Source organism: Nocardia sp. NPDC059691 (genome assembly GCF_042733915.1).
Classification (GTDB): domain Bacteria; phylum Actinomycetota; class Actinomycetes; order Mycobacteriales; family Mycobacteriaceae; genus Nocardia; species Nocardia sichangensis.
In genome coordinates this window covers 171,021-284,340 of record NZ_JBHWFB010000006.1, presented here as the reverse complement: position 1 = coordinate 284,340, position 113,320 = coordinate 171,021, and the positions used below count along the sequence as shown (strand labels likewise).

Genomic DNA, 113,320 nt, shown 5'->3' with positions numbered 1-113,320 from the left:
TACCGTGGCGATGTATCCGGCGGTGATGGTGCTGACCGGATGGCGCCTGTTGGCGGCGGTCGATGAGGCGAGCTGCACGAATTTCAGTGCTTCATCAGGTCGTTTCAGGTGCAGGGACTGGTGGGCCATGTCGAGCAGAATGCTGACCGTCAGGTCGGTGCTGCGCGGATGGTCTTGGCCGCGGTGCGCGGTTTGCAGGGCGTATGTCCACAGTTTGCGGGCCGAGTCGTGTTCTTCGATGTCGTAGGCCAGCCAGCCGGCCATGCTCGCCAGGTCGGCGGTGGCGATCCACAGACGTGTTCGAACGGTTGTGGTGCATGCGGCGCCCTCCAGGGCGCGGACTTGGTGCAGTTGGGTGAGTGCCGCGGTCCGGCAGAGTCCGCCGCCGTGCGCGAGGTCCCATCGCCGGAATCCTTCGGTGATGGCTTCGATGGCGTCGATGTCGGCGGATCCGATGTGGGGTCGGGTGACTGGCTCGAGCCGGTCAGGGAGGATGCTGCCCAGCCGGTCGAGTTGTGGGTGAAGATGGGAACCGAGTGCGGCTGCGGTTGCCAGGGTGATGAAGTCTCTGCGTTCCACCCACGTCACCTCCTCGCGGGCCAGATTACTCGCAGTTCCGGAGCCGAACCCGAGTAGTGAGGCGGGGATGGCGAATGTCTCGGCGATTCTGGCGACCAGCTTGGCGCTGGTGAGACGGCGTTCTCCGCGTTCGACGGCTGAGATTCTGGACTGCGTGAGGTCGAGCAACGCGGCCAGCTGAAGTTGTGAGAGGCCGGTTGCTTCGCGAATCAAGGTGAACACGACGCTGAAGTCGTGGTCTGCCAGCGCCGCGCGGATCGTGGGATCGTCGAAGAAGTCGGCGGTGAGCGCGTGCTTGAACCCGGCAGCGCAGGCGCAGTCGGCGCAGAGGTTTCCGGCGTGTTTTGTGGGCAGCGCCGTGCGGCATGTGCGGCAGATACGTCCCCCAGTATTCATCTCTCACCTCAGTCGGTTGACCGCAGTTTGTCTCACAGTATGCGGTGGATGGCTTCTACGTGCACAAATGCCCCTTTCGCCTGATCCCAGCCCCTTGTTGGCAATGCGCAAGCCCCAGTGGGGCTAGCCCTGTCGGGCGTTGGGACGGCAAGCCGCGGCCGCGAATCTGGGACCAGCACCCGATGCCGGGGCATGCGGTCGACTCTGTTCCGCCCTTCGCGAGTGATCAGCAGTGGGCGGAGCTGGATTCGGGCGTGTGCGACTGGGCCCGGCATCGGCGTGCCCACCCACCCACCGACTGTCAGGAAGCTGTCGTGAGAATTTCACAGGACACACGGGATTTGTGGGCCGTGCAGTATCGCGACTGCGCGGTGGAGCCCATTGATTTGGATCTGGACCGCGCCCGCTTCATTCTCCACGCTCATGCCGCCCATGGCGGCGGATGTCTGCCCTATCTCGCGGCGATGGCCTACTCGTTCGGAACCAAGGTGTAGCCCGAGCATGCCCACCGAACGCCACACACCCATCCTCACGCGTTCATCGCAGATAACAGCGGCTGCGCGACAGAATGTCTCGCTCTCCGGGCCGGATTCTCGGCTGCCTCGGATTCCGGACTGGCACGGGCTCTGCGCGGCATTCCGCGGCGTGACGGGCCACAACCCGGGCGACCATCTGATCACGCGGTGGGCGCAGGCGCTGGCGCATCTGCACCGCACACGCCGCGTCATCCCTGAACGCGCGGCCGAAGTCGACCGACGTCGAGACGATGTCGTCACGTTGATCGACAACTGGGTCAGCACCCACATTCAGCCACGACGCGGCACCGAACGCATAGGACCGGCAGTGGATGCCCTGGCCGCCGCGTACGTCGATGCCGAACTGACGCTGGCGGCTGCCGAGCACGCGTCCGAACCCGTCGTGCATGAGGCATGGATCCACGTCAGCGCCCTGGCTGTCGACTGGGCTGACCTGATCACCGAAGTCGTCGACGGCCAACCGCCCGCACCGCGGCCTACCGGGCCCACCACTCCGATACGTCCCTGATCGAAAGGACACACCAAATGTTCACCCTCGCAACAGATCCCCAGTTCATCGCCACATGTCAGGCCGAAGACCTCGACCCTGACACCGCCGCCCGCCGAGTCGAAAGCGGCACCCTTGTGTTCCTGCGGTCGCACGCGAGCCGACACATGACGGCCTTCACACCGCTGCTCGTCGGTGAGGACACCCGCCGCAAAGTCGCCGCTCTCGTCGGACTGGGGCCGCGTGACCGCGACCGACAGACCATCGTGGAAAGCATGGCGGTCATCCTCGCCGCTGGACCCGACGCTGTCATGGACCTGACCACCAACCCCGAAGGGGTGGCGCTGCGCGCGGATCTGAAGGAAGTCATGGGCGTACCGCTCGGCGCATGCCTGACATACGACCTGTTCGCTGACCCGCGGAAGAAGCTGAGCCGCAACGAATTCCCGGACCGATTCGAGCTCGGACTGGCCGCTGGCGCCGACTTCGTCCTCATCCACGCAGGCATCAACCCCGCCCTCGCGCAGATGAGCGAAAAATCCGACCGAATCATGCCCACGACCTCACGAGGCGGCGGGTTGCTGGCCCGCTACATGCGTATCCACCATTGCGACAATCCTCTGATCGAGTACTTCGACGGAATCCTGGACATCTGCCGCCGCCACGAAGTCGTCCTCGACCTCGGCGACATCTTCCGCCCCGGCGCCACCGCCGATGCGGGCGACGACCTGAAATGGCACGAGATCCACCTGCTGGCCGAACTGCGCAAAGACGCGTTGAACGCCGGAGTGCAGGTGTTGTGCGAAAGCGGCGGGCACATGCCGCTGCACCGGATTCCCGAACTGATCCCCGCCTACAAAGAAGCGCTGGGCGGTGCGCCGCTGTGGCTGGCCGGACCGATGGTCATCGACAACGGCGTCACCCTCGACGACATCGTCAACGCCCTCGGTGTCGCGGCGGCCGGACAGTGCGGCGGCGACATGTTCGCCTCCATCACCCACAACGAGCACTACGCCATGCCCACCGCGCCCGACACCGCCACCTCCCTCCGCATGGTCCGTGTCGCCATCACAGCGCTCGACCTCGTACGCGGCTGGGAACCCGAAATCGCACGGCAACGCGCGATCAGCGTGGCCCGCCGCGCCAACGACTGGGACATCCAGCAAGGCCACGCCCTCTACCCCGGCCTGGCAGGCAACGCGTTCATCACCCACGGCCTGCGCAAAGGCGCGCCCTGCACCATCTGCGGATCACTGTGCCCCCACATCACCGCGAAAAAAGCGCACGAGGAAACACCTGTCCCCACCCATCAGCCCGGACCCGTTCTGCTGCCCATGCCCGCGTCTTCCATCGAACCGGAGGCATGAAGTGGACACCACCGCCTTGGCCCAACGCATCACCTCCCGACTCCCCCACGCCACCGCCGTCGCCCAGGAAGCCCTCGATATCGCCGAAGACCTCCGCACGCTCGGACACTGCGTACCCGCCGACGACTGGCTGATCGTCGGCGGCTCCCTCGCCCGCGGCGAACCCACCTTCATCCGCCACGGCGGTAAGCCGCTGCTGATCAGCGACGTCGACCTCCTCTACGTCCACTACGGAGACCACCCCTCAACCCAGAGCCACGAACTCGTGTCCCTCGCCGAGAAACACTTCACCACACTGGATTTGATGACCTTGCCGCTCAGCGACTACCGCGCCATCCAAACCTCCCTCGGGCACGACTTCAAAAACCTCGGCCTCCCCGTCACCGACCGCGGCCTACCTGAACACCACCCCGTCACACTCGACGTCCGCGACGCCTACGAAATCCTCCTGTATTACACCCAGGCCTACTTCTGGCTCGGCCTCCACGACCAGTGGTCCGCCGGAACGGCTTCCACGCACTTCCACCTGCTCATCAGCCGACTGTGCGTGAAGATCCTGCGAGCTACCGCCATGCTTGAGGGCGCCTACGCCCACCACGACTTCGGTCACATGGCGCCGCACCTCGCCGAACAGATGCGCGCCGAGCTGCGCTGGCGAGCCGACCCCGCCCAGCCGCCGATGGATCCGGGACGATTCTGGACCTACCTCCATCACGCCTTCACCCGGTTCGACGCCGAGTTCGGACAACCACGCCCCGACGCGGTCAACTACACCCGCTACGCCATGACCAGCAGCGGCCGAATCGTCGCCCGCCACCACCAAACCGTCCACGCCCTCGCACGCGCCATGGCCGACGCATGGCACACAACACCCGACCCGATCGCATTGACTACGGTGAAGCAGCGCGCCTGGGAACGCATCACCTGCTGGACCGGCAGCGCACACCGAGAAAGCCCCGAAGACCACTTCCGCGCGCACAAACACACCATCCACGACCACCTACTCGCCATGAAAGTGCAGGTCAGATGAAAATCCTGGTCACCGGGGGTGCAGGATTCGTCGGAGCCACCGTCACACGACTGCTCCTCGACGCCGGACACAACGTCACCGTCATCGACGACCTCTCCCGCAACGACGACCGCCAAATCCCCCACGACGCCGAATTCATCAAACTCCGCGTCCACGACATCGCCCAAATCCTCACCCCCACAGCCGGCTACGACGCCGTCCTGCACTTCGCCGGCCTCATCGCTGCAGGCGAGTCCATGCACCACCCCGAATGGCACTGGGACAACAACACCCGCGCCTCCCTCGCCCTGCTCGAGGCCATACACACCGCCCACGTCAGCCGACTCGTCTTCTCCTCCACCGCCGCCGTCTACGGCGAACCCACCCACCTGCCCCTGCTCGAAACCTCACCCACCAACCCCGTCAACACTTACGGCGACACCAAACTCGCCATCGACAAAGCCATCACCACCTACACCCGCGCCTCCACACTCGGCGCGATATCCCTGCGCTACTTCAACGTCGCAGGCGCCCACGACTGCGGCGACGGCACCATGATCGGCGAACGCCACAACCCCGAAACCCACCTCATCCCCCTCGCCCTCGACACCGCTCTCGGCCACCGCGACAAATTCACCCTCTACGGCGACGACTACCCCACCCCCGACGGCACCTGCATCCGCGACTACATCCACATCACCGACCTCGCCCAGGCCCACCTCCTCGCCCTCAACCATATTCACCCCGGCGAACACAAGATCTACAACGTCGGCAATGGGATCGGCTACTCCAACCGCCAAGTCATCGAAGCAATCCGCGACATCACCGGAATACCCTTCGACATCGAAACCGCACCACGACGACCAGGCGACCCCGCCACCCTCTACGCCTCCTCGGAACTGGCACAACGCGAACTCGGCTGGACACCACAGAAACCAGACATCACCGACATCGTGCGTGATGCGTGGAAGTTCCACAGTCGGCATTCGAGATAGCTGCAACGCGGTGCCGGGGCGCGCGGCGGAATCCGCCGTGCCGGTATCGCACGCCATTCTCTCGCCGACATTTGGAAGAAGCGGCCGACCGTGACGAATTCGCTGAGCCGGTCGCTGCTGCCGACCTTGTGGCGTGCAGGGTGTTGTGATGCGCGATGATGTTCTTGTTACGCACCGGCTGCTGCAGCCTGTGCGCCGCCTGTTTGGACGGCACGCACGGGTCGCGCTGGGCGTCCAACATCCACCGTCGAGCGAGCCTCGTAAGGAGCCGTGTGAGCACCCTCGGTAGTTTTATCTGGTCGATCGCCGACCAACTTCGGGGGCCCTACCGCCCCAATCAGTACGGCAACGTGATTCTCCCGCTCACGATCCTGCGCCGCCTCGATTGCATCCTTGAGCCCGACCGGGAGACGGTGCGCGCGCTGGCGGCGAAGTACGACAACCCACACCGGCTCAGGATCGAGGTCAAGAAGGCGACCGGCAGGCCGTTCTACAACACCTCGAACTACTCGTTCGCCAACCTCCTTAAAGACGCCGACGGGCTGGCGGACAACCTGGCCGACTACATTGACAGGTTCTCGCCCGATGTCGACGTGTTCGAGTACTTCGACTTCAAGAAGGAGATCCTCGCGCTAGAGAAGGCGGAGTTGCTGCGTGAGGTCATTACGTCCTTCAAGGCCGTCGACCTGCATCCAGACGTCGTCTCCAACGCCGACATGGGCGATGCGTTCGAGTACATCATCCGCAGGTTCAACGAGGCCGCGAACGAGACCTCCGGTGACCACTACACCCCGCGGGACGCGATCCGGCTGCTGGTCGACCTGCTCTTCGCCGAGAAGGACGCCGACCTGACCGAGGCCGGCATCGTCCGCACGCTGTATGACCCCACCGCAGGCACCGGCGGCATGCTCGCCCTGGCCGAGGAGCACCTGCTCGCGCAGAATCCCGACGCGAAGCTGAGCCTGTACGGCCAAGAGTACAACCCGCAGTCCTACGCGATCTGCAAGTCCGACCTCCTGGCCAAGGGGCACGACGCGACTAACATCGCCTTCGGCAATACTCTCACCGATGACGCGTTCAGAGGCCGCCAGTTCGACTTCTGCATGTCCAACCCCCCGTACGGCGTCGACTGGAAGCAGTACGCCAATGCGGTCACAAAAGAGCACGACGAAGCTGGTCCTTACGGCCGGTTCGCCCCTGGCCTCCCGTCGACCTCGGACGGGCAGATGCTCTTCCTGCTCCACTTGGTCCACAAGATGCGCGCCCGCGAGGATGGCGGCGGCCGGGCCGGGATCGTGATGAACGGCTCACCGCTCTTCAACGGCGCCGCCGAGTCCGGCCCCTCCAACATCCGCAAGTGGCTGCTGGAGAACGACCTGGTCGATGCCATCGTCGCGCTGCCGACCAACATGTTCTTCAACACCGGCATCGCCACCTACATCTGGATCCTCGACAACACCAAGCACCCCGATCGCGAGGGTCTGGTCCAGCTCATCGACGGCACATCGTTCTGGACCAAGATGCGTAAGAACCTTGGTGCCAAGAACCGCGAACTCAGCGAGGCGGACCGTGTCGAGGTGGTGAAGTTGTACACCGACTTCACCGACGCCGACCCGGACTACTCGAAGGTGCTGCGCAACGACGAGTTCGGCTACTGGACCATCACCGTCGAGCGCCCCCTCCTCGACGAGTCCAGTAACCCCGTCGTCGACCGCAAGGGCAAACCCAAGCCGGACACCAAGAAGCGCGACACCGAGAATGTCCCCTTCACCTACGGCGGCTCGATCGCTGGCGCCGCGGGCAAGGTCGAGGTCATTCAGGCATACTTCGACGCCGAGGTGAAGCCGCACGTCCCCGACGCCTGGATCGATTGGGCCAAGGTCAAGACCGGCTACGAGATCCCCTTCACCCGCCACTTCTACAAGTACGTCCCGCCCCGTCCTCTCGCCGAGATCGACGCCGACCTAGAGAAGCAGGTCGCCAAGATCCTCGACCTGCTGAGGAAGGTGGAGGGGTGAGCATCCCGGAAGAGCTATCAGCAGCGCCTGTGGTGCCCCTGCGGTATCTCGTATCATTTAACCCTCGCCCCACGTCGGACTCCGGCGGTAATGCGGTGTACCTGCCGATGGAAGCGATCTCCGAATTTGGCCCACCAGATACGAGCCGTCGCCGCCCATTCGACGATCTGCGCCAAGGGTACTCCTACGTGGCGAACGGCGATGTTGCGTTCGCTAAGGTGACTCCCTGTTTCGAGAACGGGAAAGGCATTGTCGCGCGGGATCTTCCGGACGGCCAGGCCTTCGCGACGACAGAAGTGACTGTGATGCGTCCGTCAAACAAAGTCAAGGCGGACTACCTCGGTTGGATTCTTCAGTCATCGCCCTTTCTGAAACTGGGCGAATCTCATATGACGGGGTCGGGCGGCCTTCGCCGTGTCCCGGACTCTTTTGTCAGGTCGTACTCAATACCACTACCTGGCCGTCGAACACAGCAGGCTATAGCGAACTTTCTCGACCGCGAGACCGCCCGCATCGACACGCTGATCGAGGAGCAACAGCGCCTGATCGAGATGCTCCGCGAGCGACGCCACTCGCTTATTGACGGAGTCTTCGACGGTCATGCACCCAACGCCCGGCTGCAGAACGCCTGCATCGACGTCGTCGACTGCCCGCACACCACGCCAGAGGTCTCAGACGACGGCGAGTATGAGGCAGTCCGAACCGCCTCCGTCCGCAACGGAAAGTTTCGCCCGGGGAACGGATTGCCTGTCGACGCAGACACATGGAAGGCCCGAAACGGGACAGGAGCACCAACCGTCGGAGACGTTCTCTTCACACGTGAAGCGCCCGCTGGTGAGGCATGCATGGTTCCCAACGATCGGATTTGCCTAGGACAGCGGATGGTCCTGCTGCGGATCGACCGCACGGCATGCGTCGGGACATTTCTGCTCTGGCAGATCTACTCAGATCGCGTGCAAGACTACTTCCGGCTCTCAGCAAACGGTTCAACGGTCGCAAACGTCCGGCTGCCGGTCTTGCGTACAACGCCCATCTGGCTCCCGGATCTCACAGAGCAGCACCGCATCGCTGCCTATCTCGACGAGGAGACTGCGAAGATCGACAACCTCATCAAGGAGACCGAGCAGTTCATCGAGCTCTCGAAGGAGCGGCGGTCGGCGCTGATCACGGCGGCGGTGACCGGGCAGATCGACGTACGGGAGACGACGTGATGGCCGATCACAACGAGGTCGTCTTCGAGTCCGAGATCTGTGCGTACCTGGCCGAACACGGGTGGCTCTACTCGGCGGACGACACCGGCTACGACAGGGAACGGGCGCTCTTCCCCGAGGACCTGTTCGCCTGGCTGAAGGAGACCCAGCAGGCGGCGTACGAGAAGGCGTTTAAAGCTGCGGGCTCGCAAGCGAAGTTCCTTGACGTGCTGACCACCGCGCTCGACAAGCCCCTCGAACACGGTGGTGGGACGCTGAACCTCCTGCGCAGCGGGGTGCATTACATCGGCGGTGGCCGGTTGAAGATGGCGCAGTTCCGTCCCGAGACCAGTCTGAACGCGACCACCAACGAGCAGTACGCGGCGATGCGGGTGCGGGTGATGCGGCAGGTGCACTTCTCCACTGCTGATTCGCGCAGCATCGACCTGGTCTTTTTCGTGAACGGGCTCCCGGTCGCCACCGTCGAGTTGAAGACCGACTTCACCCAGTCTCTCGATGAGGCGATCAACCAGTACCGCAAGCACCGGCATCCGCTGACCAACGGGCGGCCGGAGCCGCTGTTGTCGTTCGGGCACCGGGCGCTGGTGCACTTCGCGGTCTCCAACGACCTGGCCGCGATGACCACCCGGCTCGAGGGCGAGAAGACGCACTTTCTGCCGTTCAACATGGGTCACGACCGTGGCGCTGGGAACCCGCCGGGTGAGGGCGGGCGGTCGGCTACGGCGTACCTGTGGGAGCGGGTCTGGGCGAAGGACGCCTGGCTCAACATCATCGGCCGACTGATGATCGTGGAGACCAAACAGGAGTGGGATGTCGCGACCGGGACGTCGGTGCGGCGTACGAGCATGCTCTTCCCTCGGTTCCACCAGTGGGAGGCCGTGACGAACATCGTGGCCGCGGTGAGCGAGGAGGGGGTGGGGCGCCGCTACCTGATCGAGCACTCGGCAGGGTCGGGGAAGACGAACACCATCGCCTGGACCGCGCACCGGCTGGCGCGGCTGCACGTGAACGACGAGAAGGTCTTCGACTCGGTGATCGTGGTCGTGGACCGCACCGTGCTCGACGGGCAGCTCCAGGAGGCGATCCGGCAGATCGACGGGTCGGGGAAGATCGTGGCCACGATCAGCCCGGAGGACGTCCGCAAGGCGGGGGCGAAGTCGAAATCCGGGCTGCTGGCGACCACTTTGAAGAACGGTGAGCTGATGATCGCGGTGACGGTGCAGACCTTCCCGTTCGCCCTCGACGAGATCCGGGGCGACTCGTCGCTGAAGGGGCGGCGGTTCGCGGTGATCGCGGACGAGGCGCACTCCTCGCAGTCCGGCCAGATCTCTTCCAAGCTCAAGGCCGTGCTGACCGCGGAGGAGATCAAGGAGATCGAGGAGGGCGGTGATGTCGACGTCGAGGCGATGCTGGCCTCGGAGATGACCGAGCGAGCCGAGTCGCCGAACATCTCCTACTTCGCGTTCACCGCGACGCCGAAGAACAAGACACTGGAGCTCTTCGGCCGCAAGGGCCCTGACGGGAAACCGGTCGAGTTCCACCTCTACTCGATGCGGCAGGCGATCGAGGAGGGCTACATCCTCGACGTGCTCAAGGGCTACCAGACCTACGACACCGCACTGAAGATCGCCGGCAAGGCCGAGGCCGGCGACGGTGGCGAGGTGGAGGAGGCCGCGGCGCGTAAGGGGCTGATGCGGTGGGTGAAACTGCACCCGACCAACATCAGCCAGAAGGTACAGATCATCGTCGAGCACTTCCACGTCAACGTTGCCCACCTGCTGGAGGGCAAGGCGAAAGCGATGGTCGTGACCGACTCGCGCAAGGCGGCGGTGAAGTACAAGAAAGCGATCGACGCCTACATCGCCAAGCGGGCCGCCATGGACGCCTCCTACAACTACCGCACCCTGGTCGCCTTCTCCGGCTCGGTGACTATGGCCGAGGACGAAAAGTGGGCTTCGGACTGGGGGCCGCAGCCGAGCAAGGACGACGAGTTCACCGAAGCCAACCTCAACCCCGGCGCCGGCTCGGACCTGGCTGCCGCCTTCAAGGGCGCGACCTACAAGATCATGCTGGTCGCCAACAAGTTCCAGACCGGGTTCGATCAACCGTTGCTATCGGCGATGTACGTCGACAAGAAGCTCTCCGGGGTCACTGCCGTGCAGACACTCTCCCGGCTCAACCGCACCCATCGCACTGCGGGCGGGGAGCAGAAGCGCAAGACGTTCGTCATCGACTTCGTGAACAAGCCTGACGACATCCGGGCCGCGTTCGAGCCGTACTTCACCAACGCCACCCTGGAGACCGAGACCGACCCGTACATCGTCGTCCACCTCGCCACCAAGCTCGCCCAGGCCGGGATCTACACGCCAGAGCAGGTGCGCGAGGTCGCCGAACTATGGGTCATCCGCAAGGGCAACAACGCCCTCTCGGCTGCGATCAGCCCGGCCAAGCACGAGTTCGCCCGCCGCTACGCAGCGGCGATCGAGGCCGACGACAAAGTCACCCTCAACACCCTCGACCTATTCCGCAAGGACGTCTCCACCTATGTCCGCCTCTACGACTTCATGAGTCAGATCGTCGACTATGGCGACCCGTACATGGAGATGTTGTCGATCTTCCTGCGCCTGTTGGAGAAGGTCATCGCGGACGCCTCCTGGGCCGCAGAGGTCGACCTCTCCGACGTGGTCCTGGTCGGGGTCAAGCACAACAAGCGCACCGCGGTCGACATCTCGCTGACCGGTGATGGGGAGCTCAAGGGCATCAGTGGTGCGGGCACCGGCACCCGGAAGGAGCCGAAGTACGTCGCACTACAGGTCGTCATCGACAAGATGAACGACCTCTTTGGTGCCGAGTCGTTCGCCGAGTCGCAGGTCCGTGAGTTCGTGCAGGGACTGGTGCAGCGGCTGCTCGCCTACCCGGACCTGGTCAACCAGACCAAGGTCAACTCGAAGAAGCAGTTCATGGAGTCCCAGGACTTCCAGGCGGCGGTCACTGAGGCGGTCCTCGACAACCAGGAGGCTCACAACACCATGGCCGACTACTTCTTCAGCGACGGCCCTGGCATCAGCGCCGTAATCATGGCGCTCGCGGACGCCTTCTACGAGGCAGCGATCGATCAGCAGACGGACGTGTGAGCGGCACGGGCCCGGAAGGGGCCGTGCGGCATCGGTTGAGCAGCTACAACGACCGCGACGCCGCCGTCATCGGCGAACGAGGTTCGACCGCTCTTCGCTACGGAGGAGGCGTTGATCTGGTCGGCGGCGAATGTTGCAGCACAGGCGGTTTGTTCCGGGCACGGTGCGCGGCATGTGGGGGCTGATGGCCGCGCCGGGCGTCCCCGGTGCGGGGTGACCTTCGCGCAGCGGTTCGGGTCCGTGATGTCAAAGGCGGCGGACGCGTCCGTCTGCAGGCCTTTCCACGCTGAGAAACACGGTTTGACAGTGGTCGCCGCCTACGTAGAAGTCGGTCGCACACTACGAGTGGTCCTGGTCCAGCTAGGAAACAAACCTGTTCGGGTCTACCCCGTTGGTTCGGTCGAGGGACAGATCACGATCACCTGGCCCGATCGGCGCGGCAGCCCGGGCGCGCATCCAACGCCGCGTGCGGCGGCGGGTATAGACGCTGCCATGCAAACCCAAAGGAAGCAAACCCGTGCCGCGTCCCACCGCGGCTCGGATCCCCCGTAACACCTCGCCCCGCCCTCGTCACTCATACCCGGGTTCGACGCCCGGCCCTTGAGTACGTCGCCGAGTGCAGACCCGCCCCGGCCGCCCGGGCCGGGTGCTGCGGGGGTCCAAACATACTCAGCTTTCATCATCGCCCGGTTCATCTTCTTCACTGTGAATGAGCTGCGCCAGATCCCATAGACTCCGCCCGTCTCCAAGCAACCAGCGCATGGTTCCTTGGTTCGCGACCGGCCGATCGTCCCATCCCGCGTCCCACCACATTTTCGACACGAGCCCAGATGGAGAGTACTGCTGTTCGTCGTATGCCCACAGGATCGATTTGGTGCGGTGATTGACCCACGTCGCCTGCCGTCGCCTTTCATCTTTCGCGAGCCAGTTTTCCAAGGCTTTACGCTCGGGCTCGGTCTGCGCGACATAGTGAAGCGCTGATCCCTCTTTGATAACGCGACGGTCAACTAAGAGCGGTACTGTGTTCTGGCGGCGCGGCTTACGTTGCTTCGCGGGTGGTTCGGGAACGGCTATGCCGTCCGCCATTTGGTCGAGGACTTGTTTGGCCAGCTCTTGGCATCGCTTTGCGGATTGAAAAGTGGCTCTGATCAATGGGCGGTGCTCATCGAGAGTGATCTGGTGCGCCAGTCGACGCACCAGTTCCTCCACAGTGGTTGGAACCTTCTCGAGGACCTCACTTTCCCAGTCGAAGTCGGGGTCGTCGATGCTTGTCGCGCCGAGGTACTGGAACAGCAGGTGCGTAACGAGAAGTCCGCCGTGTTCGGCAACTGCGGCCTCACGGCCGTCGAGTTCATTGCCCCGCTCATACACCGCGCTACGAGTGGCGCGCAGCGTCAGTACTGAAGGGACTGCCCCCGGTTTGGTTGACTCCTGATCTGTGAGGATGCGTCCTCGCGGTGGAAGGATGACCACCATGCCCAAGCCCTATCCCGAGGAGTTCCGCCGCGATGTTGTCGCGGTCGCCCGTAAGGGCGAGATCCCGTTGACCCAAATCGCGAAGGACTTCGGGATCTCGCAGAGCTGCGTAAAGAACTGGGTCAGGCAAGCTGATATTGAGGACGGACACCGCCCCGGCGCCACTGCCGATGAGTCGGCCGAGTTACGCGAGGCCCGCAAACGAATCCGGCAACTGGAACAAGAAGCCGAGGTCATGCGCCGCGCGGTCGCCTATTTCTCCCGCGACGTCAACCCAAAATGATGTACCCGCTGGTCCTGGACCTGGCCGCCGACAAGATCCCTGTCGCGGTGACCTGTCGGGTGCTCGGATTCTCCACCCAAGCATTCTTCAAATGGAAGAAGAATCCTGTCTCGCAACGTGATTGGGACGATGCGCATCTGATCAACGCCGCCTACGACATCCATGCCGATGACCCGGCGTTCGGTTACCGGTTCATCGCCGACGAACTGCCCGCCCGCGGCATCCGCGCGGGCGAGAACCGAGTCGCCCGATTATGCTCTCAGCAGCAGATCTGGAGCGTATTCGCCAAGAAGCGCGGGTTGAACCGGAAGGCCGGCCCGCCGGTCCACGACGACCTTGTCGACCGCAAGTTCACCGCTGATGTCCCGAATGCGGTGTGGCTGACCGATATTACCGAGCATGCCACCAGCGAGGGCAAGCTCTATCTATGTGCGATCAAGGACGTGTTCTCCAACCGGATCGTCGGCTATTCGATCGATTCCCGGATGAAAGCGTCGCTGGCGACCTCGGCGCTGCGTCACGCGGTCGCGTTCCGCTCGCCGACCGCGACGATCGTGCATTCGGACAGGGGCAGTCAGTTCCGCTCTCGGAAATTCGTCAATGCGTTGTCGGTCAACGGGTTACGAGGGTCAATGGGCCGAGTCGGCGCGTGTGGTGACAACGCGGCGATGGAGTCGTTCTTCGCGCTCCTACAGAAGAATGTTCTCGACCGGCAGCGCTGGGCAACCCGGGCCGAACTGCGGTTGGCGATCGTGGTCTGGATCGAGAAGACCTACCACCGAAAACGGCGGCAACGCACACTCGGCCGCCTGACGCCGATCGAGTTTGAGACAATAAACCAGCCCGCGCTTGCGGCCTGAAACACCACACCCGCGAGTCAACCGAACTCGGGGCAGTCCCGGGCGAATCTGGTGTTTCTAAGCCATAAGAACCACCGAACCTGTCAAAATTCACCCAAACTGGGTGTCCTTTGTCCATTGACGGGAGCAACGAGGCGAGGCAATGCTGAACTCGTGCCAAGGCAGAAAGATTCGACTCGACCCGACTTTCGGGTCTACTACGTCAATGTCACTGCACGACCAGATAGATCCGGTCTGCGCCATGCCGGCAGCGGTCTCCCATGCATTCGTATCTCTCCGTTGACACTCAGCCAGTTGGCGGGATCTCGTGCAGCACAACGCACTTTGGCGAGTTTGCAGTTTCCGGCGGTGCTCTGTCCGACGAAAGTGTCCGATGGCCGACTCAGGTGCGAAAACGTGTATGGTGATGGCATGTGCACACTAGCCGTGCACAGCTGCTGCAATTCCGGTGTACGACTCCCCCTCCGGACACAGAAAACGACCTATAGAAATCGGGTCCGGGCACTGTCCGGACACTCCGCCTATGGCAACCTCCGTGACCTGCGGTTCTACCCCTGGACGGGGGGAATTATGACCGAGGACACAATTCTGCCGGTGCTTCCGTCCTTCTCCGCGGCCGACCGCGCCGGGGGCGGTCGCGCGATGTCGAGCCACACCCGCCGAGCATCGCGGTACACAGATCCGCCCGGTCGATGCCGACGGCCGTGTGGTCGACAAGGCGGTGTTGACGGCCTTGGACTGGCGGCCCGGGGATCTGCTGTCGTAGCGGATCGCAGGCGGGTTGATCGTGATCACCCGCCCGGCTACGGCCGCCGCGGTGCCAGCAAGTACGGGCACCTGTCGCTGCCGGCGCCGGTCCGTCGCGGGGCGGGCATCCGCATCCACGACCGGGTTCTGCTGGCCGCCGACCCACAGCAGGCGCTGTTGGTGGTGTACCCGCCGCATGTGCTCGACGACATCCTCGCGCGCCGCTTCGCCGAGGGAACAAGCGCATGAGCACGCGCGCCGCGGCCGACATCGCCACGGTCGCGATGATGATGGACCGTCTCGGGCTCACCGTCGCCGACCTGTCCGCGCAGACCGGGTCGACACGGGCGGTTCCGACGTTCGCCGAGTACATCCCGACAGTGCTGGCAGCGATGCCCGACGGGCGAACCCGAACCCACTACCAAACGTATTGGAACAAAATTCTCGCTCAGCCCGGGTGGGCGCAGCGGCGCCTGGACGAGCCGACGCCCGCAGATCTGCGGCGGCTGTGCGAGACGATCCGCGCGCAGCGGGTGATCCGCCGCAGCGACCGCGGGGGTCGTGAGGTGGTCGGCCATGTCATCGACGTGTGGCGGCGGCTGTACAAGCATGCCGAGGACAACCGGATCATCGAATACCGGGACAACCCCGCCGCCCGGCTGACCAAACCCAAACGCACCCGCTCGAACCGGCGTGCCTTGCAAGCGATCTGCTCGCGCAGATCGTGCATGTCGCGGCCACTACAGGCAATGACCCGCAGCTGGATACGTTGTTGCCGCAGCTGCACACCGAGACCTACCTCGACGTGCGCGCGCAACTCCCCGCTGCTGGTGGCAGCTGGCGCAGGTTTGCCGACGCCTACCGCCGCTACGGCCGAGGCGCCGATGCCGCCATGCGCCGCGACTGGCTCTCCGCCTGCCGGTGGGCCGCGCACAAGTTCCTGTCCGTGGCGCACAAGCAAATAGACACAGGGGCACACCCAGACTCCGACCAGCGGCGGTGGCAGCCGCGACCGTGTGGGTGCACGCGCAGTGGCCTCGGTCCCCGCGGCGGTGGACGGTGCTTGCGGTGCTGCAGGCCTTGGCGTGGGCTTCCGCAGTCGGAGAGCAGGTCGCGCGCGGGGTACCCGTCATCGAGTTCGGTGGCCGGTCACTGTCACTGGCTGTTGGTGACCTACCCGGATCCACCGTGTGGGGCGTGCTGCGGGAACTACGCGACATGCCCGGCGCACCGATCCTGCGCACCCGACCCGGCCGCCGACCGCTACGCCCTACGACGGCGGCTATCTGTTCGGCCCCAGCCCGAGGCAACGCCGACTTCGGGCACTGCTCGACCTCGATACACTGGCACCGACGGATGGACGGCGCTGCTGGGCAGCGCGGTCCGCCGCTCGCCACCGCCGCGCGCAGTTTGACCGCGGGCACCCGCTGTGCGCGGTGGTGGCGCCCGGGTGGCGGGATCAGGCCGGCTCGCGAGGAAGTAGTGCCTCGACCAGCGATCGGGCCTGATCGGCCGGGCCGGTCGGGCCGAACGCCTGTGTCGTGGCGTAGACGCCTTCCATCACAAGCATCAGCTGGTCGGCGAGTGCCTGCGGATCGGTCATCGGCGCGGTGGCCGCGAGTTCGCCTGTCAGCGAACAGAACTGGGCCCGCACCCAGTGCTTCATCGCCACAGCGCGTCGGTGACCGAGCACGTCGTGCTCGGGCAGTTCTCCGAGCGCGATGAGGAAGGGGCAGCCGCGACAGGATTCGGGACGCACCTGTTCAGCCAGCGCGTCGAACAGGGCGAGGATGCGCTCACGGGGCCCCTCCCAGGCTCCGCGGCGCGGAACCACTCCCGGTAGCGGTGCTCTTCTCGCTCGAGATACGCGGCGACCAGATCGTCCTTGGAGCCGAAGAGCCGGTAGAGGGTGGGCGGTGCGACGTTCGCCTCGGCCGCGACGCGGTCCACGCCGGTCGCGCGAATGCCGTGCTGGTAGAACAGCTCTCGCGCGACGGCGAGGATGTACTCCCTGGTGTCCGCGGCGGCGCGGCGTTTCGATCCCACGGGAATACGGTAGCGCCCGCAAGCGATGTTAGGGAGCGTTACGTTACAACAATGCGGGAGTGCGCAATGACCGACTTGAACGGAAAGACCGCCCTGGTGACGGGCGCTTCGCGGGGAATAGGCCGGGCCATCGCCGAGCGTCTGGCCGCCGACGGCGCCGAAGTCGCCGTGCACTACGGCACCAACTTGGAGGCGGCGCAAGCCACGGTATCGGCGATCCGGCGCTCGGGCGGTCGGGCTTTCCCGGTCCGCGCCGAACTGGGCGTCGACGGGGACATCGACCAACTGTTCGGCGAACTCACCACGGGACTCGGCGACCGGCCGTTGGACATCCTGGTCAACAACGCCGCGATCATCGCCTACGACGCCACGGTCGAGCAGGCCACACCCGAGCACTTCGACCGGTTGTTCGCGGTCAATGTGCGGGCGCCGTTGTTCATCGTCCAGCGGGCGTTGCCATTGCTGCGCGACGGCGGGCGCATCGTCAACATCTCCTCCGGCGTCACCTGGTTCGCCACACCGGAGGTCGTCTACGGCATGACCAAGGGCGCGCTCAACGTGCTCGGCCGATCACTGGCCAACACCTTGGGGCCGCGCGGGATCACGGTGAACACGGTCTCGCCCGGCATTACCGACACCGACATGAATTCCTGGCTGCACACCAACGACGGTGCGATCCCCGGTGTGGCGGGCATGACCGCGCTCGAACGCGTCGGCCGTGGCTCTGACATCGCCGACGCGGTTGCCTTCTTCGCCTCCGACGACGGACGCTGGGTCACCGGTCAGACATTGGAGGTCAACGGCGGCCTGTTCCTGGGGCCGAAATCGCCGTCCTGGTGATCACCGGACACGGGCGGGCGGACGCGTGGTCGAGGCCACTCGAATCGCGCCTACTTTCCGGTTCGGGGCACTCGTTGACGACTTCGTCGAATACCCGACAATTGTCCGGGTTATCCGGTGGGCGCGCACGCAGACGGCGTGAATAACGAGAGTCCCCAACAAGGCGGTGGCGCGGTGGTCGGGCCGGATGCGATTGTCCACCGCGGTCCTGCTGGCGGTCATCACCGGTGCGGCAATTGCCGGACCAGCGGAATGGAGCTTGCTCACCGCGTTCCACTCCAAGAATGGCGGAACGCCGGTCGGTGTCACCAAGTTGGCGTTCGACCACGTCGCACAGGTTAAAACTCAAGCTAGGGCGTATCTCGAAGTAGTGCTGCAGATGTGAGGCTGGTTGGCAGGCTGAGAGTTTGAGATATGGCGAGGTCTCCGGCAGTTGGTTGATCGACCAAGATTCAACTGAACACCGGAGACCTCGTGACCACCCTAGTGGTGACCGCGCGAGCGGATCTGACCGATGCCCAATGGGCACGGCTGGAACCGCTGCTAGCCGGAACCCATAGGAGACCGACAGAAAGTCGGCCTCGAAAAACCGGTTCCAGCACCCGCTTCAACGCGGCCTGGACCACCCGATCCGCGATGGTCGGAATGCCCAACTTCCGCAGCTTTCCCGATCCACCCGGTTTCGGAATCTGCCGCTGCCGCACCGGAACCGGCCGAAACGACCCGTCCTTCAACGACAACCGCAGATGGTCCAGGAATCCATCGACACCGAAACCGTGCTCGACATCGTCGGTGGTGACACCGTCGATGCCGGGCGTGTTGCGGCCCCGGTTGCCCGCGACCCGGTCGAACGCCACTCGCAGCGTCGCCGGGCCGTGCACGAGGTTGAACACATCATCGAACCGGCGGCCGGAGTCGGCCGCCGCCCAACGGTGCAGTTTGTCCTGCATCTCCGATACCCGCTGCCACGGCCCCTTCGGGTCCGTGCAGCTGGCGCCGCCGTTCGGCGGCGCTTCTTTCGGTATTACAGCAACCAACTGTCTCCTCTCGCTGTTGCCCTTCCCCATGTGATCGGCTTTCCCGACCTCGGAGTACTACGGCAACTCCGCCCCATTGCGAGCCGATCGGCCGACGATGAGCCCAGCCCTGACCGCGACGCTGGTTGCGCCTGGCAGGGCGGACTCGCAACGGTTCCCGTGTTCACTGTGATTCGCTCGATCGAGGAGGAGCCCGACTCTGCCCCTGCGGCATCGCTACGGTTACGCCGCAGGCCTTCCACCGCAGCCTCCCCGGACACGGGTTTCACCGGCCCAGGAAGTTCTCGCAGCACTCACGCTCCGGGACGCGCCGATCCCGAAGATTCGCCCTCGAGATCGGGCGGCGTCTCGATGCCAACCCGACTACCAGCCACAAACCACGGGCGACGCCATCGACAGCGCTCTTCAAGGGCGATCTCACTGGTCCGGAACCCCAGGATGCGGTACTGTCCTGAATAACAAAGACTGAATTGTTCATATGTATTCAGGAGTGGTATGCCGCCCCCGTTCACTGCTGAGGACCGCGCCCGGATCACCGAGCAACTCCTGGAGGCCGGACATAGCTCGTTCACCACCCAGGGCCTGCGCAAGACCTCCCTGGACGACCTCGTCGCCCCTGCCGGGATCGCCAAAACCAGCTTCTATGCCTTCTTCGACTGCAAGGAGGCGCTGTACCTGGAGCTGATGCTGCGACAGGCACCTCAGCTGCACAACAAGCTGGCAGTGGTGTTGGGCGAGGCCGAGAACGCGCGCGGCGCCCTCGGCGGGTTCCTGCGCGCTGCGGTGCGGATGCTGGAGGAAAACCCGCTCTATCACCGGCTGATTACCCATCCCGAGGAGATGCGGGCGGTGGTTCGTCGTATGGGCCCGGACGAGCTGGCCAGGGCGCGGCAGGTAATGCCGCTGACCGAGTTCCTGGAGGCTGCCAAGGCCAAGGGCCAGCTCATCGAAGCCGACGCCGACGAACTGATCGGGGTGCTCCAAGCCGTACTTCTGCTGCCCATGCATCGCCAAGACATCGGCGAGCAGCGGTACCCCGCCGTGCTCGACCGGCTCATCGACATTGTCGCGACTGGACTGACCAAGCAATGACCATGCGCGAAGGTGTACTGACAGGTGGTGCCGCCTACCTGGAGTTCGGAACGGGAAGCCCGCTCGTGGTGTTTCGCACGGTGCTGCCGGACTCGGCCAACCCCACGGGTGCCGCCCGATGGGCAGAGTTGCGCTCCCTCAAGTCGCTGGCCGCGCGATTCACCGTGCTGGCAGTCGGCCGCCGGCCCGGGCTCGAGCCCGGTGTCACCATGGCCGAACTCGCCGCTCACCACGCCGAAGAGTTACATGCGCGTTTCGACTGCGCGGTAGACGTATTCGGCCTGTCCACGGCTGGTTGCCTCGCGCTGCAGTTCGCCGTCGACCACCCCGGCCTGGTACGCCGACTGGTGGTCGGAGCCGCGGGCCCACGCCTTGGGTTGGAGGGCCGACGCATACAGCGCGAGTACACGGACCTGCTGGCCACTGGACGATACCGGGCCGCGGCAGCGGCACTGGCGCCAGCGACCGCGGACTCCCGGCCCGGCCGAGCCTTGATGGCCGTTCTACTGGGACTGACTGCCGGTCGCCCGGCGGACCCGGACGGCATGGTGGCCATGCTGGCGGCCGAGGACGCGTTCGACATCGAAGACCGTCTGGACGAGATCACCGCACCCACCTTGATGATCGCCGGTGCGCGCGACGCCCTCTACCCGCCCGAACTCGCTGAGCGAGTAGCCAGCGGAGTACGTGATGGCAAGCTCCGGGTGTACGAGGGGCGCCGACACCACACAGTGATGTCCGACCGCCGATTCAGCGAAGACGTCATCGATTTCCTCGCCCCGCCCGACGCCGGATGAAAGGCGCTCACCAACTCGGCTCCCGATTGTTGGAGTAGCGAACCGGGTCAGATAGTGCGGGGTTCCAGCGGAACCAGCCGACCTGGCCTTCGACCCCGCCCTTCTCGCGGGTGCCTTCGACGTCGGGCTGGCAGTAGAACGGCTCCAACCCCAAATGTGACCGGAACACCGTCCATCCTTCGGCTTCCACCCGGGCGCGGGTGAACCCCAGAACCTGCGCGACCGCAGAACGCAGGTTGTCGTAGCGCACTTTCCCGGTCGGGACCGCATGTTCTGCCTGTCACTCGCGAACTGCGAGGATCCTGTCCTGGAAACCTTCCTCAAGACAACAGAGTCCGCAGTGATTCTGGCCGAACACTCGCTCGGAACAGCCTCCTACTACGGCCGCCAAGCAGCCGAACTTGCGCTCAAGGCATTCCTTCCGTCGGCCGTCCTCGGGAATCACCGGTACAGCCACAATCTCGACGGCCTGCTCAACGCGCTCCCGGCAGGGGGATGATCTGCTCGGGGATGGCGCCGTCTGCAGCAGCGGTGGCTGGAGGCCGCGACCGTGTGGGTGCACGCGCAGTGGCCTCGGTCCCCGCGGCGGTGGACGGTGCTTGCGGTGCTGCAGGCCTTGGCGTGGGCTTCCGCAGTCGGAGAGCAGGTCGCGCGCGGGGTACCCGTCGTCGAGTTCGGTGGCCGGTCACTGTCACTGGCTGTTGGTGACCTACCCGGATCCACCGTGTGGGGCGTGCTGCGGGAACTACGCGACATGCCCGGCGCACCGATCCTGCGCACCCGACCCGGCCGCCGACTCACCTCCGACCGCTACTCCCTGGTCACCCCACACCACGGCCACCAACCTATCCGCCCGAACCCGATCCAACTGAGTCGCGCGGGTCGAACCCGTCCATCCCGCCTAGGGCGTGCTGGGGTTGCACTGTCGCCGCATCCGCGAACTCGTCACCCGCGACCGGCTCACCACGGCCGCAGATGTGTTCGCCGCAGCATCGGTCAGCTCCAGCGCGGGATACAACGCACTGGCTGTTCTCACCACCGCCGGGCTCGTCAACCGCACCCACGGCCACCTGCAGCCAGGGACGGTCAGTCTCGACGACATCGCCCACGCATACGGCCTTCACCGGCAGCGCATCGAACGCCTCACTCGCCACCGCAAACACCGTGCAGCCCGGAAACACTGGCTTCACCAGCACGCCAGACCTGACCTTTCCCACGCTCAGCTCCGCGCGACCGCCGGGCAGCCGCGCCAGAACGGGGCAGCATCCGTGCTGGATCGAACGGAGGTAAGAAGAAACCCCAACCGTTGCATAGGCATCGCGGCTTCCGGCGGAGCTTGCCGCAGGAGCGGCCGCAGGGCCGAGTGTCTGTCGCGCAGAACAGAGGCGGATGTCGAGACGTTGCGCCCACCACATGGGGCAGTTTCGTTCGTGCAGTGCCCTAGACCCACGACCACGAGCACAGCGGATGGCCCCATCCGTCAGCGCAGCGCGCGCGATCGTCGCCCAGCGCCATCAGCGCACACGCGCACAGGACATCCGGCCCGACCTACAGTCATCCCTGGTGCGGATGCGAGGTCGTGATCGATCGCTCGGTCCGGCCGCAGGCTCCAGCGCGCGTCGCCGCTGAACCGGTAGTCGAACGGATACATCGCACAGCATCTGCCTGCGGCTGCGGCGTGGGCCGGGCATCACGACACCGGCCCGGTGATCACGCGCTGGGCCCAGGCCGCATGGTCGAGCAAGGTGTCGTCGTGACCGGATGGCGCGGACAGCAGGATTCCGGTGCGCACCCATCCCCCGATCAGCTCGATGTCGGCGGCAACCCCGATGTCCACAACGGGGTCGCACCGCCGCCCCGACCGCCACGGCGTGAACCTGAGCCCGATCCGCCGCGGGCAGCCCGCAACAAGCTCGGGCCAATAACCCGGACAAGACCGCGCTTCGTGCTCGCCGCGCACCGGCGTCTCTTTGACGAGCATTACAGTTACTGCCTGGTTAAATGTTGCTCACGCACTGTTTGGCGCAGCTGTGAGATCTGTAGTCTCGGATCCGGATGCCACCCGATCCAGGGGCACCCACAGCCGCCCGATCGGCGACTGGCAGACATTCGCGCCCCGAAGGGCGGTCCGACCTCAGCCTGTGTGGCGGGAGGGCACCGACACCGACGCGATTCGGCCCTGCATGCAAGGAAGATCCGCACCATGACCGGTTACGCCCTCTTCGACCGTCAGATCCCGTCCCGCGACCAGCTACCCGATGAGTTCTTCGCGCAGTTCCTCGACCCGACTCGCACCTACAGTTGCGCGTACTGGACTCACCCGGACGACACCCTGGAACAAGCCCAGTCCGCCAAGATCGACCTTGCGCTGGCCAAATGCGATCTGCGACCGGGGATGACCCTGCTCGACGTCGGCTGCGGCTGGGGTTCGACCATGCTGCGCGCCATGGACAGCTACGGCGTCAATGCGATCGGGCTCACGCCCCACCGCGACCAGCACCGGTACGTACGCGACCGCCTCGTCGATCGGCTCGTCCGCGGTTGCCCCTACGGCGGTGTGCGACGGCAAAGCTGGCAACAATTCGACCGCCCTGTAGACCGCATCGTCTGCATCGGCGCGCTCGAACACATCCCCCGCCAGCGATACCCCGCCTTCTTCGACTTCGCCTACCGGATGATGCCGGACGACGGAGTGCTGCTGGTACAAACCGTCGTCGTCCAAGACTCGAATCACGCGGATGCGCACCAGGCACCGGCCCTGACGACCGAAGCCGAATTCGCGTTCCTGCGCGGCACCGTCTTCCCGAGTAGCCAGCTCCCACGATCGACCGGCCACAGCCCCAGGGGGATCAACGAGTACGCGCAGGACGCCGGATTCACCCTCACCCGCATTCAGGAACTGGGATCCCACTACACCACCACCCTGGACAGTTGGGCCACCTCTTTGCATGAGCACCGCGACCGGGCGATCGAACTGGCCGGGCAACACACCTACAACGCCTACATCAGCTATCTGACCGAGTGCGCCGACCACTTCCGCCACGGCCACCTCAACGTCATGCAGTTCACCTTCACCAAACCCGGCGCAATACAACCCCCACCACATTGATCCTGCCCGCGCCACCCGGTTTGGAGGTCCCTGGAACCGGTAAGGAGCGGTTCCTTCGTGCTCAATTCCGTGGGAAACGCCGGCCCCGAAGCCTGGGGTGCTCGAATTGCTCAAGCAGTCCGACCGAGGATTCGACGCCGTCGTCATCGGAGAACCGGCCCGCTACCGGCCCCGACAAGACGCAGATAGAGGGACTCGGCCGGCGCGCCTGGGAAGCCAGCGAGACCGGCCGATGAGCGCCACCGCGACCGCCACGACGGAGACATCGCCGCGAACCGGCTGCTGCTACGGCAGATGAGCATCGCACCGGGCGACCTGCTCCCCTCCCCACCCGACGCGCCGACCTTCGCGGAGTACGTCCCCCAGGTCCGCGCCCGCCTGTCCGAGGGCACCCTGCGCACCTACAACACCCACCTGACACTGCCGGAGAACGAGTGGCCGGACCGCCGACTACTACATGCGTGGCGTTGCAGCTCGCTGGCGCACCCAGCCGATCCTCGACGAGTTCGACGACCTGCTGGACCGCTTCGATCAACTCACCGCAGGCCTGACACTCAGCGATTTCGACACCAACGCCCTGGACTCCTGGCGGATGTGAACCACGGTGCGGGCCCGATCAGTAGTGGAAGCTCACCAGGTCGAGGTCGTTGTCGACGCACCAGCGGACCCAGTCGCGTAGCTCGGTCACTGATTCAAAGAGCTCCTCATCTCCGATCCCCGACAGGTCGGCGGCCGCGAACGCGCGGGCGACCGGCTCCAGCTCGGCGCGGGTGAAGTGCCCGATAGCCGGGAAGTCCTCGATCTCCGGCAGGGAGATCGGGGATCCGGAGAAGGCCAGATGATGGGGATCGAGGTCGATACCCAGCCCGTCGAGGACGTCGCCGACCTTGTCGAACCACGAGGTACTGATCGGATACCAGGCCCGGTTGCTCAACGCGCCGCCGAACCGCGCGCACAGAATCTGCAACGCCATCCCATAGGGCGCGCCGTCGCTGCCGCTGTGCTTCTCGGAAAAGAACAGCTCCCGCAACGCCGTCCGGACGGCCTCAGAGCAAGTCGTGGCCCGATGGACATCCACCATCCAGTCGAAAAAGCCTTGTGGGTCGCCGGTATGCGCGGAGGGCGCCGACAGCACCTCGACATCCACCGCGTACGGCATGATCCCGTATCCCACACCATCTCCCCGTATCAGTCTTCGGCACTACGTCGCCATCGACCACGTCGATCTCACTGTCGCATGCCATGCCGACATGCCTCGATGGACCGGCGGATGGGCCGGCAGCCGCAGCCGGCTGATGCTCGACGATGACGCGTCCAACCTGGACAGGGCTGCAGTCCACGAGGGACGGCTCTGGGCGCTGGACGGACATGCCGCCACAGGAAGCCTGCCGGATTTGGGTGCCGCGGCCGCCGCGCCGCGGCTGTTTTGAGAAGCCGATTGCGAAGCGAAGGGGTGTAGCAAGCCTCTACTCACCGTTTCCGCAAGTCGATCTATCGGCCGGATCTCCCGCAGCGAGCACTGCGCTGATATCACCCAGCCGAGGGCCATCTAGGAGCGTCCTCAGATTGGGGCGGGTGCAAACCGCGCTCTGTGCAGCAAACGCAGATACCGGCCTCGGGCTCCATCCGCTGCCACCCAGCCCTGCCCAGCCGGCCGCTCGCAACGCGGCGCCGACGCTGTCATCGATGATGCAGCGGGGGTAGTCGGCGCGGCCACCACCGGCGAAGTAGAGAAACTTGATGGAGAACGCCCACCCCAACCATGCGCACCGCATTCCGATACAGCGAAGGCCGCAGCGGGGTGTAGGCCGCGACCGGGTCGCTGCGGCTCAGGCGGGCGGCCTCGACCAGCAGCGCGATCCGCCGCCCGGACTTTCGATCCAGGTCGCCCGCAACACCGCAATGATCGCCATCCTCGCCGACATCCCGGTCACCGTGGTCAGCGACCTGCTGGGTGTCAGCCCGGCCACCGCCGAACGGCGGTCCCGATACGCCCAGAACGATTGGGCCCGGTATCTCCCCGATACAGAGCCCGATTGAGCGGCCGACACCGGCACCATCCCGATAGTTCACAGGGACACCCCCTGCGGCATACTACGGACCGCTCGCCTGAGACCGATTTGCTCCGCTGTCAGGGTGGAGGACGCGGTGCAAGCGGTCGGCGAAAATGATCGCGAACGCGTTGACCGTTGGCTTCCAGCGCATCATCCATCGTGCCCGACCGGCACCGGTCGGGTCGAGCGAACGAGTCACCGGATACAGGCATTTCAGGGCGGCTTGCTCGGTGAGGAATGACCTCGCGCCTCGATCGCACGCCGGTAGTGGACGTTGAGCGATTCCATGGCGTCGGTCGAGCAGATCACCCGCCTGATCTCGAGGTGGTAGAGGCTGTTGCAGAATCGCTGCGTCTTCGAGGTGTGGAGGCTGTGAAACGCTTTCACCAGAACGCCTTCGGGTGGGCGGGGTCTGGCAGGTGGTGCATCAGGCCGGCGGGGCCGGCTTGTGGATCTTCATGAGGTTGAAGGCGGTGCTTGCCAGGTGCAGTTCGCTGGTGGGATGCGCGTGGTCCTGGTCTATCGCAGTCGGCCCAGGCTCGTCAGTACGGCGTTCGCCGCTCGTTCGCCCGACGTGGCTGCGTCGGCGAGCGAAGGCAGATCGAGCTGGTAGTCGCCGGCGAGGTAGATGCTTCCGAGCGGATCACGCAACGTCGGAAGCGAGTTCCTCCGCCCGGGCGCCCAGAAGGGCACGACCCGGCGGTGCCGCCGCACGATGCCCTCGCCCAGTTGCCCTTCCAGCTCGGGGAACACTGCGAGCAGGTCCTGTGCGAATCGCGACACGATCTCCTCGTCGCTGAGGTCGAACAAAGAGTCGGCCTTGGCGCCGCCGGCGAAACAGGCTAGTGCTCCACCCGGCTTACGATCGTCGCCCTTCCGCATCGCCGCGGCGTGATTGAACATCGCCTGGAATGACAGTTGCGGCGTCGAGACGCCGAAATAGTGATCCCAACGCTGCGTCCCGACTTCTTCGGTGAAGAATCCGACGATCACGTACCGGCCGTAGGTGATGTCGTTGAAAGCGTTCCGGTGCTGCTGTGGAAGGTCCGGGATGATCCGCTCGGCGATATCGGCGGGTGTGGTCACGATCGCACGCTCCGCCCGCAACCGCACAGGCCGGTCACCGTCGTGATAGTCGACGACAACGCCGTCACCGTCCTGCCGCACCGAGTGCACCACAGAGTTCAGCCGGATCCGGCCTCCGAGATCTTCCGTCAGCACGTCGGTCAACGTCTGGTTGCCACCCACCGGCAGCGAGAAGTTCGGGATCTTCTCCGGGTCGGCCAGCGCGAGGCCCACCGACGTGACGAACTGGGTGGCGGCCGTCTCCTCCACCTCGCATCCCATCCACTGCGCTGACCACGACCGGACGACGGCGGCGGCCAACTCCGACCGGACACCCTTCAGTAGGTACGACGCCAGCCTGGTGTCGAGCTTGGCGCGAACCCGTTGCGCGATACGGCTCGGCGACTCCAGGAACGGCATGACCGAGAGGATGCGTGCACCGACGACGGCCATCCCGAGACGGTCCATCATGGTCATCCGGGTGCGGAACATGAGCGCGACGGGATTCGATGTGTCGACCACTCCCCCGTTCAAGTACAGTGCGATGCTCTTGCCTGCGAGCGAGCCCATCTCGATGCCGTGCCGGTCGAGGGCATCGATCAGCGTGCCGGTGCCCTCGGTGAACTGGGTGCCGACGTTGATCCAGTAATCGCCCAGCCGGATGGTCTCGACTCGTCCACCCGTGCGACCGGTGGATTCCAGCACGACTACGTCGGTTTCCGGCGCCAGCGTCGTGGCCGCCATCAGCCCCGACATCCCGGCGCCGACAATGACCACCTCGGTAGTCTCTTCATGCACTTCGTGCCTTGTCATTTCGGTTCCTGACTCTAGGTCGATCAAAAGGGACGCTCCGGCGACCACCCCCGGTCGCCGATCAGCGACGATTCGAGCCCCGCGGAGGCGACGTCGCCGCTGATCAACACATCACCCACAGGGTTTCAGGTGGGCTCTGTGGCACGGCGCGGCTCAAGCCGTAGCCGGAGCGCTGGGACTGACCGCTTGGGCGTCGACGCGCTTGTTGTAGGCGTCGAACGCTCGGTAGGCGCGGTAGTACGCGAACATCTGCAGGCCCCACGTGGACAGCGCGAAGACGTAGAAGATCGTGTGCTCCGCGTCGTCGCTCGGGATGTGGACGAAGTCGTAAATCGCGGCGATGACGAATCCGCAGGCGGTGGCGACGGCGGCCCACACGGCGTGCCCGCGCTCGCGAATGTCCCACAGGCGCTTGACGAAGTAGATCAGGAAGATCGTGGTGAGCACGTTGACCACGATGTAGAAGATCTTGCCGGGGGTGCCGATCTCCTCGGCGAACTGGCTGAGGAGCAAGCCCACCACGGCCGCGAGGGCGAACGCACCGATGTCCACCGCCGCGGACGGTTTGTACCGGTGGGTGACCATCATCAGCCCGAGGACCAGGATCAGCGTGATGCCGATGGACCGAGAGAAGGCGTCGAGGAAGTAGGCGACGGCGTACATCGGGCTGTCGTGGCCGGCCTTGATGAGACCGTAGATCAGGAAGTTCGTACCCGACGTCGCGACGATGATCCACTCGATGCCGAGTAGGTAGTTTTTGTAGTTGCGGATGAACTTGATCCCGTAGGTGAATCCGACGGCGATCATCCAGATGTCTGCGACCGCGAAGAGTAGTTCTTTGATGGACATGATTTTCTCCTTGGACGGCGGGTTGCGCCGATGGTCATTTCGTGAGGGCTGCCAGGCGGTCGGCGGCGCGGTCGGCGAGCCAGCCCGTGTACAGCGCGGGGCCGCTGACGAAGCTGAGCCGGAATCGCTTGCGCCCGTGCCAGATCGCCGCCAGGTCGGGGTGTAGCGGCGCGCCACCGATCCGGTCGGCGAGCAGATGGCCTACGTACTGCGCTTGGGCGAAGCCGTGGCCGTTGCAGGCCAGCGAGTAGAGCACGTTGTCGGAAGCCTCACCGGCGACGGGGAGCCAGGTGGAGCTCATCCCGATCCAGCCGCCCCAGGCCTTCTGCGGTGTGATGTCGCGCAGGCCGGGGAAACGCTCGTGGAATCCGCGGACGAGGTCGTCGGCGACGTGCGGCGCGGGAGTGCGCTCCGGCAGCGGGTTGCGGCCGGCCTGCACGCGGCGGGTGCCGAAAACGATGGTGCCACGTGGAGTGACGCGGTAGCTCTCGATGATCATGTGCAGCGTGACCATCGGGGCGCGGCTGGTCCAGCCGATCTCGTCGAGTCGCTCGGGTGCGACGGGTTCGGTCTCGACCAGGGAGGTCCACACCGGGGTCGCGAGGTTCTTCGGCGTGATGGAAAGGCCTGCGCTGTAGGCGTTGGCGGTCAGCAGCGCCTTGCGAGCCCTGACCCTTCCGTTCGGGGTTTCGACGATGACGCCGTCTCCGGTGTCGGTGACGTCGCGGGCGAGTGTGTGCTCGTGGACACGCACGCCGGACCTGATCGTCGCGGCCCGCAGACCTAGGACGAACTCACCCGGGTTCAGCGTGCCGCCGACGCCCTCGCGCACTCCGCCCAGGAAGCCTTCCGGAAGCCCCGCCGCCCGGCCCTCGACGAATTCGGCCGACGATCCGGCCTCTGCCATGACCTTCGCGTTTCGGCGCGCATGCCGCAGTTGCCCCTTGGAAACGGCGGCCATCACAATGCCCTCTCGCCGGTAGTCGCAGTCGATCCCGTGGTGCGCGACGGCGTCCTCGGCGAAATGCACCGCGTTCTCGGCGTACCGGTACAGGGAGCGCAGCCGCTCGCGCTTCAGCAGAAAACCCAGCAGCTCCGGATCGGCGGCGATCGAGTTCGTGATATATCCGGCGTTGCGGGAGGTGGCGCCCCAGCCGAGTGTCTTCGCCTCGAGTAGCACCACGTCGACGCCCTTCTCGGCGAGACGCAGCGCGGCCGACATACCGCCGCCTCCACCGCCGATCACGACCACGTCGCAGTCGATGTCACCGATCAGTGGCTGTTCGACGATGGCAGGTTGTTCGGCCCAGCCGGTGTCGTAGATCAGTTCCATGCACTACTCCCCCTGGTCTGCGGGGATGACCGCGGTGCCGCGTGCGCGGACCGCGACCAGGGGCGGCTCCAGGACCTGCGCGCGGCCGGAGTCATCGCAGCCGCGGCAGATCACGCGAAGCTCGAAATCTACTGTGCGGCTGCGGTTTCCCTTTTTCACCAGCCTCGCCTCGGCCTCGACGACGTCACCGCCACGCACCGGGACGAGGAACTCGACGGACGAGTAGCCGGCGAACAGGCCCTCGTGGCCGTCCAGTTCGATCGACAGGTTCGTGCCGACGTCGCCGAAAAGCTTCAGAGCGTAGGCGCCGTCGACGAGATTGCCCGCGTAGTGCGCATCGGAGAAGGCGACATAGCGCCGGTGGATTGCCTTGCTCATGCGATTTCATCGTGGATGGGGCCAAGAGCGCGGGACTGCGCTTCGCCGTCGATCTCGACGCCGGGGTAGCCGCGCTTGGCGATCTCAGTACACATGCGCCGGTATTTGCCGACACCGCCCACGTAGCCCATGAAGGTGTTGGGTTTGCCCTCGATGTTGGAGCCGCGGTACCAGGAGTCGGTCGTGGCGAACAGCGTGGGGGCGACGGTCGCCTCAGTGATGTCCACCCACTCGGTTTGGGCCTCGGTGGTGGCCTCGATCAGCGTGGCACCAGTGTCGCGGGCGTGCTCGATGAGATCGGCGATCCAGTCGACGGCCTGCTCGATCGTCACCACCACGTTGCTCACCAGCGCGGGGCTGAGCGGGCCACCGACCATGAAGAAGTTGGGGAAGTCCGCGACCATGATGCCGAGGTAGGACCGGATGCCGTCGTGCCAGGCCTCCTGCAGCTTCTTGCCGGAAGCACCGGTGAGATCGAGCCCGTACAGCGGGCCGGTGAAGGCGTCGAACCCGATGGCCAGCACCACGGCGTCCACCTCGTAGGTGCCCTTCGCGGTGACGATCGCGTTCTCGGTCATCGTCTCGATCGGCTCGTCACGCAGCGAAACCAACGACACGTTCGGCCGGTTGTAGGTCTCGTAGTAGTCGGTTCCGAAGCAGCTGCGCTTGGCGCCCAGCGGGTGGTACTTGGGCACCAGCAGCTCCGCGGTGGCCGGATCCTTTACGATCTCGCGGATCTTGTCGTGGATGAATTCGGACGCGGTCCGATTCGCCTCGGGGTCGATGAGCAGGTCGGCGAACTCGGCGCCGACGCCCTGGAAGCCGCTGCGCTCATAGGCTTCCTCGTAGCGTCGTCGTCGCTCCTCGTCCGAGACGTCGAAGGCGTTGTCGGTGACGGGGCGATCGGGGATGCCGCCGGGCGAGTGCCTGCACTCCTCACGGATCGCCACATAGTCGTCCTTGACGGCGGCGACCTGCTCGGGGGAGAGTGCGGCGTTGCGCGCGGGCATGACGTAGTTCGGGGTGCGCTGGAACACCGTGAGATGCTCGGCGACCTGCGCGATCAGCGGGATGGCCTGCACGCCCGAGGATCCGGTGCCGATCACGGCGACGCGCTTGCCCGCGAGGTCGTCGAGCGAGATGTTCCACCGGCTGGTGGACACCTGCAGGCCGGTGAAGTTCGCGAGGCCGGGCACGTCGAAGTCTTTGGGGGTGGACAGCCCGCCCGCACCCGAGATCAGGTAGCGGCTGCGCCGGGTCTGGCCGTTGTCCAGTCGCACCTCCCACAGCCGGTCGGCCGCGTTCCACGTCGCACCGACCACGCGGGTGTTGAACGTGAAGTGCTTGCGCAGGTCGAAGCGGTCGGCGACGTGCTCGAGGTAGCCGAGGATCTCGGCCTGCGGGGCGAACCGCTGGCTCCACGTCCATTCCTGTTGAAGCGCTTCGTCGAACGAGTACGAGTAGTAGATGCTCTCCACGTCGCAGCGCGCGCCCGGATAGGTGTTCCAGAACCAGGTGCCGCCGACGCTCGGCCCGGCCTCGAAACCGGCGAAGGTCCATCCGGATCCGGTGAGCCGGTGCGCGAGGTAGAGGCCGGTGAAGCCGGCGCCGACGCCGATGACGTCGACGACCCCGGTGTCCGAAGTGGAGGTGGAATTCATAGCGATTGCCGCTTTCGTCGAAGGTTGGTCGTTACAGGGGAAGGTCGGGAGAATCGACGCCGACCACGCGGTCGCCGCAGAACACCCGCACGGACTCCCCGGGGGCGTGGCCGCCGATTCCCGCGGAGCCCCAGAAGCTCTGGGCCGAACCGTCGGCCAGATCGGCGATCTTCGCGCCGTTCACGCGCACCTCGCCCGACAGCACCCGTGAGCCGATTTCGATGGCGCGGTCCAGGTCGCTGCCGAACACGTAGGCGTCCAGGCCCGACGGGTCGGCGTTGGCCACGCGCAGGGCGTCCTCGTCGGACTCCACGGCGTGCAGGCTGACCAGCGGCCCGAACAGCTCGGCGGTCGCCACTGACGCGTCGGCTCCCGAAGCGACCGTTGGCGACAGGAAGAACCCGTCGAGTTCGGGGAGTTTCGTGGACTGATGGATGGTGGCGCCGTTGGCCCGCAGCCCATCGATGCGGTTCAGCAGCGTGGCGAAATGCGGGGCGTTCGAGATCGGGCCGAGTTGGGTGTCCTCGTCGAGCGAGTGCCCGACCTCGATACGGGAGATGCGGTCGAGCAGCGCCTCGAGGAGCGGTTCGACAAGAGTCCTGTGCGCGAGCACTTTTCCGGGACCTTCGCACCACTGGCCGTTGAGCTTGGTCATCCCGTCGAGGATCCCGTCGGCGGCCACGTCGATGTCGGCGTCCTCCAGCACGAGGGCCGGGTTGTTGCCGCCGAGCTCGAGCTGGAGCACCTTGAAGTCCTCCGCGGCCGCGCGGGCGATCGCGCGACCGGCGTTCGGGCCACCGGTGAAGGAGACGATCTTCACCCGGCGATCGCCGGTGATCGCCGCGCCCACGTCGCCCGCACCGTGGACGAGCTGCAGCGCGCCATCGGGCAGCCCCGCCTCGACGAAGCTCTCGACGATGATCTGGGCGCTGCTCGGCGCGTGCTCGGACGGCTTGAGGATGACGGGGCACCCGGCCGCCAGCGCGCTCACCAACTTCGCGGCGGGGATGAAACTGGGGCCGTTCCACGGGGTGAGGATGGCGGCAGGTCCCCACGGGACCTTGTAGAGCCGCACGTCACGGCCACCGGCCGCCAGCGAAGTGCGCCGAGGGATGGCGCGCAGATCAGCGGCCGCGGAGCGAATCCGGTGCGGCAGGAACTGCGCGATCGTCCGGGCTTTCGCGATCGGAACGCCGCTGGTGAGGGCATCGGTGCGGGCGATGTCCTCGATCCGGGACTCGACGATGTCGGCCGCGCGCTCGATGACAGCGGCGCGTTCCTCGCTCGCCGCGTCGTCCCAGCGTTCGAAGCCGTAGGACCGTTCGGCATGGCGCAGGGCCCGCTCCACGTCGGCGGGGCTGGTGGTGACGGTGCGGTGCACGGGTTGCCCGGTGTTGGGGTCGAGGTTCCAGGCGTCCGGGATCGTCGCACACCCGGACCACTCGTCGGCGATGTAGTTGATCGGTTGGGGCAGTGACGCATTCGACATCTGCGACTTCCTTCCGTGCTCAGGTGGGGAACAGATTCGGGGTGATCACACGGTGAGATCGGCGACGATGCGGGTCACCTCTCCCGATTTCATCGCCTCGAAGCCCTTGTCGATCTCGCGGAACGGGATCACGTCGCTGACCATCTCGTCGAGCAGCAGGCGGCCCTGCAGGTAGAGCCGGGCGAACTGTGCGATATCTTCTTGCGCCTGACCAGAGCCCATGTAGGAGCCGATCAGGCGCTTCTCACCGAAGAAGAAATCCGAGGCCGGGAGCGTCAGGTCGGTGCCGTCGGGTGCGATGCCGACGAGGCATGCGGTACCCGTGGCTCGCAGGACCGCCAGCGCGCTCGCCGCCGTTCGCACGGAACCGACGGCCTCGAACGAGTAGTCCACGCCGTCGCCGAGGAGGTTTCTGATCTCGGCCGCCACATCGGCCGCACCGTTCACGACGTGGGTGGCGCCGTAGGTCCGCGCTGCGGTGAGCCGGGCGCCGTCGAGATCCACGGCGACGATCGCCGAGGCACCGGCGAGCCGCGCGCCCTGAATGATGGCCGACCCCACACCGCCGCAGCCGATTACGGCGACGGTTGCGCCGGGGCGCACCTGGGCGCCGCGGAACACGGCGCCGACGCCGGTGATGATGCAGCACGACAGCAGGCAGCCCACGTGCAGTCCCACCTCGTCGGGCATCCGCACCAGCGAGTTCTCCCGCATGAGGGTGTGGCGGGAGAACGCGCCGACGTCGCCGAGCCGCTCGACGACCTGGCCGCCGGGCAGTTGGAACGCGGGCCGGGGCCGCTGCCGGATCCGGGAGACGCGCTGGCATTGGGTCGAGTGCCCGACCTGGCAGTTGCGGCACAACCCGCACGAGGGCGTGAGGGCGCCGACGACGCGGTCACCCGGACGCAACGAGCTCACCGCGGAGCCGACCGACTCGACGACGCCCGCTAATTCGTGCCCGACCACCACGGGTAGCTCGGCGTACACGGTTCCGGTCATGTAGTGCAGGTCGCTGTGGCACAGACCAACGTTCGAGACCGCGACGCGGACCTCGTGGGGCTCCGGATCGTCGACCTGGATCTCAGTGAATTCCAGCGGTTCGTTAAGCGCGGTCAGAAGTGCCGCTTCGGTGGTGATCATCATCGTCTCCGATCTCGATTGCGCTGAGCGGGCGCCGACGGCGTGCTCTTCGATGTCCAGAAGCCCTCGATGCCTTCGCTGAAGGCGCCGGACTCCCAGGACCGGCGGGCGGCGTCGTCTTCGCGGGCGAACGCCGCCTCGATGTCTTCGGGGCGCGGCCGCAGCAGACCCAGGTGCAGTGCGGTGATACGGGGATCGGAGTTCCATTGCCGGACCACCTCGACCGCGCGGTCCACCAGTGTTTCCGGGGCGACGATCTCGTCGAGCAGCCCGATCCGCAGTGCCTCATCCGCGCCGATCCGATGCGAGCCCAGAATGATGCGCATCGCGTGGTTGCCGACCAGGCGGCCCATCAGGAAACTCGAGGCGTTGGAGATGATGATCCCGCGGTGGTTCTCCGGCTGGAAGTACTCGGCGTCCGGGCTGCCGATCCGCGCATCGCAGCACAGCGTCAGCTCCGAGGCGCCGCCGACCGCGATCCCGTTCACGGCCGCGACCACGGGGATCCTCGTCTCGAGAATCGCGCGGGTGATGTCGTGGAAGGTCGCGAAAGCCTCGCGGATCTCGTCGTAGGTCGCCGGCACCGTCTGCAGGTCCTCGCCGGCGGAGAAGGCGCGTCCCGTGCCCGTGAGGACGATCCCGCGGACGAGCTCACCCGTGCCGAACCGGCGGATGGTCTGCGCGAGCAGCACCCGGGTGGCCACGTCCAGCGCGTTCAGCTTCGCTGGGCGGTTCAGGGTGAGCACCGCGACGTCCGCATCGATGTGCACGTCCAAGTAGTTGTCGGTCATGTGCGGTTCCTCAGTTGTCCTCGCGCGGTGGTTGCAGGTCGTAGGTGGTGCCGGGGCGCTCGGCGGCGCGCGCCTTCAGCGCAGGCTTCGACACTCGCTCGGACGGCGTGCGCGGGAAGTCGGCGACGAACTCCACGTAGCGAGGAATCTTGAAGCGCGCCAACTGGTTTCGCGCGCGGTCGAGGATCTGCTCGGCGGTGGCCCGGCTCTCCTCGATGCCGGGGGCCAGTTGCACGAAGGCCTTGACTTCCTCGCCGAACAACTCGTCCGGCACGCCGACGACCGCCGCCGCGGTGACGCTGTCGTCGCGTTCGAGAACCCGTTCGACTTCGGCGCCGGCGATGTTCTCCCCGCCGCGCCGGACCATGTCCTTGATCCGGCCCACCAAGCGGTAGCTGCTTGCTTCCCGGACCGCGACATCGCCGGTGTGCAGCCAGCCGTCGCGTAGGACCTGCGCGGTTTCCTCGGGCCGGTTCCAGTAGCCGAGCATCATCGGTTTGCCCGAGGTGATCAGTTCGCCTGCTCCGCCTTCGGCGACTTCGCGGCCCCGCGGGTCGACAACCCGCACCCGCTTGGTGGGAACCGGCTGCCCCAGCCGCCCACTGCCGATGTCGGCGGTGTTCTCGGGGAGGCTGACCAGGTCGACTCCGGTTTCGGTCATCCCGAAGATCTCCCGCCACGGCGCGCCCCACCGTTGCTCGAGTTGCGCGTGGAGCGCGACGGGGATGGCCGAGCACAGCACGATGCGCAGATCATTGTCGCGGTCCTGAGGACTGGGTGGCTGCTTGAACAGCAGAGTCGGCATCGAGCCGAGGACGTAGCAGAACGTGGCCCGGTGCCTGCGGACATCGGCCATGAAACCCGAGGCGGAGAACCGGGGTAGCACGACCAGCGGCGCGCCGATCGTGAGGGACAGAGCGGTGTTCCACTGTGGGTCCATGTAGGAGTACGGCTGCGAGGTAAGGGCCACGTCGTCGGGCCCGAGACCAGCCGCGTTCGCGCAGACCCACCCCAGCCGGGTCCAGTAGTCGTGGGTCAGCATGCATGCCTTGGGGAATCCCGTTGTCCCTGAGGTGTATTGGAGGTTCGCCAGCGTCGCGCCTGTGATGTCGACGGCGGGCCGGTCCGCCGGGTATCGCGTTAGGTCCCCGGGCGACGCGGCTTCGATGATCCGGACATCGATCAGATCGCTGTTGGAGGTGCGCACCTCTTCGACGAGCGGGGCGTGCGCCGCGTCGGTGAACATCACCCTGGCGCCGGAATCGCGGAGCACGAATTCGAGGTCTGCCCGCTGATAGGACGAGTTCACCGGCACCGTGATCCCGCCAGCCTTGAGGATCGCCAACCAGGCGATCGGCCACTGCACCACGTTGGGCAGCATGATCGCGACCCGGTCGCCTCGGCGGACGCCGTCCTCGGCGACCAGTCGCTGCGCGAGGCGCGAGGTCCAGTCGTCGACTTCACCGAAGGTCCATGCCCGTTGCTCGAACCGGAGGAATTCACGGTCGGGAGCGCGCACGGCCTGGCGTGCCAGGAGGTCGACGAGGGTGTCGAGCGGCGGGTCCATAGCCAGGCGATCGAGTGCGATCGCACGTTCGGGGTGGACTGATTCGACTTGGATCACGTCGTCCTCTTCGGGTGTTTCTCGGGCGGCGGTGGTGAGCCGGGGTGAGCGCTGACGCCAGTGGCGAGCGCGGCCGCAAGGCGAGCTGGCTTGTGATGCCAGTCATAACGGTAACGCGACTGAGTCATTTGATCAAGGCAAATGACTAACTTCGCTGTTCGCTCCCCCGGGCCGTCGGCTGATGGCCTGCGGGTCCGGCTGATAATGTGAGACCTGACTTGATCAATTGTTCATATCGGATTCGACAGGAGTAACGCATGGCCCGCATCCCCTCCGCCGAACGTCGCGCCGACCTGGTGGCCGCTGCCGTGCGCATGATCGCCGCTCATGGGGTGGACGGCGCGACCACCCGCCGCATCGCGCAGGAGGCGAACGCCCCGCTGGCCACGTTGCACTACTGCTTCGCCACGAAGGAGGCACTGTTCGCGGCCGTCTTCGAGTACGTCGCCGGGCAGTATCGGGACGTGTTGACGCGCAACGATGTCCGCGGCGACGTACAGACCAGCGCACGCGCTCTGTTACGCGGTGTGCTGCAGTGGTACCTGGCGAACCCGGACCTGGGCGCGGCGATCATCGAGCTGATCAGCTGGGCCCGGCGCCAAGAGGACAAGCAGGGCGAGATGGTCTACAACGAGGCGTTCGCGACCATGCGGATGATCCTCGAGGCCGCCTCGACCAAGTCGGGCCAGGCGATCCGCCCGGACACCGTCGACGCGCTGACCTACATGGTGTCCACCTTGTCCGACGGATTCGCACTCAACTGGTTGGTGTTCACCGACCGCACCGCGGCCCAGCGGCAGGCCGAGCTCACCCTGGGTGCGCTCGACGCCTGGATGGCCGTCCATCTCAACTCCGGACTCACGGTCCAGGCCCCGGAAGCCGCGCCCGAGGAAAACCTTCGTTCACTGATGTCCTGGGTGAGCGGAAATTGATGTCGCACCGACCCGGAAAAGACTGTGGGCCGCCACCTTCGATGGCGGCCCACAGTCTTTTCCCGGATCAGATCCGCCTGCTCCCCTCGGCGACGATCCAGCTCAATGCCGGATCCTCGCGCTCCATCCACTCCGGATGCCACTGGACACCGAGCACCGGCATCCCCGGCAGCTCGACCGCTTCCACCACGCCGTCGGCCGTGCGCCCCGTGACGATCAGGCCGGTGCCGCAGCGATCGACCGCCTGGTGGTGCCACGAGTTGGTCACCGCGCTCGCGCCGAAGATCCGTTCCGCGATCGAACCGGGCTCGAACGTCACCTTGTGGTCGTCGGCGCCGTCGGTGAGCGGGGGCGACGTCGACAGATGCTCGACGGAGCCGGGCGGCAGATGCGGGATCAGGGTGCCGCCCAGCGCGACGTTGAGGACCTGCAGACCGCGGCACACCCCGAGGACGGGGATCTTCCGGTCGAGGGCGGCGCGCACGAGCGCGATCTCGAACCGGTCGCGTTCTGCGTCGTGGACCATCGGATCATCTCGCGGATCCGCGTCACGGACCACCGACAGATCGCCGCCCCAGTACGCGGGATGAACGTCCTGCCCGCCGGTGACGACCACACCGGACAGCCAGTGGCACAGCGCATCCGGATCGGCATCGTAAGGCAGGTTCACCGGAACTCCGCCTGCCCTGGCGATTCGTTCCGAGAAGTCGGACATGAAGGTGTCGGTGAACAGATGACCGTAGCGGTGGTCCATTCCCTCGACCAGCCGCAGCCGGACCCGGCGGCCGGTGATGCCGATCATCGGCCGGACGGCACCCGGAGTCGCGGCCCCCACCGTCACGGGAACTCGAAGTATCGGGCCGACTCCCATTCGGAGAGCTCGGCTGACGGATCACCACCCGTGGTGTGGAACTGCATCCACTCCCACCGCCGCGTGCCGACCCAGTAGTCGACGAACTCGTCACCGAGCTGCTCGCGCAGGATCGGATCGGTCTCGAGCGCGGCGGCCGCCTTGGTGATCGTGTCCGGCAGTCGCTCCAGATCGGGCACACACCAGGCCAGGTCGCTGACCGGCTCGGGGGGCTCCAGCGTGCCGTCGAGGCCGGCGATCACCCCGACGAGAATGGCCGCGACCGCGAGGTACAGGTTTGCGTCGGCGCCGGGAAGTCGGTACTCGAGTCGGGAGTAGGCCGGGTGTCCGCACACCGCGCGCACCGCGGTGCTCTTGTTGGCGATGCCCCACGTGACCGTGGTCGGCGGGCCGCTCAGGTCTACCAGGCGACGGTAGGAGGTGATCTGCGGGAGCATCACCGATGTCGCGCCCCGCATCGTCGCGAGGAGGCCGCCGACCGCGTGGCACATCGTCGGCGACGGCCCGTCCGGGGCGTGGAACGCGTTGATCCCGTCGCGTTGGAGGGATAGGTTGACGTGCGAGGCCTGGCCGTATCCTGCGGTCGGCTTGGCCATGAAGGTCACGGTGTGACCGAGCTCGAAGGCCACTTCGCGCATCACCTGCCGGGCGCGAGCCCAGTTGTCGCACACCGAGATCGGGTCGCCGGGAAGCAGATTGAGTTCGACCTGGCCCGCCGCGTCCTCGTCGCTCCACGCTTCCCACTCGATGCCGATCTCGTCGAGACGCCGAGCGACCGCGGACATGTAGTCGACCCAGTCCTTCGACTTCGCAAGGTGGTACGCGGTGCCCGCGGAACCGCCGAGCGGAGTCAGATCGCGATATCCTTTGGCACGGGCCTCGTGGATGGACTCCTGGAACAGGGTCGCCTCGATCTCGACCGCGATGGTGGCGGTGAAACCGCGCGTTGTCAGTCGGTCGACCAGCTTTCGGGCAAGATTCCGCGGACAGATCCCGATCGGGGTGCCGTCTGTCTGCCAGTAGTCACCGATCACGGACTGCAGACCTGGCCGCCACTGCACGAGGGTCGACATGTCGGGCCGGAACTGCACATCGGACACGTGTCCACGCCAGTTGGGGAAGGGGAAGCCGAAGGTCGGCGCGTTGCCCAGGTCGAGGCCGAACAGTAGATCGGCCATCGCGAAGCCCGAGGCCGCGCTCGCGGCGAACTTCTTGGGCGCGACGTTCTTGCCGAGGAAGCAACCCTCGTGATTGGTGGCCTCCAGCCGGACCGTGTGCACGGCGGCGCCCATATCCGCAGGGGCGGTGGTGATTTCAGACATCGTAACGAACCTTCCAGGATGCGGCGACCAGCACAGACAGCTGAGAAAGCGTGCCGCGCACGCCGATCCGACCGCTTGACATGGCGGCGATCAGGTCGTCGGCGCCCGCGAAGATGCCCGCCAGCAATTCCGATGGGCCTGCGATCACGTAGTGGGTTTCGCCGTCGCCGACGACATACTCTGCCAACCCGTCGGGGCCCGCCGCGATCGCGACGAGCACGTCGGGAATGCCCGGCACCGACCGGGCCGCGGCCCAGAACCGCTCCGCGGCGACCCGCCATTCCGGCAGCGGTGGCGACAGCAGGGCAAGCGCCACCGCGGCGAGATCCTCGGCGCCGACGGGCTCGCCGGCCAGGGCGAATCGCGCGTTCAGGTCGACGGTCATGGTGAGGTCCGGCTCTACGAACACACCGCTCGACACCGCGACGGCACCGTCGGAAATGGTGATCGTCGCGGCCTGCGGGGTGTCGTGGGAGCGAACGGCGACCGTGCCTTCCCTCGCCCCGGAGACGAAGTCCGCACCGTTGGCGCGGACGGAATCGGCGATGGTGCGGCCGATCAGCCGGACGATCGGACTCGCGTCGTCCTCGATCCGAATGTCGACCCCGCCGACCGTGTCGGCCCCGCGCGCAGCGGGGCCGATCGTCGTTTCGGTCATCATTGTTGTCCTTTCGATTCGACGAGATCGTGTGCGCGGTGCACCGCCGACAGCGAATCCCCGAATAGAGCGTGAATCACAGTCATATGTCTGAGTCAGATGACTATGATGGTGAGGCACAGATCACTTCTTGTCAACGACTTGCGAGGTCTTCCCATGAACAACGACGCGCCCGCCTGGTGGAATCTGCTCGACGACCAGGCCGCAGCCGTGGCCAGGATGATCAGCCAGGCCCTGCCGAGACCCATCCGTGAGCTCGGGCCGGTGCACGCTCGGGCGCTGATGAACACCGCCCCGCCCGCCGAGCCGATCACGCCGCTGGACCATGTCGAACAATTGACCGTGCCGACACGTGCGGGTGCGATCGGGGCTCGCCTATACCGCGCGGACAGCGCCACATCGAGCCGCGCCACACCCGCCCTCGTGTACCTGCACGGCGGCGGTTTCGTCCTGGGAACCCTGGACGGGGCCGATGAACTGTGCCGCGCGATCGCCGCCGGCTCCGGCTGGACGGTCGTATCCCTCGACTACCGCCTGGCTCCGGAGAACCCGTACCCGGCAGCGCTGGAAGACTGCGTCGACGCCTTCGCGTGGCTGACCCGGACAGCGCCGGAGCGCGGCATCGACCCGGCCCGGATCGCGGTCGGCGGCGACTCCGCGGGTGGCAATCTCGCCGCCGCCCTGTGCCTGCACCGACGCGGCAGCGCCCTCCCCGTGGCGCAGGTGCTCGCCTACCCCGCCGTCGACGACACATTCACCGCGCCGTCGTGGTCGGAATTCGCCGACGCGCCGCTGCTCAGCGCCGCGGACGCGCGCTGGTGCTGGGAGCAGTACGTCGGCGCGGAGCATCCGGGGGGCGATCACCTCGCGGCACCCATGCGCGCCGAGTCACTGCGCGGCTTGCCGCCCACGCTGATCATGACCGCGGAGGTCGACCCGATCCGTGACGATGCCGAGGCGTACGCGGCGCGGCTCCGGGGCGAAGGCGTCCCTGTCTCGCTGACCAGGTTCACCGGCGTCTTCCACGGCTTCGTCACCGAAGTCGGCGTCTTCGCGCAAGCGAAACAGGCGATCGACCAAGTGTGCCTGTACCTGCGCGAGATCGCGCGGGCATAGCTCCGCACCCGGGGGTTTCCAAGGCGCCCTGTTGACGTCTGCGAAGGTCCGGCGACAGGGCGGGCCAATTGACATTTTCATCGAAAATGAAGCTGCGAAGAGTCCGAGTACGGCGATGACCACCAGCCACACCGTCGCTCCGAAGCCTGCGGTGACGACAGTTCCCCACGGCATGATGAAACGGCCCGTATTCCGCCACGCGCGCCCAGTATCCTCAGGGGCCCACGTCTTGCGGGACGTTCGCGCATTCGAGAACTCGAGCGTCCATGCTCGCTCGGGTGCGCTGCTGAACATGCTGGCGCTCGGACTCCATGGTGATGTTCACGTCGGCGCCTGGAGGGTTTCCTCGGTCCATGGCTTCGACAGCGGCGGGGGTTGATCTGCTCGCCGGGTTCGGAGCCGCCGGACCTGCAGCAGGAACACCGCCCTGGACACACCGGGCGACGTGGTCACCACGGCCACCAGCAACCCCGCGACGAAGCCCGGAGCACTACACCCGCCTCCACTCCGGGGACTGTGGCAGCCGGCCGGGCGGCCCGTCCTTGCCGATGACTCCCGGCGAATCACGAGCCACGACTGGCAAGCCCGCTACGGTGCAAAACACCGCCCAACCCGGCGGTGCCGCAGGACTTGGTGCCCATCCGCGACCGCAATCCCTCGCGCCGGTTCGGAAGCGTCGGGGAGGCCGATATCAGACTTGGTTGGCGCCGTCGTCGAGTAGCGCGCGCAATGTCATGTGGGCGATGTGGGTTTCGAGTCGTTGCCGGTCGGGCATGACGGCGGCACGGAAGCGGTGTCCCGCTAGGAAGGACAGCACCGCCCATGCGGCCGCTTGCGGGTCGAGGTCTGCGCGCAGTTCCCCGGTTCGCCGGCCCCGCGTGATCATCTCGGCCAGGACGTCGGCGAGTTCGCCCATGTGGTGGCGGACCGCCTGCTCGACAGCGGGCTCGGCCGTCATGGTCATGGCGTCGGCGAAGATCACTCCGAGCGAGCCGGGTGCGTGGAGTTCGTCGACGTGGCCGGGGCTGAGCAGGTGGGCCAGCAACGTGGCGACGGAGTCGGTCTCGGAGGCGACGGTGCGCATCATGGCGCACATCTGCTCGGAGGCGTGTGCCACGACAGCGGCGTAGAGCGCGGCTTTGGAGCCGAAATTCTGGAACAGCACCGGCTCGGTGACACCGACACGAGCCGCGATCTGCGCCATGGTGGCGCGCTGGAACCCCGACTCGGCGAACACCACAGTGGCGGCGCCGATGATCGACGCGCGCCGGTCGGCGGCGCGCAATCGAGGGCGCCGCTGTTCGGCGGGATCGGAGGGTGCGCGTGCCATGCAGTCATCGTATCCGTCCTTGCCCAACAACTTAGTTGCGACTAAGTTATTCATCATCTTAGTCGTCACTAAGTTAAGGAGGGGCCATGGGCCTCGGACATTTGATGCATCACACCCCCAACCCGGACACCGCGGGACTCACCATCGACCACGGCGGTACCTACGACGTGTTCGGCGCGGTGTTCTTCGCCGGACGACGCGACCGGGTTTATCGCCGCCTCGCGGAGTTGAGCGGCGCCCGCCCGGGTGACCGCGTGCTCGATATCGGTTGTGGGACCGGGTATTTGACTCGCCGCTTGGCCGCGGTCGCCGATGCGGGGACGGTGGTCGGTGTCGATGCGTCGGCCGCGGTGCTCGAGCGCGCCCGCAAGATCACCACCGAACGGAATTGCACCTACTCCGTCGGTGTCGCCGAATCGCTTCCCGGCGAGGACAGTTCGTTCGATGTGGTGACCAACTGCTTGATGCTGCATCACCTGCCGGAGGATGTGCGCGCGACAGCGCTGGAGGAGATGTTGCGGGTGCTGCGTCCTGGGGGCCGCCTGTTGATCGGCGAGTTCCGGCCACCGGCCAACCCTCTGGGCCGCCATCTGGTCGGTGCGTTGACCGGTCCTTCGATGCAGCACAATCCCATCCATTTGCTCGAGCCGATGGTCGCTGAAGCGGGTTTCGAGCAAATCGGCTCAGGCGATCTGCATCCCTGGATCCGCTACATCACAGCCCTGAAGCCGGGAGCCACTCGATGAGCCACTCGATGGGCATGCTGCGGGTCCTCGCTGTTGTGTTGATCGTCATCGGCCTGGCCGTGCATGTGGGGCTGGGCAGCATGGCCGGGCTCGGAGCCGCCGCCGTGGGCCTGATACTGGTCGCGCATCTGCCGCTCGCCGCCGTCGGGCGTCGATGGCTGCACCGCCCCTCCTCGAGATAGCCGCGTCAACGGCTCGGGGATGAACCGCGATCCATCCCATCCGCCGCGACCAGCCGAGGCGTGTGACCGTCCGCGGCACCCTACTCGCCAATAGGTTCGCATCTGCGCACCTATTGGCGTAAGGTCGCCCTTAGTCGAGCGAGTCGGGAAGGTCAGCGTGATCGAGGTATTGCGGCGTCGCCGGTTCCGGCGGTTGTTCACCGCGCAGGTGGTGGCGCTGGTCGGGACCGGTTTGCTGACGGTGGCGCTGGGGCTGCTGGCCTACGATTTGGCCGGTAGCGACGCCGGGGCGGTGCTGGGTACCGCGCTGGCGATCAAGATGGTCGCCTACGTCTTCGTCGCGCCGGTGATCGCGGCGGTCGCCGACCGCGTGCCACGCCGGGTGCTGCTAGTGTCCGCGGACGCGATCCGGGCGGTGATCGCCGTGACGCTACCTTTCGTCACCGAGGTGTGGCAGATCTATCTGCTGATCTTCGTGCTGCAAGCCGCCTCGGCGACATTCACCCCCGCCTTCCAGGCAGTGATCCCGGCGGTGCTGGTCGACGAGGACGACTACACCCGCGGGTTGTCGCTGTCGCGGCTGGCCTACGACCTGGAGTCGCTGCTGAGCCCGGTGCTGGCCGCCGCATTGCTGACGCTGATCGACTACAACCTGCTGTTCGTCGGCACCGCCGCCGGGTTCGTCGCATCCGCCGCGCTGGTGGTGAGGACCCCGTTGCCGCGCCCGGTGCCCGGTGACCGGACCGTGCCGCTGATCGAGCGGATCACCCACGGCGCTCAGGTCATGGTCCAGCGGCCCTTGCTGCGCGGCCTGCTGGCCATGAACCTCGCCGTCGCCGCCGCGACCGCGCTGGTCATGGTGAACACCGTGATCTACGTCCAGGACCTGCTGCACGGCTCCGCTACCGGTGTCGCCCTCCTCCTGGCCTGCTACGGCGGCGGCTCGATGCTCATCGCGCTCACCATGCCGCGGCTGCTGTCAAGCTTCAGCGACCGCCGAGTCATGCTCACCGGCAGCGCTGCGCTGCCGGTGGGGCTGCTCGCCGCCGCCGCGATCGCCGCGATTCAGCCCTCCGCCGAGCGTGGCTCGTTTCTGCTGGCCTTGGCGTGGACAGCGCTCGGCGCGTGCACCTCGATGATCAACACACCGTCCGCGCGTCTGCTGCGCGCGGAATCGACACCGGAGAACCGCACAGCGGTCTTCACCGCCCAGTTCTCGCTTTCCCATGCCTGCTTCCTGCTCACCTACCCCATCGCGGGATGGGTCGGCGCCGGAGCGGGCCAGCTCACCGCCGCACTGACCCTGGCCGCCATCGCTACACTTGCAGCAACCACAGCCGCCCGCGTCTGGCCCGCGACCACGCCGACCGAACCGGAGGCGGTGCCAGCAGGAAGGCGGTGAACGATGGCAGGGCCTCCGAATCCGGCCGCTGACCCTCCCGTGCCCAGCCTCCTGCACCCGATCAGCCCCGACCAACCGCGTCTGGACGCCGCGACCGGCGCCTTCCGCATGCTGTCCGACCCCACCCGGCTGCACATCCTGTGGATCCTCGCCGACGGCGAAGCCGACGTCACCGCCCTCACCGAAGCAGTCGGCGCCTCCCGCACCGCGGTCAGCCAACACCTCGCCAAACTCCGCTTCACCGGCCTGGTCGACACCCGAAGAGAAGGCCGCCGCATCATCTACCGCGTCCGCGACGGCCACCTCACCCGACTGGTCCGCGAAGGACTCAACCTCGCCGACCACATCGTCACCGGCGAACCACCACACGCCTGACCGATTCGGTCCGAGCCGACTTCGCCATGCCATGGCCTTCGCCGATCAGGCTGGACACGACAGGTGTGCACACTTCACCTCGCAGCCACAGTGCAGCGGGAACATCGGTACCGATTGTCGGGTCGACAGCAGGAGCCGCCTGATGCCGCCGAAATATCCGGCGTACGGCCGAACTCATCATGCGAGCTGCGGTCACCGAGACTGCCGTGGTGCATGCGGTCAACGATTCGCTGCCGACTGGCCGACCGGGTGGCGCTGGTCGCGTCGACGCACTGTGCGCAATCCGAAGGCTTGGCCCACGCTCGCGCCTTCGAGCAGGTATTGCAGTCCGATCACCACGAATCCGAACAGCCATCGTGCGACCGTCTGCCACAACCGGGGGCGTCGGCCGTCCTTCCATCGGAGGACCCGCATTCCGAACAGCAGCTTCGCGACACTGCCCCGCAGCAGCAGTGTGCCGAGGACGTGGTTGGCGAATGACACCGCGAGCACACACGGAATGAACGCGCCCAGGAACTCCGCGACACCGTTGAAAGCATGAAAGGCACGTTGTGACAATGCGAAACCCATGACCAGCGCGACGAAGGCGTCGGTCACCGCAGCCAGGGCCAAGCGGTTCTCTCCCGCCTGCTCCGGGACACCGACCCCCCGAGGTTCGGGCGACTGGGCGGGCGATCGGCTCTGGTGAGGACCAGGGTGCGTTGCGTTCACGCGACGTATTGTGCCGCCGCCCAGCAGCTCTCCCCAGGGATGCGGAGGTCGCACCCGTGCGGGACGCTGAAAAACGACAACACGCCCGCGGTGGTGACCTGCAGATCGGTGCGCACCAGCGGGATGCGGTAGGCGGTGTTGTTGTCACCGAACTTGCCGGTGCGCCCGAAAGTGTCGGTGACCGGTTTCCAGTCCGCGTCGGTGGTCGTCACTGGTTGGCGCCCGGACGCGGCGGAAGTGGTCGCGGGTGTGGGCGAGGTGTCGGCGCTCGAGCATCCTGCCGCTGCGGTGAGCGCCAGCAACGGCGGCCATTGTGGCCGCGCATAATGGGCTTAGGTTCAGGGGGTCGACGTGTCGAAACTGCCCTGGCATGTCCTTGTCGTCGAAAGATGTTGTGCCCGACGGTTCAGTGGGTGGGTTCGAACTCCCACAGCACCGGCGCACCGTCGGCGCCCCGGGGGATCGGGAAGTAGGTGTGGTGGGTGGCGGGGTCCAGCGCCAGCGAGTGCGCCCCGTCGGCCAGATGCGCGGAGCCGACGGCGAGGGTGCGGCCGTCGCGTCGGTCGAACACGCTGACCCAGCCGCTTTCGGCCGCGAGGTAGACCCGGTGCGCGCCCGGGTCGTAGACCAGCACGTCGGGAGTCTCACCGACACGGTCTTGTCCGGTGACGGTGCGGGCGGCCAGGTCCACGGTGACCATGCTGGAGTTGGCCTCGCAGCCGACGAACATCACTCGATCGGCGGCGTCGAGGGCTTGGCCGTGCGGATGGTCGCAGCCCGGCGTCGGGATCCGGTCGGTCACCACGAAAGTCGCGGGATCGATCACCGCCAAATCGTCGCGCCCCTGGACCGCCACGACCATGCGGTCGGTGACCGGGTCGTAGACGACGTTGCCGACCTCACCACCCAACCCGACGGTGGCGCGCACCGCGCCGGTGTCCGCGTCGGCGACGGTCTCGGTGCCGGCGTGCTCGTTGGTCGTCCACACCGCATGACGGACCGGGTCATAAGCGAGCCCGTCGGGGTAGTCACCGGTCGGGGCGGTGAACACCACCGCGCCGGTGTCGGCGTCGAAGGCGACCAGCTGGTTGCGGCCGGTCGCGGTGGCATACAGCCGGTGGGTGTCGGGGACCACGATCACCCCGTGCACGTTCGGCACATCGGGCAGGGTGCGCACCACTTGGTGGGCCCGCACATCGACCTCGATGACCTCACCGGCACCCATATGGGCGAGGAACAGCCGCCCGCGCCCGGCGTCGAGACTGGTGTAGTCGAAGCGCACCGGCCCGCCGGTCAGCGCCACCTGCGCGACCTGCCGCAGCGGCAGCTCCCCGGGATGCGGGGGCCCCGCCGACGGGGAGGTCGAGCATCCGCTGACGGCAACGGCTGCGGCGCCCAGCAGCGCCGCGAGGGTGCGCGTCGGGGGCATCACCCATCTCCCACTCGGTGTAACCGTGGTTTCAAAACTACGCTAGGAGCTAGGTGCGGTGAAATGCCGTCACCGGATCGGAGGATTTCGCGCCCCACTCGCCAGCGGCGACGCCTGGGCAATGGGTGATGCTGTCGTATCGCATGCCTCGTGAGCCGTCCACGCCGCGGACCGCGTTGTGGCGCAAGCTCAAACGCCTCGGGTTCGGGCAGATCTCCGACGGCCTATCGCTCACTGTCAGCGCGCGTCTGCCTGCACAATGCCGCCGGAACTGGGCGGCCGACTGATGGGTTCGACGCGTTCAGCGGCTTTCGGGGTTGGCGAGCCGGTCTGCGCCGGACGTGCACTCGGCGCGAAACTCGGCAGTGACGAGTACAGATCCGACAGCGTTCTCCCGCAGGTCTGCACGGTGCTGTCGGGGCGGACGAGCACGGCGTCGGCGCGCCCGCCGCACAGCCAGCGGTGCAGCGCGGTGCCCGGCACGGCCCGCAACACCACACCGCCGCGCTGTTCGACGGTCGCCGCCTGCACCGGTGATGGGGCCGATGTCGTGATGATGGCGTAACGCCCGGCGATGAGGTCGTCGACCCGGCGCCCATCGGCCATCCGTTCGTTCGGGACCAGCCGTCCGGCCAGACCTCGACGCAGCGGCGGTGCGGTCACCAGCGCGGAGCGGTGCAGCGGCGGTGACTCTCCGCTGATGATCGTCCGGGTCAGCCCGGGCAGCCGGTGCAGTCGCGGAGCGAGCAGGCCGCGCAGTCGATTGCCCAGTTCGCCGCCCTCGGTCATGGTCGAACCCATGAGTTTGGCCAGCCGGATCATCATGTGCGCGTGCGGTTTCCGCTCGGTCTCATAGGTGGCGAGCACCGGCTCAGGAAGCTCGCCGCGCAGCACCCCGGCCAGCTTCCAGCTGAGGTTGGCGGCATCGCGCACGCCCGCGCCCATGCCCTGCCCGATGAACGGCGGGGTGAGGTGGGCGGCATCGCCGAGCAGGAATACGCGTCCGGCACGCCATCGGTCGGCCAGTTGCGCGCGGAAGGTGTACTCCGCCACCCGGACCAGCTCCAAGCCCTCGCGGTCGGCGTCGGCCAGCCATGGGGCCAGCAGGGGCCACAGTCGAGCCAGATCACGGTAGTCGTCGGCGGATTCGCCGGGCCGCAAACGGAATTCCCACCGGTGGCGGGTCGTGCCGATGCGCATGTATGTCGCGGCTCGATGCGGGTCGCATACCTGATGCACGCCTCCCCAGTGCCCAGGATCGACCGTGGTCGCGAGGTCGACGACCAGCCAGCGCTGCTCGAATCGCAAATCCCGCATGCGCGCGCCGATCGCGGTGCGCACCAGGCTGTTCGCGCCGTCGCAACCCAGCACGTAGCGGGCGCGCACCGACTCGGACGCGCCGGTCGCGCGGTCTTCGAAATCAACCCGGATACAGTCCTTCTCGACCGTCAGCCCGGTGACTTCCACCCCGCCGCGCAGCGAAACGGTCGGATGCAGCGCCAGATTGGCCCGCAACAGCGCCTCCAGCTCCGGCTGGTCGAACAGGTTGGCTTCGGGGAATCCGTTGCGGCCCCCGGCCGGATCGCGGTCGAATTGCGCCAGCACCCGATGCCGCGAATCCACCAGGCGCAACCCCGGGGCGGGCCGGGTGATCGCGTCGAACCCCGGCCCGATGCCGAGAAGTTCCACGATCCGCCGGATCTCACCGTCGAGATGGACCGCGCGCGGCTGCGGGTAGACGCCCTCCCACCGCTCGAGGACCAGCGATTCGATGCCGTATTGGGCGAGCAGCGTGGCCGCGGTGAGCCCGGACGGGCCCGCTCCGACGATCACCACCGGAACTGTCGGCGAAGTCATCGGGATCCACCGATCAACGTGGCCACGTAGGCCGTGGCGACCACAGCCGTACCCGTCGCGGGCGCGATTTCGGTTGCGCCGTCGCCGTTTCTGAGATGGCTGGCGACCGCACCGGTCATCAACAGCACCAGCCCGGCCCCGGCAGCCCGGCCGATCGCGGGGCGGACCGGTCCCAGCAGCACCCCACCGGCCGCGAGGAGTTCGACCGCGCCGATGCCGCGATAAGCGGTGGTGGAGTACCCGAGATGCGCCGCACGCTCGCGCATCGACGCGACCGCCGCGACCTTGGCCGTCCCGAGGTATAGGAATTCGGCTGCCAGCAGGCCCCCGAGCACCTTCGTCACGGTTTTCATTGCCGCACCTCGATTCTCGCGTCGATCGCATAGCGGCCCAGGATCGCCTCGGCCGCGGCTGGGTCGGCATCGGGGTCCAGTACGACGGTGGCGACGATCGCGCCGTCCTCGACCGCGGCGGAGATACCCGCCACACCGGTGGTCTCGGCGAGCGCGTCGAGCAGTTCGCGGCGAGTGGCATCGGCGCGCAGGCCCAGCTTGTAGGGCTTTCCGACATCGGTGACGGGCAGCGCGTCGAGGATGGTGACCGTCTTGGGGGCGGCGGCGCGCTCGTGCACCCGCTCGGCCGCCCACGCCACCAGTTCGTCCTCGGTGACCTCGGCGCCCGCGGTGAGCGCGACGTAGGCGACCGGAACCTCGCCGGCGTGTACGTCCGGGCGGCCCACCGCTCCGGCCGCGCTCACCTGCGGGTGGCTCAGCAGCGCGTCCTCGATGCTCGCTGGATCGATGTTGTGGCCGCCGCGAATGATGAGATCCTTTGCGCGACCGTGCAGATGGATGAATCCCTCCTCATCGATATGGGCCAGGTCGCCGGTGCTCAGCCAGCCGTCGACCACGGTGCCCAGTCCATCGAGGCGGTGACCGTGTTCGTCGCGGCCGGTCACGTATCCGGCGAAGACCGTGGGGCCGGTGATGACCAGGACACCGGTCTCCCCGTCCGCGAGTGTCTCCCACACCCCGTCTTCAGCCGTGCGGACGACCGCGACCTGCTGATAGGGCATGCGCTGCCCGACCGCGCCGGGCCGGGGAACATCCGGGAAGCTGCGTGCGGTGGCGCACGTCGCCTCGGTGAGGCCGTAACCCTCCACCAGCGTGACCCCGGTGTGCAGCTGGAAGTTTTCGCGGACCGCGAGCGGCAGCGGGGACGCGCCGACCATCGCGTAGCGCAAGCTGGTGATGTCGGTGTCGATCGGGCATTGGGCCAGTACCGCGTACACCGTCGGCACGGCGCTCATCGCGGCAATCCGATAGTGCGCCACGATATTCCAGAACTCCGCGTAGAGCGTGAAGTCCCGGTATCCCAGCGGACCGGCCCATACCACCGGCTGACCGCGGAACAGCGGCGCGAGCAGGGTGACGACCAGCGCGTTGACGTGGAACAGCGGCAGCGCGGCGAAGACCACCGATTCCTCATCGAGCAGCGAGTTGGCGGCGATCATCCACGCATTGGAGACCTCACCGGAATGTCGGTGCGCCGCCAGTTTCGGCACACCCGTCGTGCCGCCGGTGTGGAACATCGCCGCCAGATCCGATTCCGCCGGTGCCTCTCCGTGAAAGCGGCTCGAATCCGCCTCGACGGCAAGGGTGTCGAGGTAGCCGATCCGGAGGCCGCCGATGCCGGGCAGGGTCGGCGGCGGCTCCGGAGATGCCGTCGGACGCAACACGAGCAGGGCATTTAACAGGCCGCGCGCCGCGAGTTCGCGTGCGGCGGTCCAGGTGTCAGGCTCGAGTTCCGGACCGGCGGCGATCAAGACCCGAGCGCCCGAGCGGCGCAGCAGCTCCGCGACGTGCTCGTGCGACAGGCCGCCATTGATCGGTGCGGCGATGCCCGCCAGCTGCGCGGCGAGGGTGGCCGGGATCAGCTCCGCGCAGTTGGGTGCGATCAGCGCGACCGCATCGGCGCGGCGCACACCCAGCTCGCGCAGCAGGTTCGCGTACTTGTGCACGTCGGCGAGCAGCTCGGAGTAGGTGCGCTGCAACGGCTCTCGCCATCGCGCCGCATCGGGCAGCACGGTGATCGCGGTGCGCTCCGGCCAACGCGTCGCCGCGCGGACGAGCAGGGCGTAGGTCGATTCGGGCAGGCCGCGCGCCTCGAGCGGTACCGCTTCGATGGCGGCCAGGTCCTCCGGGCCGGTGTACCGGGGCCAGAGCAAGTCCTCGGTCGAGGTCTCGAGGGTCGTGTTGTCGGTCATCGGGCGTACCTCACGACCGTGCGCTGGCGGCCCAGGTCGAGGGCGCCGTCGTCGGTGCCGATCGCGGCCTCGACCACGTCCCCGTCCTTCAGGTACTTCGGGTTCTTGGCCTGGCCCTGGAAGAACATCTTCCACTTGACCTTCGGCGGCAGCAGCGAGCCGATGATCTCCACCGGCTTGGGCGGGGCACTGAGCGCGGTGCCGATCGGGGTTCCGGTGAGCAGCAGATCTCCGGCGTCCATGCGCTGGAATCGGGTCAGCGCGCGCAGCGTCTCGACCGGCCGGTAGATCATGTCCGCGACCGTCATGTCCTGCCGCAGCTGTCCATTGACCCACAGCCGCAGCCGCAGATCTCCGAACCGCTTCAGCTCATCGGCGTCGAGCAGCACCAGCGCCGGGCCGACCGGGGTGAAGGTCGGATACGACTTCGCTTCGTAGAACTGCGTTTTCGGCAGCTGCACGTCGCGCGCCGAGATGTCGTTGGTAACCACCAGGCCCGCGACGTAATCCGCGAGGTTCTCCGCCGAGACATCAGAGCCGACCGGCATCTCGCGACAGAACACGAGGCCGATCTCCACCTCGTAGTCGAGCAGCTGCACATGCGCGGGCCGGATGACGTCGTCGTGGGGGCCACTGATCGATCCGGACGACTTGCGGAAGAACGTGAGCGGCACCGTCTCGGGGTCCATCCCCGAGTCCTTCACGTGCGAGGCGAAGTTCGTCATCTGCGCCACCACCCGACACGGCGCGGTCACTGGGGAAATCAACGAAAGGCTTTGTACCGCTATTGTTTCCGCGCCGGATGCAGCCGCGGCGATCGCCTCACGGTCGGCGAGCAGTTCCCGCGTGGTCGTCGCGGTGGTATCGATACGGGCGGCACCGGCGGGGGTCTGCACCCACCAGGCGTCGGCGGTGCGGAGGATGGATGTGCTCATGAGTTGGCCACTTTCAACAGGCCGCGCAGGCGGCGGATATCGAATTCGTTGTCCTCACGCAGCGCGTCGACGATCGAGCGCAGTTCGCGCAGCGATTCTGCTCCGGGCTTGATGCCGAGGAAGTCCTTGGTCACGGGCGGGCCCCACTGCGCCAGACCGGAAGCGCTCATCGGCGCCCAGCCCGGCTCGAGGGTGCAATCGAACATGTCCCCGTCAGTGAAGTGCTCCACCATGAACCCGTCGGGATCGCGCCAGTAGTCGAAGATCTGGCTGCCCTGGATATGGCGGCCGATCCCCCACGATCGGCGATAACCCTGTTCGCGCAGGTACTCTCCACCCGCCGCGAGCGCGTCCAGGTCGGCGACCTGATACGCGGAGTGCACATAGCGGTTCGACGGCCCGAGCGTCAACGCGAGCGTGTGATGGTCGGTCGGCACCGAATCCTGGTCGCAGCGAATGAAACTCATGACCGGACCACGCTCCCGCTGGCCCGGGTAAAAGAGGAAGTCGCTGACGATCAGGCCCAGATTCCGCAGATACCAGTCGAGGCTCTCGCGGTATCTCGTCGACTGGATCACCACGTGTCCGAGCCGACGCACGCGTGCCGGTGCACGCAGCGGTCGCTGCGTGGCATTCACCCGGGCCACCTCGTGCCCGAGGTTGAAGATGTGGGGCCGTTGCGTCGGCAAAGCCTCCAGTTCGTGCGTCTCGGCGACCACTCGCACCCGCAGGCGGCTGGGATCGGCCAGGTCAATGGTCAGTCCGCCCAGTGACTCCGGCAATGGCATGGCTCGCGCACCGGTCGCGGCGGCCAGTCGCAGCAGATCGGCGGAATCGGCGGCACGAAAGGCCGGACCGACGAAGCGCGAGCGGACACCACGCCGGATGAGCACGCAGGGCGCGCCCGGATCGGTCCCGCGCAGCTGCAACTCGTCGGCCGTCCGCATGGCGGTCGCGAACCCGAAGGCGTGGGCGAAAGCCTCCGCTCCGTCCAGGTCGGGCTTCTCGAACTCCAGCCACGCCAAGTCCAGCACCTTGATCACGGGATTGCGCGCCCGGCCCGGATGCTCACCCGCGTGCGCCCCCTGCTCGCTGTGCAGACCGCTGTGTACATCGTGATGGCCGCTCATCGACCACTCCCTTCCAAGTACTGACGATATCGTCACTTAAGAGGGCGGCGTCAGTCAATACTATTTGACGATTCCGTCAAAATTGAATCGAGCGGCTATGATGGTGAGCCTGTCCAGTAGGAGAGATGCATCGATGAGCACGCACAATGGGTCGGAACCCAATCGCCTGGAACGCCGCAAGGCCCGCACGCGCGCCGCGCTGGTCGGCGCGGCGCAGTCACTGCTGGCCGAGGGCAAGATCAACGTGCCGATCCTCGAGATCACCCAGGCCGCCGACGTCGGCATGGGATCGTTCTACAACCATTTCCAGAGCCGCGAGGAGCTGTTCCATGCTGCCGTCGAGGAGGCGCTCGACCGGCACGGCGCACTGCTCGATCTGCTGTGCGAAGACGTCGAGGATCCGGCTCAGGTCTTCGCGCAGAGCTTCCGCCTCACCGGCCGCCTGCACCGCCTGCACCCCACCCTCAGCAAGGTCTTGCTCAATGACGGCCTCAGCCTGACGAACTCGGACCGCGGGCTCGCGCCTCGCGCACGCCGCGACATCGAGGCCGCGGCCGAAGCCGGGCGCTTCGACATCCGCGACCCGGAACTGTCGATGACCATCGTCGCCGGCGCGGCCCTGGGCCTCGGCCGCCTGCTGCACGACCATCCCGAACGCGACGACGCCGAGGCCGCCGACCAGGTGGCCGAGGACCTGCTGCGCATGTTCGGGCTCTCCTCCGAGGAAGCCCACGAGATCTGCCGACGCCCGCTACCGCCATTGGACCTGCCGCGCGTCGGCTCGACTCCATAGACTCAGCGGTCGTCAGCGACGGGAGCCTGCGGCAACCATCTCGAGGGGGGAACGCTAACTGGGCCATCGCGGCCGGAGCACCGCATGCTCTACCGGGGCCGGCACCCCACCGAACGCCGGTCGGTGGGCCACGCGCCGCGCGACTCCAGCCGCTGGTCAGGGGAATAGTGCTGGCGCGCATACGGTGCATGCGCGCCGCTACGACGACGCCTGCGCGCTCGGTGAAACAGCCGAAGCCATCGGCTCGGCATGGACCATCTGCTCACCGAGCCCGATCGGCTCGTCGTGCCGGCGGGCGGCCGCATAGACCTGCAAGTAGCGAGTGATGGCGATCCGACCCTCGTCGGTCAGCGCGTCACTCTCGTCGCCGCGCTGGTGGGCCAGCTCGAAGACGTGGTCGCCCAGCTCCACGGCCACTTCGACGACGCGTCGGCTGGTGCCGGGCGCGAGCAGGCCGGTGGCAAGCAGGTGGCGGTGGAGCAGGTCGGTGAGCCTGCCGAGGTGTTTTCTGATGTCGTCGCGGAGAGCCTCGTTGTGCCGGGAGGCGTAGTAGAGCGCGACGAAGTCCGGGTTCGACAGGTAGTGGCGGCCGTGAAAGGCGATGAACGCCTCGACGGCGGCCGCGATGTCCGGGTGTGGCCGGGCGGTGGCGAGAGACTCCTCCAGTTCGCTATCGAGGCGCGTGAGTTCGCGGGCGAGCAGCTGCTCGAAGATGGCGTCACGGTTGGTGAAGAACTGGTACACCGTCGCCGACGGGACACCAGCACGTTCCGCCACGGAACGGACCGTCGCCGCGTCGGTTCCCTCGGCCGTGATGATCTCCACGGCGGCGTCCAAGATCCGCTGGACCCGCTCGCGGCTGCGCTGCTGGACCGGTTCGCGGCGGAGAGGGCTGGCGTCGGGCACGGCATCCATGGTAGACACGAAAAAAATAACATGACGTCATGTTCATGTTTCAGCGGATCTCTTGCGGAGGCGACTACACCATGAGTGCGACCGGGGCAGCCGTCGATGCGTTGACCAAGGCGGGGCGGGCGATACGCGGCTCCGGGGGCGGCGGCACCGCGAAGGCCGCTTGCAACTTGTGCGAGGCGATTTGCGGGATCGAGATCACCATCGAGGGCGGGAGGGCCGTCGGTGTGCGCGGCGACCGCGACGACCCCCTATCCCGCGGCCACGTATGCCCCAAGTCCGTAGCGATGACCGACGTGCACAGCGACCCGGACCGGCTACGGCGGCCGCTGCGCAAGATCGACGGAGAATGGGTGGAGGTGGACTGGTCCGAGGCGATCAGTGCGGCGGCCCGCGGACTCGCTCAGGCCCGTCGGCGGCACGGCGCGAATGCGGTGGCGGTCTACCTGGGCAACCCCTCGGTCCACAGCCTCGGCGCGATGACCCACGGGTCCGCGTTCGCCTCATTGCTGCGAACCCACAACCACTTCTCGGCATCCTCGGTCGACCAGTTGCCGCACCAGGTCGTTTCGGCACTGCTGTACGGGCACCAGTTCCTGCTGCCGGAGCCGGATCTGGACCGGACACAGCACCTGCTCATGTTCGGTGCCAACCCGCGTGCGTCGAACGGAAGCCTGATGACCGCGCCGGATATGGCGCGGCGGCTGCGGGAGATCCGCGAGCGCGGCGGGCGGGTCACCGTCATCGACCCGCGCCGCACGGAGACGGCCGCGGACGCCGATGAGCACGTATTCATCCGGCCCGGCACGGACGCCGCGGTGCTGTTGGCCATGGTGCACGTCGTCTTGCGAGACCGGGCACCGCGCCTGCCCGAATACATCACGGGTGCGGACGCGCTCCGAGACGCGGTCGCCGAGTTCACGCCGGAAGCCGCTGGCCATTTCAGCGGCGTGCCCGCCGCCACGATCACCCGTCTCGCCCACTCCTTCGCCGACGCGGGTCCCGCCGCCTGCTACGGCAGGTTCGGCGTGTCGACCCAGCGGCACGGCACTGTGTGCCAGTGGGCCATCCAGGTGCTCAATATCATCACCGGCAACCTGGGGCGCGAGGGCGGGACGCTGTTCACCGACCCGGCCATCGACATGACACGGCTGCTGAGCCCGGGCCATTTCGGCCGACGCCGCAGCCGTGTGCGCGGGCTTCCTTCCTTCGCCGGGGAGTTTCCGGTCGCCGCCCTTGCCGAGGAGATCACGACGCCGGGCCAGGGGCAGGTCCGGGCGCTGTTGACGATCGCGGGAAACCCGGTGCTGTCCACTCCTGCCGGAGCCGCACTCGGCACCGCGCTCGGCGGCCTCGACTTCATGGTGGCCGTGGACTTCTACCTCAACGAGACCACTCGCCACGCCGACGTCATCCTGCCGCCGACCAGCGCGCTGGAACGAGACCACTACGACTTGGTTTTCCGGTCCTTCGCCGTCCGCAATACCGCGAAATACTCGCCCGCGGTGCTGCCCAAGCCGCGCGGCGCGCGGCACGACTGGGAGATCTTCCGCGACCTCGGCTCGGCCTACCAACGCCACCTCGGAGGCGGCCGGATGCGGGTATTGCGCCGTCGCCTCAGTAGGCCCGCCCTGGCCACCGAGATTCGGCTGCGGACACCGCCGCGCCGGCTGGTGGACCTGCTCCTGCGCACAGGTCGCTACAAACTGAGCGTGCGGCGACTGCTCGCGCACCCGGCCGGGCTGGACCTGGGCCCGCTGCGGCCGGGCGTCGAGCATCGCCTGCGCACTCCTGACCGCCGACTACACCTCGTGCCACCGGAGATCGCGGACGCCCTCGACACCCTGCGCTCCGACCTGGGTACGGCTCCGGCGGATCCAGGGTCGCTGCTGTTGATCGGCCGACGGCACCTGCGCTCCAACAATTCCTGGATGCACAACTACGCCCGCCTCGTCGCCGGTCCGCAACGGCACCATCTGCTCATGCATCCTGCCGACGCGGCCCGCCTCGGACTGGCCGACGGGCCCGCCGTGCTGCGCTCACGCACCGGCGCCGTGCGGGTGGACGTCAGGCAGACCACCGACATCATGGCGGGCACGGTCAGCCTGCCGCACGGGTACGGGCACGCGGCGACGGAAAATCGGCTGTCCGTGGCCTCCCGCGTCGCGGGCGCGAGCGCCAACGATGTCACCGACCCGCTGTTCCTGGACACCGTCAGCGGAAACGCCGCCCTCAACGGAATCCCGGTCACCGTGGAACCGCTCCCCGACTCCCGCTAGCAAGGAACGCCATGCCCCACGTCATCACCCAGCCGTGCTGCAACGACGCCTCCTGTGTGCCGGTGTGCCCGGTCGGCTGCATCCATCCCACCCCCGACGAACCGGGCTTCGCCTCCGCCGAAGCCCTCTACATCGACCCCGCCAGCTGCATCGACTGCGGCGCCTGCGTCGCCGAGTGCCCGGTCGGGGCGATCACCCGCGACACCGCGCCCGCCGCAGGCCGGTTCTTGGACCTGGCGGAGGCCTATTACCAGCGAAACCCGCTGCCGCCCGGCATCCCCGACGCCTCGCCGCCCGCTGCGCGGGCCGAGATCGAGGAGCTTCGAGTCGCGGTGGTGGGCTCCGGGCCCGCGGGCGCGTATGCCGCACTCGAGCTGCTCGAGCATCCGGGCGCGACAGTCGCGATGTTCGACCGGCTGCCCACACCGTGGGGTCTGGTGCGAGGCGGCGTGGCCCCCGACCACCCGTCCACCAAATCCGTCACCGAGGTATTCGAGCGCGCCGCCGCCAATGGCCGCTTCCGCTTCCACCTCAACGTCGAGGTCGGTACCCACATCACCCACGACGAGCTGGCCGCAGCGCACCACGCCGTCGTCTATGCCTATGGGGCCTCCGGTGACCGCCGCCTGGGGATTCCCGGCGAGGACCTGCCGGGCAGCGCGTCGGCAACCGAGTTCGTGAACTGGTACAACGGCCACCCGGACTTCATCGACCGCACGTTCGATCTCTCCTGTCGCCGTGCGGTCGTCGTCGGCAACGGCAACGTCGCCCTCGACATCGCCCGCCTCCTGGTCGCCGATCCCGCGGAGCTCGCCGCCACCGATATGGCCGACCACGCGCTGGCCGCCCTGGCCGCAGGCACGATCGAGGAAGTCGTGGTGCTCGGCCGGCGCGGCCCCGCGCAGGCCGCGTACACCACTCCCGAGCTGCTCGCCCTGACCGACCTCGACGGCGCCGATGTCCTCGCCTTGCCCGACGAGGCCAGGTTGCATCCCGACCAGCTCGCCGCACTTTCTCCGGACCCGATCGGGCTGGCCAAAGCGCAGGCTGCCGCGGAACTCACCACACGCCACCGCGGCGCGTCGCGCCGTATTGTCCTGCGCTACTTGTGTTCTCCGCTGGAGATCTCAGGCGATCAACGAGTCACCGGAGTGCGTGTGGCTCGCAATCGGCTCGAACACGGCCCCGGCGGCGACGTCCGCGCTGTCCCGACCGGAATCGAAGAGACCATCGAGGCGGGCCTGGTACTCCGGGCGGTGGGCTACCGCGGCGCTGCGCTGTCCGGCCTCCCCTTCGACCATGACCGCGGTGTGCTGCCCAACGACTTCGGCCGAGTCCTCGCCGGGACCGGCGAACCCATCCCCGGCGTTTACACGGCGGGATGGATCAAGCGGGGCCCGTCCGGAGGCATCGGCGCCAACAAGAAATGCGCACTGGACACTGTCGCCGCACTCCTCTCCGACCATTCCGCAGGATTGCTTCCCACCCCGGCAACCACCCCGCAGGACCTCGACGCACTGGTCCGGCACCGCCGGCCCACCGCCGTCGGTGTGCACGAGTGGAGGGCGATCGATCGGACCGAGCGCGACCTCGGCGCGGTTCAGGGACGGCCGAGGCGCAAACTCGCCTCGTTCCCCGCCTTGCTCGCCGTTGCGCATGGAGAGGACTCGATGCCGACGATTCCACTGCCGATCGACGCAGACGGGTTCCGCCTCTGACCAATTCCTGCTAATGCCGCGTGTAGAGACTGACGATGTGGGTTCTTTCGGGACGAAGTGCGGGTCCTTGCTCGTCGTCCACGACCGCGGACGACGCCGCCGAATCCTCTCTGCCGCAAGTATTCTGCGCACCTGGCTACGTCGCTCGCCCAGCAAGGTCTTCGGATGCTGAGGCGAGCGCCGAGGCGTTCGCGGGGGGGTGTCGACAGAGGTGCTAGGCGATCCGCGCGGGCCGGTGCGACGCCAGTTCGGCATCCGGTGCCTGATATTCGACTCTGCGGCCTTGCTGGACGAATGCGAGCGCGAACCCGGCGTGCGATGCCGGGTGGGGCTGTCTCGAGCGGCGGCAGGAGTTGTCGGCACGTGGTGGCAACGTGCGTCTGCGCTACAGCGATATCGCACGGGAACTGGACATTCTCGACCTCGCCCGGCCTGCTGTTCAGCGCGACGCGTTCACCGATGCCGACTGAAACCCGCCCGCGCGCACCGCGTCGGTGATGAGTGCCCGAACGTCGCGCGGTGCGCTCGGCAGCAGTTCGAGGAGGTCGGTGCTCGATGCCTCGAGTAGTCCGGCACCAAGGTTTGCGAACAACGAGAGGGTATGCGTGATCTGGTACGGCTCCAATCCACAGCCCTGCAACATATCCCGCGTTTCGCCGAGCGAAATCGGCACGTATCACACTGGGCGACGGAGGGATTCGCTCAGGATCTCGGCGATATCCGGGCCGCCGATCGCGGTCACACCCTCGAGCTCGTATACCTTGCCCGCATGTCTGCTGGGCCGCCCCGCGGCCAGATCACGCTCGGATTCCGCGGCTACCCGAACGGCTACCTCGGCCAGGTCCTCGCGCGCCACCACCGAGATCCGGCCGGTGCCGAATGCCGCCGCGAATACACCCGATTCGGCCGTGGAGGCGGCACCGGCGACGGCGAGGCCGACCGGCACCTCCGCGTAGAGGCCATTGCGCAGGACGGTCGCGTCGAAAGGTGCTGCGGCGAGACGTTTTTCGGTCCAGCGGTGCGGCAGGGCGATGGTCGTCAGATCGCCGGATCCCGCGAGACCGGTGTAGATCACGTGCCGGACACCGGCCGCGCTGGCGGCGTCGATCACCGCACCGTGGCGGGCCAACACCACATCGTCTTCGGCGTATCCGGCCGAAATCAGGACCAGGACATCGACATCCCGCAGTCCCGCGGACAGCGTCGCCGGGTCGTCGAAATCGATACGGCGCGTGGTGATGTCGTCACCGGAGTGGCTGCCCGCCGCTACTGTCAGGTCGTCGAGGGTGGACAGGCCGCGGTGGACGAGGCCGCCGAGGGCTCCGGAGATGCCGGTTACCAGGATCATCGCAACACTCCCGATTGTTGTAGTTGCTGGATTCGACCCAGCATCGGCGGCCGCGGCGCGCGGCATAAGGAGGCACTTTCATGTCGGTCACGAACACTGCGGTCACCGCGCAGGTCGCGGGCACTATTCCCGACGGGCCCTGTGGCGATGACGACTGCGGCATCCGCGATGTGCTCGACCGGTTGGGGGATCGGTGGACGGTATTGGTGATCGTCGAACTGAGTAAAGGAGTGCGGCGTTTCCGTGAGTTGGAGCGGGCGATTCCGGGCATCTCACAGCGGATGCTGACACTGACCACCAAGCGCCTGTGCCGCGACGGCGTGGTGGAGCGGATCGCGTACCCGACGATCCCACCGCAGGTCGAATACCGGCTCACCGAGACCGGCCAGAGCCTGGCCGCGGCCATCGGCGCACTCGCCGATTGGTCGCGCGAGCACAAGGACCGCATCGCCGACGCGCGCCGACGCTGGGATGCCGAGCACGGCGACTGAACACCTGTCGCGGGCGGGCGAACAGCGCTTGAATGGAAGCATTCCCACAGGGAGGCTCCCGATGACCCTTACCGCTCGTGACCTGCTCTACGGGATCCAGGCCGAGCTGGCCCCGCACGAGGACGACAATCGCATGGTTCCGCTGATCTCGGTGGGCAAGGCGCCACGCGCGGTATTCGCGGCGATCGCCGCCGAGGAACAGCGCATCATAAGCAGCGACTGGCGCAGCTTCCACGCCATGGCGGCGCGGGCGGACGACCCGAACGTCAGAGCGTTCCTCGACGCCCTCCCGCCCGGCGAGCAGCAGGCACTGGCTCTATTGGACGCACTCGTGGCGGCGGCCGGACCAGATCAGGGCATGGAGCCGCCCAGGGCGGGTTGTCAGGCCTATCCCGCGTATGTCGCGTGGCTGGCGCTCAACGCCGAACCCTCCGCAGCGACTGCCGGTATCTACGCGAATGTCGCCGCATTCGGCCGCTACTGCCGTGTGGTCGCCGACAGCATGCGCACCAACTACAAGTTCGATGACCCGGCCTGCGCATTCTTCGACTTCTTCGCGGCCGATAGCCCCGGATACGAACAGCGGGCCCTCGCCGCAATCCAGGCCGGAATCGACACCGACCGACTGAATCCGAACGACGCCCACCTCTACGCCAGACTCTTCCAGAACTACGAACTCATGTTCTGGAACACCCTCGCCGACGAGTTCGCCGGATAGCACCGCAACCCGTCGGTGTTCCTCCGAGCCGACCGCTCGTCGGCAGCTGAGTTCGCTCTCACCGTCGTAGACCACTGCCGATCGGCGAATTCGCCTCGGCTCAGTCGAGCGGCGTCGCGGCGGGCTCCACGGCCACCGGCTCGGGCTGCGCCGGTGTGGCCTCTGCCGGTCGCGTCGGCCGTTCGGGCGCTGCCGGGACCGCCGCGAGCGGCTTCCGAGCCCCGGCCGGCCGCGAGTAGGCGAGGCAGACCAGCCCGCATAACAGATAGCCCAGCGCCACCTTCGGTGCCGCAGCCCAGGCGATCTGGGCGGCGTGGATCAGGCCGATCCAGCTCAGTGCCGCGGCGGCGGCGCACGCGGTGGCCGCGGCGACGAAGCGCTTGTCCAGGATGAAGGTCACGACCGCGCCGAGCACCAGACCGGCCAGCACACCGCCCGAGCCCAGCGTCTTCAGCCCGTCGTACACCACGCCCGCTTGGCCGAGCGCGGCGTCGCCGACGTTGTCGGCGGTGGTACCGGCCGCCGTCAGCGCGTTGTCGATCTGGCCGACCGCCCACTCGGCGAGGTTGGGGATCAGCGCCGCGACCACCGCCACGGCGTGCAACTTGGGCACCGCCTGGAATGCCTGTGCGCCGATCAGCAGGCCGATGTACAGCAGGATCGGCACGATCGCCGGGATCGGCAGCAGGGTGGCGAGCACCCCGAACAGCCCCAGCAGGCACATCACGCCGATGGTGACGCCGCTGGCCAGCGAGTACCCGGTGCGCCCGCCGGCGTCCTTCCAGCCCGGATGGCCGATGTAGACCGCGGGCGGGAACGGCGAGCCGAAGCCTGAGCCGACGACGGCGCCGAGCCCGTCGGCGAGCAGCACGCTGCGCAGGTTGTAGTTGTCGCCCGCCGCCGCGGCGCTCTCCACGTTGCTCATCGCCTCGGTGAAGTTGTAGACGCCCAGCGGAATCGCCGTGGCCAGCAGCGGGCTGAGATTGCCGAGGCCGGTGAACAGCAAGTGCAGGTGCAGGGTCGGCAGCCCGATCGCGATGTCGTGCGCGGCCTTGCTGACGTCCGGCACCGACATGAACCCGCCGATCCAGCCGATCGCCGTGCCGACCAGCAGCGCCACCAGGCCGACCGGGACGTTGCCGGGCAGCCGCACGTCGGTGAAGAAGCCGATCAGGATGATCGCCAGCACGGGCAGCGCGATCCACGCGGCCTCCCACATCTGCGCGGCCGGGCGCATGGAGATGAACGTGATCGAGATGCCCGCCAGGGTGCCGAGCATTGCCGCGCGCGGGGTGATGCGGCGGATGTAGGGGCCCACGAAGCCGCCGATCATGACGATCACGCCGATCAGGAACGCCCAGGCCAGGCCCGCCGACCACGCCTTCAGCGGATCGTGGCTGCCCAGATAGATCGGCAGCATGACCACGAACACCACGATGAACATGTGCGGCACGCTGGGTCCGTACGGCAGCGCCGTCACCGTCGCCCGCTGTTCGCGGCGGGCGAGGCGGCGGGCCAGCAGCACGTAGTAGAGGTTGCCGAGCACCAGGGCCACCCCCAGCGCGGGCAGCACGCTGCCCAGCACGTCCCTGCTCGAGATGTTCACCACCGTGATGGACAGCGTGGTGAGGGTGAGCACGTTGACCAGGATGTTGAAGCAGAGCCCGAAGTAGGCGTTGGTGTCGCCTCGCGTCCACCAGGGCAAGCGGAGGGCGGCGGGTTCCTCGGCGGGTGCGGTGTCACTGGGTTGCGTTTCGAGGGACATCGGCTTTCCTGTTCACTAGACCGGGCGTATCGGCGGAAGGATCGAGCTGGGCGGGGTGGTCAGCGCGGCGACGACCGCGGCCGAATCGGCGACCCAGCCGAAAATGCCGCCCTGTGCCGCGATCATCTCCAGCCCCACTCGCTGGAATTCGGGGAAATAGGAACCGACGCAGTCGGACACGACCAGGCACTCGTAGCCCCGGTCGTTGGCTTCGCGCACGGTGGTGTGCACGCACACCTCGGTGGTGACCCCGGTGACCAGCAGGGAGCGGATGCACCCGCGCTGCAGTTCGTCGGCGAGGCCGGTGGCGTAGAAGGCGCCCTTGCCCGGCTTGTCGATCACGACCTCGTCCGGCAGCGGCGCCAGCTCGTCGACGATGTCGTGGCCGTACTCGCCGCGGATCAGGATGCGGCCGAACCGCCCCGGGTCGCCGATGCGCTGAGAGGGGTTGCCGCGCAACAGCTTCGACGGGGAGCAGTCGGACAGGTCGGGCCGGTGACCCTCCCGGGTGTGCAGCACCGGCACCCCCGCCTCGCGGGCGGCGGCCAGCAGCGCGCGCAGCGGCTCGATCACCGTGCGCAGCAGGCGGACGTCGTTGCCGAGGCTCTCGCCGAAGCCGCCGGGCAGCAGGAAGTCGCGCTGCATATCGATGATCAGCAGGGCCAGGGTGCCCGGCTCGTATCGGAAGGGTCCCGGCCGCGCCGGAATGGACTGTGTGGCGGTCATTATCGCTCCTTCGCTGCTCGGGCGGCGGCCGCGGCGGTCACCACCGTGCGGGGTTCGTCGAGGATGCGCGCCGCGGCCGCCAGCACGGTGTCGTCAGCGAGCGCGGGACCGGCCACCATGACCGACAGCGGCCGTCCGTCGCCGGTCACGCCCACCGGCACCGCCACGGCGGTGAGGTCGAGCAGATTCCCGAAATGGGTGTAGTGCCCGAGCACGGTGTTGGTGGCGACAGGATCGGCCAGCACCTGCGCCACGGTGAAGGTGGTGCCGATGGCCGGCAGCACCAGCACGTCGAAGTCGGCCCACATCCGGGCCACCCGCGCGCGCAGCCGTTGTAGCCGCTGCTGCGCCCGGAACACGTCCACCGCGTCGAACCGGTAGCCACCGGTGAGGATTTCGCGCACTGTCGGCAGTATCGAGTCCGGATGATCGGCCAGGAAGTCGCCGAACTCCACCAGCCGCTCGGCCACCCAGGGGCCCTGATAGAGCAGCTCGCCCGCCGCCAAGAAGGGCTCCAGAGTGGTCGCCACGCAGTCGAATCCGAGCCCGGACAGGCGCTCCCGCAGCGTCAGGTGCGCATCACGGAACACCGTGTCGCCGAAGAACTCCAGCTCCGCCGCGGCGGGCAGCCCGGCGCGCAGCCGCCCGCCGCGGTGGCGCGGCCCGCGGGGGCGGCTCCAGGGATCGTCCGGGTCCACCGCCGCGATCACGTCGAAGACCCGGTCGAGGTCCTCGATCGAGGTCGCGGTGAGGGTGACGCAGTCCAGCGACTTGCACGCCGGGACGAGCCCGACCGCGCTGATCAACCCGCGCGACGGCTTCCAGCCGACGATGCCGTTGAGCGCGGCCGGGACCCGGCCGGACCCGGCGGTATCGGTGGCCACGCAGAACGGCACCTCGCCCAGGGCCACCGCCCGCGCGGAGCCGGAGCTGGACCCGCCGCAGACGAGGTCGCCGCCGAAGACGCTGCGCGGGATGGTGTATGGGGTGCGGGTGCCGTTCAGCCCGGTGGCGAACTGATCCAGGTTGGTCTTGCCGACGAACAGCGCGCCCGCGTCCAGCAGGCGCTGCACCGCCGGGGCGGTTCCGGTTGCCGTATAGGCGAAGTCGGGGCAGGCCAGGGTGGTGGGCCAGCCCGCGACATCGATGCTGTCCTTCACTCCGAACGGCACGCCGTACAGCGGCAGCGTGCGCGCGCCCGGCCGCCGCTCGATCTCGGCCGCCGCGGCCAGCAGTTGCGCGCGGGGCACCGGCGTGATCCAGGTGCCGTCGTCGCCGTTGGCGGCGATCGCGTCGGCGACCCGCGCCGCGGTGTCCGTCGGTGAGCCGCTACCGCTTTCGTGTGAATGCAGAATCTCGGCGATGCTGGGCCCCGGGCTGTGCATTTGTCGATTGTCGACAGAATGCGTGAAGGCCAGTGTATTCGCGTGTTTCGGCTGTGTTGCCGGTCAGCGGAATTCGAGATCGAGGTAGGCCAGCTCGCCGTGCCTGCGCATCTCCTCCAGCACGATGTCCCGGTCGTTGGTCTCCAGGGCGGCCAGCAGCGCGGCGTGCCGGCGCACCCCGTCGCGGCGGTGCGTGGCCCGCGCCTCCTCCCGCAGGTTGCGGGCCATCGGCAGCTGCAGCTTCAGCAGGATCGGCGCATAGGCCAGATCCAGCTGCCGATGGCCGGCCAGCGCGACGATCGCGGCGTGGAAGCGGCGGTGCGCGTTGTCCCGCTCGAAGTCGTCGCCGCAGCCGTCGGCCGCCCGCATGTCGGCCAGCGCGGCGCGCACCGCGCGCAGCGGATCTCCCGTGGCGGGCAGCGGAAACGCGCTCTCCACCGCGTGCCGCTCCAGGACCCGCCGCAGCTCGAACAGTTGCAGCACGTCCGTGGCCGACCACACCACCACCCGGAAGCCGCGGCGCGGCAGATGCTCGATGAGCCCCTCCTGCACCAGCAGCCGCAGCGCCTCCCGCACCGGCGCCCGGCTGGTGCCCAGCCGGGCGCACAGCGCCTCCTCGCCGATCCGATCCCCCGGCGCGTACGCCCCGCTCAGTACCTCCGACCGCACATGCCGCACCGCCAAATCCACCAGGCTCGGCGGCAGCACGGTCTCCTCCGCACGCACCGTCATGCTTCGAGTCTACGAACGGGGTGGTCGGCGGCGCGGTGGCCGCTGCCCCGGACCCGCCCAGGACAGGAAGGCCGCCGTGGTCACCCAGACGTCGGCGGAGCTGTAGTACCAGCCGTTCCAGGTGTCGGCGACGATCACTGGATGCCGTGCCCGCGCGCGGTGCTATCGGTCGGCAGCCAGATCCCGTTGCAGCTTCGACCCTGTTCCACGGCCTCGGGGAGCGCCACGTGCGGCATGAACAATCTGAAGCGGTTCACCGAATTCGACACTGGCGCCGCGCGCCTCGGCGGCCACCGCTACCGAACGAGGACTGCGCTGATGCGCTGCGCAAGCACTCCGAGTCTCGGCTTCGAACGCACTGTGTTGTCGCGACCCGGGCGGTTCAGCGCCGCCTCAGAACAGCCGATCACCCGAAGGCTCCGGTACGAGCGTCGTCGTTCCCACGCGCACGCGCTCCTCGTCATCGATGACATCCTCGATCGCGTCGATCTGGTCCTGAACCACCTCGGCGCGCGCCACCAACTCGATCCGGTCGGGCTCGGTGAGGCTCTCGGCACCGAGCTTCTCGAAAACGCAGGAGAGCACTGACCGTAAGTCCTCTAGCTTGCTGTCCGACTCCACGGGACCTCACCCTACGTCCGAACTCGACGAACATCCGCTCCTGCCGATTATCGAGTGGTAGACGCTGATCAACTCTGGGACCATCGGGTCAGCGTTCGACATTGATGCCGATGGAAGGACATCGCGGATGACCACTCCGCGGCGGTACTGGATCAGATTCGACCCACAGCAGTGCTCCGACCCACGTTTCCGGCAGGGCGTCGGCGTGACTGGATTCGACGTACCGGATTGCCTGTCGATGGTGGTGAAGCTGTTCCCCGACGAACCGATGCCACCCGTGCACCGAATTACGGCCGACATCTCACTGGCCGAGCCACTGCCGGTGAATCCTCGCTATCTCGGAGTCCCGGTGTGGCGCGGCGTGTGGTATCCACCCGTGAACCTTGAAACCGGGCCGACCCGCGCCATCGACCGAAGAGGCGCGCCTTCCGAATACCCGACACCCGTCACAGCATCGGGCCGCCGAATGCGGGTCAGCGAGACACTGCACACGAAAACCACATGGTGGGACGAAATCCCGCATATCAATGGGCTGCTGTGGCCGCTGGTGACCATGCACCACGCCGAGTACGGCCGCGGAATGCGGCTCAGCGCCCCAGCGCTACGCGCCGTCTGCGCCACGGATCCGACCTACGGGGACATGGTGCGCGAAGCTCTCGACTACATGATCGCCTGGCACCCGACACCGGATGAATGGTTCGACGCGACCGAAACCAGGTTCGCCGATCGACGGGACCTGGACGAGTACCTGCGAGCCTTCCGCGACTACCTATTCGGGACTCGCCCGGAGCCGCTCTATCCTCCCGGCAGCGAACCGCTTTCACCCGAGGACGAGTACATGCGAGCCATCCGCCGCTTGGTCATCACTCCCCCGGAGCCCATCCACCCACCCGGCAGCGAACGGCTTTCACCCGACGGGGAACAGGGTTTCGCTCGCGCTGCACGTCAAACCGCTGTTGAGAGCTCAACTCTTCGTTAAGAAGCCGAATAATCTCTACAGGCGACTCACGGGTCCAATCGCCGCTCGGCAACACCGGAACCACTCCCCCGGCCGATCACCAAGCTGGCTCTAGTGAACTCGAGTGCGCGCTCATGCCGATTTCCGCGCATCCAGCGGGATCGGTCTCCAGTGTGGGATCTGTTGATCAGGGCAGCTCGTCGTGGATGGCTGGCATCGCCCCAGCGGCCACGCACTTTCTCGACGATCTCCCTACTCGGGGAAGGTCGGCTGGAGGACGCCGTATCGCTCGGAGACGATGCCCCGTGTCGGCTCTTCGGGTAAAGCCGGCTCGGAGCGGTCGGTAATTGCGCGCGACGTCCACAGATGTCGTGAGAGCTGGCGGGCCAGGCATGCACCGGCCGCGTTCAACAGTACGTCGTCGACGGATGAGTGACGGCCGATAGCGAGGGCGAACTGTGCAGTCTCCACCGCGATCGAAGCTGCCGCTCCTGCCAACAGGATGCGGTATGAGCGGGCGAACCAGGGTCGGCGCACCGGCAACAGGAAGCCGAGTGCGGCGAAGACCAAAAGATTCCCGCCGAACTGCTCGATTACCCGGTCGTCGGCCAGTTGCTCGGCCAGATCACGCAGCGGCACGAGATTCAGCGAACGACCCGTTCCGGTCGGCGTGAGGATCATCCACAACCACGGCGCGGTACCCGTCACCATCCCGACATCGCACAGCGCCGCCCGCCACCCGCGCCGCCCGACCAGCCACCAGGCCACGAGACCGGCTACCGGTATCGCGGCGACCGCGGCCACCACGACCCCACCCCACGCCTCCCACGTCCCGTTCACCCCGCCAGTATCACCCAACTCACCAGCGCCACAGACCTGGCCGAAATCGCCACCCGCACAGCGCCACCCATAGCCACCCATGCCCGGCGGACGTTCCTGAAGTCAGGTGAGCGGCAAAAGCCCTGACACCAGTCTTAAGTAGCCGCCGTGCGCGCTGAGCGAAGCGGTCACGGGGCGGTGCCCCGCCCAACTCAGCTGGATTGAACGAGCCTTGGCGAAGGTCCCTCTCTCGACCAATCTCGCATGCTTACCATTGGCGACCTCCGTCCCCTTGCATGCCGCGCACGCGTCACAGCCGCATGGCTGGATGCAGCGCTCCCTTCGCGTGCCGAACCTGATGGTCATTGGTAGTAGCAGCCGTAGACCCCGCCGCCATAATCCCTGCAGGAATTTTCTCATCCCCCTCACCGACCCTTATGGGTGGCCGAGCTACTGGGCAAGTTGCGGCAGGTCGAGGCGCGCAAACAGGTGCAGGCGCTGTTGGACCGCGACCCCGCCACCACCGTCACTCTCGACAACCCGCACGGGGTGGCCATGCTGCTGCGGGCTGGGCCGTTGGGCCCTTCCAAATCGGTTCCGGGAAACCGGACGCCGGGCATCGCGTCTCGTGAATGATAGTTTCAAAGCGATATGCGCGGGTGTCTCTGTGTTCAGCAGCCAGCACAGCACCGCTGGTCGGCGATCCCGTCGTGCGCGGCATCGCGTCCGAATGGGGTGGGGCAGAGCGAGGATGAGCATGACAGACACGGCGGCACCTGCCCGCACCGCATCGAAGCAGGCTGTCACGGCCGCGGATCAGGTCGAGTTGCGCCAGCTACTGGCCGGATTGACAGCCGTGCGCGACGGCGATTTCGGCACCCGGTTGCCGACGGACGCCGACGGGTTGCTCGGCGAGATCGCGACGGTGTTCAACGGCATGGTGGACCAGCTGTCGCTGTTCACCTCGGAAGTCACCCGGGTCGCGCGCGAGGTCGGCACGGACGGGCGGCTGGGTGGTCAAGCCGAGGTGCCCGGCGTGTCCGGCACCTGGAAGGACCTCACCGACTCGGTGAACGCGATGGCGGGCAACCTCACCAGCCAGGTGCGCGACATCGCCCAGGTCGCGACCGCGGTGGCGCGGGGCGACCTGTCCCAGAAGATCGACGTGGACGCACGCGGTGAGATCCTCGAGCTGAAGAACACGGTCAACACGATGGTGGACCAGCTGTCCGCGTTCGCGGACGAGGTCACCCGCGTCGCGCGCGAAGTAGGTTCGGAGGGCCGGCTCGGCGGTCAGGCGGAGGTGCCCGGCGTCGGCGGCGTGTGGCGCGACCTCACCGCTTCGGTGAACTTCATGGCGGGCAACCTGACCGACCAGGTCCGCAACATCGCGCAGGTGACGACGGCGGTGGCGCGAGGCGACTTGAGCCAGAAGATCACAGTGAGCGCCCGTGGCGAGATCCTCGAGCTGAAGAACACCATCAACACGATGGTCGATCAGCTGTCGTCCTTCGCCGACGAGGTCACGCGGGTATCGCGCGAGGTGGGCACCGAGGGCATCCTCGGTGGCCAGGCGGATGTGAAGGGCGTCTCCGGCACCTGGCGCGACCTCACCGACTCGGTGAACTTCATGGCGGGCAACCTGACCGCGCAGGTGCGTTCGATCGCTCAGGTGGCAACCGCGGTGGCGCAGGGCGATCTGTCTCAAAAGATCAGAGTGGACGCCCGTGGCGAGATCCTGGAGCTGAAGAGCACCATCAACACGATGGTCGATCAGCTCTCGGCGTTCGCCGACGAGGTCACCCGCGTGGCCCGCGAGGTAGGCACCGAGGGCAGGCTGGGCGGGCAGGCGGACGTGAAGGGCGTCTCCGGTACCTGGAAGGACCTCACCGAGTCGGTCAACGTCATGGGCGACAACCTCACCGCGCAGGTGCGTTCGATCGCCCAGGTCACCACCGCGGTGGCCCGTGGCGATCTGAGTCAGAAGATCAGGGTGGATGCCCGCGGCGAGATCCTGGAGCTGAAAGAGACCATCAACACGATGGTCGATCAGCTCTCGGCGTTCGCCGACGAGGTCACCCGCGTGGCCCGCGAGGTCGGCACCGAGGGCAATCTCGGTGGCCAGGCGACTGTGCGGGGCGTGTCGGGCACGTGGAAGGACCTGACCGACAACGTCAACGTGATGGCGTCGAACCTGACCGGCCAGGTGCGTTCGATCGCTCAGGTCGCCACGGCGGTGGCGCGCGGTGATCTGAGTCAGAAGATCACCGTGGAGGCGAAGGGCGAGGTCGCGGCGCTTGCCGGGGTGATCAACACGATGGTCGACACGCTGTCCGCGTTCGCCGACGAGGTCACTCGCGTCGCCCGCGAGGTCGGCACCGAGGGCATGCTCGGCGGCCAGGCACGCGTGCCGAATGTGGCGGGCACGTGGAAGGACTTGACCGACAACGTCAACTCCATGGCGAACAATCTGACCAACCAGGTCCGCAACATCGCCCAGGTCACCACCGCGGTCGCGCAAGGCGATCTGACCCGCAAGATCGACGTGGACGCGCGCGGCGAGATCCTCGAGTTGAAGACCACGATCAACACGATGGTCGACCAGCTGTCCGCGTTCGCGGCCGAGGTCACCCGCGTCGCCCGCGAGGTGGGATCGGAGGGGCGGCTGGGCGGCCAGGCCGAGGTCGAGGGCGTCTCGGGCACATGGAAACGGCTGACCGAGAACGTCAACGAGCTGGCGGGCAACCTGACCCGCCAGGTCCGCGCGATCGCCGCGGTCACCAGCGCCGTCGCCGAGGGCGACCTGACCCGCTCCATCACCGTGGAGGCCTCCGGTGAGGTCGCGGAGTTGAAGGACAACATCAACGCGATGGTGGAGTCGCTGCGCGAGACCACCAAGGCCAACCAGGATCAGGACTGGCTGAAGACCAACCTCGCTCGTATCTCCGGTCTCATGCAGGGTCAACGCGACCTGCACGTGGTGGCCGGGCTGATCATGGACGAGCTGGTGCCGTTGGTTTCCGCGCAGTTCGGCGCGTTCTACCTCGCCGACGACAGCGACGAGCGGCCGGAGCTGCGGCTGATCAGCTCCTATGGCAGCCCGGAGGAATCGGGCAGCCCTTCGCGGTTCGCCTTCGGCCAGTCCCTGGTAGGCCAGGCCGCACGCAGTCGCCGCACGATCGCGGTGGAGAATGTGCCCGGCGATTACGTCACCATCTCCTCCGGGCTCGGGCAGACCGCACCGGTGAACCTGCTCATGTTGCCGATCGTGGTGGAGGAACAGGTCCTCGGCGTGATCGAGCTGGCTTCCGTGCACCGCTTCACCCGCATCCACGGGGATTTCCTCGACCAGCTGATGGAAACGGTCGGCGTCAACGTCAACACCATCATCGCCAACGCCCGCACCGACGAGCTACTGGTGGAATCCCAGCGCCTGACCACCGAACTGCAAGCCCGTTCCGAGGAATTGCAAGTGCAGCAGGAGGAACTGCAGCGATCCAACGCCGAGCTGGAGGACAAGGCGGCACTGCTGGCCATGCAGAACCGCGACATCGAAGCCAAGAACCTTCAGATCGAGCAGGCGCGGCAGGAACTCGAGACCCGTGCCCAAGAACTCGCGCTCGCGTCGAAGTACAAATCGGAATTCTTGGCCAACATGAGCCATGAGCTGCGCACCCCGCTCAACAGTCTGCTCATCCTCGCCCAGCTGCTGGCCCAGAACCCGAGCCGCAATCTCACGCCCAAGCAGGTGGAGTACGCGGGCATCATCCACTCGGCGGGCTCGGATCTGCTCCAGCTGATCAACGACATCCTCGACCTGTCGAAGGTGGAGGCGGGCAAGATGGACCTCACGCCCGAACGCGTGTCGTTGCGTCAGTTGCTGGACTACTTCGAGGCCACCTTCCGGCCGATGACCACCCAGAAGAGTCTGCGCTTCCGCGTCACGACCGCACCCGGCCTGCCGTCGGACCTGCTCACCGACGACTCGCGGCTGCGGCAGGTGCTGCGGAACCTGCTGTCCAACGCGGTCAAGTTCACCGAGACCGGGTCGGTACAGCTGCGGATCGAACCGGCGGAGGCGAGCGAGTTGCCCGCAGCAGTGCGCCAGCACGGCCCGGCTGTCGCGTTCCGGGTGATCGACACCGGGATCGGCATCGCCGAACACCAGCTCGAGTCGATCTTCGGCGCCTTCCAGCAGGCCGACGGCACCACCAGCCGCAAGTACGGCGGCACCGGCCTGGGTCTGTCGATCAGCCGGGAGATCGCCTACCTGCTCGGCGGCGCCATCAGCGCCGAAAGCACGCTGGGCGAGGGCAGCACGTTCACCCTCTACCTCCCGGTCGCGCGGCCGGACTTCCAGGAGGCGCCGCCTCGCGAGCGGGACGACACGCAGCAGGCCGACAGTCGGCCGGAGCGCACCCCTGCTCCCACACCTCAACAGCACCGCAGGCTCTTGGTCGTCGAAGAGCGCCCGCAAGGCCTGCTGTCGCTGGTCGCGCAAAGCGCTGTCGCCGAACTGGCCGACAGCAACGACCCGCGTGGTCCGGTTCAGGTCGTCACTACGGTGGGGGTGGAAGAGGCGGTGGCGGCGATGGCCGCCGAAGCGTTCCATTGCGTCGTGCTCGAGCTGGACTTGCCCGACGGCGCCGCGCTGCGGTTCCTGGAGACGATGGACGGGGACGTCGCATTGAGAAGCGTCCCGGTACTGGTTCACAACCGCCGGCTCGACGCCGAGCAGGAACGCATGCTGCAACATCGCGCCACAAGCCAGCCGCTGGAGCTGCTGTCCAGCCTGGACGATCTGCGGGAGCGGATCGCGCTGCACGTCACCGCCGAGGCACCCGGCGACATGCTGCCCTTGGTCCGTCGCGAAGACGCATCCGCCCCGGCGCCACAGCGGCCGGACGGCAAGCTCGCCGGCCGCACGGTGCTCATCATCGACGACGACGCCCGCAACCTCTTCGCGCTCAGCAGCATCCTCGAACTGCACGGCATGAGCGTTCTACACGCGGAGGACGGGCGGGAGGGCATCGACAAGCTCATCGCCCACCCGGAGACGGACCTGGTCCTGATGGACGTGATGATGCCCGAGATGGACGGCTACACCGCGACGGCGACGATCCGCGAGATGCCACGGTACGAGAGCCTGCCGATCATCGCCGTGACAGCCAAGGCGATGCTGGGCGACCGCGAGAAGAGCCTCGCCTCCGGAGCCAACGACTACGTCACCAAACCGGTCGACGCGGACGCTTTGATCGCGTGCATCCAGCACTGGCTGGATGCCTGATGACCGACCTGGAAAACCCCTACACCGAGGCCGGCGCGGCAGCTGACGCTCACTCGCCCGTTGGCCCCGCGGTCCACCGCCTCGCGGCCACCGTAGAGCGGTTGCGTGCGCAAATCCAACAGGCCCAGGCCACCGCCGACGGACGCGCGCTGATCGAGATGGCCAAGGGCGTTCTGGTCGAACGGCTGCACTGCGGGCCCGCGCAGGCGGCACGGCAACTCGAGGCCCTCGCCGAGCGAGCGGGCATCACACCGCTCGAGTTGGCTGCCGAACTGGTCGACCAGTCGGCCCAGGACAAGGTCAGCGCGGTGGTGGGCGAGTTCTTGCTGCGCGCCGCCTCACCGGGAGAGCCATCCGCGGCCGTGCGCTTGCGTACGGCCGAAAGCGGGCTGCTTGCAGCCGGTGCAGCCGGTGACAGTCAACGTGTCGCGGAGTCGGTGCTGGAGCACGCTCTGACGCCGCTGGGCGCCACCGCCGTGGCGATCTGGTCCGCAGGCGCCGACGCGTCGCTGACCCTGTCCGGTTTCGCCGGCATCGGCCCCCACGAGGCCGAGCGCTGGCGATACGTGCCGCCCGGTGTGGTGACTCCGGCCCGGCAGGCGCTGATGGAGCGCAACGCGGTATGGATCGATGACCTGAACCGGGCCGGGCCGCCGTCCATCGGTGACCGCGAAGGCGGCAGGGCGGCGATTCCGGCGGGCGCGGGGGGCAAGCTGCTCGGCGTACTCGAGGTGTGCTGGCCGCGACCGCTCGAACCACAGCCGCCCCAGGTGCACCGGCAGTTGGAGGCACTGGCCGAGCTGTGCGCACACACCTTGGAGTCGGACCTCGCCGCTGTGCGGGCGCCGGACCGTCCCGGTGTCGCGGACCTCGTGCGACTCGCGGACGGCCTTTTCGACCCGGCGCTCGTGCTGCTGCCCCACCTCGGCGACGACGGCGCGCTCGCCGACTTCCGCATCCACCACGTCAACAGCTGCTTCGTCGACCCGGCCGGGCGTCCGCGCGGCCTGGTCAACGGCGCGTTGCTGCTCGAGGCGTACCCCATGGCGGCGAGTGACGGGCAGCTGTTCGAGCGGATCGAGCACGTCTTCGCCACCGGCGAGACCTACCGTACCGACCGAATGATGCTGACCGAACTGGTCGGCCAAGTACCACTGACCGTCTCGACCGCCCTCAGCATCAGCCGCCACGGCGACACCGTGCTGCTGGTATGGCGGGTGGAGGACGAGACGGCGCGGCTGGCGGCGCTGCTGCAGCACGCACAGCGCCTCGGCCGCGTCGGCGGGTTCGAAGAGAACGCCGCAAGCGGCGAGATCACCTGGAGCAGTCAACTTTTCGCTCTCTACGGGCTCGCGCCCACCGCGGAGCCGATCCCGCTCGCGCAACTGCCGGGGCACGTCCACGGCGACGACGCGAATGCCGTCGACCGGTTCCTGCGGACCTTGCTGCGCTACCGCCGCTCGGCTTCCACGGCCTTCCGCTTGATCCGGCCGGACGGCGTGACCCGACACATCCGGATCGTCGCCGAACCGGTCCTGGAGGCAGGCCACCTGGCCGCCATCCGCGGCGCCTACCAAGACATCTCCGCGCAACACTGGACCGAGGTCGCGCTGTCCGCGACACGCGACCGGCTGGCGCACACCGAGCAGCACGCCGCCGAACAAAGCCAGCTGGCACGGCAGCTCCAGCAGGCGATCATGCCGGACGCGCAGCCGTCCATCGAGGCGTTCGGTCTGCGCATAGCGGTGCGATACCGGCCCGCCGAGCAGGAATACACCGTCGGCGGAGACTGGTACGACGCGGTCGTGCTGCCTTCCAAGCAGATCCTGGTGTCCGTCGGCGACATCACCGGCCACGGCGTCAAGGCAGCCACAGGCATGGTGGTGCTCCGCAACGCCCTGCGTGGCCTCGCCGCCACCGGCGCAGGTCCAGGGCAGATGCTGACGTGGCTGAACCTGGTGGCCCACCACCTGACCGACAACATCTTCGCCACCGCCATCTGCGGGCTCTACGACCCACAGACCCGCGTCCTGCGCTGGGCCCGCGCGGGCCACCTGCCGCCGGTGCTGGTGCGCGCAGGCCAGGCGTCCAGCTTGCCCCTGCTCCAAGGGATGCTCCTCGGAGCTGTAGCGGAGACGACGTTCGAGGAAGCCGAACTGCAACTGGAGCCGGACGACACTCTCCTGCTCTACACCGATGGGCTGATCGAGCGCCGAGACCGGCTGCTGGACGACTGCATCGAACGGTTGCTCGTGAGGTCGGCACAGCTCAGCGGAACCCTGGACGAGCGCCTGGACGAATTGCTCGACGGCAGCGATGCCGATACCGACGACGACACGTGCGTGGTGGGTATTCAAGTGGGGCCGGGTCAAGACTCCCCGGGCAGCTGAGACCGGCCGACCGAGGACGCCGGTGCGAGTCCGGTACGAACTCGGCACGCGGCGACGGTGGAAAGTTCTGCCTCCGAGACCTTTCGCGAGGCCGAAAGTGCAGTGAACTCGTCACGGGCCGGTCCGCCGACAGCCCTTGCGCGCTCCGGCTCGCAGAGCGGCTGGGGCGTCGGCGCGCCGCAAGGTGCTGGTGCGCACGGACGGTGCCGCCGGGTGCAGAGCGCGGGCTAAGGCGAATCGCGATCCAAGCCGAAGTGGAGCTGGATGGTGGTGCCGTGCGGGGTGGTGTGGATTCGGACGAGGTCGGTGAGCTGGTTGACCATCAGCAGCCCGCGGCCGCCTGGGCGATAGGACTGTGCGGGCAGGCGGCCCGCGAGGCGATTCGTGATGTGTCCTTGATCGCTGATCTGGTAGCGGATCTGATTCTGCTCGGCCCACATCGTGAGCCTGCCGTGCCCACCGCCGTGGACGACCGAGTTGGTGGTGGTCTCCGCGATCACCAGTTCGAGATCGATCTCGCGGTGCTCGGGCATGCCGGCGTCGCGGGCGTAATCGATGGCCAGGCGCCGGATGTGGGGCAGCGACGTCGCGTCGAAGGCTACGGTTGCGGAGGCCGCGGGTGGGGAGGGCAGTTCTCTGTTGTAGAAGTCGACGATGTGGTCGGGGTCGTAGGCGCTGCTCGTTCGCCGGCCCGCGTGATCGATGAGCACAGGGTGGGTAGCGTGCGCGTCGTTCAAGACCTCGGTCGAAAGACGCTCGGTGTCATAGGGACACAGGATGCTCACTTCCCGCCCGGTGAATGCCGCGTTGATCAGAGCCTCGTGCTGAACGCAGGCTGGATACTCCAGCGACGAGCGTCCGGCCCAGATCGGTTCGCCGATGATTCGCACGCGTCCGGAGGGGTACTTGTCGGCGAAGGCGCGAAGCACGCCGGGGATGATGCGGCCCGGGTTGCGGCCTTCGACAGTCATGTCCATCAGCTGGACCGAGGCGGCGTCGGAGCCCAGTGCAGTGCGCAGAAGCGACAGATTGGGACCGGGGACCGCCACCGCGACCGGTTCGCCGTTCGCGAGTCCTTGGCGGATGAAGCCGAGGGTGCCCGCGAGGTATTCCGCCGTGTCGCGGTAGAACAGCGCGGGGTGCACGAATGGGTCGGTAACGCCAGGCAAGCTCATGTGTGCACTACCTCGATCGTCTGTAGAGAGGGCCAGAACACCGCGAGTACCCGAAGCATCATCGCCGGGGGCCGATGTACCACGATTCGTCGAACCTCCGAGGATCGGGTGGCGGCTTCTACCAAAATCGAGGTTCCGTAAGTGTCGATGAACGAAAGGCCGGACAGGTCCAAGTGGACGTCGTGGTCCCTGGCGGTCAGTTCCGAGACAGCCTCGCGCCAGGTTTCGCGGGTGGTGAAGTCGACCGAGCCTGCGCATCGCAGGCCAGGGGGACTGCAGATCCGAGACGTCCGAAGCGTCGAGGGACCCGGGGCAGCCCGACTGAGCCGGAGCGCGGGATCCACTGGCTCACCGACCTCCCATCGGCCATCACGAACAGGACGCGCAGGATCTTACGCTTGCGTTCGCAGCCGCCGGTCGCGGGCTCGAGCACAGATTGGCCGAGGCGTCGGCGTATCGCTGGACGAAGCTGTCGCCGATGATGTGTTCTTCACGTTTCATCGCCGTCTCCTTCCGGAGGTCGCCGTGCCGTTGTCGAGCCGCTCACCGTGTTCGCGGCGAGGTGGCGGGCAGATCAGGAGCGCGGTACGTCGAGCACAGATCCGGGCCGACCGGACTCGGTCCGGTCCGTGGTGTCGATGAACGCCGAACTCCACTGGCCGTCCTCACCGGAGGTGTGGTTTGCCTGTTCGCGCGCCCAGGCGAAGTGGTGGCGCGCCGATGCCAGCAGCAGCGGCCCGGTGAGCAGACCGGCCGCGACGAATTTCAGGTCGGCGCGCCGTGTCTCGGTCAAGACCGCCCCCACGCCGCCGATTCCCCACAGCCACAGCACCGTGTTGTAGGGAGGCAGCAGATTCTGCTCCATGCCCTCGGCCTCATCCAGCCAAGGGAAGATGCCCAGTCGGCGCGACCACGGCCAGTCCACGAAGTGGACCACTACCGATGCGATCGATACCCCGGCATTGAACGCCAGTACCGCTTCGTCGGCTCGCCCGCGCGGACGAGCGCTGCGCAGCAGCAAGGCCGGTGCCACTGCCCACAGGACGTTGGTGGCCCGCCTGCCCAGCCACGGTTCCAAGAAGACCCCGACCCCGGCCCAGCGTTCGAACCAGTTGTGCCCGGTCCCGCCCAGGGTCGCCAGCACACCGAATGGCCGAAGCGCGGATCGCTGTGTACGCGGTCGACGGCTACGTTGCCGTGTCATGGTCCATCCTCCTAAAATTGATGACCATCAACTAACTGGGACAGCCCAGATTAGACGGAAAAATTGATGATCGTCAATATTTTGTTCTAGACTGGCCGCATGACCACTGCCAAGCGCCGCGGGCGCCCCTCGTCGGCGGAGGAATCACCCGCCGCGACGAACGACATCCTGGCTCGGGCGCTGGCGATGTTCGCCGAGCAGGGCTTCGAGGGCACCTCCGTCGCCGCACTCAACCGGGAGCTGGGCGTAAGCCACAATCTGATCCATCAGCGCTTCGGTTCCAAGGAGGGACTGTGGCGCGCGGCGGTGGACCGGGCCTTCAGCGCGGTCGCCGAGGAACTCGATCTGGAGTTGGAGTTGGCCGCGGTCGGCGTTCTCGACGCCGCGCGCCTGGCGATCGTGCGATTCCTCGAGGTGCACGCACGCCACCCCGACATCCTGCGCCTGGTCTCCGTGGAGGGCGCGGCGGCCAGCGCTCGATTGGACTACCTGTTCGAGGTGCACGTGCAACCGCTCTACACGCGACTGACCGCGCCGCTGAAGGTGCTCGTCGATGCCGGGGTGATGACCAGCGCCGATGTGCGCAGTCTGCATTTCCTGGTCGCGCACGGGGGGACCTCGCCGTTCAGCCAGGTGCCGTTCGCACGGATGCTCGACCCCCTCGACCCCATGGGTCCGGATGCGGTGCGGCAGCACGCGGAGTTCGTGGCGGACATGATCGTGGCGGGACTGCGCGCCCGGGGTGCCTGGAACAACGATGGGACTATCGCGTGAAGCTCACCCTCAGTTTCGACAACGGGCCGACCGAGGCGACGGCCGAGGTGCTCGACGTTCTCTCCGAGCGCGGTATCAAGTCGAGTTTCTTCGTCATCGGTGATCGGCTCGTCGGCGAGGACGAACGTGCGCTGGCGGAACGCGCTGCCCGCGAGGGACATTGGATCGGCAACCACACTATGAGCCACTCGGTGCAGTTCGGCGACAGCGACGATCCGCATCTGCCCGACCGCGAGATCGGCGCGGCCCAGCAACTATTGGGTCCTTTGGCGCATCCGGGCAAACTGTTCCGTCCCTACGCCGGTGGTGGTGTGCTGAGCCGCCGGGTGTTCAGCACGCCGGCCATCGATTACCTGTGCCGACACCGCTACACCTGCGTGCTGTGGTCGGCGATGCCGCACGACTGGGATGAGCCCGACCGGTGGGTGCGACGCTGTCTCGACCAGATCAGCAACCAGCAGTGGAGCTTGGTCGTCATCCACGATCTGCCGACCGGCGCCATGAAGCGCCTGCCCGAACTGCTCGATCGTCTCGACACCCTGGGTGTCGAGGTCGTCCAGGAATTCCCGCACACCTGCATGCCGATCCGGGACGGCGTGCTGACCGGCGACCTCACCGCCTTTACCACGAACTGACCACTCACCGAGAATTCGATCGGAAGAAGTCCCCTGACATATCCGAATCCCCCGATCCGGCGAACTGTTCGTCGATTCTGATCACTGGTCACTGAGACGGAACCGCCGCCGTGGCGGACGGTAACCGCTCGCACGCTCCCGGAAATAACGTATGCCGACAAGAAGGCATCGAAGCGAGCCGTCACGCGTCGCGCGTCCCGGCCGGCGAATGGTTCCTGGCTGCGGTCGCCGCAGGAGTGAACGAAGCCACACGCGATGACTCTCTCCACCGCGGACGAACACGGCAGGTGCTCGGCATGGGGATACTCCATACTCGAGAACGTCGACAGTGCCGGTCACCAGGGGGCGCTGGTGTGCAGCTGTCCCCGCGATGCCGGCGACAGGGTCCTCACCACCGAGCGTGTGTCCTTCGCCGCGGACGGTGTCGATCGAGATTGCGTTTATGACAACGTGTTCGAGGTCGGCACTCGAGCACACGGCGCGACCCAGGTGTGGACGGAGAAGGCGTGACTGGCCGCATTTGCATCCCGTGTTGCCGGTCTGTCGAGGTCTTCGCGTCGCTATGCGACTGTGCAGGGGTTGCGCAGCTCGCCGAGGCCCTCGATCGACGAGCGCAGCATGTTGCCCGGGGCGAGGTACCGTGCCGGGGTGCGGGAATAGCCGACGCCGGCCGGGGTGCCGGTGAAGATCAGATCGCCGGGGAACAACTCGCAGATGCCTGACAGGCGGGAGACCAGCGCGGCGACGTCGAAAATCATCTGCTTGGTGCGGCCCGATTGCACGGTCTCGCCGTCGAGGACGGCTTCGATGGCCAGATCGTTGGGGTCGTCGAGTTCGTCGAGAGTGGTCAGCCACGGGCCGATCGGCGCGAACCGCTCGTAACTTTTGGCGAGGCTGAATTGCGGTGGGGTGCCGGCCATTTGTGATCGACGCTCGGAGATGTCTTGACCGATGCAGAATCCGGCGACGTGGTCGAGGGCCTGTTCGGTAGCGATGCGACGTCCGCCGACACCGATCGCGGCGACGAGTTCCACCTCCCAGTCGCAGGTGCCGGTAGGCAACGGGATCACGTCACCGGGGCCGGTGATCGCAGAGGCGAATTTGGTGAACACCAGTGGGTTTTCGGGCAGGGCGAGCCCGGTTTCGTCACTGTGGTCGGCGTAGTTCAGCCCGACGGCGAAGATCTGGCGCGGCGCACGCACCGGCGGACCGAGCCGCGTGAGATCGGCGAGCAACTGTGCGCCCGTCACACGGGCATCGACCCGGGGCCGATTGCCGCTGAACCAAGCGCGGATCTGCCGTATGTGCGCGACGGCCTGATCGGGATCGCTGGGCAGGACGCCGTCGGAGGCGTTGGCGAGGTCGATGATGCCGGTATCGGTGACGAGCGTGGCACGGCCGTCGAGATTGGCGAGCTTCATGAGGGGGCGGATGTCCTTTTCGGTCGGGTGGGCCGTGCACCGCGGGGACGGCGCGGTGCACAGTCGGCCATGGGGTCGCTGCGATCAGTCGAGGCGGACCGGCGGATCGGTCTGGCTGGCCATCTGCCACACCAGCTCGTCAGGCATGGCGATGATCTGCCGGTAGACCTCGTCGGGATAGGCCATATGGGGTTTGGTCTCGTCGTAGGCCGGTTGGGCCACCGGCTCAGCCGGTCGGGCGAATGGTGCGGGGTGCTTGTAGGTTTCGAGTTCGTCGGCGCTGATGCCGTTGATCTCGACCACTTCCGGGTCGATCCAGGCGCGGTCGTCGATGGCGTCGCCGGTGGTGAGTTCGACAAGCAGACCCTCAGGGCCCGCGAGGTAGAGCGACCGGCAGAACCCGTGGTCGATCGGGCCGAGCACGACGATCCCTCGACTGCGGATGCGGTCGCGCAAACTCAGCAGTTCGTCGAGATCGCGTACATGCAGTGCGACATGCTGCATGGCACCGGGCGCGACCGGTCCGGTCGGTTCGGCGGCGTGGGTGACCCCGAGCTCGCGAGTGTCGGGGTTGTCGGGGTGGTACACGAACGCGATGTAGGAGGTGGGGTTGAGTTCGACGAACCCGTGCCAGGCGCCTTCGGCTCCGTGCATGCGGTACAGCGCCTTGAGCGGCAGGCCGATGACATCGGTGAAGAACGCGATCTGAGATTTGATGTCGCGGGTGGCGATCGCCAGGTGGTTTACGCCGATGGGTTGGGTGGCGGTCATGATGGTCAGTCCTTTTCGGGGGCGGAGTCGAGCAGCTGCTTGTGGCACCAGGTCCGCACGACATCGGCGTAGTCGGCGGTGTGGAACAACATCAGCTGGTGCACCCCTTCGGGGTGAATGTGCAGTTCGACGGGGCCGGTGGTGGCGTCGACGACGGCCCGGGCCGTGGCGGGAGTGAAGATCGGATCTTTCTCCCCGACGGCGAACAGGATCGGTTTGGTGTTGGCCGACAACGGCACGGCCGGGTCGTAGCGCAGGATCGACGCCCACGAGGCCAGGTCGTAGGTCCAGGTGTTGAGCGGATCCCGATGCTTCTGCTTGCCCGCGCCGCGGAACCCGTAGTCGGTGTCGAAATCGATGTACTGGTCGATATCGAAACGCAGCGCCGGACCGAACAGGGCGACCATCTGATCGAACGCGTGTGTGCGGAAGGCGTTTTCGGCCGGGATCAGCGGTGAGGACGGGATGGCGAATCCCATCAGAATCGCGCCCGCGAAATCCTGCGACGCGGCGTAGGCGCCGTAGGCGGCGGACGCGCCGAGCGAGGATCCCTTGATGAACACCGGCAGCCCGGTGGCGGCACGAATGTGATCGGTCAGCCGCAGTGCCGCTTCGATCCACTCCTCGATGGTGAACTGGCCAGCGCGCCGGTCCACGCACGAGCGGCCGTGGCCGGGAGCATCCATGCACCAGACCTCGGCGCCCAACCGGGCATAGTGTGCGGCGAAATTGTCGTAGATGCCGCCGTGACCGCCGATTCCGTGCTGAACCAGCAGCACGTGGTCCGCGGCCGGATCAGCGAATCGATAGGCGAATGTGTTGCCGACTATCTGTTCTTCTCTGCGCATCGGCCACCTCCATGTGTCCCGCGTCATAAAAGTTGATGGCAATCAATAAACCATATAAGTTGATGATCGTCAACATATTGTCCTAAACTGGGCGGATGGCGACGCAGACACGAAAAGGGCGACCACCGGCCGAGCTGTCACCAGCCTCGTTGACCGATATCCTGGCCGCGGCGTTGAGAGTGTTCGCCGAATGCGGATTCGACGGCACCTCGGTGGCGGCGCTCAATCGCGAGCTCGGAGTGAGCCACAACCTCGTCCATCAGCGGTTCGGCTCCAAGGAGAGGCTGTGGTACGCCACGGTCGACTGGGCGTTCGGCGAGATCGCCGACCACATGAGCGTGGATGCGGAGTTGGCCGAGCGCGACCTGCTCGAAGCGGTACGCGTGACGATCGTGCAATTCCTTCAACTGCACGCCACCCACCCACAGATCCTGCGGCTGGTCACGGTCGAAGGCGCCACCGAGGGGCCTCGACTGACGTATCTGTTCGACGCGCACGTCGGACCGTTGTATCACCGGATCACCGCGCCGCTGAAGGTGCTCGTCGACCGCGGCGTGCTGGCCGAGGAAGACATCCGCACCGTACATTTCCTGGTTGCGCACGGCGCTACCGCGCCGTTCAGTCTGGTCCCGCTGGCGGCGAGGCTGAACCCACTCGATCCGCTCGACCCCGCGGCGGTTCGCCGGCACGCCGAATTCGTCGCCGGCATGGTCGTGGCCGGGCTCCGAGCCCGCGGCGCCTGACCAGCGAGGGCAACTGCGACGAAGGTGACGCTCAGTTTCCTGCCCCGTTTTCTGCAACGGCTCGATGCCCTCGATGTCGAGATCGTCCAGGAATTCCCCGAATCCTGCGTCCTATCCGGCGCGGCCGCCTGCAGGGCTCGCTCGATCACCTGATCACAGCGCCCGACAACTGAGCATCTGGACAGGATTCACGGCCGACCAACCTGGGGCCGGCGCACTCATCGATGACTTCGTCCACCCGACTCGGCGTGGTCGCGCACTGCTCGCTCACGCTGCCGTGCCCCGCGATGGGCACCTGATGCGTAGCCCCCATCACCAAATGTTGACGGTAATCAATAAAGCGCATTATATTGATGTCCGTCAACATTTGAAGCTGGTGTTGGGGCACGTCAACGAGGACGCGTCGACGATCGTGCGGAAAGCGTCGATTGCCGACCGCGCTGCGGCGGTGCCGAGACCCACGCGGCGGAAGTGGACCGATCCGTTCCTGGTGCTGAGCGAGGACTGGTTCTCCTCGCCCGGATTCGAGTGGCACCCCTACCGCGCGCTGGAGACCAACACGTCTGAGAGAAAAGGAGCGATCGATGACGATCGCATCAATTGCCCTAGCCGCCTTGCTGGCGCTCGAGATGATCGCCGTGGGAGCACCGAAGGTGCTCGCCGTCCAGGCCATGCGTGAACGCGCAGCCCACGCCGGGATCCGCGTGTCCGGCTTCCGAGTCATCGGGGCCTTGGAAATCGTCGGTGCAGCAGGGCTTTTGATCGGTATCGGCTGGCATCCGATCGGCCGGCTCGCTGGGGTCGCGATCGTGCTGCTGATGGTCGGGGCGCTCATCACCCACGTCCGGACCAAGGACAAGCTCGCCGACATGATCCCGGCCATCGTCACCGCCCTGTTGGCGGTGACCTACCTCGTCGTCGCATCACTCGCACGCTGAGCGCCGGTCACCGAAGGCGCTCGGGCGTCCTCGCCGACGTCTGAGATGCCACACCAAATGCGCCTTCGCGAGCTGACCTGCCACGGTTTTTTTCTGGCCGCGGGCCGGATCCATGCTCGCTGCCGCCAGCGGATCGGTGGCCCACGTAGGTGCCCTCGGGGACGATGAGACCCACGTCCGAGGCCGCGTCGTGGCGTACGACGCGACGTCCGGCCCAGGTATTCCGCCCGGGTAGTGCATGCCGGTCATCGGCGACATCACAATGCGGTTCGCCAAGGTCAGGCCGTGGATGGTGAAGGGAAGCGCGAGGATCTCCGCCGCGTGGGTGCCGGCCGGGCTGCATCCGAACCCTAGGGTTATCGGACAATGGCCGACGGCATCGACCTCGATGTGCTGTTGAAAGGCAGCTGACTTCCGCTAATGCTCAGCACAGCAGCCGTTCTCGCTGCCACCATGACCCGTGTGGCCGTCGGCGAGCATGTGCAGGGTGTCGCGGAATTCGCCCGGGTCGTAACCGAAGGCGAAGCGGAGTTCGACCTCCTTCTTGATGGCAGTGGGATCGTGTCGGGTTGCATGCAGACACCGGCATCGAACACGATCCCTATGACAACTGCGACATGTACGGGTCAGAGCCCACCGAACCGGAACAACCCGACCGCAGGCCACACGAGAGCAGGAGCGGTGGAGACAACCCAAATCTACGCCCCAGGACCCAGCCGTGAACCACGGCTACCGGCGGGTGACCGGAACCGAGGGTGCGGTGATGGCCGTGTGATCGGTTCAGCGGGCGCAGGTTTCGCAGACTATCCGCGACAGGGTCTTCTCGCGGATGTCGATGTCACGGCGGGCGATGTGTCAGTGGCCATCGGGCTGACTGGTTGGCCATTGCTACGGGCCTACTGCATCAGTTGGATGTGGGGGTGATCGGGTGAGATTGGACAGACGCGAAGGATCATGTTGTAACCGCGAGCAATTGTGACGTCGGGGCCTGTGGTCGTGCTGTAATCGCCTGCGAGGGCCTGATCTTCGTACGGTATCCAGCTGTGGGTTCCGGCGTCCCATTCGGACGAGGCGACGGTGAGCAGCGGTTCGGTCTCGGTACCGCAGGTGGGGCATGGCTGTGGAAAGGGGTCCGTGGTGCCCCACCGGATATGGCCGCCAACCTTCCACCCGGGTGCAACGCATATGTTGTCGATGAACCAGCTCTCGATGTCATCCGGATCGATCCCGGTGTGCTGCCTGCTCGCCCACTGTCGCATTTGCTCCAGCGGCTCGCCGCCGAGTTCTTCGAAGTCGCTCGGGTATTCGATGATGCGTTCCGGCTCCACCGTGCATGGCAAGGGTATGTAGTCGTAGCCGTATTCCACCGCTGTCGGTACCGGTGGGGTGTTCAGGATGTCGGTGACGTCGGCGGCGGTGCGCCACACCAGCGCGGTCTCGGGCATGGCATCGGCGTTGTCCAATGGGCACCAGAGTATCTGCAGCAGATCCTTGCCCGGTGGCGGACGTAACCCGGGGACGTCACGCGTATAAAGTTGCGCTACCGGCAACATGGCATTCGGGACATGGGCCGTCGGCTTCCACCGACCCGCCAACGGCTGAGACGGGGGGAGGTTGAGGTTGTCGAGATCAAACCCGCTGGCTTCGAATTCCCAGATGTCACGCGGCACTGCTGACAACATGGCACTCGGGACATCGGCCACCGACGGCCACGGTTCGGGATCGTGTCGCGTCAGCTTCGCATCCACTAGCGACTGTAACGGGTTGAGCTCGTGGGGATTCCACGCGTTGGTTAAGAAGTCCCAGTTGTGAGGCCCGTGACAGTGCGGCCACGGTTCGTCGGTCGGCCACAGTAAAGGGCCGCCGATCGAACTGTCGTATACCGACGGTGTGCCGCTGCGCGGGTGGAGCCGGGTCGCGGGACGAGCCAGCGGCGCCAGTGCGGGACACGCGGCCGCGACATCGACGGCTCGGGGTGGCGTGGTGCGGGTCATCGACAAACCTCTTCGGATTCGGGCGTTCGAACTGTAGTTCGGAGAATGTCGAATCCCACGGTTGGGAATATCTGGCCGGACGTCGCTCCGCCCAAGAGTCGCGGGCGCGTGACCACTTTGCAGCGGCAATATCCGATGAAGGCAGCCTGCGAAAGCTCTGCCGCAGATAAATTCCCGAGTCGACGCAGGTCCGGAGACCTCACGACGGAAGATCGCCCTGATGACTGGCAGGCTCTCGTAATCAACTGTCGCGAGTAGGTGTCCAGCCAGCCGGTTTCCGGGGACGAGGGCCGGTGGCGTAGCGGCCCCAGGTCGCGGCGGCCTGGGCGGCGGCGTGGGTGGTTGTGTGGTGGTAGCCGAGCGCTTCGGCGACGACCGCCCCGTGAGTTCGAGGACGTCCTGATGCAGGGCGCTGACCCGGCCCGGCCGGGTGGGAACGCCGAGGGCGTTGATCAGGTCGCTGAGGGTCGTGGGGTGCATCGGCTGGCCGGCGCGACGGCCGGGAAACAGTCAGCGGGAGTCGCGATTGGTGGCGGTGTTCATGTTGGCGCGCTGGTCGATCCAGGACAGCAGCAGCTCGGCGACCGGTCGGGGGACCGGTGATGGTGGTTCGCCGAGGTTCGGCAGCACATGGCCGTCGGCGTCGAGGACATCGTCTATGGTGAGCCGGATGATGCGGCTGACGGACTGGGCATAGAGCAGCACGATCGCCGCCGCGACGGCCAGCGGCGGTCTACTGGTTCGCCGGGCGGGGGCGGTGGTCAGAGCAGGAGATGGAAGATGTCGAAGGCGACGTTCCATTCGGCGGTCCCGGGGTTCTTACGGTCCGGTTCGATCGTGACGAATGTGTGCGCCAGCGCCACGCTCAAGCCTCCGGCAATCAGCGGCAGCCGCTGCTCGGTCGCCTCGGAAAGGGCCATGTCCAACGGCGGCCGGGCCGCCAGTTGATCGAGCACAGAATGTAGTTCGATCTCCTCATCCAGCTTCTCGAACCGGTGGATGCTCTCCTGCAGTCCCTTGGTGATCGGCAGGTCCCACGGTTCGATCACGTCCCTCAGGTTTGCCTTTGCCGAGGCCTTGCCGATGAGGATCAGATCGTAGATCTTGTCGTCGATGAAATCCGTGTAGCGCTTGAGGTCGTTCCGGTCGACTTGCAGGCCGGCCGCTGCCCGGAAGAATTGCTGGAATTTCACGGTACCCATCACTGGCATGTCGTCAGCTCCTGTCGAAGTATTCATGGATTTGGCGAACCGCCATCGCTCCCTCACCGACAGCGGAGGCGACACGTTTCACCGAGCCGGTGCGGACGTCACCGGCAGCGAACAGGCCGGGCAGGCTTGTTTCGAGCGTCCTCGACGGCCGGTCGCCAGTCCGCCGGTTGCCGTCTTCACGGGCGTAGACCGCGTCCATGCCCGTGAGGACGAAGCCGTGGTCGTCGAGTGCGATCGCGTCGGCCAGCCACCCGGTGTGCGGCACCGCGCCGATGAAGACGAACAAGGCGTGTACCCGGAGGGTGTCCTGTTCGCCCGTCTGATTGTTCTCGACCACAATCTGGTCGAGGTACTTCTCACCGTGGACCTCGCGAATCTCGGTATGCCGGTGGACGGTCACGCGCGGATGGCGCTCGATCTGGTCGACGAGGTACCGGGACATGCTCTTTCCGAGGTCACCGCTGCGGATGAGCAGGTGAACGTGGGAGACACGGTCCGCGAGAAAAACGGTGGCCTGTCCGGCGGAGTTTCCACCGCCGACGATGGCCACCGGGTCGGTGCCGCACATCCGCGCTTCCTGATGGGTTGCGGCGTAGTACACGCTTGTCCCCTCCAGTACCTCGATTCCCGGAACCGCCAACTTGCGGTATCGCGCCCCGGTGGCGAGCACGACGGCCCGGCCGCGAACCGTGCCGCCGTCCGCCAGCCGGAGCACGTGGTGGCCGTCCTCGGACCCCAAACCGGTCACCTCCGCCGACACCAGGATGCGGGCGCCGAACTTGCCGGCCTGGATCACGGCTCGCTCCGCCAATTCGGCCCCGGAGATCCCTGCCGGGAAGCCGAGGTAGTTCTCGATCCGTGAGGAGGTACTTGCCTGGCCGCCTGCGGCGAACGACTCCAGTGTCACCGTGTTCAACCCGTCCGAGGCGCCGTACACGGACGCGGCCAGACCGGCCGGTCCCGCCCCCACCACGACGAGGTCGAACACGTCTTGGGCCGCGTCGTGGACCGAGTCCGGGACCGGAAGCCCGACGATGCGGGCGAGTTCCGCATTCGTGGGATTGCGCAGCACCTTCTCGCCGTGCCAGATCACGACGGGGGTGTCCTCGGGGGCGACGTCCAGGCTGCGCAGCAGCTGCTCCGCCCGTTCGTCCTGCTCCACATCGATCCATCTGTGGGGCAATCGGTTTCGAATGGCGAACTGCCGAAGCCGCAACGTATCCGGTGAATAGCAGGAGCCGATGATCCGGAATCCCGAACCGAGCCCGATCAGCAGGTGCCGCCGCACCAGGTAGGCGCGCAGGATGAGATCGCTGAGCACGGGATCGTGGGAAACCAGCTGGCGCACCCGGTCGGCCGGGACGACGAGTATCTCGCCGTCCTCGATCGCCTCGGCGGTGAAGAACGCCACCTGGCCTTCCAGCAGTCCGAGCTCGCCCAGGAATCGGCCGGGACCGTGCACGCGCAGTATCCGGCGTTCGCCGTCTCCGTCGCCCTCGTCGATGATCGCGACCTTGCCCGAGAGGATGACGAAGAAGTCGTTGCAGGGTGCGCCCTCTCGGATGAGCAGCTCGCCGGGGCGAACCGCTCGACGCGTGCCACCGACCTCGAGTGTCGCGACCTGGTCGTCCGTCAGCCGCGGGTATCCTCCGAGCTCATCGGGAGTCTCGTCGAGCGGCGGAATGTCGCGGACGGGAGCGGCGTCCTCAGACGAGGTTCTGGTCGACATAACACCAGCGCCAATCTTCACCTGGCTCCATCGACTGGACGATCGGATGGCCGATGGCGTGAGCGTGCGCGCTCGCGTGCTTTCCCGGCGAGGAGTCGCAGCAACCGACGTGTCCGCACGTCAGGCACAGCCTCAGATGTACCCAGGGGGTGCCGAGGCGAAGACATTCCTCGCAGCCCTGCGGAGTCCGGGGTACGACGGGACGGATCGCGGTCACGTGTGGGTCGACATGGACAGATGTCATGGCTTCGTCTCCTTGCCTGCTTTTTCCGAAAGCGCCTGGTCGAGCCATGTGCGCAGTTGTGGTACCGGAGCGGCGCCCGCCTGACGAGCCAGGATCTCGCCTCGGTCCATCACCAGCAGAGTCGGTACGGCGCGGACGGTGAATCGTTCGGCCGTCCTGGGCGCAGCATCCACGTCGATCTTCACCAGCTTGATTCGACCCGCGCGTTCCCTGGCGAGCTGCTCGAGCGCCGGACTGACCATGCGGCACGGGCCGCACCACGTCGCCCAGAGGTCGACGAGCACAGGCACCGAGGATTTCTCGGCGACCTCCGCGAAGTCGTCGTCCCCTGCCGAGGCGATCCAGGGCAGCGGCTCGTGGCAGTTCCCGCAGCGCGGTTTTCCTTCCCCGGCCGCCGCCACCCTGTTGACCTTGCCGCAGTTCGGGCACTTCACCATTTCGGATCCCACGACGACACCTCTTCTCAGGCCGCCGCGACGGCGGGTTCCGCATACGCGACGGCGAGTTCGTCGCCGGCCACCGTGACACGGATGGTGCCACCCGGTTCGATCTCGCCGCGCAACAGTGCACGACCTATCCTCGTCTCCACCTCGTGGGCGATGTACCGCCGCAGCGGCCGCGCGCCGTAGACCGGGTCGAAACCGTGTTCGGCGATGAGCCGGCGCGCTTCCGGCGTGATATCCAGATGTATCTGCCGCTGCGACAATCTGTTCCGAAGGTCGGTGAGTTGTAGCTCGACGATGTGCTCGATCTGGGGCAGCGTGAGCGGGGTGAACAACACGATGTCGTCGACCCGGTTGAGGAATTCGGGGCGGAAGTGCCCGCGCAGCTCCGCCAGCACCCGCTCCCGGGCATCCGGTTTGATCTCGCCGTCGGCTGTGACTCCCTCGAGGAGATACAGGGATCCGATGTTGGAGGTCATGATGATCACCGTGTTCCGGAAATCGACCTGCCTGCCCTGAGAATCGGTGATCCGGCCGTCGTCGAGCACCTGCAGCAGGGTATTGAAGACGTCGGCGTGGGCCTTCTCGATCTCGTCGAAGAGTACGACGGAGTACGGCTTGCGGCGTACCGCCTCGGTGAGCTGGCCGCCCTCGTCGTAGCCGACGTACCCGGGGGGCGCACCGATGAGCCTGCTCACCGTGTGCCGCTCTTGGTACTCGCTCATGTCCAGCCGCACCATGTTGTCTTCGCTGTCGAAGAGGGCACTGGCCAGCGTCTTTGCGAGCTCGGTCTTTCCCACGCCCGTCGGGCCCAGGAAGATGAACGAACCGATCGGCCGGCGTGGGTCACGGATACCCGACCTCGCCCGGATCACCGCGTCTGCGACCAGTTGCACCGCCTCGTCCTGACCGACGACCCTCTCGTGCAAAATCTCGTCGAGCTTCAACAGCTTCTCCCGCTCGCCTTCCTGCAGCCGGGCGACCGGGATACCCGTCCATGCGGCCACGATCTCTGCGATCTCGTCTTCGGTGACGATCTCACGCAGCAACGGATTCCGGCCCTGCCTGGTGGCCAGTTGCTCCTCCGCCGCCCTGAGTCTGCGTTCCAGCTCGGTGATCTCGCCGTATCGCAACTCGGCGGCCCGGTTGAGGTCGTAGTTGCGCTCGGCCTCCTCGGCCTCGTGGCGCAACCGTTCCAGCTCTCCCCGCAGCTCCTGCACCCGCCGGATCGCCTGCCGCTCGGCCTCCCACTGAGCGTGCCTGGCGTCGGCCTCGGCCCGTAGGTCGGCCAGCTCCTTGCGCAGCTCTTCGAGGCGCGCCTTGCTGGCCGCGTCCGTTTCCTTGGACAGCGCGGCCTCTTCGATCTCCAGCCGGGTCACTTTCCGGGTGAGCTCGTCGAGTTCGGCGGGCATCGAGTCGATTTCGGTGCGTTGCCGAGCGCATGCCTCATCGACCAGGTCGATCGCCTTGTCCGGAAGGAAGCGGTCGGTGATATACCGGTGCGAGAGGGTCACGGCGGCGACCAGGGCGCCGTCCTTGATCTTCACGCCGTGAAACACCTCGAGGCGTTCCCGAAGTCCGCGCAGAATCGAGATCGCATCCTCGACGCTGGGCTCGTCGACGAGAACGGTCTGGAAGCGACGCTCCAGTGCCGCATCGGATTCGATGTGCTTGCGATATTCGTCGAGAGTGGTGGCGCCGATCATGTGTAGTTCGCCGCGGGCGAGCATCGGCTTGAGCATGTTGCCTGCGTCGAGAGACCCGTCGCCGCCGACTGATCCCGCGCCCACAACGGTATGTAGCTCGTCGACGAACAACAGGATGCGCCCCTCGGCCGCCTTCACCTCCGACAGCACCGCCTGCAGTCGCTCCTCGAACTCGCCGCGATACTTCGCGCCGGCCACCAGGGAACCCATGTCGAGCGAGAAGATCGTCTTGTCGCGCAGGCCCTCGGGCACGTCGCCGCGGACTATCCGCTGGGCGAGGCCCTCGACGATCGCGGTCTTACCGACGCCGGGGTCGCCGATCAGCACTGGATTGTTCTTCGTCTTCCGGCTCAGGATCTGCGTTACCCTGCGGATCTCGGCATCTCGGCCGATGACCGGATCGAGATTGCCTACCCGGGCCTCGGAGACGAGATCGCGTCCGTACTTCTCCAGCGCCTCGTAGGCCCCTTCCGGGGTCGCCGATGTGACGCGCTGATGGCCGCGCACTTTGGTCAATACGGCGAGGAAGGACTCTCGCGTGACCCCATGATTGGCGAGGACCCTGCCTGCCGCAGTGGCCGACCCCTCCTCGGAGAGCGCCATCACGAGATGCTCCACCGACACGTAGGAATCCTTGAGTCGCTTCGCCTCCCGTTCCGCGGCGTCGAGCAGCCTGGCCAGGCGCTGGGTGATCATCACCTGTCCGGGCGTCGCGCCGGGGCCGCTGACCTTCGGCCTATGCGACAGTTCACGTTCCAGATCGGATCGCAGGGCGTCGACGTTGGCGCCGGCCTGCTCGAGCAGTCGGGGTACCAGCCCTTCCCGCTGATCGACCAACGCGAGCAGCAGGTGCTCTCCGTCGACCTCGGTGTGACCCATTCTGGTCGCTACATTCCGGGCTTCCTGCAGGGCTTCTCGTGACCTTTCAGTCAGGCTGCCGGTGTCCATGGGGTGCCCTCCTTCCGCGGGAAGCTGCTTCGAGTTTCTCGATTCGATCCAGCAGATCGAGTACGAGCCCGATGGCCGAGTAGTTCAGGCCCAGACCGGTCCGCAGCCGTTGGATGCGGGCGGCATGGGCCACTTCGGATGGCTGGAACGACATCTCGCCGCCGGCGTCTCGGTGGGCGTCGAGCAGGCCGAGCGCCACAAGCCTTCGTGCCAGGTCCGGGTGCAGCCCGGTACGTTCGGCGAAGGCATCTGGCGACAATCCGGGACGGCGAACCAATACGTACCGGGTGACTGGGCTCGGGGTGCTCATGTCTCTTTCCTCGGATCGAAGTTCGATTCGGTGGCCAACTGCTCGAACAGCTCGCGCTCGCGTGCTGTCGGTTTCGACGGCACCATCACCTTGATCTCGGCGTAGAGGTTGCCGTCGGGGCCACGCGGATTGGGCATTCCTTCTCCGCGCAGCCGCAGCTTCCTTCCCGTCGACGAGCCCGGTACCACTTTGACTTTCGCCTCGCCACCCGGGGTGGGAACGACGACGGTCGACCCGAGCACCGCCTCCCATGGCGATACGGGCAGGTCCACATAGATGTCCCGGCCCTGTACCCGGAACCGGGGATGCGGCTTGATCCGCACCACCAGGTACAGATCCCCGGGCGGCGCGTCACCGTTGCTCCGCCCGCCTTGCCCGGCCAGCCGGATTCTCTGGCCGTCCAGGACACCGGCGGGAATGTCGACGTCGTACTGGCGTCCGTCCAGTCTGAGTGTGCGTTTGCCGCCCCGATACGCCTGTTCCAGAGTCAGTTCCAGTTCCGCTTCCTGGTCGGCACCGGGAATCGGCCCGTACCCGCCGGCGCCGCCGAACATCTGCCCGAAGAGGTCCTCGAAGTCGACGGCGCCCTCGCCACCGAAACCTCGACCGAAGTGCACCCTTCTGCCCCCGCCGCCGGCCCGGACCCGTTCGTCGTAGTCCTCGGACACACGCCGGAAGTCCTCACCGAATCGGTCGTAACGTTTCCGAGTGTCCGGGTCGGACAACACCTGGTAGGCCTCGTTGGCCTCCTTGAACTTGTCCTCCGCAGTGGGGTCCTTATTCACGTCGGGGTGATACTTGCGCGCCAGCTTGCGGTACGCCTGCTGGATTTCGTCGGTGCCCGCGCCGCGCGGGATACCGAGCACTTCGTAGTAGTCACGCGCCATCGGTGCTCACCCCTCGGGTCTGCTGACGACCACCGAGGCGGGACGCAACTGCCGACCGTCCTCTCCATAGCCTGGGCGCAAGACCTCGATCACGGTCCCGGAGGGAACGTCCGGTTGGGCCACCACGCTGACCACTTCGTGTAGCTCCGGGGAGAACGGCACACCGACCTCGTCGTGGCGCTCGAAGCCGAACTGCGCCAGCACCTGCACCGCTTGGTCTCGGATCGCCTTCACGCCCTCGACGACGGCCTGGGGATCGCTGCCCGCATGGGCCAGCGCGAGCTCCAAATTGTCCAGCACCGGGAGCCACGCAGCGGAAACCTTCGCCACCTCCGCGGCGCGGGCACGGTCCAGATCCTTGGCAAACCGCTTGCGCAGGTTGTCCAGATCTGCAAGGGCCCTGCGCCAGCGGTCCTCGAGTTGAGCCAGCTCGGCCCCCGTGTCGGTGCGATCCGGCGCCGTCTCGGTCTGATCCCCGTCGGTAGCCGACTCGGCAGCCGACTCGGTCGTCGAATGATCTGCGGACCTTTCCATCGTGTGCCTCAGCTTCGATCGAATTCGGCGTCGATCACGTCGTCGTCATCCGACGACGCAGCGTCTCCGCCGCCTGCCCGGTGTCCGTCTCCGCCGCCGGACTGGACCGGCGCGAGCCCGTAGAGCAGCTGCTGCAACTCGGAGGTGAGTGGCTCTACCTCGGCGGGGGGAGCATTGTCTTCCACGGCTTTCCTGGCGTCGGCGATCAGCATCTCGGCGCGTGCCTTGTCGTGCGGCGGAGCACTGTCACCGAGTTCGGCGAGTCGCCGTTCCACTTGATAGGCAACCGAATCCAGCGCGTTGCGCGCGTCGACCGCCTTTCGCAGCGCCTCATCCTCGGCCCGGTTCCGTTCGGCCTCCGCGAGCATGCGCTCGACCTCACTCTGGTCCAGGTTGCTCTGCTCGCTGATCGTGATGCTCTGCTCCTTACCGGTGTCCTTGTCGCGGGCGGTGACGTGGAGGATGCCGTTGGCGTCGATGTCGAACGTGACTTCGACTTGGGCCTCGCCACGGGGTGCGGGCCGGATGCCTTCCAGCCGGAAGCGACCGAGCACCCGGTTGTCGGCGGCCCGTTCGCGTTCGCCCTGCAGGACCACGACATCCACTGCGGGCTGATTGTCTTCCGCGGTCGCGAACACCTCACTGCGCCGGACCGGGATCGTCGTGTTGCGCTCGATGATCTTGGTCATCACCCCGCCCTGGGTCTCGACGCCGAGGGACAGCGGGGTGACATCGAGCAACAGCACATCGGAGACCTCGCCCTTGAGCACGCCCGCCTGGACTGCGGCACCGAGCGCCACGACCTCGTCCGGGTTGACACTCATGTTGGGGTCCTTGCCGCCGGTGAGCCGGCGAACCAGCGCCTGCACCGCCGGAATACGTGTCGAACCACCGACCAGAATCACCTCGTCGATGTCGTTGGCGGTGACCTTGGCGTCACTCATCGCCTGCTTCACCGGGCCGAGGCAGCGTTCCACCAGATCCGCCGTCAGATCCTCGAACTTCGATCGCATGATCGTGGTGGTGAGGTGCTTGGGACCGTTCGCATCAGCGGTGACGAAGGGCAGGTTGACCTGGGCCTGTGTCACCGAGGACAGCTCGACCTTGGCTTTCTCCGCTGCCTCGAAGAGGCGCTGCAACGCCTGGGCATCCTTGCGCAGATCGATGTTCTCCGCCCGTTGGAACTCGTCGGCGAGGTAGTCCACCAGACGTCGGTCGAAGTCGTCGCCGCCGAGGTGGGAGTCGCCGGCCGTGGCACGAACCTCGACCACTCCCTCGCCGACGTCGAGCAGGCTCACATCGAAGGTGCCGCCGCCGAGGTCGAAGACCAGTACGGTCTCGTGGGTCTGCTTGTCCATGCCGTATGCCAGTGCCGCGGCGGTCGGCTCGTTGATGATCCGCAAAACCTCGAGGCCTGCGATCCGGCCGGCGTCCTTGGTGGCGTTGCGCTGTGCGTCGTTGAAGTACGCGGGAACGGTGATGACCGCTTCTTTGACCTTCTCACCGAGGAACTTGCTCGCGTCGTCGACGAGCTTGCGCAGCACGAGGGCACTGATCTCCTCCGGCGCGTACTTCTTGCCCCGCACGTCGAATCGAGCCTCGCCGTTGTCGCCCGGCACGACGTCGAAACTGACCGCTTTGGCCTCCTCGGAGACCTCGTCGTAGTGACGTCCGATGAAGCGTTTCGCGGAGTATATTGTGCCCTTTGGATTCAAGATCGCCTGCCGTCGGGCGAGCTGACCCACCAGCCGCTCCCCGCTCTCGGTGAAGGCCACCACCGACGGCGTCGTCCGCGCTCCCTCGGCATTGGAGATCACCCCCGGCTCGCCGCCTTGCCAGCTTGCGATGACCGAGTTCGTGGTGCCCAGGTCGATACCTACAGCGGTCGCCATGACTCATTCCTTTCGATCGGTCCGGCCGGTGAGCAGGCGAACGGCTTCGTCCGTGACCTCGACGTCGGCAAGGACTTCGTAGTGACGTGGTTGTAATGACTGGATTGAGGTGAAGTCGCGCCGACCGCCCCGCAGCGCGTACATGAATAGGCCGAGCAGGACGCCGACAACAGCGCCGAACACCAGCCCGTAGCAGGCGAGCACGAGGCCGGTGAGCAACGGCTGGACCCAGTCGAGTAATCCGAAGATCCAGCCGAACAGTGCGCCGTCAGCGCGCCCGCGGCGGTGCCTCGCAAAGCGGCCCAGCCGTAGTTCAATCGGCCGACGACCTGCTCGGCCAGCTCGATATCGCGTCCGACGACGGCCAGTTCGTCGACTGCTGAATGCTGGTCGGAGAGGTAGTCGACGGCGCTTTCAGCGTCGGCGTAGTCGTCGAACGTTGCCATTACCTGGCGGGCAGGTTGGTTCAGACGTATCGGCGAGGCTCCGCGATTGGACTCTGACATCACGCCCCCTGGGCGTCGATGATTCGGTGTTCGCCGAGCCTGCGTGAACCAGTTCGGCGTCTGGCCGGTCGGTCAACCGCTCGAACTCACGGACGGCTCAACCGCTGAAAGTTCTTCATCCGCCTGTAGGCGTCGACAGAACGGGAGGCGGTGGCGTCCACACCCCGGCTGGGGCATAGGAGTGCCGGAACCCGCTCGAGGCGGCCGGTGCGCGCACTCCGGGCATCAGCCACTACTTCGGTGCTTCCACGAGTAGAACTCCGATACGAAAGATCGGGACTGCTGAGCGGTGTGACAAGCTCCCAGCAGGTCGGAAGTGGAAGCCAACTACGCCACACAGTGTAGCCACGGGAGCACCGGGAGTCACGGCTCCGTGCCCGGTCGCGCCAAGAACAGCGGTCGCCTGCGCGAGGACTTCACCGACGAGGCATCGTCATCTGTTGCGCTCACCTCGTCGTTGCGCACCGAGAATCCGACAGGTTCGGCGGACTCGCGTACCAAAGTTCGCGGTCAGGTGGGTGACGCGGTTCTGTCGAGCTTGCGGGCGGGCTGTCTCCAGTCGGTGGTTCAGAGCTTGTTGGCGAGCACGTCGAGGTTGCTGATTTCGGGCGGCGCGGCGAAGAGTTCGTCGGCGCGTTCGCCGAGGGCCTTGCCGACCGGCCCATTGAGATGTGTTTCGCGGGCGGCCTGGTCTGGGAATGCGTCGATGATGCCGAACGTCGAGGGGCCGAACCGTACCGCGAGCCAGGGCTTCGTGCCGGGCTCCTGCTCGACGAGTGGCAGCGCCGATCGGAGGAATTCCACGACCGCGTTTTCCTTGCCGGGTTTGGCTTCGAGTCGGACCAGCAGCGCCTTGGTGGCCATGGCGGGTCTCCTGTTCGAGGTGGTGGACATGATCCAGCATCACATCATCGACCGGTGAAGAGAAGGAGCCTAGCCCACAAATCAATGAGACCGATCTCGACCCCCCTAGCGATCGCGGAGCCGAAAGAGGAGACTCCAGGGTGGAGAGAACGCGACGCCTGGAATGCACCCACTGCTTGTTGTTCATGACGCGAAACATGGTGGTGTGCCTTAGTTTTGGTGTGTTCTTCCGTTGCGTGCGCTGTCGCCTCGGCTGCCCGAGCAGAACCGTTCGTTCGGTCTGTCGCTCACACGTAACCGCCTGTGGCCGCCGGGCGTCGACCGGAAACGCCGCATGTCAGGAGTATCGAGATGAAAGCGCTTGTGTACGACGGGCCCCGTGAGGTTCATGTGAAGGATGTGCCCGATGCGAGGATCGAGCAGCCGACCGATGTGCTGGTAAAGATCACCAGCACCAACATTTGCGGGTCGGATCTACACATGTATGAGGGCCGCACCGATCTGGAGCCCGGGATGGTCCTCGGTCACGAGAACCTGGGGATCGTCGCCGAGGTGGGCAATGCGGTGGTAAAGGTCACCTCCGGGGACCGGGTGTGCCTGCCGTTCAACATTGGTTGCGGTTTCTGCCGAAACTGCGAGGAAGGGTTGACCGCGTTCTGCCTGACGGTGCATCCGGATCCGAAGATGGCGGGCGCCGCGTATGGTTTCGCCGGGATGGGACCGTTCTGGGGCGGACAGGCCGAGTATTTGCGGGTGCCGTTCGGCGACTTCAACTGTCTGCGGCTGCCTGAGGATGCTCAGGACAAAGAAAACGACTATGTGATGCTGGCGGACATTTTCCCGACCGGTTGGCACTGCACCCGTCTAGCCGATATGCAGCCTGGCGATTCGATGGTGGTCTACGGGGCCGGCCCTGTGGGATTGATGGCGGCATATTCGGCGATGATCCAGGGCGCGAGCAAGGTGATGATAGTGGACCGGCATCCAGACCGGTTGCGCCTGGCCGAGCAGATCGGCGTCATACCGATCGACGACTCGAAGGGCGACCCGGTCGAGCAGGTGCTGGAGCAGACCAACGGGCACGGCGCCGACAAGGGTTGTGAGTGCGTCGGCTATCAGGCCCATGACCCGCAGGGAAATGAGGATTCGGCGATGACCATGAACCGGCTGGTCGATTCGGTGCGGTTCACCGGGCACATCGGCGTGGTGGGCATCTTCTTGCCACAAGACCCCGACGCGCCCGACAAGCTGGAGAAGAAGGGCAAGATCGCCTTCGACATGGGCAAGTTCTGGTTCAAGGGTCAAAAGGCCGGAACCGGGCAGGCCAACGTCAAGCACTACAACCGCCAGCTTCGTGACCTGATCCATGAAGGCAGGGCCAAACCGTCGTGGATCGTCTCTCACGAACTCCCGCTGGCTGAGGCCGAGTCCGGTTACCAGCATTTCGATGCCCGCGACGACGGATGGACCAAGGTCGTAATGCATCCGTGAGGCGGCCCGGACCGATAGGAGCGCAACGATGGCGAATGCACTGCAGGGCAAGCAGTTCGCGAAGACCGGGACAGGTGCGTCATGACAATGAACCAGACCTCGGTGTCCCTCGACGACGCGCAGCGGGTGATTGCCGCCGGGCAGGCCAAAGCCGCCGAGATCGAATCGCCGTCGAATATTGCGGTGGTCGATGCCGGCGGCAACCTCGTAGCCCATGTGCGGATGGACGGCGCATGGATCGCCAGCATCGACATCTCGATCAACAAGGCCTTCACCGCCCGAGCGCTGGACATCTCGACCGAGGACCTCGCCGCCGATGCGCGTCCGGGCGAGCAGTTCTACGGGATACATACCTCCAACGGTGGGCGCATCATGATCTTCGCCGGCGGTGTGCCGCTGCGGCGCAACGGCCAGGTCGTCGGGGCGGTCGGCGTCAGCGGCGGCACCGGAGAGCAGGACAAGGCTGTCGCCGAGGCGGCCTCGACGGCGATGTGAGCAGTGAACTACGTCGACAGGGCGCCGTCGCGGATAGCCCCGAGAGCAGGTGCCGCACCGCGAGTTTCGGCCACGGCCGGATGAGAAAGGCGTTCGATGGTGTGCCTGCGGTTCCGTCATCGGCTGCGGTCCAGCCTGTGGATCACGCCGTTGCTATGCGTGCTGGCCTCGGTCGGGCTGTCGTTCGTGACCGTGGCGATCGATCGGCAGTTCGGCGATCGGCTGATCCCGGTGACGATCACGGGCTCGGCGGACGCGGTGTCCAACATCCTCAGCACCATCGCCGCCGCGATGGTCACCCTGACCACGCTCGTACTCACGGTGACGACGGTGACCGTCCAGCTCGCGATGGGCCAGTTCTCGCCGCGCATCGTGCGGGCGTTGCTCCAGGACCGCAGCAGCCAGCTGGCCTACGGGCTGTTCGCCTCGACGTTCATCTTCGCGATCCTCGCGATCCGCGAGGTCAACGCCGTGGGCGAGGGTACGGTGCCAGGCCTGACCGTGTCGGTGGCCTACCTGCTGATGCTGGCCAGCATCGCCACGTTGTTCCTCTACATCCACCATTCGGGAAACGCGCTGCGCGCCTCTGGCCTGATCGACCTGGTCGGCGATCATCTGCACGAGCAGCTGGACCGCAAGTACCCAGCGAAGGGGCCGCCGCACGCCCAGCCTGATGTCGTGGTCTCGCCCGAACCGGGGCTCGTTATCGACCTGGATCGTCCCGCGCTGGTCGCAGCAGCGTCCGAGGCCGGCTGCGTGATGGAGATGGTCCCCTCATGGGCGACTTCGTACCAGCAGGCGCGCCGCTGTTCCGCGTGCACGGCGACCCCGTCCGTCTCGACCACGCCCGTGTCGCAGGCCTCGTCGTCCTCGCCGCGGAGCGGACCCACGGCGATGACCCGGCGTACGGCTTCCGCAAGCTGGTCGACATTGCCGAGCGCGGTCTGGCCCAACCGTTCACCGACCCGACCACCGCCGTGATGGTGATCGACCGACTGCACGACTGCCTGCGGCAGCTCGCCAACCGCGACTTCCCCTCCGGCCGGCACCACGACGACGGCGGCGAGGTTCGGCTCATCGAGCGCACGCTCAGCTGGGCGGGCTACGTCCGGCTCGCGTTCGACGAGCTCTGCCTCGCCGGAGCCGCCTCCCCCCAGGCATCGCGCCGGTTACGCGCCGCACTGGAAGACCTCCTGACGGTCGCACCACCCGAGCGGCACCCACCGCTCGAGCGGCAGCTCGACGTGCTCGTCGCCGCCGTACACCGCAGTTACGACGACCAGCGCGACCGACGTGCGGCGCTGGTCGCCGATCAGCAGGGCATCGGTTCGGGCGCCGACCTCGCAGCGGAGTCGGAGGCGGCGACCAAGCGCGCCGGCGCAGGAACATGATCGACGATCGCGAGTAGCTTCATCGGCCGGAGGGCGGGGAATGTCCGGCCAGGATGCGGTTCAGCTCGAAGCGTATCGGGGCTCGGGCGGCTTGCCCGCCCGCAGCGGGTAGTTCGGTGAGGATCCGCCCGGCCAATTCGCGTAGTCGCACGTTGGTGTGTTGCGAGCAGGACCGCAGCAGCGCGAACGCTTGCTGCTCGCCGATCCCGTACACCAGCATCAGCATCCCTTTGGCCTGCTCGATCACCGCGCGGCCGGCCTCGAATGCGAACCGATCGGCATCACCGGGCGGTCGGGGCTGTTCAATGTCCACATCCCAGCCCTACCCGAGCTACGGCATACAGAAAACCCCTACTCGTGATGCAGAAAAATCTGCATCGCAGGGTGTAGACATTCGGGAGGGTGGAGTGTAGTTTCTCTTTCGTTGGAGATGAGATGTCTGGTTGGCCGGGCAGGTGAACTGCACCGGAAGCAAGATCCACATCCCCTCCGGCGGAGAAGAGAATCCGGTGCAGTCGGCCGGACCGCCGGAGGGGATGACGAACTTTCGCAGACAGGTCCGGCAACTCAGGAGGTGGTGACTGAACAGCTCTTCCCAGATTCCGCGTCCCGGGCTGTTGCCGGGCGTGGTCCCCGCGGTCGGCTCTACCGCCCGACCGGCGGGATCGACGTGAAAACCCCCTCGATCCCAGGCCCCGGCGCACCACGCGCCGGGGCCTGCCGACGTTGACCCCAGAGGTGTTGTGCAGCAATCGAACGACCCCACCGATCCGACCGACCCGACCGACGCTTCCAGTGCCGCCGACCGGCTGGATGACGAGGACTACCCCGCCTACAGCATGGGTAGGGCCGCGGAAGTCCTCGGCGTCACCCCCGCCTTCCTGCGCGGCCTGGACGCCGCCGACCTGCTGACACCGCAGCGTTCACCTGGCGGGCACCGCCGCTACTCCCGCTCCCAGTTGCGGATCGCCGCGCGGGTCCGCGCGCTGGTCGATGCGGGCACACCGCTAGAGGCAGCGTGTCGCATCACCGTCCTGGAAGACCAACTCGCCCAAGCCCACGAGCTCAACGCCGAACTCACCCGGCAAGACCCGCCCGCGCCGGACCCCGGCAGCTAGCTCCGATCAGCCGGGGCCGCGGGTGCCGAGCTCGGCCCACACCGTCTTGCCGCCGCCGTGATAGTCCACACCCCAGCAGGTGGCCAGCTGATCGACCAGGATCAACCCGCGCCCACCCGTGTGATCCGGTCGGCGGATCCGCGCCGGCACGGGCGAAGCATCGTCGACCTCCACACGCAACCAGCCGCCGTGGTCGGCCACCATCAACCGGCAACCACGCGGGGCGCGGGCATGCACGACAGCGTTGCCGGCCAACTCGTCACACACCTGCACCGCATCCTCCACCCCGATACCGGCGAGCGGGGCGAGCAGGCGGCGCACCGCAGCCCGCAGCTGCCCCAACGGCACCACCTCGAGATCCCACTCGACAACAGCGCCGTCGGCGCGCGCCTGATCCAGTGTCGAAATTCCCACCCTGCCCCTCCTTCCGCTCGCTCAGTACCGGCCTCCACGCGGACAGCACTACATCGGCGGCATACCCTCACCCCGCCCCGGCGAAAACACCGCATCCACGCTCACTGCGGACCGGGTGAGGTGTTGAGAATCGTTCGGTTCTCCGATACCCCGCATCGATCGGGAATGCAGAGCACGGCCTGGTCCCGCCAGCCTGCCGCACACCCGGCGTGACCGGCTGCGGTCCCGCGGTCCACATCCGAGGACAAGTCCCGCTTCGCAGGGTTGCCGAGCGGGGCGAATCGCCGGGGCAGGAATCGTCTGCGGCGGCAGGTCTCGGCGTGACGTTCAGCCGTCCGCATCCCGTAGGCCGGACCCTCTGATCACTGCGTGAGGCGAGCGAACGGCGACGGGTGTGGCATAGTGAGAGGTTGAGTACGGGCTTTTCACCAAGAATTTGCTCGGCTCACTACAGAAAAGAAGTTGTTTACAGCATGGCTCAAGGCAGTGTGAAGTGGTTCAACGGTGAAAAAGGCTTCGGCTTCATCGCTCAGGACGGAGGCGGCCCGGACGTCTTCGTGCATTACTCGGCCGTGAGCGGCTCGGGTTACAAATCCCTCGACGAGGGTCAGCGTGTCGAGTTCTCGGTGGAACAGGGCCAGAAGGGTCCTCAAGCCCAGGACGTCCGCGCCATCTGATTCCGCGCGATCGCGTTTGTTTGTGAAGAGCTTCGCACCGAGGTCGGTGCGAAGCTCTTTTCGTTGAACCTCGTTCAGCACCGTGTTTGTATCAGGTGACGGATGCTCAGCGATGATTGGGCCCGCAGGTCAGTCGATGCCTTCGATGATGCGGAAGTCGCGCTCGACGCCGTCGGGGAGGGCCACCAGCGCCTTCTGGTATGCCTCGCTCTCGTATGCCGCGACGGCCTGTTCAAAGCTGTCGAACTCGATCAGAACGACGCGTTGCGTGATTCCGGCCTCGTGGGCGACGACTCGACCGCCACGGGACAGGACGCGCCCGCCCCCAGCCTGGACAGCCGGACGGGCCAGCTTGTTGTAGGCAGTCAGCCTCCCAGGGTCGGAAATGGCGGGGTAGACGCTGACCCAGTAGCCCTTAGCCATGGAAACCTCCTGTGTTCGGCCGGACACGTCCGACTTCGAATCGACACTCAGATCGACCGATCCCGGCGACGGGTACTGCGGTCAGCCGAATCGTCATATGCGCAGGTTAGGGCTTGATGCGCGGTCGAGGGAAAGACCGGTACGCGATAGACTCAGAACGGATCGTTATCAATCGGCAGGGAGGGCATGTGGCGCCGGATACGGTGAGCCTGCGGTACTTCCTGGTGCTGGCGCAGGAGTTGAACTTCACCCGCGCGGCCACACGGATCGGGATAGCACAGCCCGCACTCAGTGCCCGGATGCGCCGATTGGAGGCGGAACTCGGTACTGCCCTGCTGGTTCGTAATACGCGTAGCGTCGTATTGACCACGGCCGGTGCGGCTTTGGCGGAGTCCGCGCCGCCTGCGCTGGCGGCGCTGGACCGGGCATGGGACATCGCCCGGAATGCGGGGGCCGGTGAACTGGGCACGCTGCGCATCGGATACAGCCTCAGCGCGGGGGCCGAGACGGCACCGGCCCTGGTGGACAGGCTCATTCGCAGCAGCCCGGGACTCGAGGTCGGCGCGGTCCCGATGGCGACGCCGGAGATCTCTCCCGCGGTCGCCGACGGCCGCATCGATGCGGGGATCACACGCGGCGAACAGCCGGGTCGTGGCGTGCGCCGGTTCCTGCTGCGGCGTGTGCGCGTCGGGGTCCAATTGGCACAGCATCATCCGCTGGCCGAACATCCGGAGATCGAGATCGCCGATGCGGCCGAGTATCCGCTGCGACTCCCGGACCGTGCGGCCAATCCCGTGATCCACGATCAGCTGTCCGCACTGTTCCGCGAGATCCGGCCGACCCCCCGATTCCACACGCTCGCAGTCTCTTTCGACATGTCTCAGCGCGACCTACGCGACGGGCTCACCCTCGCCCCGGCCGGAGAAACCGCGGTCACGGCACAACCAGCCGGTCTCACCTGGCGACCGCTGCGGGGCGCGCCCAGCCTGACGCTCCACCTGGTCCTCCCACGCGAGCAGTCGCCGCTACACCGCCGCATCCGTGCTGTCGCCAAAACCCTGGCGCACGAGCTGAACTGGCTGCCGGACTGACGCGCATCAGGTCACGCAGAGCGCATCCCATGCCTTCACCGCGCCGTCCTGCATGTCATCCCACCCCTCGTGATAAGCATCGGCGGCACTCCCCTTCCAGGTATCGAACAACGCCTGAACCTCACGGTCCAATGCCACGGATCCCGATCTCAGCTGCTGCGCCATGTCAAGGGCATGCCTGCCGACCGCCGTCACCGGGTCGCGAACGACATTTCAGTGGTTGATCGTTTGTCGCCATGCTCTCCCCCGGCCCCAGACCATCACCCTGAACCCGCCCGCCCTTCCTGGAGCTCATCAAGTCTGGGCCTGATCGAACTGGCGCCATCGACGCGACGCCAAGCTCGTCTATCGCCCTACCGGCGGCAAACCGGCTCACAGAAAGCTGCCTCGGAGCTGCCGACGGCACGGGACGGAATCACACTGCAGTCACGCCGCGCGCTGATCCGAGCCGAAGAGGTCGGCCATTTGCTCGAGGCACGATTTCAGCTGGAGGAGAGCCGGTTTCGGTGAACAAGTCGGCGAGGCACCAGCATGCGCCTCGCAGCTGGAGTGCCGGCGCCGCCCGGCGCGCCGCCGCGCCGTCGAGTACGGAATCTCGCCGAGTACCCAGACGGCTTCGAGCAGCCGGTTGGGCTCACTCGGCGCTCGCTCGAGCGAGCGCTTCATCGGCAAGCGCTACCGCCGCCTCGACCGGCGCGTACACGGCCAGCGCGGCGACGAGGTCACGGATATCGCTGCGAATCGACGGTGCCAGCCGGGCGTGGCGGGCGACGTCGAGCTCGTTTGCGATGGTCAGGACGGCGAAATCACGGAGTTCCGTTCCTCCGATCGTCTTCGAGCCGCCGCTGAATCTGCCGGTCACGGGCAAGGGCCGTCGGCCGAGCTCGCGGTAGGTGCGCGAGCGCTCGCATGCGCCGTAGAGGTATACCAGCGCCGCCGCGTCGGGGCCGATGACGTGATCCAGCCGCTGGCGATCCGTGATCGGCAGCAGGGCATGCGGCAACCCATCGGTGCCGTATGACGCGTGGCAGATCGCCGCCAGCCGGGTTCGTGGCGCTGAGTTCCATTCGACCGTGAGGGCGTGCACCCGGCGAAGGTGCTCGAACAGGGTCCCGCCTGGGTGATCGATCTGTTCGGCGCCGAGCGTGCGCTGTAGCTCGAACGCGCGGCGGACGACGCCGTCGGTCCCGAGCCACTTGGTGGCGTGCGCCGAAACGATGCGCGCGAGTTCCGCAGGGGCGTCGCGAGCGACGAGGTGCCCGGCGTCCGGTACGCGGGCAACGGTGACACGCTGGTTGGTCATGCGTAGCCGGTCCACGTCGGCGTCGCCGAGCGGAGACCGTGGTCCTCCCCGCACGAGCAGGATGGGCAGGTCCGATGCCGAGATGACCGCGTGGAGTTCGGAGCGGGACGCGAGAATGTCGTCGGCGAGCTCGGTATCTCGGGCGAGGAGTCCGTGGTCGTCGAGCCAGCGCCGGGCGCGATCCGCATCGATGTCGGGGACGACGTCCACGAGCACGAGGCCGGCGACACGCTGCGCGACGGACGACTCCGCGAGGGCGGCGACGGCTGCCAACCCTCCGAGGGAGGCGCCCACCACGACGATCGGCGCCGGTTCGCGAACCACCATCTCGATCACGTCGTCGGCGATCACCCGCAATGCGGTCGCCCGCCCGGAGCTCTCGCCGTGCCCGCGCAGATCGAAGGCCACCGTCCGCAGTCCGCACTCGGTCATCCCCTCCGTGACCGGCGCCCAGACGTCGCGACGCTCTCGGCCCGCGTGAAGCAGCAGGACCGTGGGGCCCGCGCCGGTCACCGTGGCTCGAAGTGTGACGTCGGGCAGCGTGAGGGTCATGTCCGTCATCGCCGATTCACCTCCGTGCCGAATCTCTTTCTCAGCACCACGATTTCGACCATCGACATACCCTCTCCAAGTTACCTTGAGTCGTCGAGGTAACGATACGCAGTGAAACCTTGGCTAGTCAAGGTACGATTCCGAGGTGACCAATTCGAGAACGCGCAGACCACCGGACGAAGCCCGTCGGTTGATCCTCGATGCCGCGGCTTCGCTGCTGGCCGAGGGAGGCGTCGCCGCTGTACAGGTGCGCGCAGTGGCAGCGCGGGTCGGCATGACCGACGCCGGCGTCTCCCACCACTTCGGCAATCGCGAGAAGCTGCTCGCCGAACTCCTTCGCCATGGTGGACGTCGGCTTCGAGCCGCGCTCCACGACGTCATCGCCGCATGGCTGGAGCACGGCACCGATGTCCTCGAGCTCGTCGAGTCGCTCGAGTCCGTGTATCGGGGCGGCTATGGCGAACTCGCGGTGGCGCTGCACGCGGCGGGTTGGCGCGACCGCGGTGGCGGCATGCTCGACCCGGTCGTCGACGCCCTGCATCGGAGTCGGCCTCCCGGAAGTTCCCTCGACGAGACACGGCTCGCGGTCGCCGCCCTCCACCAGGCGATGGCAACCGAGCCCCTCTACGGGGTCGATTTCCGTCGGAGCGCCGGCCTCACCGGCGCGGCAGCGCAAGACTCGACCGCTCACCTGCGCTGGTGGGCCAGCCAGCTTCAACGCGCGCTCGACATCGAACCGGCGCGCCATTGACCCGAGCGGCGGTCAACACCCCTCGGCATCAGCAGTGCACTCCGATTCCGGTGTTCCCGCGTAATGACCAGCGGCGGAAGGCCATTCGCGACGAACACACATCGCACGCGGGCGCGATAAGCGGATCAGCGCCGTGCCCGATGCGGTAAAGATCGAACCCTCAGTGTGTGGCACAGATAGTCATGCGCTGGACATCCAGTCGCGGATCGCCCGCACGGCCGCATGAGCAGCGGCCGGGTCGAGGCCGCCAGCGCCACGGCCCCCCTCTTCCGGAGTTCGGCGCATTCGGACGTGAGTGTCCACTGTTCGGCCCGGCAGTCAGCGGGGTGGGTTTGCCGCTCGATCAGTCGCAGGGTTTCGAGTTTGTCGATGATGACGGTGGCGTTGGACGGTTCGCAAAGTGGCCACCACCAGCGCCTTGTCCGGTTCCGGAGGAGACGCAAGCTTGCCGGAAGCCTTGTCGAGGAAGATCTGCTCGCGCCCGGCGACGGTAAGCGCGTCATGCGGGGCCTCGGGAGCTGATCGCGGGTGGAGATTTCGAACACGAGCCTGGCGACCCAGCCCTGGCCAGAAGCGAGAAACCTCACCCGATGAGTACGAACCGCCCATCACAGGCTATTGTTGATCAAGTGCGTGACATGTCACGCCAAGCGTCGTAGATCGCATTCGCTTCGCAACCAGCGCTTGCCGCATCCGCTCTTCTTACGGCGATCGATTTTGCCCATCGGCAATCTCGCCACTTCGTGCCCCCGGCGCGGACCCCGAAGGTCCACAGACGGCTCGGGCACCACCTGATGTCCGAAAGGCACCGCAACATCTATGAGTTCTGCTGACATCTCTTTCGCCGCGCTCGGTGTGAGCGCACCGCTGGTGAAGGCGTTGACTCGCGCCGGGATCACCGAACCTTTTCCGATCCAGACCGACACCCTGCCCGATTCGCTGGCCGGACGCGATGTGCTGGGCCGTGGCCGGACCGGCAGCGGCAAGACGCTCGCCTTCGCCATCCCGATGGTCGACCGTCTCGGCCGCGGTCTCGCCGGTAGGCGCGCACCGAGCCGCCCGACCGGCCTGGTGCTGGCGCCGGCTCGGGAATTGGCCACCCAGATCACGGCCGCGCTGGAACCCCTCGCCGCGGCCTATCGCATGACGGTCACCACGATTTTCGGTGGGGTCCCGCAGAACCGGCAGGTCCGGGCGCTGCGCGCCGGTGTCGACATTGTCGTCGCCTGCCCCGGCCGGCTCGAGGATCTGATGAACCAACGTCTGATCTCCCTCGACGCCGTCGAGGTCACCGTGATCGACGAGGCCGACCACATGGCCGACCTCGGGTTCCTGCCAGGCGTGACCCGCATTCTCGCGGCCACCCCGAATGACGGTCAGCGCCTGCTGTTCTCGGCCACCCTGGATAACGGCGTCAACAAGCTGGTCAGCCGCTTCCTGCCGGATGCCGAGCTGCATTCCGTCGACGAGGCGAACTCCCCGGTCGCCGCCATGACCCATCACGTTTTCGAAACCGCGAGCGTCGAAGCCAAGCGTGAGGTCGTACACCGGCTCGCCTCGGGCTCGGGTCGGCGAATCCTGTTCATGCGCACCAAGCATCAGGCTCGCAAACTGGCCAAGCAGCTGACCCTCGCCGGAATCCCGGCCGTCGATCTGCACGGCAACCTCTCGCAGGGCGCCCGCGACCGCAACCTCGCGGTCTTCGCCGCCGGTGATGCCCTGGTGCTGGTGGCGACCGATGTGGCCGCGCGCGGCGTGCACGTCGACGGTGTCGAACTGGTCGTGCACGTTGATCCGCCCGCCGAACACAAGGCGTACCTGCACCGTTCGGGCCGTACCGCGCGGGCAGGCAACTCCGGTGAAGTGATCACCCTGGTGCTGCCCGGCGAACGACGCGACCTGGCCGACCTCATGCGCAAGGCCAAGATCACTGTGACCCCGCAACGAGTCACCGCCGATTCGCCCGTGGTGGCCGAGCTCGTCGGCACGGTTGCCCCACTCGTCGCGCCCCCCTACAGCGACCGGGCGGCACGGGAAGACGACCGCCGCAGCGGCAGCGGAGCGTACCGTAGCAGTGGCGGACCGCGCAGGGGCAGCGGCGGACCGCGCCGAGGCGGCGGCCGTCGCAACGGCGGTGCGGCGCAAGGTCAGTCGCGCGCCAAGCCGCGCGCTCACTCCGCGCGCGGAACGGTCGCATAGGGCCCGTTTTGGTCGCTCCCCCAGGCAAGCCCATGCCGAGATCGCCGCGTCGCTGAGCATGGCCAGCGGAATGCCGGGCGTCGAATGCTGGTGAACATGGCTGATGACGCCGGCGCTGGCGGGCAACCCATCGAGCGCGAGGCAGTCGCGCCTGATGGGTTGCCGTGCGATTGTGCGGCCGCGGAATCTGCAGGCGTGGCCAAGAGGGTTGGGACACGAGACCGATCCAACCCTCCGATTCCACGCGAAGCTGGATTGGCCGGACATCACCGACAGAGACGGACACTGACCGTCCGCGCCCAGCTCCGCGCGAAGTGAGGGCGAATGGTCTCCAGCACAGCGACTTCCGAGGTGCCAGACGTGCGGTCTCATCGTCGGGACTGGTAGAGGGGCTCAGAGGCAACCGAGTCGAAAGAAGGGATACGGTCCAACCGGCAGGACCACCGACGTTCGGGCCGAGGTGAACCACAGGCCAGACCAACGGCGTTGGACACCCGAAACACAACCCGGGCCGATTCCGATAAGGCTGGCAGTTCCCGAGCTGCACACCACGCAGAATCTGCGGGACGGAACCACAGCCGACAACGCAACGTGCAATGCCATGGCGGTGCGTCATGGCTGCACGTCGCCCTTTCCGTCGACGCGGCGGCGTGCACCTGCGCTCGGACGTACACCTCTACCTCGGAAAGAGACCATGACATCACCACGGCGACACGCTGCCGCTCTCCTTTCGTGCGCGGCAGTGACGCTCGCGGCCGCCGCTTGCGGTACCGAAACCGCGTCAACACCAACCACCACAACACCGGTCACGACATCAGTCGTATCCGCTGGCCACACGACACTCCTGCCGCCGACAACCACTGCCGTACCACTGCCGCCGACCACACCGGAAACGACCATCGCCCCCACCTCGCCGCCAGCTGCGGTCGCGCCCGCCCCGCCCGCGGCGGTGGTACCGACACCTCCGGCGGCGGCCGTGCCGGTGCCACCGCGACCGGCGGCTCCCAGCGTCTACTACTCCAACTGCGCCGCCGCCAAGGCCGCGGGCGCCGCGCCGCTACGGCGGGGAGAACCCGGCTACAGATCAGAGCTGGACCGCGACAAGGACGGCATCGCCTGCGAATAGGGCAAACCGACGCTGTTGGTGCTGGCGCGGCTGAGGATGGCTCTGAATAATCCGGCTCGAGACCACGGGCGGCAGTACAGAACAACCACGTCGACTTCGCGTTGCTGACCACCCCGGAACCAGCCCGGCCGAGCATGCCAACCGACACGACGATCGTCCCGCTACACCGACGAGGCTGCTGAGTTCAAACCCCAAGGCGCCTGGGACTTTCGGCGAGCACCTCTGGGGACGATCCTCTAGCGCCAACAGCGTGTCCGAGGTTGGACGTGTGCGGACACTTCGCCGACCGGGCATACGCGGTGGAGATCCAGTGGTCCCGCTCGACCCGACTACTGGTAGCAGTAGGAGTCGGAGGAGGCGTCGCCGCCCTGGAGGCGCACCTGGTGCACCCGCAGACCTCGAAAGTCCTCGTCGTGCGGGAAGAAGGACTCGTCGATGGTCATTCCGCCGTCGGGATCGATGCGCATCACGGCCATCCAGGCGCCAACCCCATCCGGGTAGAACTGGTCGTCCCATGCGCCATAGAGCGAGTTGGTGAGGTAGACCCGCCGACCGTTACGGCTGATCTCGACCATCTGGGGGCCGCCGGCAAGCGGCTGGTTCGGCGCGGCCGGGTGGGCGGCGCGGCCCACGATCCCGCCGAGCCGGACCGACCCGGTCTCTTTAGGGTCAGCCGGATCGCGCACGTCGAACTGTTTCAGCTCCCCGGTACCCCAGCACGAGACGTAGAGGTACGCGTCGTCGACCGACAGGTCGATGTCGGTGACCAGCGGCGGCACCGCGCCGAACGGTTTCAGTGCCGGCGGCAGCAGGTCGGGATCGGCTGGCTCGGCCGGGATGGTGATCACCTTGTCGACCGCCCACACGCCGCCATCGCGGTGCCAACGCCACACGGAGGCCGACAGATCCTCGGTCGAGATCACCACGCCGACGAACCCCCAAGCGGCGTCCGGATCGTGCGACGGGCGCAGCTCAAGCGCCATCTGGTATTGCTCGCCGAGATCGATCCGCTGCTGGTGCCGACCGGCGCTGAGGTCCCAGAAGTGGATCGCGTGGCCGTACTTGTTGGCCAGCAGCAGCTCCGGGTTCAGT

Annotated in this window: 109 protein-coding genes and 4 pseudogenes (2 of these 113 only partly in view); 48 read left to right on the top strand and 65 right to left on the bottom strand. The window is 66.8% G+C overall.

The features are described 5' to 3' along the window. Positions 1–975 carry the 5' portion of a helix-turn-helix domain-containing protein gene (locus ACFV2O_RS16090; RefSeq protein WP_379252427.1) on the bottom strand. It extends 486 nt beyond the left edge of the window, so 975 of the gene's 1,461 nt are visible here — the first part of the coding sequence; the start codon lies at positions 973–975; its stop codon lies off the left edge, out of view. A 314-nt stretch (positions 976–1,289) separates the two neighbouring features. On the opposite strand from ACFV2O_RS16090, the gene ACFV2O_RS16085 reads away from it, so the two are divergent. The 8 genes from ACFV2O_RS16085 to ACFV2O_RS16050 all read left to right on the top strand — a co-directional run bounded on the left by ACFV2O_RS16085 (position 1,290) and on the right by ACFV2O_RS16050 (position 11,732). Continuing rightward, a complete protein-coding gene (locus ACFV2O_RS16085; protein ID WP_379252426.1) occupies positions 1,290–1,469 on the top strand; it encodes a hypothetical protein in 180 nt (59 codons plus the stop codon). A gap of 7 nt (positions 1,470–1,476) precedes the next feature. Further along, positions 1,477–2,019 (top strand): DUF4254 domain-containing protein, encoded by a 543-nt coding sequence (locus ACFV2O_RS16080; protein WP_379252425.1) that lies wholly within the window; start codon positions 1,477–1,479, stop codon positions 2,017–2,019. Between the two features lie 17 nt (positions 2,020–2,036). Beyond that, complete coding sequence (locus tag ACFV2O_RS16075; RefSeq protein WP_379252424.1) at positions 2,037–3,365, top strand: phosphomethylpyrimidine synthase ThiC; 1,329 nt, start codon at positions 2,037–2,039, stop codon at positions 3,363–3,365. 1 nt (position 3,366) lies between these two features. Further along, complete coding sequence (locus ACFV2O_RS16070) at positions 3,367–4,395, top strand: hypothetical protein (RefSeq protein ID WP_379252423.1); 1,029 nt, start codon at positions 3,367–3,369, stop codon at positions 4,393–4,395. Next, positions 4,392–5,369, top strand: a complete 978-nt coding sequence (galE, locus tag ACFV2O_RS16065; RefSeq protein ID WP_379252422.1) for a UDP-glucose 4-epimerase GalE — start codon at positions 4,392–4,394, stop codon at positions 5,367–5,369. Before ACFV2O_RS16070 ends, galE begins: the two co-directional genes overlap by 4 nt. A gap of 272 nt (positions 5,370–5,641) precedes the next feature. Then, positions 5,642–7,387 (top strand): N-6 DNA methylase, encoded by a 1,746-nt coding sequence (locus tag ACFV2O_RS16060; protein WP_379252421.1) that lies wholly within the window; start codon positions 5,642–5,644, stop codon positions 7,385–7,387. Next, a complete protein-coding gene (locus ACFV2O_RS16055; RefSeq protein WP_379252420.1) occupies positions 7,384–8,598 on the top strand; it encodes a restriction endonuclease subunit S in 1,215 nt (404 codons plus the stop codon). Before ACFV2O_RS16060 ends, ACFV2O_RS16055 begins: the two co-directional genes overlap by 4 nt. Continuing rightward, complete coding sequence (locus tag ACFV2O_RS16050) at positions 8,598–11,732, top strand: type I restriction endonuclease subunit R (RefSeq protein ID WP_379252419.1); 3,135 nt, start codon at positions 8,598–8,600, stop codon at positions 11,730–11,732. The genes ACFV2O_RS16055 and ACFV2O_RS16050 overlap by 1 nt, the downstream gene beginning before the upstream one ends. Positions 11,733–12,401: 669 nt before the next feature. Here the strand turns inward: ACFV2O_RS16050 and ACFV2O_RS16045 are convergent. Further along, positions 12,402–13,208, bottom strand: coding sequence for a hypothetical protein (locus tag ACFV2O_RS16045; RefSeq protein ID WP_379252418.1), 807 nt, complete (start codon positions 13,206–13,208; stop codon positions 12,402–12,404). Here ACFV2O_RS16045 and ACFV2O_RS16040 point away from each other — a divergent pair. Next, a protein-coding gene (locus tag ACFV2O_RS16040) for an IS3 family transposase (RefSeq protein ID WP_379252417.1) occupies positions 13,207–14,351 on the top strand; the annotation gives its coding sequence in 2 pieces (ribosomal slippage) (positions 13,207–13,486 and positions 13,486–14,351; 1,146 coding nt in all). The genes ACFV2O_RS16045 and ACFV2O_RS16040 overlap by 2 nt on opposite strands. 992 nt (positions 14,352–15,343) lie before the next feature. After that, complete coding sequence (locus ACFV2O_RS16035; RefSeq protein WP_379252416.1) at positions 15,344–16,063, top strand: hypothetical protein; 720 nt, start codon at positions 15,344–15,346, stop codon at positions 16,061–16,063. 494 nt (positions 16,064–16,557) lie between these two features. Here ACFV2O_RS16035 and ACFV2O_RS16030 read toward each other — a convergent pair whose 3' ends face one another. Both ACFV2O_RS16030 and ACFV2O_RS16025 read right to left on the bottom strand, forming a co-directional pair. Beyond that, positions 16,558–16,857 (bottom strand): hypothetical protein, encoded by a 300-nt coding sequence (locus ACFV2O_RS16030; protein WP_379252415.1) that lies wholly within the window; start codon positions 16,855–16,857, stop codon positions 16,558–16,560. Further along, the gene (locus ACFV2O_RS16025) at positions 16,761–17,144 is read right to left on the bottom strand and encodes a TetR/AcrR family transcriptional regulator (protein WP_379252414.1); all 384 of its coding nucleotides are present in this window, start codon (positions 17,142–17,144) and stop codon (positions 16,761–16,763) included. The genes ACFV2O_RS16030 and ACFV2O_RS16025 overlap by 97 nt, the downstream gene beginning before the upstream one ends. Positions 17,145–17,210: 66 nt before the next feature. Here ACFV2O_RS16025 and ACFV2O_RS16020 point away from each other — a divergent pair, with 66 nt between their 5' ends. Together ACFV2O_RS16020 and ACFV2O_RS16015 are read left to right on the top strand one after the other, a co-directional pair. Further along, positions 17,211–17,984 carry an SDR family NAD(P)-dependent oxidoreductase gene (locus ACFV2O_RS16020; RefSeq protein ID WP_379252413.1) on the top strand — a complete coding sequence of 258 codons (774 nt, stop codon included), beginning with the start codon at positions 17,211–17,213 and terminating at the stop codon, positions 17,982–17,984. A 187-nt stretch (positions 17,985–18,171) separates the two neighbouring features. Continuing rightward, complete coding sequence (locus ACFV2O_RS16015) at positions 18,172–18,369, top strand: hypothetical protein (RefSeq protein WP_379252411.1); 198 nt, start codon at positions 18,172–18,174, stop codon at positions 18,367–18,369. 67 nt (positions 18,370–18,436) lie between these two features. Here the strand turns inward: ACFV2O_RS16015 and ACFV2O_RS16010 are convergent, their stop codons facing one another. Then, positions 18,437–19,021 (bottom strand): hypothetical protein, encoded by a 585-nt coding sequence (locus ACFV2O_RS16010; RefSeq protein ID WP_379252410.1) that lies wholly within the window; start codon positions 19,019–19,021, stop codon positions 18,437–18,439. A gap of 495 nt (positions 19,022–19,516) precedes the next feature. Here ACFV2O_RS16010 and ACFV2O_RS16005 point away from each other — a divergent pair, with 495 nt between their 5' ends. After that, positions 19,517–20,113: a TetR/AcrR family transcriptional regulator gene (locus ACFV2O_RS16005; RefSeq protein ID WP_379252409.1), complete on the top strand. Its 597-nt coding sequence runs from the start codon at positions 19,517–19,519 to the stop codon at positions 20,111–20,113. Between the two features lie 2 nt (positions 20,114–20,115). Continuing rightward, positions 20,116–20,910, top strand: a complete 795-nt coding sequence (locus ACFV2O_RS16000; RefSeq protein ID WP_379252408.1) for an alpha/beta fold hydrolase — start codon at positions 20,116–20,118, stop codon at positions 20,908–20,910. 7 nt (positions 20,911–20,917) lie between these two features. On the opposite strand, the gene ACFV2O_RS15995 is transcribed toward ACFV2O_RS16000, so the two are convergent. Together ACFV2O_RS15995 and ACFV2O_RS15990 are read right to left on the bottom strand one after the other, a co-directional pair. Continuing rightward, a complete protein-coding gene (locus tag ACFV2O_RS15995) occupies positions 20,918–21,160 on the bottom strand; it encodes a hypothetical protein (protein WP_379252407.1) in 243 nt (80 codons plus the stop codon). A 1,440-nt stretch (positions 21,161–22,600) separates the two neighbouring features. Then, positions 22,601–22,747, bottom strand: a complete 147-nt coding sequence (locus tag ACFV2O_RS15990) for a hypothetical protein (protein WP_379252406.1) — start codon at positions 22,745–22,747, stop codon at positions 22,601–22,603. A gap of 366 nt (positions 22,748–23,113) precedes the next feature. Between ACFV2O_RS15990 and ACFV2O_RS15985 the strand changes: the two genes are divergently transcribed. Next, positions 23,114–24,019, top strand: a complete 906-nt coding sequence (locus ACFV2O_RS15985; RefSeq protein ID WP_379252405.1) for a class I SAM-dependent methyltransferase — start codon at positions 23,114–23,116, stop codon at positions 24,017–24,019. Between the two features lie 457 nt (positions 24,020–24,476). Beyond that, positions 24,477–24,617 carry a hypothetical protein gene (locus ACFV2O_RS15980; protein ID WP_379252404.1) on the top strand — a complete coding sequence of 47 codons (141 nt, stop codon included), beginning with the start codon at positions 24,477–24,479 and terminating at the stop codon, positions 24,615–24,617. An 18-nt stretch (positions 24,618–24,635) separates the two neighbouring features. Here the strand turns inward: ACFV2O_RS15980 and ACFV2O_RS15975 are convergent, their stop codons facing one another. Then, the gene (locus tag ACFV2O_RS15975; protein ID WP_379252403.1) at positions 24,636–25,166 is read right to left on the bottom strand and encodes a hypothetical protein; all 531 of its coding nucleotides are present in this window, start codon (positions 25,164–25,166) and stop codon (positions 24,636–24,638) included. Between the two features lie 10 nt (positions 25,167–25,176). On the opposite strand from ACFV2O_RS15975, the gene ACFV2O_RS15970 reads away from it, so the two are divergent. Next, a complete protein-coding gene (locus ACFV2O_RS15970) occupies positions 25,177–25,449 on the top strand; it encodes a hypothetical protein (protein ID WP_379252402.1) in 273 nt (90 codons plus the stop codon). A gap of 36 nt (positions 25,450–25,485) precedes the next feature. Here ACFV2O_RS15970 and ACFV2O_RS15965 read toward each other — a convergent pair whose 3' ends face one another. Continuing rightward, positions 25,486–25,794, bottom strand: a complete 309-nt coding sequence (locus ACFV2O_RS15965; protein ID WP_379252401.1) for a hypothetical protein — start codon at positions 25,792–25,794, stop codon at positions 25,486–25,488. On the opposite strand from ACFV2O_RS15965, the gene ACFV2O_RS15960 reads away from it, so the two are divergent. Further along, entirely contained in the window at positions 25,760–26,059 is a 300-nt protein-coding gene (locus tag ACFV2O_RS15960; RefSeq protein WP_379252400.1) for a hypothetical protein, read from the top strand. The two genes, ACFV2O_RS15965 and ACFV2O_RS15960, sit on opposite strands and share 35 nt — an antisense overlap. A gap of 54 nt (positions 26,060–26,113) precedes the next feature. On the opposite strand, the pseudogene ACFV2O_RS15955 reads toward ACFV2O_RS15960, so the two are convergent. The 10 genes and pseudogenes from ACFV2O_RS15955 to ACFV2O_RS15910 all read right to left on the bottom strand — a co-directional run. Next, positions 26,114–26,403, bottom strand: a pseudogene (locus tag ACFV2O_RS15955) (transposase); the annotation flags it as partial. 189 nt (positions 26,404–26,592) lie between these two features. After that, a complete protein-coding gene (locus tag ACFV2O_RS15950) occupies positions 26,593–27,951 on the bottom strand; it encodes a flavin monoamine oxidase family protein (RefSeq protein WP_379252399.1) in 1,359 nt (452 codons plus the stop codon). Between the two features lie 153 nt (positions 27,952–28,104). Then, the gene (locus ACFV2O_RS15945) at positions 28,105–28,800 is read right to left on the bottom strand and encodes a transporter (RefSeq protein ID WP_379252398.1); all 696 of its coding nucleotides are present in this window, start codon (positions 28,798–28,800) and stop codon (positions 28,105–28,107) included. A gap of 34 nt (positions 28,801–28,834) precedes the next feature. Continuing rightward, the gene (locus ACFV2O_RS15940; RefSeq protein ID WP_379252397.1) at positions 28,835–30,133 is read right to left on the bottom strand and encodes an NAD(P)/FAD-dependent oxidoreductase; all 1,299 of its coding nucleotides are present in this window, start codon (positions 30,131–30,133) and stop codon (positions 28,835–28,837) included. Between the two features lie 3 nt (positions 30,134–30,136). Next, positions 30,137–30,511 carry a hotdog domain-containing protein gene (locus tag ACFV2O_RS15935; protein ID WP_379252396.1) on the bottom strand — a complete coding sequence of 125 codons (375 nt, stop codon included), beginning with the start codon at positions 30,509–30,511 and terminating at the stop codon, positions 30,137–30,139. Then, positions 30,508–32,172 carry a flavin-containing monooxygenase gene (locus ACFV2O_RS15930; RefSeq protein ID WP_379252395.1) on the bottom strand — a complete coding sequence of 555 codons (1,665 nt, stop codon included), beginning with the start codon at positions 32,170–32,172 and terminating at the stop codon, positions 30,508–30,510. Before ACFV2O_RS15930 ends, ACFV2O_RS15935 begins: the two co-directional genes overlap by 4 nt. A 31-nt stretch (positions 32,173–32,203) precedes the next feature. Continuing rightward, positions 32,204–33,661 (bottom strand): aldehyde dehydrogenase family protein, encoded by a 1,458-nt coding sequence (locus tag ACFV2O_RS15925; protein WP_379252394.1) that lies wholly within the window; start codon positions 33,659–33,661, stop codon positions 32,204–32,206. Positions 33,662–33,706: 45 nt separating this feature from the next. Beyond that, positions 33,707–34,801 (bottom strand): Zn-dependent alcohol dehydrogenase, encoded by a 1,095-nt coding sequence (locus ACFV2O_RS15920; RefSeq protein WP_379252393.1) that lies wholly within the window; start codon positions 34,799–34,801, stop codon positions 33,707–33,709. Continuing rightward, entirely contained in the window at positions 34,801–35,592 is a 792-nt protein-coding gene (locus ACFV2O_RS15915) for an enoyl-CoA hydratase/isomerase family protein (protein WP_379252392.1), read from the bottom strand. The genes ACFV2O_RS15920 and ACFV2O_RS15915 overlap by 1 nt, the downstream gene beginning before the upstream one ends. A gap of 10 nt (positions 35,593–35,602) precedes the next feature. Then, entirely contained in the window at positions 35,603–37,216 is a 1,614-nt protein-coding gene (locus ACFV2O_RS15910; protein ID WP_355079463.1) for an AMP-binding protein, read from the bottom strand. Positions 37,217–37,473: 257 nt separating this feature from the next. Between ACFV2O_RS15910 and ACFV2O_RS15905 the strand changes: the two genes are divergently transcribed. Continuing rightward, entirely contained in the window at positions 37,474–38,148 is a 675-nt protein-coding gene (locus tag ACFV2O_RS15905; RefSeq protein ID WP_379252391.1) for a TetR/AcrR family transcriptional regulator, read from the top strand. A 67-nt stretch (positions 38,149–38,215) separates the two neighbouring features. Here ACFV2O_RS15905 and ACFV2O_RS15900 read toward each other — a convergent pair whose 3' ends face one another. The 3 genes from ACFV2O_RS15900 to ACFV2O_RS15890 are packed head-to-tail and all read right to left on the bottom strand — an operon-like array spanning position 38,216 to position 40,999. Beyond that, positions 38,216–38,950: a gamma-glutamyl-gamma-aminobutyrate hydrolase family protein gene (locus tag ACFV2O_RS15900; protein WP_379252390.1), complete on the bottom strand. Its 735-nt coding sequence runs from the start codon at positions 38,948–38,950 to the stop codon at positions 38,216–38,218. Positions 38,951–38,985: 35 nt separating this feature from the next. Then, positions 38,986–40,341, bottom strand: a complete 1,356-nt coding sequence (locus ACFV2O_RS15895; protein ID WP_379252389.1) for a glutamine synthetase family protein — start codon at positions 40,339–40,341, stop codon at positions 38,986–38,988. After that, on the bottom strand, positions 40,334–40,999 hold the full coding sequence (locus tag ACFV2O_RS15890) for a hypothetical protein (RefSeq protein WP_379252388.1): 666 nt from the start codon (positions 40,997–40,999) through the stop codon (positions 40,334–40,336). The genes ACFV2O_RS15895 and ACFV2O_RS15890 overlap by 8 nt, the downstream gene beginning before the upstream one ends. Before the next feature lie 156 nt (positions 41,000–41,155). Between ACFV2O_RS15890 and ACFV2O_RS15885 the strand changes: the two genes are divergently transcribed. Beyond that, the gene (locus ACFV2O_RS15885; protein ID WP_379252387.1) at positions 41,156–42,115 is read left to right on the top strand and encodes an alpha/beta hydrolase; all 960 of its coding nucleotides are present in this window, start codon (positions 41,156–41,158) and stop codon (positions 42,113–42,115) included. A gap of 691 nt (positions 42,116–42,806) precedes the next feature. On the opposite strand, the gene ACFV2O_RS15880 is transcribed toward ACFV2O_RS15885, so the two are convergent. Beyond that, positions 42,807–43,445, bottom strand: a complete 639-nt coding sequence (locus ACFV2O_RS15880; RefSeq protein ID WP_379252386.1) for a TetR/AcrR family transcriptional regulator — start codon at positions 43,443–43,445, stop codon at positions 42,807–42,809. Between the two features lie 86 nt (positions 43,446–43,531). On the opposite strand from ACFV2O_RS15880, the gene ACFV2O_RS15875 reads away from it, so the two are divergent. The 4 genes from ACFV2O_RS15875 (at position 43,532) to ACFV2O_RS15860 (ending at position 46,150) form a co-directional block, all read left to right on the top strand. After that, positions 43,532–44,191, top strand: coding sequence for a class I SAM-dependent methyltransferase (locus tag ACFV2O_RS15875; protein WP_379252385.1), 660 nt, complete (start codon positions 43,532–43,534; stop codon positions 44,189–44,191). After that, positions 44,188–44,373: a hypothetical protein gene (locus tag ACFV2O_RS15870; protein WP_379252384.1), complete on the top strand. Its 186-nt coding sequence runs from the start codon at positions 44,188–44,190 to the stop codon at positions 44,371–44,373. Before ACFV2O_RS15875 ends, ACFV2O_RS15870 begins: the two co-directional genes overlap by 4 nt. Positions 44,374–44,530: 157 nt before the next feature. After that, complete coding sequence (locus tag ACFV2O_RS15865; protein WP_379252383.1) at positions 44,531–45,775, top strand: MFS transporter; 1,245 nt, start codon at positions 44,531–44,533, stop codon at positions 45,773–45,775. A gap of 3 nt (positions 45,776–45,778) precedes the next feature. Further along, the gene (locus tag ACFV2O_RS15860; RefSeq protein ID WP_355079489.1) at positions 45,779–46,150 is read left to right on the top strand and encodes a metalloregulator ArsR/SmtB family transcription factor; all 372 of its coding nucleotides are present in this window, start codon (positions 45,779–45,781) and stop codon (positions 46,148–46,150) included. Between the two features lie 219 nt (positions 46,151–46,369). Here the strand turns inward: ACFV2O_RS15860 and ACFV2O_RS15855 are convergent, their stop codons facing one another. From ACFV2O_RS15855 to ACFV2O_RS15845, 3 genes are all read right to left on the bottom strand, one after another. Continuing rightward, positions 46,370–46,762, bottom strand: a complete 393-nt coding sequence (locus ACFV2O_RS15855; protein WP_379252382.1) for an RDD family protein — start codon at positions 46,760–46,762, stop codon at positions 46,370–46,372. A 95-nt stretch (positions 46,763–46,857) separates the two neighbouring features. Continuing rightward, positions 46,858–47,073, bottom strand: a complete 216-nt coding sequence (locus ACFV2O_RS15850; RefSeq protein WP_379252381.1) for a hypothetical protein — start codon at positions 47,071–47,073, stop codon at positions 46,858–46,860. Between the two features lie 194 nt (positions 47,074–47,267). After that, positions 47,268–48,290, bottom strand: coding sequence for a YncE family protein (locus tag ACFV2O_RS15845; RefSeq protein WP_379252380.1), 1,023 nt, complete (start codon positions 48,288–48,290; stop codon positions 47,268–47,270). Between the two features lie 125 nt (positions 48,291–48,415). Between ACFV2O_RS15845 and ACFV2O_RS15840 the strand changes: the two genes are divergently transcribed. Further along, complete coding sequence (locus ACFV2O_RS15840; RefSeq protein ID WP_379252379.1) at positions 48,416–48,577, top strand: hypothetical protein; 162 nt, start codon at positions 48,416–48,418, stop codon at positions 48,575–48,577. On the opposite strand, the gene ACFV2O_RS15835 is transcribed toward ACFV2O_RS15840, so the two are convergent. From ACFV2O_RS15835 to ACFV2O_RS15815, 5 genes are read right to left on the bottom strand one after another with little or no spacing between them, the layout of a single operon-like run. Next, entirely contained in the window at positions 48,528–50,147 is a 1,620-nt protein-coding gene (locus ACFV2O_RS15835) for a bifunctional 3-(3-hydroxy-phenyl)propionate/3-hydroxycinnamic acid hydroxylase (RefSeq protein WP_379252378.1), read from the bottom strand. The genes ACFV2O_RS15840 and ACFV2O_RS15835 overlap by 50 nt on opposite strands. Further along, positions 50,144–50,500, bottom strand: a complete 357-nt coding sequence (locus ACFV2O_RS15830) for a DoxX family protein (protein ID WP_379252377.1) — start codon at positions 50,498–50,500, stop codon at positions 50,144–50,146. Before ACFV2O_RS15830 ends, ACFV2O_RS15835 begins: the two co-directional genes overlap by 4 nt. Next, on the bottom strand, positions 50,497–52,413 hold the full coding sequence (locus tag ACFV2O_RS15825; protein ID WP_379252376.1) for an acyl-CoA synthetase: 1,917 nt from the start codon (positions 52,411–52,413) through the stop codon (positions 50,497–50,499). The genes ACFV2O_RS15830 and ACFV2O_RS15825 overlap by 4 nt, the downstream gene beginning before the upstream one ends. Further along, the gene (locus ACFV2O_RS15820) at positions 52,410–53,348 is read right to left on the bottom strand and encodes a fumarylacetoacetate hydrolase family protein (protein ID WP_379252375.1); all 939 of its coding nucleotides are present in this window, start codon (positions 53,346–53,348) and stop codon (positions 52,410–52,412) included. Before ACFV2O_RS15820 ends, ACFV2O_RS15825 begins: the two co-directional genes overlap by 4 nt. Next, entirely contained in the window at positions 53,345–54,478 is a 1,134-nt protein-coding gene (locus ACFV2O_RS15815; RefSeq protein WP_379252374.1) for a VOC family protein, read from the bottom strand. The genes ACFV2O_RS15820 and ACFV2O_RS15815 overlap by 4 nt, the downstream gene beginning before the upstream one ends. A gap of 100 nt (positions 54,479–54,578) precedes the next feature. Between ACFV2O_RS15815 and ACFV2O_RS15810 the strand changes: the two genes are divergently transcribed. Next, positions 54,579–55,271, top strand: a complete 693-nt coding sequence (locus ACFV2O_RS15810) for a TetR/AcrR family transcriptional regulator (RefSeq protein ID WP_379252537.1) — start codon at positions 54,579–54,581, stop codon at positions 55,269–55,271. 198 nt (positions 55,272–55,469) lie between these two features. Here the strand turns inward: ACFV2O_RS15810 and ACFV2O_RS15805 are convergent, their stop codons facing one another. After that, complete coding sequence (locus ACFV2O_RS15805) at positions 55,470–56,177, bottom strand: TetR/AcrR family transcriptional regulator (RefSeq protein ID WP_379252372.1); 708 nt, start codon at positions 56,175–56,177, stop codon at positions 55,470–55,472. Between the two features lie 38 nt (positions 56,178–56,215). On the opposite strand from ACFV2O_RS15805, the gene ACFV2O_RS15800 reads away from it, so the two are divergent. Both ACFV2O_RS15800 and ACFV2O_RS15795 read left to right on the top strand, forming a co-directional pair. Next, on the top strand, positions 56,216–58,462 hold the full coding sequence (locus ACFV2O_RS15800; RefSeq protein ID WP_379252371.1) for a molybdopterin-dependent oxidoreductase: 2,247 nt from the start codon (positions 56,216–56,218) through the stop codon (positions 58,460–58,462). 11 nt (positions 58,463–58,473) lie between these two features. Next, entirely contained in the window at positions 58,474–60,180 is a 1,707-nt protein-coding gene (locus tag ACFV2O_RS15795; RefSeq protein WP_379252370.1) for an FAD-dependent oxidoreductase, read from the top strand. Between the two features lie 439 nt (positions 60,181–60,619). Here ACFV2O_RS15795 and ACFV2O_RS15790 read toward each other — a convergent pair whose 3' ends face one another. Together ACFV2O_RS15790 and ACFV2O_RS15785 are read right to left on the bottom strand one after the other, a co-directional pair. Continuing rightward, positions 60,620–60,853, bottom strand: coding sequence for a hypothetical protein (locus tag ACFV2O_RS15790; protein WP_379252369.1), 234 nt, complete (start codon positions 60,851–60,853; stop codon positions 60,620–60,622). Between the two features lie 3 nt (positions 60,854–60,856). Beyond that, positions 60,857–61,528: an NmrA family NAD(P)-binding protein gene (locus ACFV2O_RS15785; RefSeq protein WP_379252368.1), complete on the bottom strand. Its 672-nt coding sequence runs from the start codon at positions 61,526–61,528 to the stop codon at positions 60,857–60,859. 80 nt (positions 61,529–61,608) lie between these two features. On the opposite strand from ACFV2O_RS15785, the gene ACFV2O_RS15780 reads away from it, so the two are divergent. Both ACFV2O_RS15780 and ACFV2O_RS15775 read left to right on the top strand, forming a co-directional pair. Then, positions 61,609–62,019 carry a winged helix-turn-helix transcriptional regulator gene (locus ACFV2O_RS15780; protein WP_379252367.1) on the top strand — a complete coding sequence of 137 codons (411 nt, stop codon included), beginning with the start codon at positions 61,609–61,611 and terminating at the stop codon, positions 62,017–62,019. Between the two features lie 61 nt (positions 62,020–62,080). Further along, entirely contained in the window at positions 62,081–62,737 is a 657-nt protein-coding gene (locus ACFV2O_RS15775) for a hypothetical protein (protein ID WP_379252366.1), read from the top strand. Positions 62,738–62,837: 100 nt separating this feature from the next. Here the strand turns inward: ACFV2O_RS15775 and ACFV2O_RS15770 are convergent, their stop codons facing one another. The 5 genes from ACFV2O_RS15770 to ACFV2O_RS15750 form a co-directional block, all read right to left on the bottom strand. Beyond that, positions 62,838–64,502 carry a regulator gene (locus ACFV2O_RS15770; RefSeq protein WP_379252365.1) on the bottom strand — a complete coding sequence of 555 codons (1,665 nt, stop codon included), beginning with the start codon at positions 64,500–64,502 and terminating at the stop codon, positions 62,838–62,840. Between the two features lie 15 nt (positions 64,503–64,517). Then, entirely contained in the window at positions 64,518–65,228 is a 711-nt protein-coding gene (locus ACFV2O_RS15765; protein ID WP_379252364.1) for a cysteine hydrolase family protein, read from the bottom strand. After that, entirely contained in the window at positions 65,228–66,613 is a 1,386-nt protein-coding gene (locus ACFV2O_RS15760; RefSeq protein WP_379252363.1) for an allophanate hydrolase, read from the bottom strand. Before ACFV2O_RS15760 ends, ACFV2O_RS15765 begins: the two co-directional genes overlap by 1 nt. 63 nt (positions 66,614–66,676) lie before the next feature. Continuing rightward, entirely contained in the window at positions 66,677–67,345 is a 669-nt protein-coding gene (locus tag ACFV2O_RS15755) for a GntR family transcriptional regulator (protein WP_379252362.1), read from the bottom strand. A 393-nt stretch (positions 67,346–67,738) separates the two neighbouring features. After that, on the bottom strand, positions 67,739–67,966 hold the full coding sequence (locus ACFV2O_RS15750) for a hypothetical protein (RefSeq protein ID WP_379252361.1): 228 nt from the start codon (positions 67,964–67,966) through the stop codon (positions 67,739–67,741). A 127-nt stretch (positions 67,967–68,093) separates the two neighbouring features. On the opposite strand from ACFV2O_RS15750, the gene ACFV2O_RS15745 reads away from it, so the two are divergent. Then, positions 68,094–68,945, top strand: a complete 852-nt coding sequence (locus ACFV2O_RS15745; protein WP_379252360.1) for a hypothetical protein — start codon at positions 68,094–68,096, stop codon at positions 68,943–68,945. Between the two features lie 231 nt (positions 68,946–69,176). Here the strand turns inward: ACFV2O_RS15745 and ACFV2O_RS15740 are convergent, their stop codons facing one another. Then, positions 69,177–69,764: a VanZ family protein gene (locus tag ACFV2O_RS15740; protein ID WP_379252359.1), complete on the bottom strand. Its 588-nt coding sequence runs from the start codon at positions 69,762–69,764 to the stop codon at positions 69,177–69,179. A 420-nt stretch (positions 69,765–70,184) separates the two neighbouring features. Between ACFV2O_RS15740 and ACFV2O_RS15735 the strand changes: the two genes are divergently transcribed. The 3 genes from ACFV2O_RS15735 (at position 70,185) to ACFV2O_RS15725 (ending at position 77,420) form a co-directional block, all read left to right on the top strand. Beyond that, positions 70,185–70,379 (top strand): hypothetical protein, encoded by a 195-nt coding sequence (locus tag ACFV2O_RS15735; RefSeq protein WP_379252358.1) that lies wholly within the window; start codon positions 70,185–70,187, stop codon positions 70,377–70,379. 121 nt (positions 70,380–70,500) lie between these two features. Continuing rightward, a complete protein-coding gene (locus tag ACFV2O_RS15730; RefSeq protein WP_379252356.1) occupies positions 70,501–75,030 on the top strand; it encodes a HAMP domain-containing protein in 4,530 nt (1,509 codons plus the stop codon). Beyond that, positions 75,030–77,420, top strand: a complete 2,391-nt coding sequence (locus tag ACFV2O_RS15725; RefSeq protein ID WP_379252355.1) for a SpoIIE family protein phosphatase — start codon at positions 75,030–75,032, stop codon at positions 77,418–77,420. Before ACFV2O_RS15730 ends, ACFV2O_RS15725 begins: the two co-directional genes overlap by 1 nt. Before the next feature lie 227 nt (positions 77,421–77,647). Here ACFV2O_RS15725 and ACFV2O_RS15720 read toward each other — a convergent pair whose 3' ends face one another. The 3 genes from ACFV2O_RS15720 to ACFV2O_RS15710 form a co-directional block, all read right to left on the bottom strand. After that, positions 77,648–78,595 carry an anti-sigma factor RsbA family regulatory protein gene (locus ACFV2O_RS15720; RefSeq protein ID WP_379252354.1) on the bottom strand — a complete coding sequence of 316 codons (948 nt, stop codon included), beginning with the start codon at positions 78,593–78,595 and terminating at the stop codon, positions 77,648–77,650. Next, positions 78,592–78,939 (bottom strand): STAS domain-containing protein, encoded by a 348-nt coding sequence (locus ACFV2O_RS15715; protein ID WP_379252353.1) that lies wholly within the window; start codon positions 78,937–78,939, stop codon positions 78,592–78,594. The genes ACFV2O_RS15720 and ACFV2O_RS15715 overlap by 4 nt, the downstream gene beginning before the upstream one ends. Before the next feature lie 230 nt (positions 78,940–79,169). Continuing rightward, on the bottom strand, positions 79,170–79,799 hold the full coding sequence (locus ACFV2O_RS15710) for a hypothetical protein (RefSeq protein ID WP_379252352.1): 630 nt from the start codon (positions 79,797–79,799) through the stop codon (positions 79,170–79,172). A 99-nt stretch (positions 79,800–79,898) separates the two neighbouring features. On the opposite strand from ACFV2O_RS15710, the gene ACFV2O_RS15705 reads away from it, so the two are divergent. After that, entirely contained in the window at positions 79,899–80,573 is a 675-nt protein-coding gene (locus ACFV2O_RS15705; protein ID WP_355079546.1) for a TetR/AcrR family transcriptional regulator, read from the top strand. Continuing rightward, positions 80,570–81,208 carry a polysaccharide deacetylase family protein gene (locus tag ACFV2O_RS15700; RefSeq protein ID WP_379252351.1) on the top strand — a complete coding sequence of 213 codons (639 nt, stop codon included), beginning with the start codon at positions 80,570–80,572 and terminating at the stop codon, positions 81,206–81,208. The genes ACFV2O_RS15705 and ACFV2O_RS15700 overlap by 4 nt, the downstream gene beginning before the upstream one ends. Positions 81,209–81,768: 560 nt before the next feature. On the opposite strand, the gene ACFV2O_RS15695 is transcribed toward ACFV2O_RS15700, so the two are convergent. The 3 genes from ACFV2O_RS15695 to ACFV2O_RS15685 form a co-directional block, all read right to left on the bottom strand. Then, the gene (locus ACFV2O_RS15695; protein ID WP_379252349.1) at positions 81,769–82,629 is read right to left on the bottom strand and encodes a fumarylacetoacetate hydrolase family protein; all 861 of its coding nucleotides are present in this window, start codon (positions 82,627–82,629) and stop codon (positions 81,769–81,771) included. 84 nt (positions 82,630–82,713) lie between these two features. Beyond that, positions 82,714–83,400, bottom strand: a complete 687-nt coding sequence (locus ACFV2O_RS15690; RefSeq protein WP_379252348.1) for a VOC family protein — start codon at positions 83,398–83,400, stop codon at positions 82,714–82,716. Positions 83,401–83,405: 5 nt separating this feature from the next. Next, on the bottom strand, positions 83,406–84,248 hold the full coding sequence (locus ACFV2O_RS15685; RefSeq protein ID WP_379252347.1) for an alpha/beta hydrolase: 843 nt from the start codon (positions 84,246–84,248) through the stop codon (positions 83,406–83,408). A 95-nt stretch (positions 84,249–84,343) separates the two neighbouring features. Between ACFV2O_RS15685 and ACFV2O_RS15680 the strand changes: the two genes are divergently transcribed. Together ACFV2O_RS15680 and ACFV2O_RS15675 are read left to right on the top strand one after the other, a co-directional pair. Continuing rightward, positions 84,344–84,991, top strand: a complete 648-nt coding sequence (locus ACFV2O_RS15680; RefSeq protein WP_379252345.1) for a TetR/AcrR family transcriptional regulator — start codon at positions 84,344–84,346, stop codon at positions 84,989–84,991. Positions 84,992–85,575: 584 nt separating this feature from the next. After that, entirely contained in the window at positions 85,576–85,929 is a 354-nt protein-coding gene (locus tag ACFV2O_RS15675) for a DoxX family protein (protein WP_379252343.1), read from the top strand. A gap of 896 nt (positions 85,930–86,825) precedes the next feature. Here ACFV2O_RS15675 and ACFV2O_RS15670 read toward each other — a convergent pair. From ACFV2O_RS15670 to ACFV2O_RS15610, 13 genes and pseudogenes are all read right to left on the bottom strand, one after another. Next, positions 86,826–87,923 (bottom strand): hypothetical protein, encoded by a 1,098-nt coding sequence (locus ACFV2O_RS15670; RefSeq protein ID WP_379252342.1) that lies wholly within the window; start codon positions 87,921–87,923, stop codon positions 86,826–86,828. A 510-nt stretch (positions 87,924–88,433) separates the two neighbouring features. After that, a complete protein-coding gene (locus ACFV2O_RS15665; RefSeq protein WP_379252341.1) occupies positions 88,434–88,628 on the bottom strand; it encodes a hypothetical protein in 195 nt (64 codons plus the stop codon). Positions 88,629–88,684: 56 nt separating this feature from the next. Then, on the bottom strand, positions 88,685–89,125 hold the full coding sequence (locus tag ACFV2O_RS15660) for a DUF1931 family protein (protein WP_379252536.1): 441 nt from the start codon (positions 89,123–89,125) through the stop codon (positions 88,685–88,687). A gap of 13 nt (positions 89,126–89,138) precedes the next feature. Next, a complete protein-coding gene (locus tag ACFV2O_RS15655) occupies positions 89,139–90,863 on the bottom strand; it encodes an FAD-dependent oxidoreductase (RefSeq protein ID WP_379252340.1) in 1,725 nt (574 codons plus the stop codon). Next, entirely contained in the window at positions 90,841–91,107 is a 267-nt protein-coding gene (locus tag ACFV2O_RS15650; protein WP_379252339.1) for a UBP-type zinc finger domain-containing protein, read from the bottom strand. Before ACFV2O_RS15650 ends, ACFV2O_RS15655 begins: the two co-directional genes overlap by 23 nt. Continuing rightward, a complete protein-coding gene (trxA, locus tag ACFV2O_RS15645) occupies positions 91,104–91,556 on the bottom strand; it encodes a thioredoxin (protein WP_379252338.1) in 453 nt (150 codons plus the stop codon). Before trxA ends, ACFV2O_RS15650 begins: the two co-directional genes overlap by 4 nt. Positions 91,557–91,570: 14 nt before the next feature. Further along, positions 91,571–94,204: an ATP-dependent chaperone ClpB gene (gene clpB, locus ACFV2O_RS15640; RefSeq protein WP_379252337.1), complete on the bottom strand. Its 2,634-nt coding sequence runs from the start codon at positions 94,202–94,204 to the stop codon at positions 91,571–91,573. After that, a pseudogene (locus ACFV2O_RS15635) lies at positions 94,186–94,514 on the bottom strand (chaperone modulator CbpM). Before ACFV2O_RS15635 ends, clpB begins: the two are co-directional and overlap by 19 nt. Beyond that, a complete protein-coding gene (locus ACFV2O_RS15630) occupies positions 94,511–95,401 on the bottom strand; it encodes a DnaJ C-terminal domain-containing protein (RefSeq protein ID WP_379252336.1) in 891 nt (296 codons plus the stop codon). The pseudogene ACFV2O_RS15635 and the gene ACFV2O_RS15630 overlap by 4 nt, the downstream one beginning before the upstream one ends. A 6-nt stretch (positions 95,402–95,407) precedes the next feature. Continuing rightward, positions 95,408–95,935: a nucleotide exchange factor GrpE gene (locus ACFV2O_RS15625; RefSeq protein ID WP_379252335.1), complete on the bottom strand. Its 528-nt coding sequence runs from the start codon at positions 95,933–95,935 to the stop codon at positions 95,408–95,410. An 8-nt stretch (positions 95,936–95,943) separates the two neighbouring features. Beyond that, entirely contained in the window at positions 95,944–97,827 is a 1,884-nt protein-coding gene (gene dnaK, locus ACFV2O_RS15620) for a molecular chaperone DnaK (protein WP_379252334.1), read from the bottom strand. A gap of 3 nt (positions 97,828–97,830) precedes the next feature. After that, a pseudogene (locus ACFV2O_RS15615) lies at positions 97,831–98,333 on the bottom strand (general stress protein). A gap of 567 nt (positions 98,334–98,900) precedes the next feature. Further along, positions 98,901–99,197: an antibiotic biosynthesis monooxygenase gene (locus ACFV2O_RS15610; RefSeq protein ID WP_355078074.1), complete on the bottom strand. Its 297-nt coding sequence runs from the start codon at positions 99,195–99,197 to the stop codon at positions 98,901–98,903. Positions 99,198–99,548: 351 nt separating this feature from the next. Between ACFV2O_RS15610 and ACFV2O_RS15605 the strand changes: the two genes are divergently transcribed. From ACFV2O_RS15605 to ACFV2O_RS15590, 4 genes and pseudogenes are all read left to right on the top strand, one after another. After that, complete coding sequence (locus ACFV2O_RS15605) at positions 99,549–100,688, top strand: glutathione-independent formaldehyde dehydrogenase (protein ID WP_356964064.1); 1,140 nt, start codon at positions 99,549–99,551, stop codon at positions 100,686–100,688. An 81-nt stretch (positions 100,689–100,769) separates the two neighbouring features. Continuing rightward, positions 100,770–101,183: a heme-binding protein gene (locus ACFV2O_RS15600; protein WP_379252332.1), complete on the top strand. Its 414-nt coding sequence runs from the start codon at positions 100,770–100,772 to the stop codon at positions 101,181–101,183. Positions 101,184–101,279: 96 nt separating this feature from the next. Next, positions 101,280–101,945: pseudogene (locus ACFV2O_RS15595) on the top strand (DUF2254 family protein); the annotation flags it as partial. A gap of 14 nt (positions 101,946–101,959) precedes the next feature. Next, positions 101,960–102,574 (top strand): DUF2254 family protein, encoded by a 615-nt coding sequence (locus tag ACFV2O_RS15590; protein ID WP_379252331.1) that lies wholly within the window; start codon positions 101,960–101,962, stop codon positions 102,572–102,574. A 19-nt stretch (positions 102,575–102,593) separates the two neighbouring features. Here the strand turns inward: ACFV2O_RS15590 and ACFV2O_RS15585 are convergent, their stop codons facing one another. Then, a complete protein-coding gene (locus ACFV2O_RS15585; RefSeq protein ID WP_379252330.1) occupies positions 102,594–102,887 on the bottom strand; it encodes an ANTAR domain-containing protein in 294 nt (97 codons plus the stop codon). Between the two features lie 430 nt (positions 102,888–103,317). On the opposite strand from ACFV2O_RS15585, the gene ACFV2O_RS15580 reads away from it, so the two are divergent. Continuing rightward, the gene (locus ACFV2O_RS15580) at positions 103,318–103,692 is read left to right on the top strand and encodes a MerR family transcriptional regulator (protein ID WP_379252329.1); all 375 of its coding nucleotides are present in this window, start codon (positions 103,318–103,320) and stop codon (positions 103,690–103,692) included. Positions 103,693–103,698: 6 nt separating this feature from the next. On the opposite strand, the gene ACFV2O_RS15575 is transcribed toward ACFV2O_RS15580, so the two are convergent. Continuing rightward, positions 103,699–104,106 (bottom strand): ATP-binding protein, encoded by a 408-nt coding sequence (locus tag ACFV2O_RS15575; protein WP_379252328.1) that lies wholly within the window; start codon positions 104,104–104,106, stop codon positions 103,699–103,701. Positions 104,107–104,579: 473 nt separating this feature from the next. On the opposite strand from ACFV2O_RS15575, the gene ACFV2O_RS15570 reads away from it, so the two are divergent. Beyond that, positions 104,580–104,783, top strand: a complete 204-nt coding sequence (locus tag ACFV2O_RS15570) for a cold-shock protein (protein WP_067806012.1) — start codon at positions 104,580–104,582, stop codon at positions 104,781–104,783. Positions 104,784–104,912: 129 nt separating this feature from the next. On the opposite strand, the gene ACFV2O_RS15565 is transcribed toward ACFV2O_RS15570, so the two are convergent. Next, positions 104,913–105,206, bottom strand: coding sequence for a DUF1330 domain-containing protein (locus ACFV2O_RS15565; protein ID WP_379252327.1), 294 nt, complete (start codon positions 105,204–105,206; stop codon positions 104,913–104,915). Between the two features lie 188 nt (positions 105,207–105,394). Here ACFV2O_RS15565 and ACFV2O_RS15560 point away from each other — a divergent pair, with 188 nt between their 5' ends. Then, positions 105,395–106,297: a LysR family transcriptional regulator gene (locus ACFV2O_RS15560; RefSeq protein WP_379252326.1), complete on the top strand. Its 903-nt coding sequence runs from the start codon at positions 105,395–105,397 to the stop codon at positions 106,295–106,297. Between the two features lie 6 nt (positions 106,298–106,303). On the opposite strand, the gene ACFV2O_RS15555 is transcribed toward ACFV2O_RS15560, so the two are convergent. Beyond that, positions 106,304–106,462, bottom strand: a complete 159-nt coding sequence (locus ACFV2O_RS15555; protein WP_379252325.1) for a WXG100 family type VII secretion target — start codon at positions 106,460–106,462, stop codon at positions 106,304–106,306. A gap of 469 nt (positions 106,463–106,931) precedes the next feature. Continuing rightward, positions 106,932–108,161 (bottom strand): alpha/beta fold hydrolase, encoded by a 1,230-nt coding sequence (locus ACFV2O_RS15550; protein WP_379252324.1) that lies wholly within the window; start codon positions 108,159–108,161, stop codon positions 106,932–106,934. A gap of 181 nt (positions 108,162–108,342) precedes the next feature. Here ACFV2O_RS15550 and ACFV2O_RS15545 point away from each other — a divergent pair, with 181 nt between their 5' ends. The 3 genes from ACFV2O_RS15545 (at position 108,343) to ACFV2O_RS15535 (ending at position 112,228) form a co-directional block, all read left to right on the top strand. Next, complete coding sequence (locus ACFV2O_RS15545; protein ID WP_379252323.1) at positions 108,343–108,903, top strand: TetR family transcriptional regulator; 561 nt, start codon at positions 108,343–108,345, stop codon at positions 108,901–108,903. A gap of 819 nt (positions 108,904–109,722) precedes the next feature. Further along, positions 109,723–111,102, top strand: coding sequence for a DEAD/DEAH box helicase (locus ACFV2O_RS15540; protein ID WP_379252322.1), 1,380 nt, complete (start codon positions 109,723–109,725; stop codon positions 111,100–111,102). 976 nt (positions 111,103–112,078) lie between these two features. Then, entirely contained in the window at positions 112,079–112,228 is a 150-nt protein-coding gene (locus ACFV2O_RS15535) for an excalibur calcium-binding domain-containing protein (protein WP_379252321.1), read from the top strand. Between the two features lie 329 nt (positions 112,229–112,557). Here ACFV2O_RS15535 and ACFV2O_RS15530 read toward each other — a convergent pair whose 3' ends face one another. Beyond that, a protein-coding gene (locus tag ACFV2O_RS15530) for a selenium-binding protein SBP56-related protein (RefSeq protein ID WP_379252320.1) crosses the window boundary here: on the bottom strand, positions 112,558–113,320 show its 3' portion. It continues 644 nt past the right edge of the window; only the last 763 of its 1,407 coding nucleotides appear in the window; the start codon falls outside the window, past its right edge; its stop codon occupies positions 112,558–112,560.

What these genes read in the sequence shown, in the direction of transcription:
- ACFV2O_RS15885 (WP_379252387.1), top strand. Translation starts at nt 41,156, where the DNA reads ATGAACAACGACGCGCCCGCCTGGTGGAATCTGCTCGACGACCAGGCC.
- ACFV2O_RS15825 (WP_379252376.1), bottom strand. Translation starts at nt 52,413, where the DNA reads ATGACCGACAACACGACCCTCGAGACCTCGACCGAGGACTTGCTCTGG.
- ACFV2O_RS15765 (WP_379252364.1), bottom strand. Translation starts at nt 65,228, where the DNA reads ATGACCGCCACACAGTCCATTCCGGCGCGGCCGGGACCCTTCCGATAC.
- ACFV2O_RS15985 (WP_379252405.1), top strand. Translation starts at nt 23,114, where the DNA reads ATGACCGGTTACGCCCTCTTCGACCGTCAGATCCCGTCCCGCGACCAG.
- ACFV2O_RS15785 (WP_379252368.1), bottom strand. Translation starts at nt 61,528, where the DNA reads ATGATCCTGGTAACCGGCATCTCCGGAGCCCTCGGCGGCCTCGTCCAC.
- ACFV2O_RS15970 (WP_379252402.1), top strand. Translation starts at nt 25,177, where the DNA reads ATGATCCCGTATCCCACACCATCTCCCCGTATCAGTCTTCGGCACTAC.
- ACFV2O_RS16080 (WP_379252425.1), top strand. Translation starts at nt 1,477, where the DNA reads ATGCCCACCGAACGCCACACACCCATCCTCACGCGTTCATCGCAGATA.
- ACFV2O_RS15895 (WP_379252389.1), bottom strand. Translation starts at nt 40,341, where the DNA reads ATGTCTGAAATCACCACCGCCCCTGCGGATATGGGCGCCGCCGTGCAC.
- ACFV2O_RS16045 (WP_379252418.1), bottom strand. Translation starts at nt 13,208, where the DNA reads ATGGTGGTCATCCTTCCACCGCGAGGACGCATCCTCACAGATCAGGAG.
- ACFV2O_RS15945 (WP_379252398.1), bottom strand. Translation starts at nt 28,800, where the DNA reads ATGTCCATCAAAGAACTACTCTTCGCGGTCGCAGACATCTGGATGATC.
- ACFV2O_RS15550 (WP_379252324.1), bottom strand. Translation starts at nt 108,161, where the DNA reads ATGACGGACATGACCCTCACGCTGCCCGACGTCACACTTCGAGCCACG.
- ACFV2O_RS15600 (WP_379252332.1), top strand. Translation starts at nt 100,770, where the DNA reads ATGACAATGAACCAGACCTCGGTGTCCCTCGACGACGCGCAGCGGGTG.
- ACFV2O_RS15845 (WP_379252380.1), bottom strand. Translation starts at nt 48,290, where the DNA reads ATGCCCCCGACGCGCACCCTCGCGGCGCTGCTGGGCGCCGCAGCCGTT.
- ACFV2O_RS15660 (WP_379252536.1), bottom strand. Translation starts at nt 89,125, where the DNA reads ATGGGTACCGTGAAATTCCAGCAATTCTTCCGGGCAGCGGCCGGCCTG.
- ACFV2O_RS16050 (WP_379252419.1), top strand. Translation starts at nt 8,598, where the DNA reads ATGGCCGATCACAACGAGGTCGTCTTCGAGTCCGAGATCTGTGCGTAC.
- ACFV2O_RS15685 (WP_379252347.1), bottom strand. Translation starts at nt 84,248, where the DNA reads ATGCGCAGAGAAGAACAGATAGTCGGCAACACATTCGCCTATCGATTC.
- ACFV2O_RS16015 (WP_379252411.1), top strand. Translation starts at nt 18,172, where the DNA reads ATGCGATTGTCCACCGCGGTCCTGCTGGCGGTCATCACCGGTGCGGCA.
- ACFV2O_RS15920 (WP_379252393.1), bottom strand. Translation starts at nt 34,801, where the DNA reads ATGATCACCACCGAAGCGGCACTTCTGACCGCGCTTAACGAACCGCTG.
- ACFV2O_RS15905 (WP_379252391.1), top strand. Translation starts at nt 37,474, where the DNA reads ATGGCCCGCATCCCCTCCGCCGAACGTCGCGCCGACCTGGTGGCCGCT.
- ACFV2O_RS16005 (WP_379252409.1), top strand. Translation starts at nt 19,517, where the DNA reads ATGCCGCCCCCGTTCACTGCTGAGGACCGCGCCCGGATCACCGAGCAA.
- clpB (WP_379252337.1), bottom strand. Translation starts at nt 94,204, where the DNA reads ATGGACACCGGCAGCCTGACTGAAAGGTCACGAGAAGCCCTGCAGGAA.
- ACFV2O_RS15730 (WP_379252356.1), top strand. Translation starts at nt 70,501, where the DNA reads ATGACAGACACGGCGGCACCTGCCCGCACCGCATCGAAGCAGGCTGTC.
- ACFV2O_RS15815 (WP_379252374.1), bottom strand. Translation starts at nt 54,478, where the DNA reads ATGAGCGGCCATCACGATGTACACAGCGGTCTGCACAGCGAGCAGGGG.
- ACFV2O_RS16000 (WP_379252408.1), top strand. Translation starts at nt 20,116, where the DNA reads ATGCGCGAAGGTGTACTGACAGGTGGTGCCGCCTACCTGGAGTTCGGA.
- ACFV2O_RS15540 (WP_379252322.1), top strand. Translation starts at nt 109,723, where the DNA reads ATGAGTTCTGCTGACATCTCTTTCGCCGCGCTCGGTGTGAGCGCACCG.
- ACFV2O_RS15650 (WP_379252339.1), bottom strand. Translation starts at nt 91,107, where the DNA reads ATGACATCTGTCCATGTCGACCCACACGTGACCGCGATCCGTCCCGTC.
- ACFV2O_RS15795 (WP_379252370.1), top strand. Translation starts at nt 58,474, where the DNA reads ATGCCCCACGTCATCACCCAGCCGTGCTGCAACGACGCCTCCTGTGTG.
- ACFV2O_RS15555 (WP_379252325.1), bottom strand. Translation starts at nt 106,462, where the DNA reads ATGGCGCAGCAGCTGAGATCGGGATCCGTGGCATTGGACCGTGAGGTT.
- ACFV2O_RS16020 (WP_379252413.1), top strand. Translation starts at nt 17,211, where the DNA reads ATGACCGACTTGAACGGAAAGACCGCCCTGGTGACGGGCGCTTCGCGG.
- ACFV2O_RS15680 (WP_379252345.1), top strand. Translation starts at nt 84,344, where the DNA reads ATGGCGACGCAGACACGAAAAGGGCGACCACCGGCCGAGCTGTCACCA.
- ACFV2O_RS15605 (WP_356964064.1), top strand. Translation starts at nt 99,549, where the DNA reads ATGAAAGCGCTTGTGTACGACGGGCCCCGTGAGGTTCATGTGAAGGAT.
- ACFV2O_RS15725 (WP_379252355.1), top strand. Translation starts at nt 75,030, where the DNA reads ATGACCGACCTGGAAAACCCCTACACCGAGGCCGGCGCGGCAGCTGAC.
- ACFV2O_RS15925 (WP_379252394.1), bottom strand. Translation starts at nt 33,661, where the DNA reads ATGTCGAATGCGTCACTGCCCCAACCGATCAACTACATCGCCGACGAG.
- ACFV2O_RS15875 (WP_379252385.1), top strand. Translation starts at nt 43,532, where the DNA reads ATGGGCCTCGGACATTTGATGCATCACACCCCCAACCCGGACACCGCG.
- ACFV2O_RS15695 (WP_379252349.1), bottom strand. Translation starts at nt 82,629, where the DNA reads ATGAAGCTCGCCAATCTCGACGGCCGTGCCACGCTCGTCACCGATACC.
- ACFV2O_RS15565 (WP_379252327.1), bottom strand. Translation starts at nt 105,206, where the DNA reads ATGGCTAAGGGCTACTGGGTCAGCGTCTACCCCGCCATTTCCGACCCT.
- ACFV2O_RS15590 (WP_379252331.1), top strand. Translation starts at nt 101,960, where the DNA reads ATGGGCGACTTCGTACCAGCAGGCGCGCCGCTGTTCCGCGTGCACGGC.
- ACFV2O_RS15745 (WP_379252360.1), top strand. Translation starts at nt 68,094, where the DNA reads ATGACCACTCCGCGGCGGTACTGGATCAGATTCGACCCACAGCAGTGC.
- ACFV2O_RS15760 (WP_379252363.1), bottom strand. Translation starts at nt 66,613, where the DNA reads ATGCACAGCCCGGGGCCCAGCATCGCCGAGATTCTGCATTCACACGAA.
- ACFV2O_RS15800 (WP_379252371.1), top strand. Translation starts at nt 56,216, where the DNA reads ATGTTCATGTTTCAGCGGATCTCTTGCGGAGGCGACTACACCATGAGT.
- ACFV2O_RS15630 (WP_379252336.1), bottom strand. Translation starts at nt 95,401, where the DNA reads ATGGCGCGTGACTACTACGAAGTGCTCGGTATCCCGCGCGGCGCGGGC.
- ACFV2O_RS15820 (WP_379252375.1), bottom strand. Translation starts at nt 53,348, where the DNA reads ATGAGCACATCCATCCTCCGCACCGCCGACGCCTGGTGGGTGCAGACC.
- ACFV2O_RS15940 (WP_379252397.1), bottom strand. Translation starts at nt 30,133, where the DNA reads ATGGAACTGATCTACGACACCGGCTGGGCCGAACAACCTGCCATCGTC.
- ACFV2O_RS15710 (WP_379252352.1), bottom strand. Translation starts at nt 79,799, where the DNA reads ATGACACGGCAACGTAGCCGTCGACCGCGTACACAGCGATCCGCGCTT.
- ACFV2O_RS15980 (WP_379252404.1), top strand. Translation starts at nt 24,477, where the DNA reads ATGCGTGGCGTTGCAGCTCGCTGGCGCACCCAGCCGATCCTCGACGAG.
- ACFV2O_RS15625 (WP_379252335.1), bottom strand. Translation starts at nt 95,935, where the DNA reads ATGGAAAGGTCCGCAGATCATTCGACGACCGAGTCGGCTGCCGAGTCG.
- ACFV2O_RS15570 (WP_067806012.1), top strand. Translation starts at nt 104,580, where the DNA reads ATGGCTCAAGGCAGTGTGAAGTGGTTCAACGGTGAAAAAGGCTTCGGC.
- ACFV2O_RS15830 (WP_379252377.1), bottom strand. Translation starts at nt 50,500, where the DNA reads ATGAAAACCGTGACGAAGGTGCTCGGGGGCCTGCTGGCAGCCGAATTC.
- ACFV2O_RS15950 (WP_379252399.1), bottom strand. Translation starts at nt 27,951, where the DNA reads ATGACAAGGCACGAAGTGCATGAAGAGACTACCGAGGTGGTCATTGTC.
- ACFV2O_RS15690 (WP_379252348.1), bottom strand. Translation starts at nt 83,400, where the DNA reads ATGACCGCCACCCAACCCATCGGCGTAAACCACCTGGCGATCGCCACC.
- ACFV2O_RS15965 (WP_379252401.1), bottom strand. Translation starts at nt 25,794, where the DNA reads ATGCGGTGCGCATGGTTGGGGTGGGCGTTCTCCATCAAGTTTCTCTAC.
- ACFV2O_RS16035 (WP_379252416.1), top strand. Translation starts at nt 15,344, where the DNA reads ATGAGCACGCGCGCCGCGGCCGACATCGCCACGGTCGCGATGATGATG.
- ACFV2O_RS15810 (WP_379252537.1), top strand. Translation starts at nt 54,579, where the DNA reads ATGGTGAGCCTGTCCAGTAGGAGAGATGCATCGATGAGCACGCACAAT.
- ACFV2O_RS15915 (WP_379252392.1), bottom strand. Translation starts at nt 35,592, where the DNA reads ATGACCGACAACTACTTGGACGTGCACATCGATGCGGACGTCGCGGTG.
- dnaK (WP_379252334.1), bottom strand. Translation starts at nt 97,827, where the DNA reads ATGGCGACCGCTGTAGGTATCGACCTGGGCACCACGAACTCGGTCATC.
- ACFV2O_RS15670 (WP_379252342.1), bottom strand. Translation starts at nt 87,923, where the DNA reads ATGACCCGCACCACGCCACCCCGAGCCGTCGATGTCGCGGCCGCGTGT.
- ACFV2O_RS15860 (WP_355079489.1), top strand. Translation starts at nt 45,779, where the DNA reads ATGGCAGGGCCTCCGAATCCGGCCGCTGACCCTCCCGTGCCCAGCCTC.
- ACFV2O_RS15775 (WP_379252366.1), top strand. Translation starts at nt 62,081, where the DNA reads ATGACCCTTACCGCTCGTGACCTGCTCTACGGGATCCAGGCCGAGCTG.
- ACFV2O_RS15880 (WP_379252386.1), bottom strand. Translation starts at nt 43,445, where the DNA reads ATGGCACGCGCACCCTCCGATCCCGCCGAACAGCGGCGCCCTCGATTG.
- ACFV2O_RS15935 (WP_379252396.1), bottom strand. Translation starts at nt 30,511, where the DNA reads ATGAGCAAGGCAATCCACCGGCGCTATGTCGCCTTCTCCGATGCGCAC.
- ACFV2O_RS15755 (WP_379252362.1), bottom strand. Translation starts at nt 67,345, where the DNA reads ATGACGGTGCGTGCGGAGGAGACCGTGCTGCCGCCGAGCCTGGTGGAT.
- ACFV2O_RS15870 (WP_379252384.1), top strand. Translation starts at nt 44,188, where the DNA reads ATGAGCCACTCGATGGGCATGCTGCGGGTCCTCGCTGTTGTGTTGATC.
- ACFV2O_RS15705 (WP_355079546.1), top strand. Translation starts at nt 79,899, where the DNA reads ATGACCACTGCCAAGCGCCGCGGGCGCCCCTCGTCGGCGGAGGAATCA.
- ACFV2O_RS15655 (WP_379252340.1), bottom strand. Translation starts at nt 90,863, where the DNA reads ATGTCGACCAGAACCTCGTCTGAGGACGCCGCTCCCGTCCGCGACATT.
- ACFV2O_RS16075 (WP_379252424.1), top strand. Translation starts at nt 2,037, where the DNA reads ATGTTCACCCTCGCAACAGATCCCCAGTTCATCGCCACATGTCAGGCC.
- ACFV2O_RS15835 (WP_379252378.1), bottom strand. Translation starts at nt 50,147, where the DNA reads ATGACTTCGCCGACAGTTCCGGTGGTGATCGTCGGAGCGGGCCCGTCC.
- ACFV2O_RS15930 (WP_379252395.1), bottom strand. Translation starts at nt 32,172, where the DNA reads ATGAATTCCACCTCCACTTCGGACACCGGGGTCGTCGACGTCATCGGC.
- ACFV2O_RS15770 (WP_379252365.1), bottom strand. Translation starts at nt 64,502, where the DNA reads ATGTCCCTCGAAACGCAACCCAGTGACACCGCACCCGCCGAGGAACCC.
- ACFV2O_RS15900 (WP_379252390.1), bottom strand. Translation starts at nt 38,950, where the DNA reads ATGATCGGCATCACCGGCCGCCGGGTCCGGCTGCGGCTGGTCGAGGGA.
- ACFV2O_RS15960 (WP_379252400.1), top strand. Translation starts at nt 25,760, where the DNA reads ATGGAGAACGCCCACCCCAACCATGCGCACCGCATTCCGATACAGCGA.
- ACFV2O_RS15720 (WP_379252354.1), bottom strand. Translation starts at nt 78,595, where the DNA reads ATGAGCTTGCCTGGCGTTACCGACCCATTCGTGCACCCCGCGCTGTTC.
- ACFV2O_RS15890 (WP_379252388.1), bottom strand. Translation starts at nt 40,999, where the DNA reads ATGACCGAAACGACGATCGGCCCCGCTGCGCGCGGGGCCGACACGGTC.
- ACFV2O_RS15780 (WP_379252367.1), top strand. Translation starts at nt 61,609, where the DNA reads ATGTCGGTCACGAACACTGCGGTCACCGCGCAGGTCGCGGGCACTATT.
- ACFV2O_RS15675 (WP_379252343.1), top strand. Translation starts at nt 85,576, where the DNA reads ATGACGATCGCATCAATTGCCCTAGCCGCCTTGCTGGCGCTCGAGATG.
- galE (WP_379252422.1), top strand. Translation starts at nt 4,392, where the DNA reads ATGAAAATCCTGGTCACCGGGGGTGCAGGATTCGTCGGAGCCACCGTC.
- ACFV2O_RS15610 (WP_355078074.1), bottom strand. Translation starts at nt 99,197, where the DNA reads ATGGCCACCAAGGCGCTGCTGGTCCGACTCGAAGCCAAACCCGGCAAG.